This is a genomic window from Rhizobium sp. AQ_MP (assembly GCF_014237835.1).
In the GTDB taxonomy this organism is placed as follows: Bacteria; Pseudomonadota; Alphaproteobacteria; order Rhizobiales; family Rhizobiaceae; genus Allorhizobium.
The window spans coordinates 1-115343 of the sequence record NZ_JACJVI010000014.1; the positions used below are offsets into that span (position 1 = coordinate 1).

A 115343-nucleotide genomic window follows, 5' to 3' on the forward strand; every position below is an offset into this window, starting at 1 on the left:
CGCACCCTCTCCAACGCCTCCTGATCTTCAGGGTGCGTGCCGGCCCCGGGATCTCGGTCCCGGGGCCTTTTTCATGTTTTACCGACCCGTCCAATAATGGCCGTTCTCGACCGCGCCGGCTCTCCCTAGATTGGTTTCGCAATCGAGGAGTCATTCATGCGCCATCTTTCCTTCATTCTGCCGCTCACGCTCGCCCTGTCGGCCGCAACACCGCTGCTCGCCAAGGAAAACCGTTGCGGCTGGGTCCAGAACCCGACACCCGGCAACTACTGGCTTGATGATGGCGAGGGTTCCTGGATCATGACGGCGCAAGGCTCGGATCTCGAGCCGCTCGGAATGGAGAACCTGCCCGACTTTACCACCGGCGACTTCATTCAGACCAATGGCTATTATGGCTATGCCTGCGCCTGCATCGAAGTCGAGACAGAACGAAGCGGTGACTTTGGCGAGACCTTCCTCGGGCGCATCTCGGCAATCTACGCCGTGAAACAGCTGCCGATCAGCCAGTGCAGGGCCGACAAGGCGCTGCCTTCCCCCGAGTAAACTAACGGGCGTAGTCCACCGGAACGGCATGGCCGTGCTTCAAGGTTTCCATGGAGATCGACGCCGAAACGTCGAAGAGTTCAACGCGTTTGACCAGGCGGCGATAGACGACGTCGTAATGCTCGACGCGCGGCAGGACGAGCTTCAGGATATAGTCGTAATGACCCGTCAGCCGGTGCGCCTCGACAATCTCCCCGATATCGCCGATCGCCCGCCGGAACTCCTCGATCCAGTCATCGGCATGATGTGCGGTCTTGACCAGCGCATAGACGGTTGTCGGCACACCGCATTTTTCCCGGTCGAGAACGACGATCCGACGGGCGATGTAACCCTGTTCCTCCAGCTTCTGAATCCGCCGCGAGCAGGCGGACGTTGACAAGGCGACCCGCTCGGCGAGATCCGCGACAGCAATGCTGGCGTCGCGCTGCAGAAGGTCGAGAATCTTCCTGTCTCTTTCGTCAATCACGCCGCCTTCTCCTTGAATCCATTTCCTCTTGCGCAAAAATCAGGCGCCAATCTGTCATAACGCGCCGAGCCGGCGGCGCCAAGCTTCGCGTCCGATCCCATCATTGCAATTCCATCGCGTGTGGCGCAGGTCATGATGTCTGCATCAAACGACGGAGACGAGAGATGAAGACGATTGGCCTGATCGGCGGGATGAGTTTCGAGAGTTCGGCGGTCTATTACCGCCAGGTCAATGAGGCCGTACGCGCCCGTCTCGGTGGTCTGGCCTCGGCCGAAGTCCTGATGCACTCGGTCAATTTCGAAGAGATCGTCGCTTTACAAAAGATGGGCCGCTGGGATCTGGCCGCCAAGCGCCTTGCCGATGTTGCACGCGGGCTTGAACAGGCTGGCGCCGCCTGTGTCCTGATCTGCACCAACACCATGCACATGGTGGCAGACGAGGTTGAAGCAGCCCTGAGCGTCCCGCTGATCGACATCATAGACGAGACCGCCCGCGCCCTGAAGGCCGGCGGTGCAAAGCGCCCGCTCCTGCTTGCGACCCGCTACACCATGGAGCAGCCCTTCTATGCCGAGCGCATGAAACGTCACGGAATCGAGATCATGGTCCCGGATGAAGCCGGCCGCGCTGCCACGCATGGCATCATCTTCGACGAACTCTGCGCAGGCCGCATCCTCGATCCGTCGCGTGACCGCCTCATTGAGATCATCAAGACCGCGAAGGCAGACGGCGCCGACAGCGTGATCCTCGGCTGCACCGAAATCTGCCTGATCCTCGATCCGGTCAAGCTCCCGCTGTCAGGTTATGACTCGACGACCATCCATGCCGAAGCGGCGGTGGAATTTGCACTGACCGAGAGAAACGCGGTCCGCGCAGCCTGACGTCCTGCGGTCAGATCGCCTGGCCACAGGCCCGGCAGAAACGCCTTACCGTTTCTGCCATACCGTATTCCAGGGCATCGGCAGTCAGCCCGTGACCGATCGAGACTTCGGCAAGATAGGGGATCCGCTTTACCAGCAGCGGCAGGTTTTCGACCGTCAGGTCATGGCCGGCATTGACCTCCAGTCCCTCGGCTTTCGCCGCATCGGCCGTACGCCCCAGCAGCTCGACCTGGCGGACGGCTTGTCCGGGATCGTCGTGGCAGCCGCCATAGGGGCCGGTGTAAAGCTCGACCCTCTGAGCACCGGTAGCGCGCGCGAGTGCCATCGGCTCGGGCCGGCCGTCGCCATCCACGAACAGCGAGACCCGCATGCCCTTGCCGGAGAGCCTTGCGACGATCCCCTTCAGGAAATCCTGATGGCGGCCGAGGTCCCAGCCGTGATCCGAAGTCGCCTGCGACGGGTCGTCGGGCACAAGAGTCACCTGCTCCGGCTCGGTTGCCTCGCAGAGCGCCAGGAAATCCTCGCTCGGATACCCCTCGATATTGAATTCGGCCTGCGGAAATTCGTCATCGATCAGAGCACGCAACACCGGCAGGTCGCTGAAACGTATATGGCGCTGATCCGGTCGCGGATGCACAGTAAGGCCACTGGCACCGGCAGCCAGGGCAATACGGCCAAGGTTGGCAACATTTGGCCAGGGAAGGTCCCGGCGGTTGCGCAGCATGGCGATGGCGTTGAGATTGACGGAAAGCTTGGCAGGCATGGGCGGCGTGATCCGGCTTATGAATTCTGGCGGCATCCTTAAGGCATGCAGGGGTCGAAGGCCAACGAGAATCGCAAATGGTACGATGCGCTAAATTGATGAGTGGCAGTTGACCCGACCCCCCAGACTTTAAGGTATTGACGCTACGGCCCCAAGCTTTAGTCAGGTTCACGATTGTGACGGATCGCACACATGCGCGCGCTGGAGTGATGCGCAGGCGCCCTGGAACGGTTGGAGCAAGCATGTCGACGGAAGCCACGCTCGATGGCGGACAGATTTCGGAAGCACTGCAGCGGGTCTTGCGGAGCCAGACCTTTGCGCGCTCGGAACGCTTGCGATCCTTCCTGAAATTCATCGTCGAGATGGAACAACTCGGCCTGTCGCATCAACTAAAGGGCTACACCATCGGCATTGATGTCTTCAGCCGCGGGCACGGGTTTGATCCCGGCACCGACCCCCTGGTGCGTGTTCAGGCCGGCAAGCTGCGCAAGCTCCTGAACCAATTCTATGCCTGCGAGGGGCGGGATGATCCGCTCCGGATCCGGATCCCTCTTGGCAGCTATGTTCCGGTATATGAACGCGTCGCGCGCGATCATCGCCCTCTCCACCGCAGCGACACCGGCTTGATCGACACGCAGATGATCGAGCCAATGGAAGAAGGCGACAAGGCCCCATGCCTGCCGCGCCTCTTCATCCGTCGCCCGGCCGTCGGAGATCAGCTTGCCTCGATCTTCGCAAATGCCATGCGCCTGTGGAATTCGCGGTTGTGGGCAGTGTCCATCGCCGGCCCCGAGGAGAAGCCGGCCTTTCAGAGCGGAGCTCCCCATCCGCTCCATTTCGAGCTCAGGGCAGAAGGCCGCGACGGCGTGCTGAAACTCGCATTGCGCCATATGCGCTCCGAAAGCGAAGTGCCCCTCAGCGCCAGCCTCTACGAAACCACCGGAGACAGCCTGGAAATCGGGGCCATCGCAAACGCTTTTGCTGGCGCGAACCTCACCATCCCGGGCACCATTTATCGCTTCTGCCACAAGAACGCGCTTTCGACGGGCCGGATGCAGTGTCTCGACGCAACCTATCGCTACACCCTCGAGCGCACCGATGAATCCTATGTCAGCGCCCGCCGGTTCCAGCAGCAATGGGCCGGTCTGAGCCAGAGCAGCGAGATCATCACCGAGATGTCGACGCTCGTTGCCCTCTGCCGCTGAAGCGCCCTCACCCTCACCATGCATGTCAGCAGGCATTGAAAATTTATTTTACGGATTCCGAATATACTATACCTTCCAAACTGGCGGAGATTCGGAAGACAGCGGGGTGATCGGAAAAGAAGAGGCGGACCATCGGATCCAGCAGACGCGTCGACACTGAACATGGAGGGGAACATGTCGAACGGAACTCACCATCTGCAACCGATCACAAGTGTATCCATTCAGACCGGCAAGCAGATGTTTCTGCCGGATATTGCGCTGAGCAGGACCCCACCCAAGGAACCCGTTGCAATCGCGGAAATGGCGGAGTTTTTCAACGTCACGCACAGGACCCTGCATTTCTACGAGGAAAAGGGGCTCCTGACTGCGCGGCGGATGGGCTTGATGCGTGTCTACGGGCGCGACGAGATTGCCAGAATGGCGCTCATCAATGTCTGCCGGGAGGTCGGCATGCCGATCTCGGTGATCCAGGACCTGTTCGAGACCCTGGAGACGGCGACATCCACCAGCGAGGCCAATCTGATCCTTGAGGAAACGCTGCTGGCCCGGCGCCGGGAACTCGCCGCCAACCTGTCGACCGTTCACCGGCAATTGCAGCAACTCAACGCCTTGCTGGAGCATGAGGATGCCGAGCCGGGACGGCTGAGCACCGAGCAAAGGGGACCGAACCTCTCCGAAATGGAGGCACGCTGCCTGCAATTGATGGTCGAGGGCTACACATCGATCCGCATCGGGCGCACGCTGGAACTGAGGACCGATGAGGTTGCTGCACTGGAAACCAGCATCATCAACAAACTTGAAGCACAAAACAGGTTTCAGGCCGTCGCGAAAGCAGTCCTTCTCGGCATGGTCGCGAATTGAACGTAGCGCGTGATTGTATTGCCGATCATCAAAAGTGGAGGAAGTTTAACGGGACATCATGATAGGCTGGCACTAGGAGCTGGTCGTACTCATCGACCAAGGTCTTCGCCATGCCAAGCCTGCTCTCCCGTTATGCGACCCCTTTCACCACAGGTCTCTTCCTGATCTCCCTGATTTCCGGAATTGCGCTGTTTTTCCACTTTGGCACATCAGCCTTCCGCGAGATGCATGAATGGCTGAGCCTGGTACTGATCCTGCCTTTCGTGCTGCATGTCTGGAAAAACTGGCGGCCGTTCCTCGCCTATTTCAAGCGCCTGCCCATGGCGCTGTCGCTCGGCCTCTGTCTGGTCGCCGGCCTTGTCTTCGCCTGGCCCGCCATGACGGGTTCGGCAAGCAGCGCAGGCGGCAATCCCGCCTTTGCCATGGTCAACGTGGTCGCCGCGGGCACGGCGGGTCAGGTTGCCCCACTGCTCGGGAAAACAGAAGCGGAAGTCGTCGACGCGTTGAAGCAGGGCGGCTTTACAGCAGCGGATCACACCAAGCCGCTGACCGAAATCGCGACGGCCTCCGGCAAGGACACGATGGAACTGATGGCGACGCTGACAGCCTTGAAGGCGCGATAACTCCAAACAAGAGAGCTCACCGGACGATGGTGAGCGTCTCTGCGGCGCGAGTGACGGCGGTATAGAGCCAGCGCTCGCGCGTATCCCGGAACGCCCAGCTCTCGTCGAACAGAACGACGTCGTTCCACTGCGAACCCTGCGCCTTGTGGACCGTCAGCGCATAGCCGTAATCGAACTCGTCGTAACGCTTGCGCGTTGACCAGGGTACTTCGGTCTCGATGTCCTCGAAGGCCGCTTTCAAAAGCTTGATCTTCGCCGCCCCGCGATCCATGTCGTCGTCTTCGGGCTTGATCAGGAGATTGATCCCCGGCTTCACCGTCTCGCGCGACGAGGTCATGACCTGCCAGAGCGAGCCGTTGAGCAGGCCCTTCACCTGGTCGTTCCTCAGACACACCAGCTTGTCGCCGGCCTGCGGATAATCGACGGTAAAGCCTTTCAGCTCCCGCAGGCGCATGTTGTAGCGCCGCCGTGTCTTGTTGGTTCCGACCAGCACCTGATCGGCTCCAAGCACGAGATCCTGCGTCACCTCGTTCTTCGAAATCACCCGGGCCGTCGTGCCGTAATCGCCATACATGATCTCCTTGCCCTCGCGGATATGCATCGCGAGCTGGATGATCGGATTGTCACGCGCCTGGCGATGGATCTCGGTGAGCAAATAGTCCGGCTCCTGATCGGTGAAGAATCCACCGCCGGAGACAGGCGGAAGCTGTCCGGGATCGCCGAGCACCAGGATCGGCGTGCCGAAGCTCATCAGATCGCGCCCGAGCGCCTCGTCGACCATCGAGCATTCGTCTATGACGATCAGTGCCGCCTTGGCGACCGGGCTCTGGCGGTTGATCGAGAACATCGGCGCAATTGATGTCTTGCCGGTCTCCTCGTCCTCCACCGCCTCTTCACCGCGCGGGCGGTAGATCAGCGAATGAATGGTCTTGGCGTTGGAGGCCCCGCGCGAGCGCAAGACCTGCGCCGCCTTGCCGGTAAAGGCCGCAAACAGCACGTCACCATCGACATGTTCGGCAAAGTGCTTGGCCAGCGTCGTCTTGCCGGTACCCGCATAGCCGAACAGCCGGAAGACGGGGGATTTCCCCTCCTTCAGCCATTTCGAAACGGCCTTGAGGGCCTCGTCTTGCTGGGGCGCGAATTGCATGGCCTAGGTCATGCGCGGATTCGGAGGCCCGATGCAAGGCCAAAGCCGGCAAAATCAGAACAAATCGTGGACATCAACCCCTGAGCGGGTCGTTTGAAAGCTCGATCGGCGCACCATGCGGCGTCGCCTCCGCCGCCCGCTGCCAGCTTTCGCGCAAGGCCTCGACGGTGTCGCGATCGGCCAGCCCCTTGCGCTCCAGAAGTCCCGCCAAAGCTACGACCCAGGCATCGAAATAGTCGGATCCGTCCGCGGCCCGCTCAGGGCGATGCACTTCGGCGGACAGGCTCTCCGCCCATTCCGCCCAGCTGAAAATGGCTCGCGCGTGAAGATGCACCGTCATGGCGAAGGCCTGCGCCTGCCAGGGTTCGGCAAAAACGGGCGCCCCTTCGGGAGAACGCGGCAAGCCCGGCGAAGCCGCGAGATCAGTCACCGTGTCACACACGCTCAAGATAGCTCTCCCAGGCATCGATTGAGACGGTCAGCGTCGGATCGACGCCCTCGCCCCAGATCTCGTCTCCTGTAAACACGACCGTATAGACCCATTGCGGGTTTTCACCCCGTCCATGGGCATTATCATCAGGGAAAACGAAACCGCCCTGCACCGCCTCGACGATACCCGTCTTCGCCCGTGCATAGCGGGGCAGCCGTGTATGGCCGGCCGGATGGAAGTTCCTCGTGCGCACACGGTCACCGACGGCAAACTTCGGCTCGGTCTCGACGGGACGGTCGCAAGGCCCGCCACGGGCCAGCACGCCCTCGACCATGTCCGCCTTCAACACGCGCTTCGGTACGCGGCCCTGCTCCAGGTGCCGGCCCTGTTCCAGCTCCTCGGCGGTGGCAAAGCCATGCCGCTCAAGCAGCATGTCGACACCACGGATCCAGACCTCGTAATAGCTTGCCGCCAGATAGCTGGCAGGCGGAATATTCTCGCGCGCATGGCGGCTCTCGTCGATCGACCAGGCGCCGAAAGCCCCGCAGGAGAGCGTGATCCCGAGCGCGCGCTTTTCCCATTCGGCATGAAAGTAAGGCTCGTCCTTTTCCGGCCCGACAGGACCGAAGCCCATCTGTCCGCCGAGATCATGCGGCCCGTTCATCGCGAACCCTCCGGGGTAAGCGCCAGGCCCGTGCCGATCATTGAATCGCGCGTCACGAGATCGGCGAGCGCCTCTTCGTCGAGCGCCTCGGATCCGGCCGGACGTAAGGGCACGACGAGATAGCGCAGTTCCGCCGTCGAATCCCAGACGCGGATCCGCATCTCCTCCGGCAGGCTCACCCCGAATTCGGCGAGCACACCGCGCGGATCGATCACCGCCCGCGAGCGATAGGCCGGCGCCTTGTACCAGACCGGCGGCAAACCGAGCACCGACCACGGGTAACAAGAGCACAGCGTGCAGACGACGAGATTGTGGGTGTCGGGCGTATTGAAGACGGCGCGCATATGCTCGCCCTGCCGCCCGGTATATCCGAGGCTCGCGATCGCCGCCGTTGCATCGCGCTTCAGCCAGTCGGCGAACTCGGGATCGGCCCAGGCCTTGGCCACGACCCGCGCGCCATTTCTTGGACCCACCTTGGTCTCGTAGGTCTCGACGATCGCATCGATTGCGTCAGGATCGATCAAGCCCTTTTCGGTCAGAAGTGTTTCGAGCGCCTTCACCCGCGCCTGCATGTCCGAATACTGGTTGTCGTGGTGGTGATCATGACCATGGTGATGGTGATGATCGTCGTGGTCGTGGTAATGACCGGACATCGGATATTCCTGTTTCAGCGCTACTTCAGCATGGGCCAGAGGCTGAGCACGAGCAGCACAGCCATGGTGATATTAAACCATTTGAGCCGGACCGGCACCGACAGCCACTCCCTGAGCGCCGAGCCGAAGCCCGCCCAGGTCGAGACACTCGGCACGTTCACGGCAGCAAACACCAGCGCGACGATCGCGACCGTCAGAGCATACTGCTCCGGATTAGGATAGACCGCCATGGCCGTCACGGCCATGACCCAGGCCTTGGGATTGACCCATTGAAAGGCGGCAGCGCCGAGAAACGTCATCGGTCGCGCCTTGGCCTCGCCCTCGCCCATCGACCGAGACGAGCCGATCTTCCAGGCGATCCACAGGAGATAAAGACCGCCTGCGACCTTGAGCGCGATGAAGGCCGGCGGATAGGCATGCAGCACGGCGCCAAGCCCCATGCCGACACCGATCAGGAGGGAGAGGAACCCGGCACCGATGCCCAGCATATGCGGCACCGTCCGCCGGAAACCGAAATTCACGCCCGACGCAAACAGCATCATGTTGTTCGGCCCCGGCGTGATCGAGGTCGCGAAGGCAAACAGGACGAGCGCAAGAAGTGTATCGGCCGACATGAATGTTTCTCCCGAATTTTTATGTCAGCCTAACTGCCATATCGCCAGGCGCCAGCCGCATTCTTGTTATGGTGACACGATGGCAACAGCGCTTTGTCCTTGCCTCGTGGGACCGCCTCGCTATCCTTCGCGCGTCCCGCCTCAAGGAGGATCACCATGCATGACGCCATCCCCACTGTCACCCTGCCGGGCGGCGCGGAGATCCCGACGCTCGGCTTCGGCACCTGGATGATGGGCGAAACGAAATCCGAGGCCAAGGCGGAAGTCGATGCCATCAGGCTGGCGCTCGATCTTGGCATGACGGTGATCGACACGGCCGAAATGTATGGCGATGGCGGTGCTGAACGCATTGTCGGCGAAGCGCTGAAGGATCGGCGCGAAGACGCCTTTCTCGTCTCGAAGGTCCTGCCCTGGAATGCCAGCTACGACGGTACGATCAAGGCCTGCCATGCCAGCCTCGACCGGCTGGGGACCGACCATCTCGATCTCTATCTCCTGCACTGGCGTGGTGAACACCCGCTCGAAGACACAGTCGCGGCAATGGAAGAGCTGAAGACTGCCGGTCGCATCCGCGCCTGGGGCGTCTCGAACTTTGATGTCGACGACATGGAAGAGCTGTTCTCCGTGGCCGATGGCGAAAACTGCGCCGTCAATCAGGTCCTCTACAATCTCTCCCGCCGCGGCATCGAATTCGATCTCCTGCCCTGGTGCCAGGAGCACGGCATCCCGATTATGGCCTATTCACCGATCGAGCAGGGCCGCATCCTGCACCATCCCGAACTCATTCACATCGCCAAGGCCTATCAGGCGACCCCGGCGCAGGTTGCCCTTGCCTTCTTGCTGGAGCGTGACGGCGTCATACCGATCCCCAAAACCTCGAACATTCGCCGCCTGCACGAGAATCGCGACGCGGTGGATCTCGAAATCTCAGACGAGGACTGGGCCCGCCTTGACGCAGCCTTCCCGCCACCGGCGCGCAAAATGCCGCTGGACATGATCTGATCTCGACCGGCACGGCGGAAAGTGAACGCATGACCATCCTTGTCCTCGGCGCGACCGGCTTCATCGGCCAGCAGGTTCTGCTCACGCTCAGCCAAGCCGGCCATACGGTCACCGGTCTTGGCCGCGACACCAGGCAGGCCAGCGCCCGTGTTCCCGCTGCAACCTGGATCGCCCGCGATCTCCGCACGCTCCGGCAAGCAGCAGACTGGCATTCTCTGCTTGGCGACGTCACCGCCGTGATCAACTGTGCCGGCGCCCTGCAGGACGGGTTGCGCGACGATCTCGTAGCCGTGCAGCGGGACGCCATGCTTGCCCTGCAACAGGCGGCCGCCACGCGCGCAACACCTCCGCTCATCATCCAGATCTCGGCACCCGACAACCTGGCGAGCGCCGGCACCGCCTTTATGACGACCAAGCTGGAGGCCGACCGCGCGCTCGCGGCTTCTGGGCTCCCCTATGTCATCCTCCGCCCGACAGTCGTGGTCGGACGCAATGCCTATGGCGGCACCGCCCTGCTCCGAGCCATCGCCTCCTTCCCCGGCGTGCTGCCGCTGGTGGACGCCGAAAGCCCCATGAATGCCGTCCACGTGCACGACGTTGCACAAGCGGTGCTCGACGCCGTCGAGGGCCGCATCGCGCCCGGGTCCGATCTGGTGCTTGCAGGCGAACCGACCCGCAGCGTCGAGGAGATGGCACGCTTTTACCGCCGCTGGCTTGGCCTTGCCGATGCACCCGTCATCCGCTTGCCCTCAGGCCTTGCTCGACCTCTCTCACTTGTCGCCGATCTCGCCGGGCGCCTCGGCTGGCGCTCACCCTTGCGCTCCACCGCGATCCGCATCAGCGGCATCGGCGTGGCACCGGACAAAGCCCGCCCGACCCTGACCGCGCCCGACCCGACGCTCAGGCTGGCATCGGAGCCCGCCGCCGTGCAGGACCTCTGGTTCGCCCGTCTCTACCTGCTGAAGCCATTGATGATCCTGACGCTCTCGCTGTTCTGGATCGTCTCCGGTCTGGTGCCGCTCCTTGATCCGGTGACCACGTCGCTGCGCTTCGGCGCCAGCATGTCGGCAGGCACGGCGCTGACGGTCACCATCGTCACGTCCCTGCTCGACATCGCGCTCGGCCTGGCAATCCTCGTCCAGCCCTGGGCAAAACGGGCCATGCTCGGCATGATCGCCGTGTCGCTCGCCTATCTCGCCGGCGGAACGCTGATCGAACCGACCCTCTGGCTCGATCCACTGGGACCGCTGGTCAAGGTTCTGCCCTCGATCCTGCTGACGCTCGCAACCCTTGCTGTCCTGGAGGAGCGCTGAGATGCTGGAAGAGGTCCTGCGTTTTGTCCACGTGATCGGGGCAACCGTACTCTTCGGCACGGGCGCGGGCATCGCCTTCTTCATGCTGCTGGCGCACAAGACCGGCAATCCGACGCAAATTGCCCATGTCGCCGGGTCGGTAGTCATCGCCGATACGATCTTCACCGCGACCGCCGCCATCCTGCAGCCGATCACCGGCGCCTGGCTGGCTTACGAAATCGGCTGGCCGCTGACATCAGGCTGGGTGCTTCTGTCTCTGATCCTCTATGTCGTCGTCGGCCTCTTCTGGCTGCCCGTCGTCTGGATCCAGATCCGCCTGCGCGATCTCGCCCGGGAGGCAGCCGCCGCCGGCACTCCGCTGCCGCCCCGCTATCAAAGGCTTTTCCGCGTCTGGTTTGCCTGCGGCTTTCCCGCCTTCTTCTCGGTCATGGCCATCCTCTGGCTGATGCTGAACAAGCCCGACATCCCGATCGGCTTCTGAGCATCGCAAAATCGCGATCTATCCACAGCCCCTGCATTTCCGGCACTTTACCGCAGCCCCTCAGGAAATTAGGAGATTGCCTAATTTGAAAATTGCGGTGTGAAAACCGCAGACTGAGAGGCGTGACATGGCAAAACGCGGCAAGACCGACCCGCATCCGGCAATGGACAAGATCTCGTCCCGCGTCTTTCACGCGCTCGCCTCCGATCCGCGGCGGATGATGCTGGTGCATCTGTCACAGTCGACGCTCACCGCCGGCGAAATCGCTGCCCGCTTCGACATGGCCAAGCCCTCGATCTCCCAGCATCTCTCTATCCTCGAAAACGCCGAGCTGATCGAGGGCGAGAAGAAGGGCCAGTACATCCACTACAGCCTGAGACCCGCAGCCCTGCGTCACGCGCTGACAGCCATGTTGACAACGACCCAGGTCGACGGCGAGCTGGTCGAGGCGGCGACACCCGAGGAACCGGTCGCTAAGACGAAGAAGCCCACAAGGAAGAAGGCCGATCCGGCAGACGTCGAGGCAGCCTCGGACAAACCGGAAAAGTCTTCAAAGGCCAAGGCCGGTGAGAAGACGGCCAAGGAAAAGCCGAAAAAAGCGGAGGCTGACCTGCCTCCGGCACCGAAGCAGATGGGCCTCCTTGATCTCCTCGGCATGAACTGAAGAGACAAGACAACAAAAAAGGGCGACCGCGAGGCCGCCCTTATTCAGTTCGGGAATTCCCGAATTCCTTACATGCCCTGCGGGCCGCGGTTCATCGCGGCGATCCCGGTGCGGCAGATCTCGTTGAGACCGAGCGGCTTCATGATCGAGACAAACTGGTCGATCTTGGAGGATTTGCCGGTGATCTCGAAGATGAAGTGGTTGACGGTCGCGTCCACCACCTTGGCATGGAAAGCATCGGCAAGGCGCAGGGTCTCTGCACGCATTTCCGCATCCGCCACCACCTTCACCAGAGCCACCTCGCGCTCGATCGGGCGCTCCTGACCCAGTTCCCGCGCACGAACGGTCAGATCCACAACGCGATGCACCGGAACGATGCGCTCGAGCTGCGCCTTGATCTGCTCGAGCACGCCGGGGGTGCCGCGCGTCACGATGGTGATGCGCGACAGATGCGCCTCGTGCTCGGTCTCGGAGACCGTTAGGCTCTCGATGTTGTAGCCGCGACCGGAGAACAGGCCGATGACGCGGGCAAGCACACCCGGCTCGTTGTCAACCAGCACCGAAAGCGTATGGCTCTCGATGGCCGAGGTTTCCTTGGCGATGAAGTAGGCCGAACCGGTCGGCTGAAGATGTGCGTTCATGGTCTTGTTCCTCCCGGTCAGACGAGCTGACGGCCTTTGGCATCGATGGCATTGGCAACGACTTCATCCGTCGCCTCGTCCGGCAGCAGCATCTCGTTATGCGCCTTGCCCGATGGGATCATCGGGAAGCAGTTGGCGAGATTGGCCACGCGGCAGTCGAAGATCACCGGCTTCTTCACGTCGATCATCTCCTGGATCGCGCCATCGAGATCATCGGGCTTTTCGCAGCGAATGCCGACGGCACCATAGGCTTCGGCCAGCTTGACGAAGTCAGGCATGGCTTCCGTGTAGGAGTTCGACAGACGGTTGCCGTGCAGAAGTTGCTGCCACTGGCGGACCATGCCCATGTACTGGTTGTTCAGGATGAAGATCTTGATCGGCGCCTCATACTGGATGGCGGCCGACATTTCCTGAATGCACATCTGGATCGAAGCGTCGCCCGCGATATCGATGACGAGCGCGTCCGGATGGGCGATCTGCACGCCGAGTGCTGCCGGCAGGCCGTAACCCATGGTGCCGAGGCCACCCGAGGTCATCCAGCGGTTCGGCTGCTCGAAGCCGTAGTACTGGGCGGCCCACATCTGGTGCTGGCCGACCTCGGTCGTGATGTAGGTGTCGCGATCCTTGGTCAGCTGATAGAGCCGCTGCAGCGCGTATTGCGGCATGATGACGTCCTTCGACGGCGTATAGGCGAAGGAGTTGCGGGCACGCCACTTGGCGATGGTCGCATTCCACTCGGCCGTCTGCGACGCCTCGGGCTTCTTCGGCAGGGCGCGCCAGGCGCGGACCATGTCTTCCAGAACCCGGCCGACATCGCCGGTGATCGGCACGTCGACGCGGACATTCTTGTTGATCGACGACGGGTCGATGTCGATGTGGATCTTCTTCGAGTTCGGCGAGAACGCGTTCAGGCGGCCGGTGATACGGTCGTCGAAGCGCGCGCCGATGCAGACCATGACGTCGCAATCATGCATCGCCATGTTGGCTTCATAGGAACCGTGCATGCCGAGCATGCCGAGCCAGTTCTTGCCCGAGGCCGGATAGCAGCCGAGGCCCATCAGGGTCGAGGTGATCGGGAAGTCGGTGAGGCCGACCAGTTCACGCAGCAGCTTGGTTGCCTCCGGACCGGAGTTCACGACGCCACCGCCGGAGTAGATGATCGGACGGCGGGCCGACGCCATCAGCTCCACGGCTGCCTGGATCGCTCGGGCATCGCCCGAAACCTTGGGCTGGTAGCTCTTCAGCGCCTTGTGTGCATCCGGCGGCGTATAGGTGCCGGTGGCAAACTGGATGTCCTTCGGAATATCGACGAGAACCGGACCCGGACGGCCCGTCTGGGCGATGCGGAAGGCTTCATGGATGATCGAGGCCAGCTGGTTGACGTCCTTGACCAGCCAGTTGTGCTTGGTGCAGGGGCGCGTGATGCCGACGGTGTCACATTCCTGGAAGGCGTCGGAGCCGATCAGCGAGGTCGGCACCTGGCCGGAGATGCAGACGAGCGGAACGCTGTCCATCAGCGCGTCCTGCAAAGGCGTCACCGCATTGGTCGCACCGGGGCCGGAGGTGACCAGCATGACGCCGACCTTGCCGGTTGACCTTGCGTAACCTTCCGCAGCGTGACCGGCGCCCTGCTCGTGACGCACGAGGATGTGCTGGATCTCTTCCTGCTGGAAGATCTCGTCATAGATCGGAAGCACGGCCCCACCGGGATAGCCGAAGATATGCTCGACACCGTTATCCTTGAGCGCGCGCAGGACGATCTCGGCGCCAGTCATCTGATTGTCTTTACCCGTCATGCTCTGTTTCCATCTGCCTTCTTGGTTTTGGGGCTGATAACCCGGTTCAGGGCATAAAAAAAGGCCCCTTTGAGGAGCCTGTCATCTAGCGCATGGGTGGCTGTCGCCGGATGGTTACACCATCCTGCCCATGCGCCTTCCCACCACGATAAGTGCAACCGAGTTTTTCATGGGCCGAAGTGTTAGCCAGAAAGCCCGCAAGCGTCAACGCATCTTTTGCAAAATTTCGCGACTGCTCGCGAAAGTTTGTTGCGCGGCACCGCCTCAATTCTCACCGGGGACCTAACGAACTACACGAAGTTTTAAGCGCTCTCTCCTAAGCTTGCGCCAGCAGGGAGAATGCGCTTGTTGAACGATGATCTTCACAAGTCCGGCGACGCCGGAGAACAAGACCGCCGCGATGGAATGCGGCCTGGCAACCGAATGCTGGGGCGCGTGGTCGCCTGTAACGGCTCGCGCGCGACCATATCCGCCGTCGCAGCAGATGGCGGCACTGACCTTACGGAGCTCTGGTCCGTCGGCCGACTGATCTCGATCAGCGTCGGCAAGAACCGCGTCGTCGCGCTTGCCTATTCGATGCAGACCGAAGGCAAGGACTGGGGCGACGGCGCCGACAACCAGTTCCTGATCGAGGTCGAGCTCCTCGGCGAGGTGTTTGTCCAGCAGGATGGCAAGGAAGTCTTCTCGACCGGCATTTCGCGCTATCCCTATCTCGGCGCCATCGCGCACCGCATCCGCGCCGCCGACCTTTTGCGCATCTACGACACCCGCCTTGGGGACACCGCCGTCATCGGCAAGCTCACCCAGGATGAATCGATCGACGCAACGATTCACATTCCATCGATGCTGTCGAAGCACTTTGCCGTCGTCGGATCGACCGGTGTCGGAAAGTCGACCGCTGTTTCGCTTCTCCTGCGCAAGGCGATCGAAAGCGATCGGAAGCTGCGAATCCTGATTCTCGACCCGCACAACGAATTCGCCGCAGCCTTCCCAGAGCTCGCCGTCGTCATCGACACCGACACGCTCGACCTGCCCTTCTGGCTGATGCGGCTTGAGGAATTTGCTGAAGTGCTGTTCCGCGGCCGTCCCCCGGTCGCAGAGGAACTGGATATCCTGCGCGATCTGATGCCCGAGGCGAAGCGTGCCTTCCGAGGCAATGAGAGCGCACTTATGCGCCGTATGGCCGACAAGAGCTCGATGACAGCAGACACGCCGGTACCTTACCGCATCGCTGACCTGCTCGCCTTGATCGACGAGCGGATCGGCCGGCTGGAGGGACGGTCGGAAAAGCCGTTCCTGCGGTCGCTGAAGATGCGGATCATGTCAGCGGTGAATGATCCGCGCTATCACTTCATGTTCTCCAACAATACGATCAGCGACACGATCATGGAGACGATCGCGCACATCTTCCGTATCCCGGGAGATGACCGACCGATCTCGACCTTCCAGCTCGCCGGCATCCCCTCGGAAGTTGTCAATTCCGTAGCGTCGGTCCTTTGCCGCATGGCCTTCGAGCTGGCGCTCTGGTCGAATGGCGCTATCCACATGCTGGTCGTCTGCGAGGAGGCCCACCGTTACGTGCCAGCCGATCCCACACTCGGTTTCTTCCCGACGCGCCAAGCGATTGCGCGCATCGCAAAGGAAGGCCGAAAATACGGCGTTTCTCTGGGCGTCATTACCCAGCGTCCTGGCGAACTCGACCAGACCATCCTGTCGCAGTGCTCGACGCTGTTTGCCATGCGACTTGCCAACGACCGGGACCAGGAAATCATACGGTCGGCGATCCCCGATAGCTCGATCTCGACCACCAGCTTCATTTCATCGATCGGCAACGGCGAAGCCATCGCCTTTGGTGAGGCCATCGCAGTGCCAATGCGCATGCGTTTCACCCGGGTCGATGAATCGGCACTGCCGAAAGCCAATGGGGTCAACGCCAAACACACCGAGGAGACGCCGGATACCGTTGATCTTCGCACCATTGTCGGTCGTATGCGTGCCATCTCCGGGCCAGACATCTCGGCCTTCCAGCAGAGCTTCGAAAGCAGCCTCGGTCGGAACGATCTGCCACAAGCCCCAGACGGCGTCTATGATGACGAAGAGTTCGACGACGACGATCAGCATTCCGCGCCCCCGCCGCGCAGCCCGGCGGTGACGCCTCAACAGCATTCAACCTACCAGACCAGCCAAAGGCCTTCATTCGAGCCCCCCATTCAGCGACAGAGCCTGGCTGCATCCGAGACGCCACCAATCGAGCCATATCGGCCGGACATGCTTCCACGATCGGGCGTGGACGACAATCTAAGGCCGCGACCGGCCACACCGTCACCCGGCTATGCGGCAGACCCTGCGCCCCCTAGCTTCGGCTCGCAGCAACTGCGCCGCGAAGGCGGCTCCTCCCTGCGCGAAAGCATCCTGAAGAAGCCGCTATCAAGCCTCTACAAGCGGGATTGACCACTTAGAGCCGGAAGCTCGCCGGATCGACACGCGCCCAGCTCTCATCCATCTGGTTGCGGAACCAAGTCATCTGCCGCTTGGCATATTGCCGTGTTGCTGCAGACGCGCGCTCGACCGCATCTTCGCGGCCAATGCGACCTGCGAGCATGTCGGTGATCTGCGCAACGCCGATTGCCTTCATCGCGGGCATTTCGGGCGGCAGACCGAGCGCAAGTAACGTCTCGACCTCATCGACCGCCCCCTCCTCCATCATCTTCCCAAAGCGCGTGTTGATGCGCTCGTGCAGCACCGCTCGATCAGGCAGGACAATCAGCTTTCGCGCCCGATCGGGATCAACCAACATGGGCCCCGAATGCCCCTGAAACTCGGCAATAGATCGCCCACTGACCCGGAGGACTTCCAGCGCCCGGACAATTCTCTGGCCGTCTGCTGGATTGAGGCGCTCTGCGACCGGCGGGTCGATGTTCGAGAGTTCAAGATGCAGCGCTTCAGCCCCTTCCACCTCCAATCGACGGCGGATATCGGCGCGCACCACATCCGGGATCACTGGCATCGCCGATAGTCCACCCGTCAATGCCTTGAAGTAGAGACCCGTTCCGCCAACAATGACCGGCAGCCGTTCCGCTCGCTTAAGCTCATCCAGCAGAGCACCCACGTCACGTAACCAGTCGCCGGTCGAATAGCTCCTCTGAGCCGGAACATGGCCATAGAGCGCATGCGGCACGCCATCCATTTCCGCTTCGCTGGGACGGGCGGTGACGACGCGCAGCGTGTCATAGACCTGCATGCTGTCGGCATTGATGACAACGCCCTGGTGACGGCGGGCAAAGGCCAGTGCCAGCGCGGACTTGCCGCTGGCGGTCGGCCCGGTTATCAGGATCGCGTCTCTGTTCTTGCTAGGATCTTCCATCATGGCCTTGGTTGCCACGCTTGTCGCCAATCCGTCAAACCCTGTTCTGAGCCCATCGCTTGCCGAAAAGGCTGCGGATGCCGTCGCGTCCTCTCGCGTGTACTGGCTCGCGGATGGGATCGCCTGCGATATTGCGCTTGCCGATGGCACCGATCCGCTTGAGGCAGAACGCCTGCTGCGCAAGGCTCTTGAGGGCCATCCGGTGGACGTCGCCGTCCAGGACGCCGACACGCGCCGCAAGTCCTTCCTGATCGCCGATATGGACTCCACCATGATTGGCCAGGAATGCATCGACGAACTGGCCGCCGAGGTCGGCTTGAAGGAGAAGGTGTCTGAGATCACGGCACGGGCCATGAATGGCGAGATTGCCTTCGAACCCGCACTCCGGGAGCGCGTCGCCCTTCTGAAGGGCCTGCCGATCTCCGTGGTCGGGGAAGTCATTGCCAAGCGCATTACCCTGACACCAGGCGGCACGGAGCTGATCGCGACGATGAAATCGAGGGGCGGCTACACCGCACTCGTGTCTGGTGGGTTTACCGTCTTCACCGGGCCGATCGCGGCCATGCTGGGATTCGACGAAAATCGTGCCAACACACTGATCGAACGGGATGGCATCCTCACCGGTGAGGTCGCCGAACCCATTCTCGGCAAGCAGGCCAAGGTCGATTCCCTACTCGAAATCACGAACCGGCTGGGCATCAGCCCGGCCGAGGTCATTGCGGTTGGTGACGGGGCGAATGATCTCGGCATGCTCGGCATCGCAGGTTCAGGCGTCGCCTTGCATGCCAAGCCTGCAGTGGCCGCCGAGGCGAGGATTCGCATCGATCACGGCGACCTGACCGCTCTCCTCTATCTCCAAGGTTATCGCAAGTCCGACTTTGTGACCCACTGAGGAGCGGGCATGCGGATTGTAGAAACCGAGCGGCTGATCCTGCGCAACTGGCGGGAAGAGGATCGCGATCTGTTTTACGAGATCAATCGAGACGTGAAGGTCATGGAGTTCTTCCCATTCCGCCGCTCGCATGCGGAATGCAATCTCTTGTTTGACCGCAATCGGGACATGATCGCCGAAACCGGCCTCGGCTTCTACGCGCTGGCCGATCGTGGCACGGATGAGGCCATGGGATTCTGCGGTCTGGCCCATGCAGGGCTTCCCGGCATCCTACCGGCCGAGGCCATCGAAATAGGTTGGCGTTTGGCGACACGGTATTGGGGCCAAGGTTTCGCAACGGAAGCAGCTGCACGGCTTCTGGAACACGGGCATGAGACCTGCGGCATGAGTGAGATCTATGCTTTTGCTGTGCATGACAACCTCCGCTCCATCGCCGTCATGCGTCGCCTGGGCATGCAACATCTCCAGGATCGTGACTTTGATCATCCGCATGTTCCCGATACACATCCACAACTGAAGCGGCACGTCTTGTTTCGAAGCGAGCAAAGCTGGGGATGCAGATGAATTGAAGTGACTAATTTACGGGCACTTAAAATATAGATGGTATGAATGGCGCCATGGAGCAAACATTCCTGGCGCGGGCAGCCTCTCAGATATCGACCATGGTGGACCGCTTCTTGCGTCTCGGTGAAGAGGACCAGACGGCAGAGGAGGCAGATCGTATCCGTGCGATACGACTTTCGGTCCTTTCCAGCAGCACGCCCTGGATGATGGCGGCCAACCTCTGCAATGCCACGCTGACAATCTTCGTTTTTCAAGGCAGCCCTTCGGCACCGGCCGTCTACGCCATTTGTGGCCTGCTGCTCGCGATCATTTTCTATACCAGCCTGTCCTGGTGGCGAAACCGCAAGCGCGGTCAGCGGGAGCGTGCAAGTCTGCGCGGCACGAACCGTACGGTCGTCTATGCCGCCATCTTGAGCGCTCTATGGGCTGCCATCGACATCGTTGCCTATCCGTCGGCCAACGAGACCCAGCGAATGGTATTGATCGCCCTCACGGTCGGAATGGCTGGCGGCGGCGGGTTTGCTCTGGCGACCATACCACCTGCGTCCATTGTCTTCTGCGGCATGATCGCATTTGGTGCGGCAATCGCGCTCTTACGGGATGGCTCGATCGTTGGCGCCTATCTTTTCGCACTCTACATCGTTTTCGCCGCCATCATCATCCGCTCGTCGCTGGCCCTTTGCAAAAGCCTGACCGAGCGCGTCCGGGCCAAGCTTGCGGCCGACGAGCAACGCGATGTCATCGGGCTGCTGCTGAACGACTTCGAGGAAAACGCCTCGGATTGGCTCTGGGGCGTCGACAGCGATCTCAATCTGGAACGCGCCTCGGCCCGCTTCTACGACAAGCTGCAGATTCCGGAGAACATGGTTCTCGGTCGACCCTTGATGACTATCATGCCGTTTTCCTCCGTCAGTCTGGAGGGACACGACTGCCGCGAAAACTTCGCCAATTGCCTGATGTCCCGGCAGTCCTTCCGTGATCAGGACCTTTGCGTCGAAGTCGGTGGCGAACTCGGCATCTGGTCCGTGACCGCAAAGGCCATCTATGACGAGCAGGAGCGCTTCAAAGGCTATCGCGGCGTTGGTCGCGACGTCACCGCAAACCGCGAAAGCCGCCTGCGCATAGAACATATGGCGCGCCACGATCCTCTCACGGAAGTGGGCAACCGCGTTCTTCTGTCCGAGGACTTCGAACGGGCCGTCTCGCGCTACGAGCGCTTCGGCGACGCCTTTTCGGTTCTTCTCCTTGATCTCGACCGCTTCAAGCAGGTGAATGACAATTTCGGCCATACCGCCGGTGACGAGTTGCTGCGGACCGTAGCCAGCATTCTCAGCCAGCTGCGAGGCGAAAACGACACGCTGGCACGCGTCGGTGGCGACGAGTTCGCCATCCTGCATGCCTGTGTCGACGACCCGCGAAGCGCAGCGACACTCGCATCGCGCATCATCGAGAGGTTCGCCCATCCGATCACTCTGGGCTGCGGCTCCGCCCAGATCGGCGTCAGCATCGGCATCGCCTGTGCGCCGATTGACGGAACCGAACCAGATCAGTTGATGCGCAACGCAGACTTGGCCCTTTATCGGGCCAAGACCGACGGTCGCAACCGTTACCGCTTCTTCGACAGCTCTCTCGACGCCGCGGCCAGACGGCGCAGTCTCCTGGAGCAGGAACTGGCATTGGCGATTGCCGAGGAGAGCCTGACCGTCCACTTCCAGCCGCTTGTCAGCGCCGAGACCCGGCAGGTGGTCTGTGCCGAAGCATTGCTACGCTGGAACCATCCGAAGCTGGGCGCGATCAGTCCCAGCGAATTCATACCGATCGCCGAGGAAGCAGGCCAGATCACCGCGATTGGCAGCTGGGTGCTGCGCCAGGCCTGTCGACATGCGGCCACCTGGCCTGACAACGTCCGTGTGGCGGTCAATCTCTCTTCGCGGCAGTTCCTCAGTCCCGGACTTCTGCCGCTGATCGAAACCGCCATCACCGAGAACGGACTACGCTCCCAACGTCTGGAAGTGGAGGTGACGGAGAGCCTGTTGATGGAGACGGCGATAGGAGTCGAACAGACACTGGAATCGATTTCCCGTCTTGGCGTCAGGATCGCGCTCGACGATTTCGGCACTGGTTTCTCGTCGCTCAGCTATCTTCGCCGCTATCATTTCGACAAGTTGAAGATCGACCAGTCCTTCATCTCCGACCTGGAAACGAATCCGGACGGCCGAGCCATCGTCGATGCCGTCATCAGGCTCGCCGGCGAACTGCGCATGAGCGTTGCAGCCGAGGGTGTCGAAACCAGGGAGCAGTTGGAGCGTCTGCGCCAGATGGGTTGCGGCGAAATCCAGGGTTTCCTCACCGGCCGACCAATGCCTGTGGACGCGTTCGAGGAATATCTGAAGCAGACGAACGGATCCGTGCAGCGGCTATCCGCCTAGACTATTCGAGCGGCACGGCTACGAGGCGCAGATTGCCATCCTTGTCCGCGATCATCAGATACCCGCTGCGCCGCCCCTCACCCTTGATGCTCGTGAGTTTCTCGGCGACCTGCTGTGGCGTCTTCATGAATTCCTGCGCCACCTCCACGATGACCTCGCCAACCTTGAGCCCCTTGCCCTCGGCTTTCGACCCCGGAAGCACGCGTGTGATCAGCACGCCCTCGACGCCTTCGGCAATCGAGAAGCTCTGACGATTGGCGTCGGTCAATGCTGTCAGCTCAACCCCGATCAGCCCCTCGGTCACAGGCGCACTCTGCTCGGCCTGGCCATCAGCCGCCGGCGGCTCTGCCTGCTGACCGCCATCAGGAGTTTCGTCTGTGGCCGGCGGGTTGGCGGGTGCCTGCTGGTCACCATCCGGCGCGGTCCCCTCCTCCCCGGGTTCGACCGTGGTCTCGGGGTCGGTCTCGTTGCTGGCGACCTCGTCGTCTTCCAGGCGACCGAGCGTCACCTTCACAGTCTGTTCCTTGCCATCGCGCAGGATCACGACATCGAGCGGCTCGCCGATCGGGCTTTCCGCCACGATGCGCGTCAGATCACGCGTTTCGGCAATCGGCCGACCATTGAAGCTGGTGACAATGTCACCGACCTGAATCGGACCATTGGCGACAGGCCCTCCCTCGACAATCCCGCTGATGAGTGCGCCGCGTGCCCGGCCGATCTTCAGGCTCTCCGCCACCTCGTCCGAGACCGGCTGGATACGTACGCCGAGCCAGCCGCGTCGGGTTTCGCCGAATTCGATCAACTGCTTGACGATGTTCTGAGCCAGTTCCGTCGGCACGGCAAAGCCGATACCGATCGATCCGCCGCTCGGCGATATGATGGCCGTGTTGATCCCGATGACCTCGCCATTCATGTTGAACAGGGGACCGCCGGAATTGCCCTTGTTGATCGCCGCATCCGTCTGGATGAAGTTGTCGTAAGGCCCGGCATTGATGTTGCGTCCGCTGGCCGAAATGATGCCGACGGTCACCGATCCGCCGAGGCCGAACGGGTTGCCGATCGCCATCACCCAGTCACCGATGCGCATTTTGGTGGAATCGCCGAATTTGACCGAGGTGAGCGGCTGCGGCGGCTCGACCTTGAGCACGGACAGATCAGTCTTCGTATCGGTGCCGATCAGCTTTGCCTTCAGCTTCGAGCCGTCGGAGAAGATGACTTCGATATCATCGGCATTCTCGATCACATGATTGTTGGTCACGATGAATCCGGTGGGATCGATGACGAAGCCGGAGCCCAGCGAATTGACCCTGTTGTTGGCACCGCCACCCTCGCGGTTCTTGTAGAAATCCTCGAAAAGCTCCTGGAATGGCGAGCCCTCCGGTACCTGCGGCAACGGTCCCTCACCCTCTTCGGCTACGCTTTGCGATGTTGAGATGTTGACGACCGCGCCCAGAAGCCCGCTGGCGAGATCGGCAACCGAATCGGGTCCCTGCGCCATGACGGGGCTTGCCGTACCCACAGCACCGACGGCCAGTGCCGTCCCCAGGAGAAGAGCCGGCAGGATTACTCGCGGGGTGCGGGCAGGTTTCATCATCGGCTTCCTCACTGATTGTCTGGCGTCTGAGAGAACATAAGGCGGAATGGGCGAAGGCAAAATCACAATTCCCGGAATAGCTATAACCGGAGCTTGCGACCAGATCTTGTCAACCGCGGATCCACCAGACGATTGCAGCGCCGGTTGTCACGGCCGTGAGCCCCAGCAGCCGCAATTGGTCCTCTGGGAACTGCGGCAAGAGCCGCGCCATGCGCACAAGAAAACGAGGGGCCAGCGCATAGGCCAGCCCCTCGATGATCAGAAAGATGGCGATCCCTGCGAGCAGGTCATCCATCGGTTCAGTTGCCGACAGCCGCCGGCGGTGTTGCCGGAGCCGCTGCCGGCGGCACCGACTGCCCGGTTCCCGCCCCGCTGTTGAAGAAGCGGAAGAAGTCGCTGTCGGGCGAAAGCACCATGGTCGTGCCCTGATTGCTCATCGAGCCGACATAGGCACGCATCGAGCGGTAGAACTCGAAGAAGGCCGGGTCGCGCTGGAAGGCATCGGCGAAGATGCGGTTGCGCTCGGCATCGCCTTGACCGCGCAGGATTTCCGAATCACGCTGCGCTTCGGCCTGGAGCTCGACGACCTGACGGTCTGCGATCGCCCGGCGACGCTGGCTTTCTTCGTTACCACGGGCACGGATCAGTTCCGCTTCGGCGAGACGCTCGGCCTTCATGCGCTGGAAGGTCTGCTGCGAGACTTCCTGCGTCAGGTCGGTGCGCCGGATCCGGACATCGGTCACCTGCAGGCCGAGGCTTTCAGCCGCTGCCTGGAGATCGTTGCGGACGTCCGACATCATCGAACCACGCTCTTCGGAAAGAGCCGCATCGAAGTTGCGAAGACCGTAGACGCGGCGAAGGGCAGCATCGAGACGGGTGCGCAGACGCGATTCGGCAGCTTCCCGGTCAGCCGAGACCGTTTCGCGGAAGCGACGGGCATCGGTGATGCGATAGACGGCGAAGGCGTCGACTTCATAGAAGGCACCGCCGCGAACCTGGACACGAATGTTCGGCAGGTCGAAACGCAGCGCGCGGTCTTCCACATACTGAACGCGGTCGGCATCCATGAAGGCAAACGGCAGCTTGAAGTACAGGCCGGGCTCGCTCTTGACGTCCTGGATCTGACCGAAACGCAGGACGATCGCCTGCTCGCGTTCGTTGACCACGAAGATCGACGAATAGACGAAGAAGAGTGCAACGCCGATGGCGACCAGGATATAGGCAAGACGATTTTGCATATCAGTTGCCTCCCGTCGCCGACTGGCCTGCGGGCTGGTTGCCCGGCTGGCGCGTGATTTCGTTGAGCGGCAGATAGGGGACGACCCCCTGCTTTTCGTCGATGATCACCTTGTTGGAATTACGCAGGACATTCTCCATGGTTTCCAGATAGATGCGCTGGCGCGTCACGTCGGGTGCCTTGGCATATTCGTCATAAATGGAGATGAAGCGCTGCGCTTCACCTTCCGCTTCCTTAACGACCTGATCCTTGTAGGCTGCGGCCTCTTCGCGGATCTGTGCGGCCTGGCCTCGAGCCTGACCGAGACGCTGGTTGGCATACTGGTTTGCTTCTTCGACGAAGCGGTCTTCGTCCTGCTGGGCACGCTGGACTTCTTCGAAGGCTTCGGCCACTTCACGCGGCGGCGCTGCATCCTCGATCGGAACGGCATTGATCGCGATCCCGGCGCCATAGGTGTCCATGGTGCCCTGGATGATGTCGCGCACCTGGGTCGAGATCTGTTCGCGGTTGTCGCGGAAGACGTCCTGTGCCGGACGACGTCCGACGACTTCACGCATCGCGCTTTCGGAGACCTGCTGCAGGGTCTGCGTCGGATCCTCGAGGTTGAACAGATAGGACTGCGGGTCCGACACGGTGTAGAGCACCGAGAACTGGACGCTGACGATGTTCTGATCGCCGCTGAGCATCAGACCGGCGCCTGGATTGTTCGAGGTCGGACGGCTGCCGATATTTTGCTGCTGCTCCGTAACCTTGACGATCTCGACCGACTCGATCGGCCAGAGGTGGAAATGCAGGCCCGGCATCGCCACTTCTTCCTTCGGCTTGCCGAAGCGCAGCTCGACGCCGCGTTCATCCGGCTGGACCGTGTAGATGGCCTGCATCGCCCAGAAGGCGACCAGCACGATGCCCACAATGACAAAGGCGCCGCCGTTGAAACCGCCGGGCACGACGTTTTTCAGACGGTCCTGACCACGGCGGATCAGATCTTCAAGATCCGGGGGCTGATTGCCGCCGCCGCCACCACCGCCGTTACCGCGTGGCCGGTTTGGCCCCTGCCCCCAGGGACCCTGATTGTTACCACCGCCGCCGCCGCCGCCCCATGGACCGCCGCCGCCGCCGTTTTGATTGCTCCAGGGCATCAATACCTCTTTGCTGTAAAAGCTCCCAAGTCCCCCGCCCGTCGCCCGATCGACCGACATGCATGAGGTTCCAGAGGGTTATAGGTATCGCGGTCCCCGCTTTCAACGCGAGGGCGCCAACTTCTTCTTCGGAAAGGGCAAATTTTGCGTTATCAGCCGTCCCTGCGACGGTATATCGCGTAGCGCGTGAGATAATTGTCTTTCTCGCCGGCTGGAACGGCCGTTTCCTCGACGAGTTCAAACATAGCGGGATCGATCTCTGGAAAGGATGTATCGCCGTCGACAACCGTCTCCACATGGGTGACGTGCAGCAGATCAGCGAGTGGCAAAGCCTGACGGTAGATTTCTCCGCCACCAACCACACAAACCTCATCGACACCATCTCGTGCGGCAAGCTCACGCCCCCGCTGCAGGGCCTCATCGAGGTTCGCCACCGTCTCTACGCCGGGCATGTCGTAACGGTGGCTGCGGCTGACGATGACATGCGGGCGGCCGGGTAAGGGCTTGGAACCGACAGACTCAAAGGTCTTGCGGCCCATCACCAGCGGTTTTCCCATGCTGAGTGCCTTGAAGCGTTTGAGATCGGTAGACAGCTTCCACGGCATATCGCCATCGCGACCGATAATCCCGTTCTCCGAAACGGCAACAATGATGACGGTTTTGATCGGAGCCATGGCCCTCATGCCCTCGCCTTGCCTTAGACGGCAATCGGCGCCTTGATGCTGGCATCGGCTTCGTAGCCGATCAGCGTGAAGTCCTCGTACTGAAACGAAAAGAGATCCTTGACCTCGGGATTGAGCTTCATCACCGGCAGCGCCTTCGGCGTCCGCGTCAGCTGCAGCTTGGCCTGATCGAAGTGGTTGACATAGAGATGCGCATCCCCCAGCGTGTGCACGAAGTCGCCCGGCTCCAGCCCCGTCACCTGGGCGACCATCATCGTCAGAAGCGCATAGGAGGCGATGTTGAAGGGGACGCCCAGGAAGATATCGGCAGACCGCTGATAAAGCTGGCAGGAAAGCCGCCCATCCGCCACGTAGAACTGGAACAGGCAGTGGCATGGTGGCAGTGCCATTTCGTCGACCAGCGCCGGGTTCCAGGCCGTCACGATATGGCGGCGAGAATTCGGGTTGGTCTTGATGCTCTCGACGAGCTTGGCCATCTGGTCGATATGCCCACCATCATAATCCGGCCAGGAGCGCCACTGGGCGCCGTAGACGGGGCCGAGATTGCCGTCTTCATCGGCCCATTCGTCCCAGATGCTGACGCCGTTTTCCTTGAGATAACGGATGTTCGTATCGCCCTTCAGGAACCACAAGAGTTCATGGATGATCGACTTCAGATGCAGCCGCTTGGTCGTGATGACCGGAAAGCCGTCGGCCAGGTCAAAGCGCATCTGGTGCCCGAAGATCGAGCGCGTGCCGGTCCCGGTGCGATCGCCGCGATCGCTGCCATTCTCGAGAACATGGCGCAGAAGGTCGTGATACTGGTGCATGGGTCCATCATCGAGTCGTTTTGGAGCGCCATCTTATCGCCGGCACGCCCAAGAACCAACGCCGTTGTCAGGGTTTTCCCCGTCCACGCGGCTCAAGCAGGTCCCCGATTATACACTCGCCCTCTTTTCATCGGGATCGGAAACACCTATATCAGCCCTGCCGGGCTTGCTCCGGCTATGGCAATAAACGGTCGGTGTAATAAACCTATTGGACCCGGGGGCGGTACCCGGCGCCTCCACCAAAAACCGGTCGGTGACGAAATCTCTTCGGACCGGCTTTTGATGGGGGCGAAATAGGATCGACAAGGGCGTAAAGATCGAACTTTTGCTCGGCATGATACCGCCGTTATCGGGTCACAAGTGTAGTTGCAAACGACAACAACGCTAAGGGTTACGCTCTCGCTGCCTAATGGCGGTGCGGGAAACCCGCTCTAAGTCCTTAGGGTTAGCACCTTAAGGCGGGGTCCGAAGGCACCTGGCAACAGAAGCCTTCACCTAATCTCAACCCTCACTGCTTCTCTATGACTTTGCTTCGGATTTCGCTGCTACCAGCAGCCTGAGATTTGATGTACATTACCGGAACCAGTTTGATGCTTCGGGGCTTTTCCGCTTCGCTGTGTCGTGGCATAAGCCGCTGAAATTCGGCATGATAAGGAAAGCAGGGATCTGATGGGGCACGACCATATTCGCTACGACATTCTGGCCCAGGACGCACTTCGCGGCGTCATCCGCAAGGTCTTGGCCGAGGTTGCCGCGACGGGGCGCCTGCCGGGCGACCATCACTTCTTCATCACCTTCCTGACCGGCGCGCCGGGCGTGCGCATTTCCCAGCATCTGAAGGCAAAGTATGCCGAGCAGATGACCATCGTCATCCAGCACCAGTTCTGGGACCTGAAGGTGACCGACAGCCTGTTCGAGATCGGTCTCTCCTTCTCCGACACGCCGGAAAAGCTCGTCATCCCCTTCAATGCCATCCGCGGCTTCTATGATCCGTCCGTGAATTTCGAGCTCGAATTCGATGTGCCGCTTGCGGACGAGGACGAAGGTGAGGCCGAGATCACCGCCTACCCGCTGGAAGCAGTCGCCAAGACGGAGGAGACTGAGGCTCCGAAGTCGGACGAGAAGAAGGAAGGCTCGGTCGTTTCCCTCGACGCCTTCCGCAAGAAGCAGTGATCGCATGACGTTCGGCCGGGCTAAGCCCGGCCTTATTCGTGGAGCATCAAGCATGGCCGCAGACATCGTCAATCTCCGGCAGTTCCGCAAGGCGAAAGCCCGCAGCGAACGCGAGTCTGTCGCAGAGCAGAACCGTATCAGCCATGGTCGCACCAAGGCGGAAAAATCGCTGACGAAGACGCTGAACGACAAGGCGGCCCGGCTGCATGAACTTGGGCGGATCGAAAAGCCGGACCAGGATTGAGCACCTGCTTCTCGGTCGGCGCCGCCTCATTGCGCATATGGCCGCCATATCTCTGGACCCCCTCATGATCCGCAAGCGCTCGATCACCCTCCACGGACATCGCACGAGCTTTTCCGTGGAGGACGCCTTTCTTGACGAACTCAAGACGCTTGCAGCAAGGCGCGGACTGAGCTTTGCCGGCCTGATCGCTGAAATCGACGAGGCGAGGCCCCTCGATTCGAACCTGTCCTCAGCCCTTCGTCTTTTCGTCCTGAAAGAGCTGAAACAGTCGCAGGCTGAAACGAGCGCGGAAACGTAAGCCACGGCTCGGACCACGCGTCAGTTCACGCCGGGAAGGTCCTCGAACCGCACCTCAGGCAGCGGCTGACGCAAAACACGCTCTTGCGGAGCAACCGGCAGAACCCGAGGAGTGGGGACAGTGTCCGTGGTCAGGGGTTCCACCGGCTCGGTGGCTGGTGCCTCTGACGGAATTGGCGCCGTTTCGGCCTGCTCGGCCGCCGCGCGCGCCTCTGCTTCCGCCGTCGCCCGCGCCTCCTCTTCCTGCCGCACACGTTCGGCCTCGGCCTTCGCTCTTTCCTCGGCGCGAGATCGGGCGAGGGCGGCCTCGCGGCGCAGTCTCTGCTTCTCGAGCACGCTCGCCTGTAGAGCCTCGACCCTCCGTCGCTCGATCTCGAACGCCCGCAAGGAGACGAAATTGGTGAGTTCCGTCACCTCCAGCGACCGCTCGGGCGACAGCGCATCGCCCTTGAACAGGAGACGCAGGTTTGGTTCCGCGCCATCCATGGCCAACTCGCCCGGCTTTAAGGCAACCGCAAGATCAGCATCAAGAAGACCGGCGCGAAGGTCGAGCCGCAGCCCGCCGTCAAGTTTCGCGTCTGGGGTCTGATGGCTCGCCGCCTGTACGCGAAGTGCGCCGTCCGAGAGGGCAAACGGCACCACGAGACCGGTCACCTCGGTTCTTCCATCTTGGATCAGTCGCTCCGCGATCTCCCGCACTTTGTCTTCGCTGATCTCGGTGCCGAGCGCATCCACCTCCAGGATGAGCGCCGGCAGAATATCGAGCCGGACAGAATTGACCGCAAGCGCGGCAAATCGCACCTCCCCGGATCCGCTGGCTGTCCCGATCAATTCCGCCGGCGTCTTTCCAGCGCCTTCGGCAACGAAAGTGACATCCATCCGTCCTGTCGGCGTCTCTGCCTCACCAAGGCCCCGCTCAAGCCGCAAGGCGTTGAGCGTGCGCCGCACATCGGCGCCTGCGACATCCAGACGGGTCTGCAAAAATCCGCTTCCGTCCGTGTTTGCCACAGAGAAGCGCCCGCTCACTTTTCCACCCAACCATGCGCCTGTTAGCTCTTCCAGGCTCAACTCACCGGCCTTGCTGCGCAGCCTCGCCCTAACCTCCGTGATGGCCTCGGCAAATCCTGGCCAGAATTTCGAGACAGTCACGCCAAGGTCGAGATCGAAAGGCAAACTGACGGTGCCGAATGTCGTCTCAGCCAATCTCCCGTCGGAAGGGTCGGTCAGCGGTCCGACCATCGTCTCCATCAGCCAGTCCAGATCGAGTTGCTCCAGTCGCACGTCGCCGACGGCCGCCGGAACGGCACCGGTCAGGTCCATTCGACCCTGAGCCTCGATCGGCTGTCCGGACAGGGTTCCGGCCAGACGATCGATCGCGAGCTGGCCATCGGCCAGTGTGAAGGCCGATTGTGCCTTGACCGGGAGGCCGGTTGCCGCTTCGGGCAGGCTCAGACCAAGCGCCATGAGATATGGCCCGAAATCACGACTGTCGAGCGACATCTGCCAAGCCCCATCCAGCAGGCGCGGCGTGTTGAAAGCTGTCAGTTTTCCCGTTGCATCGAATGTGGTTGCAGCCCCCGCGAAACGAGCCGTGACATCAGCGCCGCTGTCAGCCGTATCATTGACCGTGAGCGTCAGCACACCACCTTCGCCCGTGAGCCATGGCAGAGGCTCGAAACCGGCTTGACCAATCAGGACCTGTGCCTCGTCGTTTTCGAGCCTGATGTCGAAGTTTCGTTCACCCCCGTCCAGCAATGACGATATCTCGTTCGACTCGATGGTCATGGCCAGCGCGCTTTGGTTGACGCGGCCCGTCAGATCGACCGTAACGGCACCGGCCTCGGCCACCTGCAGGTTGGCCTTGATGTCGCTGTCGGCATACCAGTTTGCACTGTTCGCAAGCCTTTCGACCAGGGGGCTCGACGGCAGACGTTGCCCCAAGAGGTCGAGAAACGGCCCAGGGTCAGTGGAGCGGTAGGTGATCGCGGCCTCGCCGACGGGTGCCTCCTCTGTGTCGCGCAATACGCCGCTGAGTCGGATCGAGCTGCCCGCGACGCTGCCGAAGTTGAGCTTTTCGATCGAGAGCTGTCCGCTCTCGTAGGATGCGATCGCTTCGACGTCTTCAGCGGTCACGCCAAAAGCCCGCAGCGCCGCCACTTTCAGCCGCGCTGCAACCCGTTCGGCAAGCAGCCGCTGCTCGGCATCTTCGCCGACGACAAGCGCCGCAATCGCCCGCGCCGCATCGAGATCGAGTCCCTCGCCCGACAGATCGATGGAGAGGCTTGGAGCCTGGCCGCTTGGCGATTCACGCTCGATCCGTCCCTTCAAGTGCTCCGCGCCAATGGCCAGTTCGAGGTTTTCGAAACGCTGAAGTTCCGCCGTCAGGTTCACCGAGGCGGAGAACCCCGCGGAACCGAGGCTGCGGATCGAGGGATCGACGCGACCGGCAATCCAGGTCGCAAGGCCCGACGGCTGTGTCGACGCCACCAGAAGACTACCCTCGAAGGACGGCGTGCCAACAAGCACCAGCCGCCCGCTCGCCTCTACCTGCGTTCGTCCCGGCAACACGCCGACGGCCTTGTCCACCGTCCAGCCATTCCCGGCAGGGCGAATGTCGAGTTGCAGATCACGGAAGACGGTATCGCCGGCCACGATCGCCGGCAACCGCAGCGTGGCCCGACCGGGTACCTTGGGGACGGGTATTTCTGCGGCAGCAGACATCAACAGTGCCAGACGCTGCTGCACCGAAACCGCACCGTTGCGGGCCGTCTTTGCACGGCTGCCGTCAGCCGCCATACGGTTCACGTCCACCTGATGGCCCTCGGCGGTCAGCAGGAACTCCGGGTTCGCGCCGGTGTCGAGTTTCGCTTCGCCGGTGATCACATAGGGATCCACGGCATCCCCGAGTTCGAGCCGATAGCTGGGAACGCTGATACTGTCGTTGGCAAGCTTGAACTCCCCTCGCATGCGCGGGGCTGGGACTGCCGGCTGTTCGGATGGCACGGCCTCTGCCGACGGATCGCTTTTCCATGTCGAGGAGAAACTGCCCGAATAATGCGGCTTGCCTTCCTCCAGAGCCAATTCACCTTCGAGCACCATGTCGAAGGGCCGCAGTTCGGGGTCGATCCTGAAACGCAGCGGCAAGGCTGTGCTTTCGAATTCGGACGTCGTCAGAGAGAAACGTGCCGCCTCGCCGTCCAGGACCGCCCTGCCCTCGACCGACCACGGCCCGGCGAGCGTCCGTGCAGAAAGGTCGGCATCCAGCTCACGCAGAACCCGGTTGCGTCCCGATTGCTCATCGATGAATTCAATCGTACCGCCGGTGATGGACGCCTTTTCGAGCACGACGGTCCGGGCGGGGATGCTTGGTTTGCTGCCGCGCAACCAGTCGAGCGTACCGTCGGGGCGCAGCCGGATCCGTGCCTTCGGCTCTTCGATGCGCATGTCGAAGATGCGAGCCTCACCGGACAGGAAAGGCGCCAACTCCGCATCGAGCGAGAAGCGGGCAACCCTGATAAGCGGTGTTCCATCCACATCGCTTCCGACCGTCACGTCCTCCATGGTCACCGAAGGGAACGGCAGGAGCCGCGCCGAAACCTCGCCATTGACGACGACCTTCTTACCGAGCAACTGGCTCGCCTGGTCTTCGAAGTTCTGGCGGAAATTCGTCCAGTCGACAAACAGCGGTGCCAACAGCGCGGAGAAGAGCGCAACCACGAGAAGCCCGCCGAGTGTTACCAGTATGCGTCCGAGCACCGAATGCCACTCCCTTGATCACGGCCCGAAGGTAACGCAATTCGCCGCAGGGGCAACCCGCAAGGTCTTGCACTCACAGACGAAAGATCTTGCCGGGGTTGAAGATGTTCTGCGGATCGAGGCCCGCCTTGATGGCACGCATCGCCGGCAACGCCGACCCCAGCTCCTGCTCGAGATAGCTGATCTTGCCCTGCCCGATCCCGTGCTCGCCCGTGCAGGTACCCTCCATGGCGAGCGCCCGGCCGTTCAGCCGCTCCAGGAAAGCCTCAGCCTTCGCAACATCGACCTCATCCTTGTCGTTGAAGAGCAACAGCACATGGAAATTGCCGTCACCGGCATGGCCGACGATCGGTGCCAGGAACCCGTTCTCCCTGATGTCGGCCTGGGTTGCGGCCACGCATTCCGCGAGCCTGGAGATCGGCACACAAACGTCCGTCGAAAGGGCCGCGAGCTCCGGCGCCAGGGCCCGGCTGGCCCAATAGGCATTGTGCCGCGCTTTCCACAGCAGGGTTCGCTCTTCGGCATTGGCGGTATAGGCGAAGTCGCCGCCACCGAACTCTGCGGCGATCTCGCCGAATTGGGCGGCTTGCAGAGCAACCGTTTCCTCGGTCCCATGAAACTCTACGAACAAAGTCGGGCGTTCGGCATAGGAAAGCTTCGAATAGGCGTTGCAGGCGCGAATCTGCATCTCGTCAAGAAGCTCGATCCGCGCCACGGGGATCCCCATCTGGATCGTCATGATGACAGCGTTGCAGGCATCCTCAATCGTCGGGAAAGCCACCACACCGCCGCTGATCTTGGCCGGGATGCCCTGGAGCCGAAGCGTGATCGAGGTGATGATCCCAAGCGTACCCTCCGAGCCGACAAACAGTCGCGTCAGATCATAACCTGCGGAGGATTTGCGTGCCCGCTGCGCCGTGCGAATTTCCTCGCCATCGGCGGTGACGACGGTCAGTGCCAGCACATTGTCCTTCATCGTGCCATAGCGCACCGCATTGGTGCCCGAGGCACGCGTCGCCGTCATGCCGCCGAGCGAGGCATTGGCCCCCGGATCGATCGGGAAGAACAATCCTGTATCGCGCAGATAGGTGTTCAGATCCTCGCGCGTCACACCCGGCTCGACCGTGCAGTCGAGATCCTCCGCATTGACCGAAAGCACTCGGTTCATCCGTGTAAAATCAACCGAAATTCCGCCAAACGGCGCATTGACCTGTCCCTCAAGCGAAGAGCCCGTACCGAACGGAACGATGGGCACGCGATTGGCGGCGCAAATGCGCACGACTTCCCGCACATCATCCGACCTCTCGACGAAGACCACGCCATCGGGCCGCTGCGACCGCAAATAGGTCGTCGTGTGACTGTGCTGGTCACGAAAGGCTTGTCCCGTCTGAAAACGATCCCCGAAGCGCTGCTTGAGGATCGGCACCACCAAGGCAATACCCTCCTCGTTGCGCTTGCCGTCAATCACGTCCTTGCGGGCCATCCGCCACCTCCCGAAATCCAGCACAGGGTCACGCCGACATGGCGCCGGTCAGCCTTGCTATGGGATAGGGTTTCGGAATTGTCCAGACGCCCGACCTAAGGGAGAGGCCGGGCGTCTTTTGCGTGTCATTCCGCAGCAATCCTGGGCGGCACGCCCGGATCGTTGGCGATCTTCATGGTGGCATCTTCCAGCTCTGTCTTCAGTCTTGCCTCTTCCTGGGCATGCGGCTTGGAGAAACGAGCAAGCAGGAGATAAGCGACCGGGGTGATATAGAGGGTCACGACCGTCGCAAAGCCAAGGCCACCGACGATCACCCAGCCGAGCGCAATCCGGGCCTCCGCACCGGCCCCCTGTGCGAGCACCAGCGGCACGCCCCCAAGCACGGTCGCGATCATCGTCATCATGACTGGCCGCAGACGGATGCTGCAGGCGGTTTCGATCGCTTCGCGCACCGACAATCCGCGATCGCGCAGCTGGTTGGCGAATTCGACGATCAGGATGCCGTTCTTCGCCATGACCCCGACGAGGAGCACGAGACCGATCTGACTATAGACGTTGAGCGTCGAGCCGGTGACGACGAGCGCGAAGACCGCACAGGCAAGACCGAGGGGAACGGTCGCCATGATGATCAGAGACGAGACGACGCTTTCGAACTGCGCTGCAAGCACCAGGAAGATGATGGCGATCGCGAAGCCGAAGGTGAGCGCCATGCCGTAGCTGTTTTCTTCCAGCGTCGCAGCCTCGGAAAGCGGGATCAGACGGGCGCCGGGCGGAAGGAGTGGCTGCGCCAGTTCCGTCACGGCCTGCACCGCATCACCGAGCGCCACCCCGTCCGCAAGACCTGCGGAAAAGGAGACCGATGCCAGTTGCTGTTCGCGGTTGAGCTGCGGGGAGACGGCTTTCTCTTCCAGCGAGGCGATCGCCGACATCGGCACCACCCGACCGTCGGAGGTCGTCAGGAAGATGTTCTCCAGGTCGGTGGGATCGTTGATCGGCTGGGTGCTGGAAACAAGCCGCACCGGGATCGAGTTGCCGTCGACGAAGACATCGGTGACAGAGCGACCTTCCAGCAATGCCTGCAGGGAGGCGCCGATGGCGCTGATGTCGACGCCCAGATCAGAGGCCCTTTCCCGATCGATAGTGACGGAAATCTGTGCCTGGGTCGGTTCGTTGTCGAGACGCGGCGTCTGGAACTCCGGACGGTCGCGCATCTGCTCAACGACTTGAAGAACAGCCTCGGTCAGCTTCTCGTGGCTCGTCCCGACCATCGCCATCTGCAGACCGTTGCCGGCACCCCGGATCCGCAGGCTGTTGGTCTGGAAAACATTGCCACGCAGCGCTGGGACTTTCGCCGTCGCCGCATTGATGTCCTGGGCGATCTGATCCTGGCTGCGAGTTCGTTCCGACCAAGGCGCAAGCGTCATGACCATGAACGCGCTGTTTGATGAACCCTGCCCCGATATCGAGAAAATGTTCTCGATCTCACCGCTGTCTCGAAGCGGCTTCAGGTTCTCCTCGACACGCTGGACCTGGTCACGCGTGTAGGACAGGCTCGATCCCTGTGGTGTCGTCAGGCGCATCATCACCATGGAGCGGTCCTCCCGAGGTGTGATCTCGCTGCGGATCGAGGTAAAGGCGAAATAGGCAGCGCCGGAAAACAGCGAGGCAACCACGATCACGATCAGCGGGTTGCCGAGGCAGGCCTTCAGCGTACGCCCATAGAAGCGGGAGAATCTCCGACCGAAAGCGCCGAGAACGCCGTGATCGTGATCGGCGTCCCGCGACAGCATGCGCGATGCCATCATCGGACAGAGCGTCAGGGCCGTGATCGACGACAACAGAACTGCAAATGCCAGAACGAAGCCGAACTCGCGAAACAGACCACCCAGTTGCCCAGGGAGGAAGGAAAGGGGGACGAACACGGCCGCAAGGGTCGCAGTCGTCGCAAGAACGGCGAAGAAGACCTCCTGCGTACCAAGCACGGCTGCGGCACGCGGCCCCATGCCCTCCGACCGCCGCCGGACAATGTTTTCCAGCACCACGATCGCATCATCAACGACGAGACCCGTTGCCAGAACAATCGCCAGAAGCGTCAGAATATTGATCGAGAAACCGACCAGATAGATCGCAACCAGTGTTCCGATCAGCGCGACCGGCATGGTGAGAGCTGGGATGAGTGTCGCTCGCCAGTCGCGCAGGAAGAGAAAGAGGACCACGAGCACGATGACCGCAGAGAGCCCGAGCGCCAGCTCGACCTCATGCAGCGCGCCCTCGATGAACACGGCGTCGTCACTCGTCACGATCACCCGCGTGCCCTCGGGCAAGGCAGACTGCATGGCGTCGACGGCACCACGAACCCCTTCCGAGATGTTGAGCGTATTGGATTGCGCCTGACGGATGATGCCGAGGCCGACGCCAGGAACGCCATTCGATCGCAGCGAAGTCGAGCCGTCATCGGGGCCAAGCGTGATTGTCGCGACGTCGCGCAGACGGACCCGCTCCCCGATCAGGACGTTCTCGAAATCCTCGACGGTCGTCAGGTTGGCGGTTGCCCGCACCACGATGTCCTGCGTCTGTGATTCGAGCGAACCGGCAGGCACGTCGAGCGAGGCGTTCTGCAGCCCTGTCGCCAGATCGGCGACACTGAGGCCACGGCTGGCAAGGGCGGCCTGATTGACGTCGATCCGGAAAACCTTCTCCTGGTCGCCATAGATCTGAACATCGGCCACCCCCTCGACGGCGGCGAGGCGGTCTGAGATCTCGTTTTCGACCAGCAGGGTCAGGTCTTCCATGGACAGAGTGCTGGAGGTTACCCCAAGGCGCATGATCGGCTGGGAGTCGGAATCGGCCTTGACGATACGGGGCTCCTCGACGTCGTCAGGCAACTGGTTGCGAATACGGCCCAGCGCGTCCCGCACATCGTTGGCCGCCACCGCGAGATCGACACTATCGCTGAATTCCAGCGTCGTCCGGCTTTGCCCGAACGAAGAACGCGACGACATCGACTTGAGCCCGCTGACACGGGCAACCGCCCCCTCGATGACGCGTGTCACCTCCTGGTCCATTGTCTCGGCCGATGCACCGTCGTAATCGGTGCTCACGGTGATGACCGGCTGGTCGACATCCGGCAATTCGCGGATCTCGACGCCGGCAAGCGCTGCAAGGCCGGCGACCACGAGCAGCGTATTGAGCACTGCCGCAAGGACCGGTCGGCGGACGAAAAGCGCGGTGAAGCTGCGCCCGGACTGTTCGGAACCGTTCTCTGTCGCGCTCATCGTGTCGCCACCTCTTGAGACTGAGCAGCACCCGCCACTTCAACTGCCCCCCCTTCGCGAACCCGCTGCAAGCCCTCAACGGCCACGACATCGCCTTCCTTAAGCGCCGCCTCGACCAGAATCTGATCGGAGTTGCGCTGAACGATGGTGACGCGTGTCTTCACGGACTTGTTATCAACGATCTGCCAGACGAAGGAGCCTTCGCCATCCCACTGGACCGCGAGAGGGTTGACCGCAGCATAGCGGTCGCCGGGAAAACGCATCACGACGTTGAAAGACATGCCGGCTCTCAAGACATCATCGGGATTGTCGATCTTGGCACGGATGCGAATTGTCCGGCTGGCCTGGTCGACACGGCTGTCAACTGCCTCGACACTGCCCTTGAAAATCTGCCCCGGTCGGGAAACCAGGCTCGCCTCGATCGGCATCCCTGGCTTGACCGCAGCGGCAAAGCGTTCCGGGGCCCAGAAGTCGACGAGCAGCTGGCTGCGATTGTCCAGCGAGACGATGGCCGTCGAGTTTGTGACATTGTCGCCGATGCTGACACCGACAATACCGATGACCCCATCGATCGGCGCGATGATATCGCGGCGCTTGAGGTTTAGCTCGGCCGTCGTCAGCTGAAGCTGCGCCTGCTCCTCTGCAATCTGCGCATCGAGCACATCGAGACGCGAGAAGCTCTGGAGGTTGCGATAGGACTCGGCCTTCTCTGTTGCGCTGCGCAGCGCAACCACCGCCTGGTCCCGAAGGATGACCTGCTCCTCGCGGTCGAGCCGCGCAATGACATCACCCTTCTTCACCTTCTGGCCCGAGGTAACGAGGATTTCCGCGACAGTCCCCGAGGTCTGGGGCATGACCGTCACGGCCTCGATCGCCTCACCGTCGCCAATCGCGCTCAGTCGGCCATTCACGACACCCATGGTCACGGGCTGCGTGGCGACAAGGATCGCCTGGTTGCCCCCGCGGCGATTGCCTTGCCCCTGTCCCGCGCCTTGCCCACCAGTCTGCGCTTGCTGCGCACCCTGACCCTGCCCACCCTGTCTCTGCCCTTCGACCTCCGGCGCCCTGCTGACCAGCGAGACGACCGATTGGGGCACACCCATCGACACCAGCGTCTGCCCTGTCCCGGGCGAAAAATAGACCCAGGCGCAAAGACCGATAAAAATGAGAGCAATACTGATGGCGAGTTGCTTCCAAAGTGGCATGCAGGGCTCCGAATAATCGAACTGGATGATGTCGGTTAAGTATCGGGCGCAAACCGAAAGTGGCAATGCCGGAACGCCAAGCTTACTGATTTGTAATCTCGCGTCTTTTCACGCCGGCGTGATGGCACGCATCTGGACCGGTTCTGCAGAGGCGCTGTGGTCAGGATACCATGCCTGGCAATTGTTTGCCTATGAAATCCGTGCGCAAGAGGACTGAAGGAATAAAACCAGAACGCCGTCACTGGCCTTTCAGACCCGAATCACTACATTGGGCCGCATGAGTAACGGTTTCGACGACATTCCCTTCTTTGACGAAGAGCCTGCGCCCCGCAAGCCGGCCGCGTCCCTTGCCCCTGCATCGGGTGTTGCGTCCGGTGGCGGTCTCGGCATCGCCGCGCGCGCGATGGCAGCGCGTGACCAGGCCCGTGCGCCGGACTACCTGTCAGGGCTGAACCCTGAACAGCGCGAAGCGGTCGAAACGGTCGATGGTCCGGTCCTCGTGCTGGCAGGTGCCGGCACCGGCAAGACGCGCGTTCTGACGACCCGCATTGCCCACATCCTGGCAACCGGCAAGGCCTTCCCGAGCCAGATCCTCGCGGTGACCTTCACCAACAAGGCCGCGCGCGAGATGAAGGAGCGTATCGGCCACCTCGTCGGTGGGGCCGTCGAAGGCATGCCCTGGCTCGGCACCTTCCACTCGATCGGCGTGAAGCTCTTGCGCCGCCACGCCGAACTCGTCGGCCTCTCCTCCGACTTCACCATTCTCGATACCGACGACGTCGTGCGGCTGATCAAGCAGATCATCCAGGCCGAAGGTCTCGACGACAAGCGCTGGCCGGCCAAGCAGTTCGCCCAGATGATCGACGGCTGGAAGAACAAGGGGCTCGACCCCAGCCAGATCCCGGAAGGCGACGCCCGCGCCTTTGCCAACGGCAAGGGCCGCGAACTTTATGTCGCCTATCAGAACCGCCTGAAGACGCTGAATGCCTGCGACTTCGGCGATCTGCTGCTGCATCCGATCCGCATGTTCAAGGCCAATCCCGATGTCCTGAAGGAATACCACCAGCGCTTCAAATACGTGCTGGTCGACGAGTATCAGGACACCAACACGGCCCAGTACATGTGGCTGAGATTGCTTGCCCAGCGCCCGCCGGGCGTGCCGCAGAATGTCTGCTGCGTCGGCGATGACGACCAGTCGATCTATGGCTGGCGCGGTGCCGAGGTCGACAACATCCTGCGCTTCGAGAAGGATTTCCCGGGCGCCAAGGTCATCAAGCTTGAGCGCAACTATCGCTCGACCGAACACATCCTGGGTGCTGCGGGCTTTCTGATCGCCCACAACGAGGGCCGCCTCGGCAAGACGCTGTTTACTGATCGCGTCGATCCGAACGATGGCAAGGTCGTGGTCCATGCCGCCTGGGATTCGGAGGAGGAAGCCCGCGCCGTCGGCGAGGAAATCGAACAGCTGCAGCGCCAGCAGCATCCCTTGAACAACATGGCGATCCTGGTGCGCGCCTCCTTCCAGATGCGTGAATTCGAAGATCGCTTCGTCACGCTTGGCCTCAACTACCGCGTCATCGGTGGCCCGCGCTTCTACGAGCGTCTCGAAATCCGCGATGCGATGGCTTACTTCCGCCTTGTCTGCCAGCCGGCAGACGACCTCGCCTTCGAGCGCATCGTCAACACGCCGAAGCGCGGCCTCGGCGACACCACGATCCGCAATCTGCACGACTATGCCCGTGCCCGCGACATCCCGATGCTTGCGGCAGCGGCGGACATCATCGAGACCGACGAGCTTAAGCCGAAGGCCCGCAAGGCGCTCTTCGATGTCGTCACCGACTTCCGCCGCTGGCAGACCCTGCTCGAAAACACGCCCCACACCGAACTTGCCGAGCAGATCCTCGACGAGAGCGGCTACACGGCCATGTGGCAGAACGACAAGTCTGCGGAAGCGCCGGGCCGGCTGGAAAACTTGAAGGAACTCATTCGCTCGATGGAAGCCTTCGAGAGCATGCGCGGCTTCCTCGAACACGTCTCGCTCGTCATGGACGCCGAGACCAACGAGAACCTCGATGCCGTCTCGATCATGACGCTGCATTCGGCCAAGGGTCTCGAATTCGAAACCGTCTTCCTGCCGGGCTGGGAGGAAGGCCTCTTCCCGCACCAGCGCGCGCTCGATGAAGGCGGTCGCGCGGGCCTCGAAGAAGAACGCCGCCTCGCCTATGTCGGCATCACCCGCGCCAAGCGCCGCTGCCACATCTGGTTTGTCTCCAACCGGCGCATCCACGGCCTCTGGCAGTCGACCATGCCCTCGCGCTTCCTCGATGAACTGCCGCCGGCGCATGTCGAGGTCGCCGAAGCCGAGACCTCCTATGGCGGTTACGGTCGCAACCCCTACGGCCAGTCCCGCTTCGACAAGCAGGAGCCCTTCCAGAACAGCTATTCGACGCCCGGCTGGAAGCGCGCCCAGGCCAACAAGACCGACGCCACCCGTGACAACTGGGGCACGCGCTCGGGCCATGCGGTCGAGCGGATTGGTTATGGCGAGAGTGGCCCGAGGGCAAAGACCATCGAAGGCGAACTCGTCGCGAAGTCGACGACATCAGAACCCTCCCGTTTCTCGGTGGGCGACCGCGTCTTCCATATCAAGTTCGGCAACGGCAATGTGTCATCGATAGAAGGCAACAAGCTGACCATCGACTTCGACCGTGCCGGCCAGAAACGCGTGCTCGACGGCTTCGTCGAAAAAGCGTGAGCAGTCGCGGGCCTATTGACGCCTCGACCCCGATTGCGCAGAAGGCAGGCCGTTCGCCCGTCTGATTGGAGACAGTTTTGCAAGTCCTTCCGCAAAGCCGCCTGACCCTCGCCATCTATCTGATCAACATGGATGGGGCCGAGGATCGCATGGAGGTGATGAACCGCGAAACCGCAGCCGCCGGCATAACTGCGGAGCGGGTACCGGCTGTCATCGGTCGCAACCTCAGCTTCCCGATCCCCGAGTTTTCCGAACTCTCCTACAAGCTTCTGCACGGCCGCCGCATGAAGTATGGCGAGGTCGGCTGCTATCTCAGCCACGTCGAATGTGCGCGCCGTTTCCTCGCCTCGGATGCGGACCTCTGCCTCATCCTGGAAGACGATGTGAGCTTCGAGCCGGACTTTCTGCAAGCCATCGACGCCGCCGCCAGGAACAGCGATGCCTGGGATATCCTGCGCCTGACGACGGTGAGCAGCGGGCGGAAATTTCCCTACCGCAGGCTGACGGACCGCCGATCGCTGGCGATTGCCCTCACCCGCGAGAAGGGCTCGGGCGCGTACATGATCAACCGCAAGGCCGCCCGCTGGATCGCAGAAGACCTGGTGCCCATGCGGCTGGCCTACGACATCGCCTTCGATCTCGAATATCTCTCGGGTTTGAAGGGCGCATTCATCAGCCCGCTCGTCGCAAGCCAGGACACCGGCTTCGAATCACAGATCCAGGGCGACATGAATTCACACAAGCTGCCCCGCTGGCGCTATCTGACCGTCCTGCCCTATCGAACCTATCTCGAAGTCAGCCGGGTTATCGCTCGAGGAAGCCTGCTCCTCTGGCAGAGGCTCCGCTCACGCGGGCGATGATCCCGCCGTCCGTCTGTCACGCTTCGGCAGTGACGTCCTCTGCCGCGAAGGCACGTTGCCAGTGCCGCCGGCAAAGGGACGTATAGGTCTCGTTGCCGCCGATCAGCACCTGCGCACCGTCGCGCTGCGCCTTGCCGTCTTCGCCGATGCGCACGACCATGGTTGCCTTGCGACCGCAATGGCAGATCGAGCGGGCTTCGGTGAGTTCGTCGGCGATGGCGAGAAGCGCCTTGGAGCCGGGGAAAAGCTCGCCACGAAAATCGGTCCGCAAGCCATAGGTCATCACGGGGATATCGAGTGAATCGACAACCCGGGCAAGTTGCCAGACTTGTTCGGTGGTCAGGAACTGAGCCTCGTCGACAAAAACGCATGAGAGCGGCGACGCCGCATGGTCAGCCCTGATCGCTTCGAACAGATCCGCCTCTGAGCCAAAGGCATTTGCCTCGGCGCGGAGCCCGATCCGCGACCCGATGAAGCCCTTGCCGGCCCGATTGTCGAGCGCGCTGATCAGCATGGCCACCCGCATGCCGCGCTCCTGGTAGTTATAGGCGGCCTGCAAGAGCAGCGTCGACTTGCCGGCATTCATGGTGGCGTAAATGTAGTGAAGTTTGGCCAAGGCTTGCTGCTCATAACGGGACGCGTGATGGCGCTGTCTTAGCGGAGAGAAAAGACGGGGCACAAGCTCAGGCCGGCATTGCCAACAGGAACTATGGCGCTAAAGCCGAGCCGTTCACCCCTGCGCCGCTTCCTCGCGGTGCAGCCACATCAGCTCGATCTGCACCGCCGCCTGGAAGTCCATGATCTCTGCCCGCATCTCGTCTTCCGGGCAGCCAAGTTCCAGAAGTTCATTGCCGAGCGAACGACAGGTGGTCTTCCAGAATTCCGTAGCCGCATAGCCATTCAATCGATCGAGTTCGATTGCAGAACGGCGCACCAGATCCCTACGGTTCGCGAGCGGAAAGAAGGCGATGGTCGGGTTGGACTGGCCGTTCATGGCTTGGCTACTCATGCGAAACATCCTCACGTTACGGCATGTGTTTAGAATCACATGGTTAACGTTCCGTTTCGCATCAAGCCGGGACACGCCGAAGTGTCCCGAAAGTGAACCCGCCCGGTGTGGGCGGGTTCCAGCCGGAGAGGCTACTTCAGTCAGGCAGCGTATAGGCGATGACATAGTCGCCAGGATCCGTTCCCACGGAACCGTGACCGCCGGCAACCATCACGACGTACTGCTTGCCGTTGTCGAGGGCGTAGGTCATCGGGGTCGCCTGCCCCCCTGCCGGCAGGCGGCTCTCCCAGAGTTGCTCGCCGGTTGTCAGGTCATAGGCACGCAGGTAGTTGTCCACGGCGGCACCGAGGAAAACGACACCACCCTTGGTGATCATTGGACCACCGATACCGGGTACACCGACCTTGAACGGCAGCGGCAGCGGCGTCATGTCGTAGACCGTGCCATTGCGCTTCTGATAGGCGATCTCGCCGGACCGCAAATCAACGCCGGCAATCGTTCCCCATGGCGGCGCCTGGCAGGGAATGCCGAGCGGCGAGAGAAACGGCCCCATGATGACGCCGTAAGGCGCGCCTTCATTACGGTTCAGACCCTGCTCGGAGCCGGTCTCGCCCTCCTCCTTTGGCGGGATTTCCGACCGCGGAACAAGCTGCGACGTGAATGCGAGGTAGGTCGGCATGCCGAACATGACCTGGCGCTCTGGATCGACGGCGACGGAACCCCAGTTGAACGTACCGAAATTGCCGGGATACACAAGCGTGCCCTCCAGCGAAGGCGGCGTATACTGACCCTCGTATTTCAGCTGGTGGAACTGGATGCGGCACATCATCTGATCGATGATGGTAAGGCCCCACATATTGCTCTCGGTCATGGTCGGCGGACGGAAGGTCAGATCCGAGATCGGCTGCGTGGGCGCGGTGAAATCCTCAGGGATCGCGCCGCCGGGTGCCGGGATCTCGCGCACCGGAATGATCGGCTCGCCCGTCCGGCGGTCCAGGACATAGAGGTCGCCCTGCTTCGTCGGCCCGACCAGCGCGGGCGTGACGGCGCCCTCGGAATTCGTCAGATCGATCAGAACGGGTTGTGCGGGCACATCCATATCCCACAGATCGTGATGCACGGTCTGGCGAACCCAGCGGTCCTCGCCCGTATTGACGTCGAGCGCGACGATCGAGGAAGAGTATTTCTCCACACTCTCACTGCGCCCCATGCCGAGCTGGTCGGGAACCTGGTTGCCGAGCGGAATGTAGACGAGACCCAGCGCTTCATCGACGGAGAAGATCGACCAGCTGTTCGGCGAGTTCGCCGTATAGGTCCCGTCAGGGCCGATCGGTGCCGTGTCGGTCGGGTTGCCGCTGTCCCAGTTCCAGACGAGTTCGCCGGTATCGACATCGAAGGCGCGAATGACGCCCGACGGCGACTGCGTCGAGTAGTTGTCGTTGACGGCACCGCCGATGATGATCTTGCCGGCCGCAATCACGGGCGGCGACGTGGAGTAGTAATAGCCGGCCGGATTGTAGGGCATGTTTTGCTCCAGCCTGAGCGTACCGCCCTCGGCGAAATTCTCGCAGATGGCGCCGGTCCCGGCATCAAGCGCGATCAGACGCGCATCCGAGGTCGGCAGGTAGACGCGCTCGGCACATACCGTACCTTCGACAGCGGCCGGATCGCGGTAATAGGTGACCCCGCGGCAGGTTTGGTGCTGGCGGTCGGGTTCGAGGCCGGCATTCGGATCGAACTTCCATTTTTCCTGGCCGGTCTCGGCATCGACAGCGATCGCCCAGTTGTGCGGCGTGCAGAGGTAGAGCGTGTCATCGACCTTCAGCGGCGTCACCTGATAGGTCGTTTCGCCCACATCTTCCGGCAGCTTCACATCGCCTGTCTGGTAGGTCCAGGCAATCTTCAGGTCCTCGACATTATCGGTATTGATCTGCGTCAGGGGAGAGTACCGCTGCCCGTAGGGCGTGCGGCCATACTGGTGCCAGTCAGCGTCGGGCACGTCACCGCCGAGCGCGGGCGCTGCTGCCACCTGTTCGGTTGGAAGCCTGCCATCGCGGTCATAGGAGTCGGTAAAGAGCGAAATGAGAGCGACGATCGTCGCGATCGCGACCGGAACGGCAAGCGGCAGGAACCCTACCGCCACACGGAGGCGACGATCAGCGGGGCCAAGCCGGCGGCGGATGGCAGGCAGCATCAGCCACAGGCCGAGGACGACGATCAGCCCGCCTCTCGGACCAAGTTGCCACCAGTCGAGCCCGACTTCGGAGACGGACCAAATGAGGCTGCCGAGAATGAAGAGACCATAAAGCCAAAGCGCCTCGACGCGGCGCAGGAAAAGCAGCAGAGCCGTGCCGAGAAAGGCAAGCCCGGCGATTAGGAAGTATGGGCTGCCGCCGAGCAGCACGAGCTGTGCGCCGCCGACGCCGAGCACAAGGCCCAACACGCCGAAGATGACAGCGGTGATAGTGAGAAACATACCGATTCCAATCGTATTGCGAGATGGAAAGTTCGTCCCGCGCCATGACGATCGCGGGAACAACCACCAAGGCCGAACGTGGCAAAACCGTGATTGTTCCATTTTCCAAAACCGACTTGGAAACCGTGGATTGCTCTTGATCCCGAGGCTACCGATTGCCATCTTGCGCCGCACAAGAATGGGAGTGCGATCATGACCAAGGCTCTGTTGCTCATCGACATCCAGAACGGCTTTTGCCCCCGAGGCAACCTGCCAGTCGCCGAGGGGGACGCGGTGGTCCCCGTCGCCAACCGGCTGATCGAAAGCGGCGCCTATGATCTGATCGTCGCCTCGCAGGACTGGCACCCGGCCAACCACGGCAGCTTTGCGTCCCAGCACCCGGGCAAGAAGCCTTTCGACATGGGCGAGCTTTCCGGGCAGCCGCAGGTCATGTGGCCCGATCACTGCGTCCAGGGCACGGCAGATGCCGAATTTCACCCGGACCTCAAGACCGCCCGCATCGACTATATCCAGCGCAAGGGCGAAAACCCCGCCGTCGACAGCTACTCGGCGTTCCGGGACAACGACAAGGCAGCCCTCACCGGCCTCTCCAATTGGCTGAAGCAGAAGGGCGTGACCGTGCTCGACGTCATGGGTCTTGCGACCGACTATTGCGTCAAGTTCTCGGCACTGGATGCCGTCGACATGCTGCCCGGCGTCAAGGTCCGGCTGATCGCAGATGGCTGCCGTGGGATCGACTCGAAGGGTGTCGAAGAGGCGATCGACGCGATGCGCCTGGCAGGCATCGAGATCACCGACAGCAGCTCGATCACGGCTTGACGACATTTCTGCAAAACATCCGTGCGATTGCCTTTTTTAGCGGCAAGCGCTAGAGCCGAGCCAACGAGAAGACAGGGAGGACGCCGGTCATGGAAATCGTCACCACGATCGCCGCTTTGCGACAGAAGCTCGCGCCCCGCCGCCGTGCCGGCCAGACCATTGGCTTCGTGCCGACCATGGGTTATCTGCATCAGGGGCACCTGAGCCTTGTCGGCCGTGCCCGATCTGAAAACGACGTCACAGTGGTGTCGATTTTCGTCAACCCGCTGCAGTTCGGCAAGAACGAAGACCTCGAGAAATATCCCCGCGACCTAGCCCGCGACAGCGCCATGCTGGAAGAGGCCGGTGTCGACTTTCTCTTCGCCCCCGGTGTCGAGGATATGTATCCCGAACCGATGCAGACGGTCGTCGACCTGCCGAAACTCGGCTCAGAGCTCGAAGGCGAGGCCCGTCCGGGTCATTTCGCCGGCGTGGCGACCGTCGTCACCAAGCTCTTCAACATCGTCCAGCCGGATGCCGCCTATTTTGGCGAGAAGGACTATCAGCAGGTGACGATCATCCAGAAGATGGTCGAGGACTTGGCCCAACCCGTCCGCGTCGTGCCCGTTCCGACGGTGCGTGAAGCCGATGGCCTCGCCTGCTCGTCTCGCAACGTTTATCTCTCTCCGGCAGAACGTGCTGCGGCCGTGATCGTACCGAAAACGCTGGCCGAGGCCGAGCGCCTTATGCTGACCGGCATTCGCGACGTTGCGACCCTGGAGGCCAGGCTGATCGACTTCCTGCGCACCGAACCGCTGGCCGAACCCGAAGTCGTCGCCATCCGCGATCCGCGCACGCTGGAGCGTATCGAGGCGGTCCAGGGGAACGCCCTCGTGCTGCTCTATGTCCGCTTCGGCAAGACCAAGCTTCTCGACAATCGCATCATCGGCCAAGCGGCCGCCACCGGCATGGAGGCCGCCTGACATGAGCACACCACCCCGCCAGAAGCGCTTCACCCCGGCCGATATCACGGCCCTGAAGGGCAATCGTCCGATCGTATCGCTGACGGCCTATACGACACCGATAGCCCGTATCCTAGACCGGCATTGCGACCTGCTTCTTGTCGGTGACAGCCTCGGCATGGTGCTCTACGGCATGGACACGACCGTCGGTGTGACGATGGACATGATGGTGGCCCATGGACAGGCCGTCATGCGGGGGGCCACCCGCGCATGCGTCATCGTCGACCTGCCCTTCGGCTCTTACCAGGAGAGCAAGGAACAGGCTTTCCGCAACGCTGTGCGCCTGATGAAGGAAACCGGCTGCGACGGCGTGAAGCTCGAGGGTGGCGCCGAAATGGCCGAAACCGTGGAGTTCCTTGTCACCCGCGGCGTGCCCGTCTTCGGCCATATCGGGCTGATGCCGCAACAGGTGAATACGTCGGGCGGTTACCGCTCCAAGGGCCACAGCGACGCTGAGCAGGACAAGATCCGCCGCGACGCCAAGGCGATCGACGAGGCCGGCGCCTTTGCCATGGTCATCGAGGGCACCGTCGAGCCCTTGGCACGGGAAATCTCGGCCAATGTCAGAGCCGCCACCATCGGCATCGGCGCCTCGCCGGCCTGCGACGGCCAGATCCTCGTCTCCGACGACATGCTCGGCCTGTTCAACGAATTCAAGCCGCGCTTCGTCAAGCATTACAGCGAACTGGCCGAAGTCATCGACAAGGCCGCCAGCGATTATGCATCCGAGGTCAAGGACCGCGTCTTCCCGGGTCAGGAACACACGTTCCAGATCCGCCCCAAGAAGTAATCAGGCCTCCGGCAGGCGTTCCATTTCGTAGAACGAGTCGTTGATCTGGTCGACCTGCCGGGCAATCAGCGCCTGGGCGTCCCGCAGGCCCTTGTTGTAGTAGTGCGGCCCGATCAGCCGCGCCACGAGGTCGACAAGCGTCTCCACCTCGAAGCGCCCGAGCTCCGCTTCGACCTCATCGGACAGGTGGCGCTGAACCTTGAGCAGCAGCCGCTCCTTGTCCTCGCGACTGATCAGGTCCTTCTCCATCTGCCATTCCTCCACATCCGATGCGACTTTTCGACAAGACGGAAATCCCGCCCTGATGGCAATGCCATTCATCAATGGCGGTCGTCGTTCCATCAGCGGAATTGGTTTGTCGATCTGAGCGACAGGCTTTAGCCAGCAGAAGAACGCGAGAAGTCCAAGATGTCCCGATCCCCTTTTGTAGAAGGCGCGCTGAAGGCGTTGCCTGTGATCATTTCAGCCGGCCCCTTTGCCGTTCTCTTTGGCGCGGTTGCCGTGGCGAACGGCCAGACGGTCGCCGAAGCCGCCTTGATGAGCGCCACCGTCTATGCCGGCGCAAGCCAGTTGGTCGGCATCGAACTTTTCGGCCAGGCGGTGCCGATGTGGGTCGTCGTCCTCTCGATCCTTGCCGTCAACTTCCGCCACATCCTCTATTCGGCAGCCCTCACCCCCTTCATCGATCATTTCACCCTGCCACAGAAACTGCTCAGCTTCTTCCTGCTGACCGACCCGCAATTTGCAGAAGCCGTCGCCCGCGGCGAAAGTGGCAAAGAAGTGAGTTTTCCCTGGTATTTCGGCTTCGGCGCCATGATCTATGTTCCCTGGGTCGCCATGAGCGCGCTTGGCGGCGCCCTCGGCAGCGTCATCGGCAATCCCGCCGACTACGGGATCGACGTGCTGCTGCCGATCTACTTCCTCGGCCTCGTGCTCGGCTTTCGCAAGCGCGGCAATTTCCTGCCGATCGTGGCCGTGAGTGCCGTGGTCTCCGTCGCCGCCCAGCATGTGGTGGGCGCGCCCTGGCATATCAGCATCGGCGCTGTGGCCGGCATCGTGCTTGCAGCTCTCCTGCCTCTTTCCCCGTCAGAGAAATCTGCCGAGGAGGCCTCCAGATGAGCACCTGGCTGACGCCCAACATGACGCTGCTGATCGCAGCTGCGGCGGTTGCAACCTTCCTCACCCGGATCGCCGGCTATGTGCTGGTCAAGCGGCTGAAGAGCATGCCGCCACGGCTGGAGGCTGCGCTGAATGCCGTGCCGGCTGCGGTGCTGACGACGCTTGTCGCGCCCGCCTTCTTCTACGGCCAAATCGACGTGAAGGCCGCCATGGCGGCATCGCTCCTGATCGGCCTTCGGTTTTCGGCCATCCCGATGCTGATCGGCGGCTGGGCCGTCGTCATGCTGATGCGGCATTTCCTCGGCTGAGTTTAGCGGGCAAACGGCGCCGTCGCCTGCTCCAACCACTGCTTGGTCGCAGCGTCAGAGATCAACGGCAACAGCTCGTCGCGGGTCTTGGCATGATAGGCGTCGAGCCACTGCAGCTCATCGCGTGTCAACAGATCCTCGACAATGAGCTTGCGGTCAATAGGCACAAAGGTCAGCGTCTCGAAACCGAGCATCGGCTGGTCGCCGCCCTCGATTGCCTCGGCCTCGCGAACATAGATGAGGTTCTCGATCCGGATGCCGAAACTGCCGGGGCGGTAGTAGCCCGGCTCATTCGACAGGATCATGCCGGGAAGCAGCTCCTGCGTCGAAAGCCGCGCAATGCGCTGCGGCCCCTCGTGCACCGAGAGATAGGACCCGACGCCATGGCCCGTGCCATGGGCGAAATCGGCACCGGCCTTCCAGAGCGCGATGCGGGCCAGCGGGTCGAGATCACAGCCGCGCGTGCCCTTCGGAAAGCGTGCCGTGCTGATCGCGATCATGCCCTTCAATGCCAGTGTGAAGAAGCGCCTCTGCTCCTCCGGCACCTCACCGACGGCCAGCGTCCGGGTAATGTCGGTCGTGCCGTTCACATATTGCGCGCCCGAATCGATCAGGAACATCTCGCCCGAGCGGATTTGCCGGTTGCTCTCCGTCGTCACCCGGTAATGCATGATCGCCGCGTTCTCGCCGGCACCGGAGATCGTATCGAAGGAGATGTCCTTGAGCGGGTTCTGCATCCGCTCGCCAACGGCCGCGCGCACCGCTTCCAGCTTTCTGGCGGCCGCGATTTCGGTCAGGCTGCCATGCGGCTGTTCGTCGAACCACTGCAGAAACTCGACCATTGCGACGCCATCCTGCAGATGCGCCGCAGCCGAGCCATTGAGCTCGACCATGTTCTTCACCGCACGACCGAGCTTGGCCGGATCATTGCCTTCGACGACCTCGCCACCGCTATCGCGGATCATGCGAGAAAGCGCGTAAGGGGCGAGATCGGGATCGACGAGAATGCGTTGGCCGCCCTTGGCGACCCGTTCGAGCCGTTCGGCCAACAGCGCCGGATCGACCTGTTCGCAAAGGTCGCGAAGATAGGTCTCGACCTCGAGATTGGTCTTGGCGCTGTCGAGGAAGAGTTCGGCAGATCCATTCGCCTTGATGATTGCACGTGACAGCGCATGCGGCGTATGCGGCACATCACTTCCGCGGAGATTGAAGATCCAGGCCACGGACGACGGATCAGAGATCAGCACGGCGGCGAGGCCCCTCTCGGTCAGATCGGCCGCGATCGTCTTCAGCTTGTCGGCAGCGGCAACACCAGCCTGATTCAGCGCCTGGATCATGACGGCGCCCTTGGGCTCGGCCGGACGGTCCGTCCAGAGCCGATCGACCGGGTTATGCGGCAGGAAGACGAGGCTGCCACCCTTGTCGGCCAGCGCCTTTTCCAGCCGGCGCACCTCCGCACCGGTATGCACCCAGGGATCAATCCCGAGCCGGAAACCCTTCGACGCACGGTTATCGATCCATTTATGCGGCGGCTCTCCGACCAGATCTCCTGGCGTGAACACAGCTGGATCAACCTGCTGGGCAAGCTGCGTGACGTAACGGCCGTCCACGAAGACGACGGCCTGCACCTCGGTCACCAGCAGCATGCCGGCAGAACCGGTGAAGCCGGTCGCCCAGGCGAGACGCTCGGCGGACTCGGGCACATACTCACCTAGATATTCATCCGAGCGCGGGACCAGCAGTCCGTCAATGCCGAACTCTGCAAACAGTCCTCTGAGCGCGGCGATCCGGGCTTTGCCGTGATGCGGCGTGGACTTGACCTCGAAGGACTGAAACATGGATTGGCTCACGATGGATTCGGGATTCTGTCAGCGCTTATAGCAAGGGCACACCGCTATCACCACCACCACCGGAGCCCAGTTGCGGGCAAATGCGCCGTTGAATCTCGGCATGCAGCAATCCGGGCAATGCGAATGCTGCTATGCAGCAATTGCAGGCCTCCCGTGCTTGAAGCCCGCTGACGGAACTCATCCAAGAGGTCTATATCAGACACATCAAGGACGCAGTGTAACGCGCGTCCGAAACCCAGAAGGAACCGAGAGATGGCCAAGTCTTTCCTGCGTAACGCCCTGAACAATCTTGTCGAGGCACGTCAACGCCGTGCCGATCTCTATGCCACCGGCGCACTCCTGTCGCTCGACGATGCATCGCTGGCCGCCATGGGCCTAACACGCGACGAACTGCGTCGCCGTCCGCACCAGCGTGCGATCATCTGATCGGCGGCGGTCGAATTCGACCACCAGTCTAGCATCCGCTTGAGCGCTCCTCCCACGCTCGCGGACCTCGGCGCGGCATGATGCCGATGCCAAAAAGGCGGCTCCTTGCGGGCCGCCTTTTCTGTTTCCGGCAGGACTGACGTAACGTCTCAGCCCTTCCCTTGCGTAAAGTGGATTGTGACCCATCCGTTGCGCCAGATGGTCTTCACATGCGAGAGCCCCTCACCGCTATAGGCTGCAATCACCTTCCAGCGCTGCTCGGCAAGAATGCCGGAAAGGATCACCGAGCCGTTCGGCGCCAGATGATCGACCAGTTGCGGCGCCATCTTGATCAGCGGCCGCGCCAGGATGTTCGCGATGATCAGGTCGAACGGACCATGCTCGCGAAAAGCGGTCGAGTGAAAGCCAGGCGCCGTGCGAAAGTCTATCCCGTCCACGACCTGGTTGCGGCGGGCATTTTCCTTGGCCACACGAACCGCAATCGGATCGATATCGGTCGCCAGCACCGGCACGGGCAGAAGCTTGCGCACGGCAATCGCCAGCACACCGCTGCCCGTTCCAAGGTCCAGAGCGTTGCGCACCTTCCGCGCCCTGACGACCTTCTCGATGACTTCGAGGCAACCCGCCGTCGTCCCGTGATGGCCGGTCCCGAAGGCCTGACCGGCGTCGATCTCGATCGCAACGTCATGTGGCTGAACCTTGTCGCGGTCATGTGAGCCGTGCACGAGGAAGCGTCCGGCCCGGACCGGCTTCAAGCCCTCGAGCGACTTGGCGATCCAGTCGATGTCCGGGATCACCTCGCGCTCGATTGCAGCCTCCGGGAATTCTTCAGAAAGCAGTTCCTGAACCCGGGGGACGACCTCCTCCTCCTGGTCGGCCATCAGATAGATCGATGCTTCCCAGATATCCGCTTTCTCGTCCACTTCTGTGGTGGCGATCGCATAATCCTCCTCACCGAAGGCGAAGCTCATCAGATCAAGGATCCGGTTGGCGTTCATTTCGGTGGTGGTCACATAAAGGCGAATTTCGGCCACGATCGATCATCCTTGGCAAGGTCAGGCAGTCAGACGCGTTGCGGTACAACGCAAACGCCCGGATGGCAACCTCAGCCGAAGCCTTGGGGCATCAACCCTTCATCAGGTTTTCGAGCTTCTTGATCGCCGTTTCCGGATTTTCGCCATAGGCGATCGTTCCCTTGAACCGCCCCTCTGCATCCAGAAGGAAAACGGAAGCGGTATGGTCCATCGTGTAATCGCCGTTCGGCTGCGCCTCGTCGAGCGGGATCTTCTTGGCGTAAACGCGGAAGCCCTTGACGACCTCGGCGATTTTGGCCGGTTCACCAGCAATTCCTTTCACACGGTCGGTCACATTGGAAATGTAGCGGCCGAGGATCTCCGGCGTGTCACGCTCCGGGTCGACTGTCACGAAATACGCCTGCAGCCCTGTCGCAGCCGGATCCACCTGCTTTAGCCACCCGTCCAGTTCGAAGAGCGTGGTCGGGCATACCTCGGGGCAATGGGTGAAGCCGAAGAAGAGGGCGGTCGGCTTGCCGCGAAACGCCTGTTCGGTGATCGGCTGGCCATTCTGGTCCACGAGCTGGAAGGGCACACCGAACGGGGCCTCCGCGATCTTCTGATCCGACTGCGTGACCGAATAGGTCAACCAGCCGAGAACACCCGCCATGACGACAACCGCCGTCCACAAAATGACCCTGACCGTTTTCATGATGGCACTTCCTTGGAATCGAACTCACAGCAGAGCCGATAAGCCTCTCGCCCGGACAAGGCAATTCAACTCGATGTAAATTGGGTCGGGAGCGCGGTTTTGTCACGCGGGGGCCCGTCAGAAGCAATAGGCCAGTCCGGTTTCGACAAGGGTGAGAAAGATATCCGCCCCGTGCTGCATCCATCCGAGAAAGACGACCACGAAGAACAGCGTCCCGGCAAGCAGCAGGGCCGTCAGGGGCAACCATTTCTGAGCGCGATCTTGACCGGTCATAACCTGATCATAATGCATTTTGAGCAGGATCAAACGCGAGATTTTGATCGGCCCGCCTGTGATTTGACGGATATCAAGGAACAAATCTGGTAGTTTCTGACAGATTGTCGCAGGATCCAATGTCTTGGGAGGGACGCATGGAACAGCAGGCACTCGGTCGCGGCTCTTTGCCGAAGCTTCGGATCAACCCGTTGCGCATGGACGATGTACGAGCGTCCCTGGCAGACGGTTGGAGGGACTTCCGGACCTATCCCGCCTTTGGCCTGTTCTTTGGCGCGATCTACGCGCTCGGGGGCATCTTCATCACCGTCATGCTGACCTATTATCATTTGCCCTGGATGATCATTCCGGTAGCCATCGGCTTTCCGCTCATAGGTCCCTTCATCGCCGTCGGCCTCTATGAGATCAGCCGGCGACACCGTCTCGGTGAGCCCGTCGCCTGGAAGGCCATCCTCGCAGAAGTCTTCCGCCAAAGGGAGCGGCAGCTGTCGTGGATGGCCTTCGTCGTGCTCTTCATCTTCTGGATCTGGATCTATCAGGTCCGGCTGCTGATGGCTCTCTTCCTCGGCTTTCGCATCCCCGCCACCCTCGACGCCTTCTTCAATGTGGTTCTGACTACGCCCCAGGGGCTGCTTTTCCTGGCAGTCGGCACGATCGTCGGTGCCGTCCTGGCAACGATCCTGTTCACGGCGACGGTCGTCTCGATGCCGCTGCTGCTCGATCATGATGTGGACTTTGTCACCGCAATGCTGACCAGCATGCGCACCGTCCTGGAAAATCCCGCACCGATGCTGGCATTCGGCCTGATCGTCGCGGGCCTGACTGTCATCGCACTGATTCCCTTGTTTATGGGGCTTCTGGTTGTATTGCCGGTCCTTGGGCACGCCACATGGCATCTTTATCGCCGCGCGATTACAGCATCTTGAGCGTGACTCGCGCGGCAATTGTGCCAAATGCGGCACCACTTAGTTCTTGATTAACTAATATTCTGGATTCTGCGTGAAGCGTTCTGGCCGTCCTGGTCAGGCGGGGATGACAGCCCGCACGGAATTCCCCGTCTACGCATGGTGTCGCCGGCGCGAGCAAGTCGCCGGATCGAGGCTGGGGAACCCAATGGTCAACTACATCACGGGTAAGGATCTATCGGTCAAACAGCGCCTGATGACGCTTGGGGCCGCTGCAGTCTTCGGCATCGGTTCGATGCTCGCGGTCGGCTGGTACCAGAACACGCAGATATCCACTGCGATCCAGGAGTCGATCGACATCAAGAAAAAGGTCGAGCGCATCAATGAAATGCGCCTTGCCAATGCCAACATGGTACTGGCGGCGATGGATACGATCATCGATCGTGAGGAAGGCAGCATCCAGCCAGAGCGCGTGGAGATCATCAATGCTGCGATCGACCTGCTGAGCGAGGGCGAATCGGTCCTGAACGCCGTCGCGACGGAAGCGGGCGCACCTGGCGAAGTTGGCAGCTACGCGTCAGATCTCAACGCTGTCGCCCAGGCTATCCAGGTGGATCTGAAACGGATGGTCGAGGCTGGTGCGCCGGAAGCCGATTACGCGGCCATCGATGACACCATTGATGGCGCAGGCGAGCGCCTGGCTGGCTCCCTGAACAACCTTTCTGCCCTCGGCGGCAACCTGGTCGAGGAATATGTGAGCGAGGCGACCCGCCGCAGCGACCAGGCTCTGTTCTTCCAGCTGGGTCTTGGCAGTCTGGCATTCTTGACGGTGATCGCCCTGCAGCTGATTCACGGCAACTCCATCGCGAATGGAATCCGGCTGGTCCGAACGAGCATGCAGCGCATCATCGACGGCGACTATCAGACAGAGGTTGCCGGAACGGACCGGCAAGACGAGATAGGCGGCATGGCCCGTTCCGCCGACATCTTCCGCAAGGCGGCGATCGAAAAGCTGGAACTCGAAGAGACGAGTCGCGTTCAGCGCCGGCAGAACGAAGCGGAGCGTGAAAGCCGCACCGCCGCGATGGAAGCAGACACCCGCGCTCTCAAGCTCGCGGTCGATGCGCTCGGTGAAGGCCTGACGCGCCTGTCGAAAGGCGATCTATGCGCTGCCATCACTGGCCCCTTCCCTCCGGATCTTGAGCGACTGAGAAACGACTTCAACGAAGTGGCCACCAATCTGAAGCGGGTCATGACCGAAATTTCCGGCAACAGCAGCTCAATCCATGCCAACAGCCAGCAGATGCGCAGTGCCGCAGACGATCTGGCTCGGCGCACCGAACAACAGGCGGCCTCCCTGGAAGAGACCTCGGCTGCGCTGAGTGAAATCACCGAGACGGTCAAGGCAGCCACGGAGCGCGCCGAAGAGGCGAGCCACATGGTCGACAATGCCAAGATTTACGCCGAGCAGTCGAGCGCAGTCGTCAATGACGCCATGGCGGCCATGGAGCGCATCGAAGGCGCCACCGGCGAAATCGGCAAGATCATCAACGTGATCGACGAAATCGCCTTTCAGACCAATCTTCTGGCGCTCAATGCCGGTGTCGAGGCAGCCCGCGCGGGTGATGCCGGCAAGGGCTTCGCCGTCGTGGCGCAGGAGGTTCGCGCACTTGCCGGAAGGGCCGCAGAAGCCGCTCGCGACATCAAGACGCTCGTCGGCCGCTCGAGCGAAGAAGTTCGCTCGGGCGTCGAAATCGTCACCGCAACAAGCGAGGCACTTCACCGCATTGGCGAAGATGTTTTACGAATTAACGAGCACGTTAAGGCAATCGTTACCAGCGCCAGAGAACAATCAGTGGGTCTGAGCGAGATCAACTCCGCCGTGGGGCAAATGGACCAGGTCACGCAGCAGAACGCCGCAATGGTAGAGCAGACCAACGCGGCGAGCCACACGCTGGCGAGCGATGCGGAAAGCCTTTCGCGTCTTGTCAGCCAGTTCAGGGTCGACCTGAACGAACCTGTTCATGGACAACAGCAGGAGCCGGCCAGGGCCGCCTCCCCTCAGAAACCGTCTCCCGCACGGGCGCTGATGGACAAGGTAGCGGGATCGTTTAACCGAAAGGCTTCGGCAACTGCCTCTGCTGCCGCGGCGAAAGAACACTGGGAAGAGTTCTAAACATGAGCAATGCCATCAAACAGTCGGGTGCCTATCTGGAAATCGTATCCTTCCATCTCGGCGACCAGGAATTCTGCATCGACATCATGGCCATTCGCGAAATTCGCGGCTGGGCTCCGGTCACACCGATGCCGCACACCCCGCCCTACGTTCTCGGCCTCATCAACCTGCGTGGCGCGGTCATCCCGGTCATCGACATGGCATGCCGTCTTGGCATGAAGATGACCGAACCCTCCGAGCGCGCGGCCATCATCGTCACGGACATCGCCGGCAAGCTGGTCGGCCTTCTGGTCGAGCAGGTTTCGGACATGATGACCATCCGCTCTGAAGATCTGCAACCGGCACCGGAGATCATTCCGGAAGCCCAGCGCGCCTTCTGCCGCGGCATCGTCGCCCTTGAAAAGTCGATGGTCTGCTTCCTCAACCTCGACACGGTCATTGCCGACGAGCTCGCCCAGGCAGCCTGATTGACCATCCTCTTCCCAGGAAGGAGCCTCGACCTCGTCGGGGCTCGTTCCCGTTTGTGCCGCTGCACGGGCGAAAAAAACTTATAGTTTATACATGTAATAAAAAATACGGAACTGACGGCGCGTTTCGACGTTTCTCCATGGCTTCCGACGACGCGGAAGTTTCTGCAAGGAAACAGAGGAGAAATATGATGAATTCTGCTGTAAAGCTCGCGCTCGCCGGTGCAATGTCTCTTGCGTCCGTTTCGGGCGTAGCACTGGCTCAGACCGCTGACCCGATGGTCGACAACACGACCACGACCAATTCGACAACCATGGCAACCGAGGGCGTGAACATCGTCCGCCTCGACAGCCTGGACAACGATCAGGACCGTCAGCAGCACACCCGCCTGGAAGCCATGGCCAATGATCAGGCCGCCATGGCCGAAGCTCAGTCGGAAGTGAGCGCAGACCCTGCGATCATGGCCGCTCTTCAGGAGCAGAGCATCGAGCCGATGAACGTCATTGACGTGGAAACGGCAGCCAATGGCGGCAAGGTCGTCTACGTGAAGTAAGCGTTTGATCGCCATTCAATCAAAACGCCCTGGATCCGGACGGTTCCAGGGCGTCTTTGCGTGGAGAGATGAACAGGCTCCTCTCCGCCCGGCTGCGAAATTGGGGGTGTCGCGGTGCCGGAGGACAATGAATGGCGGAGCGCTCCTGCGGGCGAAAGTGACTGCCATCACAACCATGCCTGGGAAAGCCGATCCACCCAAAACTGGTCGTAGATCACCCCAGCCATAGTCCCCGTAGCCTCGTCGATCCATCCGTCATGAGCAAGGATGACACCGACGAAGCCCTGTGGCCAGCGTGCCTGAGTCGCCTCACTTTGGTCTGCCGTTGGTCCAAACGACGCTCTGATTGAAGAGCGGCACCGTCGAAATCGCCATCTTGGCCGAACCTTCGACCACCTGACGGGAATGGACGAGGTAGATCAGCGTGTCGTTCTGCTTGTCGTAGATCCGATTGACGACCAGCGATTTCCAGATGATCGACAGCCCTTCGCGGAACACTTCCTCGCCTTCACGAGACAGATCGATGTCACCGATCTCGATCGGGCCGGTCTGGCGGCAGGCGATGGAGTTATTCGAGGGATCCTCGAACCAATTTCCCTTTGAGAGGCGATCGATAATCGAACGATCGAAATAGGTGACGTGACAGGTGATCCCCTTCACGTCAGGATCGGTCATCGCCTCGACGATGATGTCATTGCCGACCCAGTCAACGCCCACCTTGCCGACAACCTCGGCGGAGACAGGCAGGGCGGAGGCCATCGCAAGACCGACAGCAGCGAGGATCGGCTTCAGGAACATTCTTTTCACTCCATTGTGAACTCTGTCCCAAAGATAAGGAGCCGCGTCAGGCTTGCAAGGCGGCGGCCCGTCGCGGCTTGCGCGCAAATGAGCAGGGCTCGTAACCGCGGCGGTTCAGCCGGCCGATATTGAGGCCGAGTTTCGCAGCGAGTTCGAAAAGATCGTTCACCTCGGCTTCGGCAGCCATTGCGAGGCATGCTTCGGCGCAAATGCGGGCGTCTTCCGCCGCATTGTGGTGCAGGAAGTTGAGCCCGAGATGGGCGGCCAGCACATTCAGCCGGTGCGAACCAAGACCCGGCCAGTGCCTCTGCGCGAGTTTCACGCTGCAGAGATAGGAGAGTTCCGGATAGTCAAGGCCCGAGTGATCGAGGCACGCCCGAAGAACGGAGAAATCGAACGACGCATTGTGGGCGATCATTCGCGCACCTTCGAAATCGGCGGCAAATTCGGCCATCACATCCACGAATTCAGGCGCATGCACGGTATGTTCTGGTCTGATCCCATGGATCGCAATGTTGAATGGCGAGTAACGGTTCTCCGGCGGTCGGATCAGCCGCTCCTCTACCCTGACAACCCGCCCATCCTCGATGAACGCCAGCCCGATCGAGCAGGCACTCGCCCGGGCCTCGGTGGCGGTTTCGAAGTCAATGGCAATTGTCTTGCCGGAAAACGGGTCGATGGACATGAGAAAAGCCATAGGCCCAGCATCGGATTCGGACAAGCCTCAGCCCTTTCACAACTTGACCTCGGCCGCTGGCGGAGCCATGCTCTCCACATGTTAACATGCGCGCCAACCATCGTGATGACCCACCTCGTCGTCACCCTCCTTGAGGGTGTCCGGGTCAGGTCGCGTCTGTAGCTAACGTGTCCATCCCGAACGCCCTGCGGTAGAGCAGGCGCTTCGGTTCGTGCTCTCCCGCCAAGACAAGGAGAGCCTTCATGGCACAACCGATATCCGCAATTCAGAAGCAAGATTTGTCTTGGCCTACCGGACTGGTGATCCGGGCACGATCAGTAACCGATGCTGCGGCCATCACCGAACTGCACAATCTACCCGGTTACCGCTGGGGCACCATGCGACTACCCTACCATTCGGAAGAGGAAGTGCGGCGCGGCATCGAGCAGCAATCCGGTGACGCAAGGAGCCTGGTGGCTATCCTGGAAGATCGCATCGTCGGCGATATCGGTCTGCACCCGGCCAAAGGCAGACGCGCCCACGCCGCCACGGTTGGCATGGGCGTGCACGACGAATTCACGCGTCGCGGCATCGGTCGCGCCTTGCTCGGTGAAGCGATCGCCATCGCTGACGAATGGCTGAACCTTAGCCGCCTCGAACTCACCGTCTACGCGGACAATGAGCCAGCCATCGGTCTCTACAAGAGCTTCGGCTTCCAGGTCGAAGGGATGATGGCCCGATACGCCTTTCGTGGCGGTGCCTACGTCGACGCCCTCTCCATGGCGCGCCTTCGCGAATAGCTGCGGCGACGGGGGCCAGGCCCCCGCCCCTTCACCATGTAAAGCCCTTTTCGATCCCTGCCCCTCGACTTTCTGGGTGGAGGCGAGTAGGAACAGCGCCAACATACCCGCAATCGGCGGGCGCGGCGCTTTGGCCCGCATCAACAATCACGTTCGAAAGACCAATTCATGACTGATTTTGACGCCATCGTCCCGGCGATCGCCGAGGCCTTGCGCAAGCGCGGCTACGAAGCTCTCACCCCCGTGCAGCAGGCGATGATCGACCCAGACCTTGAAGGTCGCGATGCGCTTGTCTCCGCCCAGACCGGCTCCGGCAAGACGGTTGCCTTTGGCCTTGCCATGGCACCGACCATTCTTCCCCAAGCCGGCCGCTTCGACCGCGCCGGTCAGCCGCTCGCCCTTGCCATCGCCCCCACCCGCGAACTTGCCATGCAGGTGAAGCGCGAGTTGGAATGGCTTTACGCCGAAACCGGCGCTGTCATCGGCTCCTGCGTCGGCGGCATGGACATTCGCAACGAACGCCGGGCGCTGGAACGCGGTGCCCATATCGTCGTCGGCACGCCGGGCCGTCTGCGCGACCATATCACCCGTGGCGCCCTCGACCTTTCGCAGATGCGGGTCGTGGTGCTCGACGAAGCCGACGAGATGCTCGATCTCGGCTTCCGCGAAGATCTCGAATTCATCCTTGAAGAATCGCCCGACGATCGCCGCACCCTGATGTTCTCGGCAACAGTTCCGCGCTCGATTGCCGATCTCGCCAAGAGCTACCAGCGCGACGCGCGCCGCATCGAGACGGTGTCGGAAAAGAAGCAGCATGTCGACATCGAATACCGCGCGCTGGCTGTTGCCAATCCCGACCGCGAAAATGCGATCATCAACGTGTTGCGCTTCTACGAAGCCCGCAACGCCATCGTTTTCTGCTCGACACGCGCAGCCGTGAACCACCTGACCGCCCGCCTGCACAACCGCGGCTTCTCCGTCGTGGCGCTGTCGGGCGAACTCTCGCAAAACGAGCGCACCCATGCCCTGCAGGCCATGCGGGACGGCCGCGCGCGCGTCTGCATCGCGACCGACGTTGCTGCCCGCGGCATCGACCTGCCCGGCCTCGAACTCGTCATCCATGCGGATTTGCCGACCAATTCCGAAACCCTGCTGCACCGCTCGGGCCGTACCGGTCGTGCCGGCAACAAGGGTGTCTCGGCGCTGATCGTGCCCAACAGCGCCCGCCGCAAGGCGGAGCGCCTGCTCGCCGGGGCCAATGTACGCCCGACCTGGGCCCTGCCGCCCTCGGCCGATGAAGTGCAGGCCCGTGATGACGAACGCCTGATGGCCGATCCGACACTCACCGAAGCGATCACCGAAGACGAAGCACCGATGATCGAGGCGCTGATTGCCACCCATGGCGCCCAGCAGGTCGCTGCAGCCTTCCTGCGCCTGCAGCGTGGCAATCGCTCGGCACCGGAAGACCTGATCCCCGTCAGCCTCGAAGCCGGCAAGGCCCGCAAGGAGCCCGACTACGCAAATCCCGCTAGCGCCGTCACCAAGCCGCGCGGCGATTTTGGCCCGAGCGTCTGGTTCTCCGTCTCCGTCGGCCGTCGTCAGAATGCCGAACCGCGCTGGCTGATCCCCATGCTCTGCCGCAACGGCAATATCACCAAGAACGAGATTGGCGCGATCAAGATGCAGCCGGAGGAAACCTTCGTGGAGATCGCCGCAAACGCGCTCGACACCTTCCTTGGCGCACTCGGCCCGAACAAGGCCCTGGAGCGCGGCATCACGCTCGCTCAGCTCCCCGGTACGCCGGACTTTTCGGCTCCGCCCAAGGAGCGTGCCCCGCGCCCGCCGCGCGAGGAGGGTGACCGCAGGCCCTACAGCGAGAAGAAGGCCTATGGCGACCGCAAGTCGGAGGACCGCAAACCCTTTGGCGATCGCAAGCCCTATGGTGACAAGGCTCCATATGGCGAGAAGAAGTCCTACGGTGACAAGAAGCCCTACGCCCGCAAGGCCGAAGGCGCCGAACGTCCGCGCGACAGCATGGCCGTGACCGATGCCGAGGTCTGGGGCGACGCGCCGGCAAAGCCGAAGCGCAACGACTGGAGCGACGACAAGCCCGCCTTCAAGAAGAAGCCGAAGGGCGCTTCGAACGCCTGGGACAAGCCGGCAAAGCCGGAATGGACGGGCAAGCCAAAAGGCGACAAGCCGGCCTTTGCCGGCAAGCCCAAGGGCAAGTTCGATGATCGTGGTGCCACCGCCGGTCCGAAGAAGAAGAGCTTCAAGCCCAAGGGCTGATCCCTTTCGACATCAGGTCGCTGGCTTCGGCAATAGGCACTCAATGTGAGAGATAGCGCCTTCTGTTCCCCAGGAACGGAACAACCACCGTCCCTTTCGCATTTCCTGCGGGGCAAGGGACGGTGGAACAATGGCAGTCGCTGAGAAGAATGATGCCGATCAGGCTCACGCAAGGCGCTTTCTCGTCGGTCTCGCGCGTGGCGGTGCAGGCGCTCTGCTCTTTTCCATACCGATGCTGATGACCATGGAGATGTGGTTCCTAGGCTTCTACATGGAGCGCGAACGGCTTCTCCTCTTGCTCGTCCTGAACGTGCCGCTTCTCGTCTGCCTGTCGCATCGTATTGGCTTTGAACGCACGACCACCTGGCGCCAGTCGGCCAGGGACGCGATCGTCGCCTATGGCATGGGCGTGGCGGCGAGCGCTCTGATCCTCCTGTTGCTCGGCGTCATCAAGCTCGCCATGGCGCCGCGTGAATGGGTTGGCATGATCGCGCTGCAGGCCGTGCCCGCGAGCATCGGCGCCTTGCTCGGCCGCAGCCAGCTCAGCATGCGCGAGGAAGATGACGACGACGGGTCGGACGAGAGCAGCGAAACGTCCTATGCCACCGAACTCTTCATGATGGCCGTCGGAGCACTTTACCTGTCACTCAATCTGGCGCCCACGGAGGAGATGATCCTCCTCGCCTACAAGATGACCGTCTGGCACGCCCTGTCCTTGCTGCTGCTCTCCCTGCTTCTGATGCATGGCTTCGTCTATGCGCTTTCCTTCAAGGGCAGCCACAGCCTTGAGGCAGGCACGCCGGTCTGGCATGCCTTCATTCGCTTCACCCTGCCCGGTTACGTTCTCGCTCTGGCGGTCAGCCTCTACACCCTCTGGACCTTCGGCCGGCTCGATGACCTCGGCACAACCGAAGCGCTCCTGACGGTCATCGTTCTCGGCTTCCCGGCAGCCATCGGCGCGGCCGCCGCCCGTCTCATCCTGTGAGGAATGATGCCATGACCCGGACAGGTTCAAGCAAACAGTTAGAAGCCATCCGACCCAACTGGATTGAATGGCTGACGGGCCTCGTTGCCACCCTGCTTGTCCTTGCGATGATGGGCTGGATCCTCTTCGAGGCGGCAACCTCTTCCGATCGCCCTCCCGAACTCGCGGCCAGGATCGTCGCCATTGATCAGGTGGCACCCGGCTGGCGGGTGATGGTCGAGGTCGACAACAGGGGTGACCAAGCCGCTGCGGCAGTGGAGGTCAAGGCCACGCTCGAAAACAGCGCCGACGTGTTGGAGGAAGCGACGCTGACATTCGACTATGTCGCGGCTGGATCGAGTGCGCGCGGAGGACTGATGCTGATGAACAATCCGTCCGACGGCCTACTGAAAATTGTGCCATCCAGCTTCACGGAGCCATGAGCGTCCCGATCCAGGACGAAGATGGTGTCAATCACAGGTTACACATTCATTGAAACTTAATTTTTCGATGAGTAAAACTAGTAGGGGTTCAAATTGGCCCTTTACTGCATAGGTTGTAGTCGCCACTTTGGCGCGAGACAGATGCGGGGTACCGGCTTTCGGGAAATCTAGACGCCAGCCGCCACGAGATTTTCACTCGCGGCGTAGAAATGTTTGTCCTTTCAAGTCTTATTGCGTGGTCGAGCGGATGTTGAAAAAACAGATTGAAGCATGGGTGATCCGCGATATTGGCGCGACGGAGTTCGACCACTGGGATCCCGTATTGCGGTTCGCGACCCGCCTCTCCGTGCGCACATCCATCATTGCGAGCATCATGGTCGCGGGCATACTCACTCTGCTGCACGCCCTTGATGTTCTTCTCAACCCGTTGGCACGCGATTTGCTCATCGGCTGCGGGATCGCCCTGGTTGTATCCTTTACGCTCACCATGCTGTGCTCGATGTACATGGGCTACGCGGTCATCCACCTGGCCCGGACGCGTCTCGAATTCCAGCAGATGAGCCGGACCGACATGCTCTCGGGCCTTCTGAACCGCCGGGCCTTCATTGAGGACGTTTCGACAGTCGAACGCGGTCAGCTCCTGATCCTCGACATTGACCGCTTCAAACACATCAATGATCGTTACGGCCACATGGCCGGAGACGACGTGATCGTATCGGTTGCCGGTACCATCGCCCAGGTCGTCGGCCAGCCGCATATGGTCGCCCGCATCGGGGGCGAGGAGTTCGCCGTGCTTTTCCGAGATGCCGATTTTGCAGAAGCACAGTTGATCGCGGAAAAGCTCCGGCGCAGCATTGCCAATCGCCCCGTGGAGGCCTTCCACCAGACGATCGCAGTGACCGTATCAGGCGGGATCGCAGACATCACGCCCTTGCGGGATTTTTCGGCGGTCTACGCCGCCGCAGATCGCGCCTTGTACCTTGCCAAATCCTCGGGCCGCAATCGCATTGTCCATGAACGGGACCTGATGCGCGGCGCCTACATCGAACCCATGTCGCCCGACAGACCGGATGCCGCCATCAGCGTGGCGTGACTTATCCACCGATCAGGGCTAGCCACTCGTCTTCGGTCATGACCTGCACGCCGAGTTCGCGAGCCTTGTCGAGCTTGGAGCCGGCGCCCGGACCTGCCACGACGTAGTCCGTCTTCTTGGATACCGACCCCGCGACCTTGGCGCCCAGGCCTTCCGCCCGGGCCTTGGCTTCGTCACGGGTGAAGCGCTCGAGCGAGCCCGTGAAGACGACGGTCTTGCCGGCAACGGGACTGTCCCTGGCAACAGGTGCTTCCGCATCGAGCGGGGTCACCTCTGCGAGTAGCCGCTGCACGACTTCGAGGTTGCGGGACTCCTTGAAGAATTCCACGATCGAAGCCGCGACAACCTCGCCAATGCCTTCGATACTGTTCAGTTCGTTCCAGGCCTCGCCAAACTTCGGCGCAGCACCCTGCATCGCCTCGGCGAAAGCCGCGTAGCTGCCATAGGAGCGCGCGAGCAACTTTGCTGTCGTCTCGCCCACATGGCGAATGCCGAGAGCGAAGATGAAACGGTTGAGCGCGATCTCCCGCCTGGCATCGATCGCCTCGAAGAGCTTGCGCACACTGACCCGACCGAACCCTTCGATGTTTTCAAGCTTGGTCAGCGACCGTTCCTGCCGCGCTTTCAGCGTGAAGATGTCGGGCGCGGTGCGGATCGTCAGCGCCGGATCGTCGCTCTCGAAGAAGAAGTCCACCTGCTTGGTCCCAAGCCCCTCGATATCGAAGGCATTGCGCGAAACAAAATGCTTGATGTGCTCGACCGCCTGTGCCCGGCACACGAAGCCGCCGGTGCAGCGTGTGACGGAATCGAGCTTGCCGGTCTTCTCGTTCTTTTCCCGCACCGCATGGCTTCCGCAAACCGGACAGGTCTTCGGGAAGACGTAAGATACGGAGCCGGCAGGCCGCTTTTCGAGCACGACGTCTAGCACCTGCGGGATGACGTCGCCGGCGCGCTGGACGATGACCGTGTCGCCGATGCGGATGTCATGCTCATCCGGCCGAATGCGATCGCCGGAATTGCCGATGCCCTTGATATAGTCCTCGTTATGCAGCGTCGCATTGGTCACGACGACGCCGCCGACAGTGATCGGCGTCAGCCGCGCGACCGGCGTCAGCGCACCGGTACGGCCCACCTGGATGTCGATGGCCTCGACCGTGGTGAACGCCTGTTCGGCCGGGAACTTGTGGGCGGTCGCCCAGCGTGGCGAACGCGACCGGAAACCGAGCCGCGCCTGCAGATCTAGCCGATCAACCTTGTAGACGACACCGTCGATATCGTAGTCGAGCTCCGGCCGCTGCAACCCGATCTGGCGATAATGATCGAGGATCGCCTCGACCGAGGTCAGGCGCTCCGTGAGCGGGTTGATGGGGAAGCCCCAGCGGCCGAAGGTCTGCACCATCTCCCACTGCGTCTCCGCCGGCATCTGGCTCATCTCGCCCCAGGCATAGGCGAAGAAGCGCAGCTTTCGGCTCGCGGTTACCTTCGGATCGAGCTGGCGCAGCGATCCGGACGCCGTGTTGCGCGGATTGACATAGGTCTGCTTGCCCTCGGCCTCCATCTGCGCATTGAGTGCCAGGAAGTCGGATTTCGCCATATAGACTTCGCCACGCACCTCGACGACATCGGGCGCATCCGCGGGAAGCTCGGTGGGGATTTCCTTGATCGTGAGAATATTGGCCGTGACGTTTTCGCCGGTCGTGCCATCACCGCGGGTTGCCGCCGTCACCAGCTTTCGGTTCTCGTAGCGCAGCGACATGGAGAGCCCGTCGATCTTCGGCTCGGCGGTAAAGGCAATCGAACTGTCGGGAAGCTGTCCGAGGAAGCGATAGACGGAGGCGACGAAGTCCTGCACGTCCTCGTCGGAGAAGGTGTTGTCGAGCGACAGCATCGGCCGCGCATGCACGACCTGCGCGAAGATGCCGGCGGGTGCGGCACCGACGCGCTGCGATGGGCTGTCTGTGCGCACAAGCTGCGGAAACTCGGCCTCGATCGCATCGTTGCGCCGCTTCAGCGCGTCGTAGTCCGCGTCCGAAATCTCCGGCAGATCCTTGCCATGGTAGAGCGCGTCGTGGTGAGCGATCTCCGCCGCCAGCCGTTGCAGTTCGGCCCTTGCCTGCTCCTCGGTCAGGGTCTCGACGGGAATGATGTCTGAAGCCATGGCAACCTCCGGAAATGCTCCAGTCGGGTTTAGCGGAAATTGGGCGAATGAAAAGGGTTCGGCCTCAGTCCTCCACCTTGCTCAGATCAAGTCTGGCGATGAGCGGCAAGTGATCCGAGGCGCGTCGTGCCAGCAGCGTGTCGTGGACCGTGAGGTGAGCGATGAGCCCCGCCCTGTTTGCCATGATGCGATCGAGCGAAAGCACCGGCATGCGCGCCGGAAAGCTTGGGATCGCCGGTGGCAGCGGACCAAAGACAGGCTCCAGCCGCGTCAGCGCGGAGCCCGGCCCGAGCCGCCATTCATTGAAATCACCCATCAGGATCGTCGGCTGCTCCGCCCTGCCCTGCAGAAGGCCGAGAATGACATCCGCCTGCTGTCGCCGCGCCCAGCGCAGCAGGCCCAGATGCGCGGCGATCACCCGGAGTGACGACCGCCCCTCGAAATCGATTTCAGCCACCAGTGCCCCGCGTGGCTCGAGCCCCGGCAGCGCCACCTGATGGACATCCCGCACGATGCCCTCCCGGAAGAGCAGCACATTGCCGCGCCAGCCATGCGATTTGGGCCCCGAAACCACAGGCACCGGCAAAAGTCCGGTTTCGAGCCGCAATCGATTGAGATCGAGCAGCCCTGACCGTTCACCGAACCGCTGGTCGGCCTCCTGCAGTGCGATCACGTCCGGGCTGATTTCCCGGATGACATCGATGATCCGCTCGGGGTCGAAGCGCCCATCGGTCCCGACACATTTGTGCACGTTGTAGGACGCAACGGTGATCGTGCCATCGACCGCCTGCGTGATCGCAGGTCCGCTCGGGCGCCACTTCTTGTTGCGTATGGACGAGACCATGGCGTTGGCGAGGCTGGGTTTACTCTTCTTCATCACACCATTTGCATCCGTCGTCGGTTGGGTCAGGGGCGCATTCGGCTGAGGACGGCCAACGAGGTCGCCCCAATTCAAAGATAGGGCGATCCGAGCCAGAACAAGCGGTCGATAAGCCGGTTCGGCAACGAGCGCGCCTTCAGGGCCTCGAGCGTGAGTTGTTGAGCCGTCGCAATCCTTTTGTCGATCCCGTCAGAGATCTGCTCGGCGAAGAGGCGGTCATAGACCTCCAGGTCGATCTCGAAGTTCAGTCGAAGAGAGCGGGCATCGAGGTTCGACGAACCGACGAAACACCATTGCCGGTCGATCACCATGAGCTTCGAATGGTCAAACGGCCCGGTGGAAAAATGCACCCGGCAGCCTTCCCTGAGGATCTGGTCGAACTGGCCCATCATGGCCCGCGCCACGATCGCGAGATTGTTCTGCGAGGGAACGATCACATCGACCTGCACACCCCGCCTTGCGGCAGTATTCAGCGCTGCAATGAAGGTCGTGTCGGGCAGAAAGTAAGGCGATACGATCCGGATCGAATGCTCCGCCACCGAGAAGGCGCCAAGCAGCAGACGATGGTTGGTCTCGATATGCGTATCCGGCCCCGACACCACGGCACGGATAGCCACCCCTGCCCCCGGCACCGCGTCCCTCAGCTGTACGCGCCATTCAGGTCCCAGCAGGACCTCGCCCGTCTCGAAATGCCAGTCTTCGGCGGCAACCGCCAGGATGTCGGCGACGACGGGGCCGGTAACGCAAAAATGCGTGTCACGAGACGCGTCCGGCCCGGCAAAGGCGGCGCGTATGTTCATACCTCCGACGAAGCCAATCGCCCCGTCGACCACAAGGATCTTCCGGTGCGTCCGCAAATTCGCATAGGGCAACCGGAGACCCATGATGACCTGACCGTTGAAGGTCGCAACCGGGACGCCACCCTGTTCGAGATGACCGATAATGCTTGGCACGCTATAGCGAGCCCCGACGGCGTCGACGACCACCCGCACAGCGACGCCACGCCGATGTGCCGCGATCAGGCAGTCGGCGACGCGCAGGCCGATCGGATCTCGATCGAAGATATAGGTTTCGAGAATGATGCTGTGTTCTGCCGCCTCGATCGCTTGGCACATGGCGTCGAAGGCTTCGTCTCCTGCCGACAGCAGGGTGATGCGGTTGCCGGACGAAAGCGGGTGGCGGGTGACCCTGTCGCCAAGCAGTTTCATCTGGCCGAACCGAGTGCCGTACCGATCTGCAACCGTGTCACCGCTCACCGCATAGAGCGACAGGTTGCGCCAGATTTCGTCCAGTTCCAGAGCCCGTCTTGAGATCAACGTCGCGCGCCGGATCCGATTGATACCCGCGACCGCGTAGATCATCGCCCCGACCAGCGGAGAGAGGATGATGATGCCCACCCAACCGAGAGCGGACCGGACTTCGCGTTTGGTCATCGCCGCATGGGTTGCCGCCACCGTCCCGAACACGACGGAGAGCACGGCCAGCGTTTCAGCCCAGTAGATCTGGATCAGTTCCAACATGAAGCGGCAACGAAACAGGTTTCAGTTTGGAAGGCAACGGGTGCCGCGGGCAAAAGCGTCACTCGCCTGCGGCCAGGAGCTTGGCGGCGGCGGCCCGCGCCTCATCGGTCACCGAGGCTCCGGCCAGCATGCGGGCAATCTCTTCCTTGCGATGCTCCGGCTCCATGATGGCGACGCGGGTCGCGATCTTGTCGCCGGCGTCACCCGTCGGCCCCTTGGAGATGAGGAAATGCGTGGAGGCGCGCGCCGCCACTTGCGGCGCATGCGTGACCGAAAGCACCTGGACCTTCGCGGCGAGCCGCTTCAGCCGCTGACCAATCGCATCCGCCACGGCGCCGCCGACGCCTGTGTCGATTTCATCGAAAACGAGTGTCGGCGCAGACCCACGATCGGCCAGCGCCACCTTGAGTGCCAGCAGAAAGCGCGAGAGCTCGCCTCCCGAAGCGACCTTCATGATGGGTCCCGGACGTGTGCCGGGATTGGTCTGGACATGGAATTCGACGGTATCGATTCCGTCGGCAGTCGCATTTTCGGGATCTGCTGCCACTTCGACCATGAACCGCGCACGCTCGAGCTTCAGCGCCGGCAACTCCTGCATGACCGCATCGGCGAGCGCCTGAGCCGCGTTCTGTCGTTTGGCCGAAAGCTGCTGGGCAAGATGATCGTAATGCGCTTTCGTCTCGCGCACGGTGACTTCCAGTTGGCCAAGCCGCTCTTCGCCGGCGTCGAGGTCGGCAAGATCGGCGACCATCTTTTCTGCCAGCGCCGGCAGGTCGGCCACTGCGACGGAGTACTTGCGGCCGGCAGCCCTCAAGGCAAACAGCCGCTCCTCCACCCGCTCCAGCTCGCGCGGATCAAATTCGGTCCGACGCAGAGCCGCCTCGACTTCCATCTGCGCAGCTGACAGTGTGTCGAGTGCCGAACCGAGCAGTTGCACGGTCTCCTCGAGCAGTCCCGGCGCCTCATGGCTCTTGCGCTCGAGACGCCGCATCAGCGACGCGATATGCGGCACGGGTGACGCGGTGCCGTTCAGGAATTCGGAAGCCTCGGCGATATCGCCAGCGATACGCTCGGACTTCTGCATGGCAGAACGTCGCTCGGCGAGTTCGTCCTCCTCGCCGTCGAGCGGGGACAGACCTTCGAGCTCCTCGACGGAGGCACGCAGATAGTCGGCCTCGCGTGCGGCAGCCTCGACCTTCGCCTTATGCGTCTTGAAGGCCCGCTCGGCATCGCGCCAGCGGCGATAGCTTTCTCCGAGATCCAGCGCCTCGTCGGTCAACCCGGCAAAGGCGTCGAGCAGCATTCGATGCGCGTCCGTATCGATCAGAGCACGGTCGTCATGCTGGCCATGGATCTCGACCAGGAGCTGCCCGACCTGACGCATCAGCTGCACGCTGACCGGCTGGTCGTTGATATAGGCGCGCGTGCGGCCGTCGGCCGACTGGACCCTTCGAAAGATCAGATCCCCATCATCGTCGACACCATTGCCTTTGAGCAAGGTTCGGGCCGGATGGCCGCCACCGACGTCGAAGACAGCCGTAACCTGACCCTTGTCCTCGCCATGGCGCACCAGCGAGCCGTCGCCGCGGCCGCCGAGTGCCAGCGACAGACTGTCGAGCAGGATGGATTTGCCTGCGCCGGTTTCACCGGTGAGCACGGAAAGGCCCGTTTCGAAGGCAAGATCGAGCCGCTCGATCAGGACGATATCGCGGATCGACAGCTGGACCAGCATGGGCTCAGGATCTCACTTGGTGACGAAGGACCGTCAGGTCCCGATCAGCAGTCTGCGGCCGGCGCGGGTAATCCACGAACCGGCATTCTCACGCGGCTCCAGACCACCCTTCTGCAGAAGCGCATAGCTGTCTGCATACCACTGGCTGTCCGGGTAGTTGTGGCCCAGAACAGCGGCAGCCGCCTGTGCCTCGGAGACGACACCCATGGCAAAATAGGCTTCGACAAGACGTGCAAGCGCCTCTTCGATCTGGTTGGTGTTCGGATATTCCTCGACCACCACGCGGAAACGCGAGACGGCTGCAAGATATTCCTTACGCTCCAGATAGTAACGACCGACCTGCATCTCCTTGCCGGCAAGCTGGTCACGGGCAAAGCGGATCTTCGCCTGCGCGTCGTCGACATATTCGGAATCAGGGAATTCGTTGACCACGCGCTGCATCGCCTCGATGGTCTTCACCGAATTGCGCTGGTCCTGCGTGACGCTCGAAATTTGCTTCCAGTAGGCAAGACCGACAAGATACTGAGCATATGCCGCGTCCTCGGACTTCGGATACAGGCTCAGATAGCGGTTACCGGTCGCAATCGCATCGGGGTAACGGCCAAGACGATACTTCGTGAAGGTGCTCATGACGAGCGCCTTGCGCGACCATTCGGAGAACGGGTTCTGCGCATCCACGGCATCGAACTTGCGCGACGCCTCGGCCATATTGCCCGCCTTGATGTTGGCGAGACCCTGGTTGTAGAGAACTTCCGGCGGCTCAGTCTCGGCAGCCAGCTTGCTGATGTCGATGTCCGGGTCGCTCTGGCATCCAGCGAGCACGGCACCCAGTGACAACATCACACTTACGCCTGCAACTCGCACGGCTTTCTTCACAACGACCGATCCCACATGATTCATTCGAAATGATCCCGATTGCAGCGCCGCTTGAAAAACCGTCGCCTTCAACTGGCGTTTCTAGCCACAAAAGCGGCACGAGGGCAACGCAGTGATATGACTTTAACGCATTTTTGTGGCAGGACGCTCACAAAGTCACCTGTTGCACCATCCTGTCATCACCCAGCAAAAACGCCGGCCTCACGAGGAGCCGGCGTCGTAGTCTTGGCACGTCCAGGCTTTGCTCAAGCCGACCAGGGCGCAAATTCCGGAACCTGGACCGGAACAAACTCGCGGGCACGAACCTGATGGCTGCGGCTCGGAGCTTCGACGACCTCGTAGGCGGTCGGATCACTGAGCAGAGCCTTCAGCGCATTGGCATTCATTTTGTGACCGCCGCGATAGGAGCGATAGCAGCCGATGAACTGGGCCCCGGCAAGCGCCAGATCGCCGACGGCGTCGAGCGTCTTGTGGCGGACGAATTCGTCCCCCTCGTAACGCAGGCCTTCGACATTGATCACCGTATCATCGTCGGAAATTACGACGGAATTCTCCAGGGACGAACCAAGCGCAAAGCCCGCAGCCCAGAGACGCTCGACATCGCGCATGAAGCCGAAGGTGCGGGCGCGCGACAGTTCCCTCTTGAAGGTTTCTGCAGTCAGGTCGCCTTCCCACTTCTGTCTGCCGATCAGCTTGCTGTCGAAATCGATCTCGACCTCGAATCGCGTGCCGTCATAGGGACGGAACTCGGACCAGGACGATCCTGATTCGATGCGGACAGGCTTGGTGACGCGGATATAGCGGCGCTTCACGCCCAGATTGGTAATCCCCACCTGCTCGATGGCATCGATAAAGACCTCCGAGCTGCCGTCCATGATCGGCATTTCGGCGCCGTCCACCTCGACGATCACGTTGTCTAGGCCCAGTGCATAAAGCGCGGCCATAACATGCTCGATGGTTGCCACAGAACGGGCAGGATTGGTGCCTAGAACGGTGCAAAGGTCGGTATTGCCGACATGCGCCGATACGGCGCGATATTCACTGGTGGAACAGTCATCGTGCTGACGCACGAAGATGATCCCTGTCCCGGCTTCAGCCGGCTGGAAGGTGATCGACACCTCTCGGCCGGAATGAACCCCGATTCCCGTCAGCGTGAGAGGCGCTGCGATCGTGGTTTGAAATCCGAGCAAAGCAATTGCCATTCTGGTAGCCTTACAACTAAAGCGACGAGGCGGTGGATCTGGAGCTTCCCGTCGCAGTCTCTTGTCGAAGGGGCAGCGCCCCTTGTTTTCGACTTCATACATACGTGTGAGCGAGACGTGAGCCAAATCACTGATTCTTTCGCTTTGTAACGAAGGCAGCCCCCTGTTTTTCTTGAGGAATTTCGGACCAGAATACCGTGTGTGAAATGCAAGAAACCCGGGCCTCACGACCCGGGTTCCTTCAGGTGAGTCGCTGATAAGCTCAGCTCGTCTGACGGCGCAGGAAAGCCGGGATCTCGAGCTGATCGTCTTCGCTGACGGCACGGGCCGGCGTTGCGCGGCCATGGTCATCGAGCTGGCCGCGACGCGGTGCATAGAGGCTGGCCTCTGCCGACAGCGGACGGCGCTGCTGCGACGCGGCAGCCGGAGCCGAACCGGTCATGTCGCCCATGACGGGTTCTTCTTCGGACTGGCGCCCCAGCGAATTCGTGATCCGCTTCAGGAGGCCCATCGGTCCACGCTCGTCCTGGGCGGCAGGGGCTGCCGGCTGGGCACGGTGGTCGATTTCTGCGCGCAGAACCGGCGGGAAGTCCTCCACCTTCGGCATGCGCACTGGCTCAGCGGCCATGATCGGAGCCGGTGCCACCGGCGCCTGCATGACCGGAGCGGGCTGCTGCATGATCGGAGCAGGCTGGCTCATGACCGGGGCCGGAGCAACCGGCTGTGCCATCTGCGGCGCCGGAGCCGCTTCCGGAGCCGGCGAAGCGAACAGACGGCTTGCCGGACGGAATTCCTGCTGCGGTGCAGGCTGCGGCTGGCTCAGCGACTGACGGGCAACGGCGATTTCGAGTTCACGTTCCATGGCTGCTTCAGCCGAACGAATGGTGTCTGCGACCGGATCCATGGTCGGCTTGGGGGCCTGCGTCATTGCAGGCTGGTATGCGGCCGGTGCCGGAGCAACGGCCGCGGAAGGACGCATAGCGGGCTTTGCCAGCGGAGCGGCCTCGAAGCCCTTTGAAGCGAGCGCTGCACGGTCGATGCCGGTTGCAACGACCGACACGCGGATGATGCCTTCCAGCGCTTCGTCGAAGGTCGCACCGAGGATGATGTTGGCGTCCGGATCGACTTCTTCGCGGATGCGGGTGGCGGCTTCGTCGACTTCGAACAGGGTCAGGTCACGGCCACCGGTGATCGAGATCAGCAGGCCTTGAGCACCCTTCATCGAGGTTTCGTCGAGCAGCGGGTTGGCAATGGCAGCTTCAGCAGCCTGCATGGCGCGGCCTTCGCCGGATGCTTCGCCTGTGCCCATCATGGCGCGGCCCATTTCGCGCATCACGGAGCGAACGTCCGCGAAGTCGAGGTTGATCAGGCCTTCCTTGACCATCAGGTCGGTGATGCAGGCAACGCCCGAATACAAGACCTGGTCGGCCATCGCGAAGGCGTCGGCAAAAGTCGTACGATCATTGGCGATGCGGAAGAGGTTCTGGTTCGGGATCACGATCAGCGTGTCAACCGACTTCTGCAGTTCCTCGATGCCCTGCTCGGCAAGACGCATGCGGCGCTGGCCTTCGAAGTGGAACGGCTTGGTGACGACGCCGACGGTCAGAATCCCCTTGTTGCGGGCCGCCTGAGCGACAACCGGAGCAGCACCAGTACCGGTACCACCGCCCATGCCGGCGGTGACGAAGCACATGTGGGTACCGTTGAGATGGTCGATGATCTCGTCGATGCATTCTTCAGCAGCGGCACGGCCGACTTCCGGCTGCGAACCTGCACCGAGACCTTCGGTGACGTTGACACCGAGCTGGATGATGCGCTCGGCCTTGGTCATCGTCAGCGCCTGGGCATCCGTATTGGCGACGACGAAATCGACGCCCTGCAGACCAGCGGTGATCATGTTGTTGACGGCATTGCCGCCACCGCCACCGACACCGAAGACGGTGATGCGGGGCTTCAGCTCAGTGATATCTGGCTTCTGCAGCTTGATGGTCATGGTACCCGTTCCTTCTTTTTCCGGCCGCATCGCCAAGCCGGCCATGTCATTTCAACAGATTTCCCTTGGCCGAACCTTGTGGGCGGCCGGGTGAACTCAAAAACTCTCTTTCAGCCATTGACCCATGCGGGCGAAGCGGCTGTTTCCGTTGCCGAAGGGCGAGAACAACCCGCCCTGCCCGGCATGTGTTTCCTGATCCGCCATCTGCGGATAGATCGTCAGGCCGACCGCCGTCGAGAAGGCCGGTCCCTTCGCTGCAGCCGGAAGACCCGACACACCCATCGGACGACCGATACGCACGTTGCGGGCCAGAATGCGGCGCGCCGCTTCCGGCATGCCCGTCAGCTGGCAGGCACCACCCGTCAAGACGACGCGCTTTCCGACCACCGGCGAAAATCCGGACTTCTGGATCCGGTCGCGCAGCATTTCGAGCGTTTCCTCGATCCGCGCGCTGATGATCCGGGTCAGGAGCGCCTTCGGCACCTGGGTCGGCTGATCGCGGTCATCCTCGCCGATCGGCGGAACCGACACGACTTCACGCTCGTCGGCGCCGTTGGCGACAGCCGAACCATGAACGACCTTCAGACGTTCTGCATCCTCGATACGGGTCGACAACCCGCGCGCCAGATCGGTCGTCACATGGTGACCGCCGATCCCGATGGCGTCCGTATGAATCAACTTGCCTTCTGCGAAGACAGAGATGGTGGTCATGCCACCGCCCATGTCGATCGCCGCGCAACCGAGCTCCACTTCGTCATCGACCAGGGCAGCAAGGCCGCTGGCGTAAGGGGTGGCAACCACGCCCTCGACGGTCAGGTGAGCCCTGTTGATGCAGAGCTCCAGATTACGAAGCGCTGCACGTTCGGCCGTGACCACATGCATGTCGACGCCGAGAACGTCGCCATACATGCCGAGGGGATCACGGATTCCCCGTTCTCCGTCAAGTGAAAAGCCGGTCGGCAACGAATGAAGCACCGCGCGGTCATTGCCCTGCGACTGCTGGCCGGCAGCGATCAGAACCTTGCGCAGATCGCCGGATTCGACTTCCTGTCCGCCGAGATCGATCGAAGCCGTGTAGACATCCGAACCGATGCGACCGGCAGAGACGTTGACGATCAGGCTCTCGACGGTGAGGCCGGCCATACGCTCGGCAGCATCGACAGCAAGCCGCACGACGCTCTCGACGGCGTCGAGATCGGCAATCACGCCGGACTTGATGCCATGCGACCGCTGATGGCCAAGACCGATCACTTCGACATTGTGGGTTCGGCCCGGGAGAACTGCCGATTCGCGGCGCGGCGTCAGCCGCGCGATGATGCAGACCACCTTTGTCGAGCCGATATCGAGAACCGAGACCACATGCGCCCGCTTCGACGAAAGCGGCTTGGTGCGCGGAAACCCAAAGGAAGAGCCACCGAAGATACTCATATCTTCCGCTCCAGCTTCTTCAGGGCCTTACGGCGCTCATCAAGCGCTGCCGTGCGGCGCTCCAGTGCACCCGGCGTCAGGCGGACGGCAACACGATCAGGCAGCCGTAGATCCACAAGCGCGATATCACGCGACAGGACCTGCTGCTCTTGATCAAAACGGTTGAGAAGCGCAAGCGCGCCAGCGACATTGCCTTCGGGCAGACGGACGATCACGCCATTGTCGAGATGGACATCCCAGCGGCGTCCACCCACGCGAACGAAAGCCTTTACACGCGAGGCAATCGCCGGCCAGTTGGAGAATTCCTCGTCGATGACGGCAGCAGCAGTCTCGGCGTCACGACCAACGAACAGCGGCAACGAGGCGAACTTGTTGTCACGCAGCGGAGCAATGACCGAGCCCGAACGCTCGATCAGCGACAGGTCGCTGCCATGCTGCCAGATGCCGAAAGCCTGACGCTCGCGCAGCACCACCTCGACCGTCGAGGGATAGACCTTGCGGACCTCGGCCGATTCGACCCAAGGAAGCTGCGACAGCGCCTGACGCGCAGCGGCAATGTCGAGACCGAGCAGGCTCGTCGATCCATCGAGACCGAGCAACTGAAGAATATCGATCTCGGACGTATGCTGATTGCCGGAGACACGGACATCTTCAACGGCAAAACCGGCACCGGACGTCACGCTCTGCATGACGGCAGGACCATGGCCGCCGACGACAACGCCGTGCAGGCAGACGATCCCATAGAAGCCGGCCAGACTCACCTTGCCGAGATGGCGAGGCAGAACTATGCGACCGGAGCAGAGACTGAGCACGAAGCGCACGAGACGACGCAAAGGCCGCGGAAGCACCTTCGCCTCCCCGGAGGCAAGCGGCCCAGCGGTATAAACACCCGGACCCTCAACCAGTTTGTTGCCGCTCAACGAGAACAAGAAGCGTCCTCCACCATCCAACGTACAAATTCACCAAAGCCATAACCCGCATGGGCGGCCATTTCCGGCAGCAAAGAAGTTGGGGTCATGCCAGGCTGGTTGTTGAGTTCCAGCCAGATCAGATCACCCTCCTCAGAGAAGCGATCGTCGTAACGGAAGTCGGACCGACTCACCCCGCGACACCCGATCGCCTGGTGTGCCTTCAGCGCCAATGATTGTATTTTTTGGTAAATTTTCGGTGAAATTTGCGCAGGAAGCACGTGCTGCGAACCACCCGCCGCGTACTTGGAGTCGTAATCGTAGAAGCTGTGGCCGAGCGGTACGATCTCGGTCACACCAAGCACCGTGCCATCCATCACGCCACAGGTCAGCTCGCGCCCCGCGACATAGCGCTCGACCATGACGACATCGCCGTAGCGCCATTCGCTGGAGGTCAGGATCTGCGGAGGATGCGCCATATCCTCGCGGACTATGACGACACCGAAACTGGAGCCCTCACGAACCGGCTTCACCACATAAGGCGGCGCCATCGGATGCGTATTGCCGATATCGAAGCGATTGACGACCATCGCCTCGGCAACCGGGATGCCCGCTTGGGCGGCCACGATCTTGGCCTGCTTCTTGTCCATCGCAAGCGCCGAAGCGAGCACGCCGGAATGCGTGTAGGGAATCTCGAGATACTCGAGCACACCCTGAATGGTGCCATCCTCACCAAAGGGACCATGCAGCGCGTTGAAGGCAACATCGGGCCGGAGATCCTCGAGAACCCGGCCGATATCGCGACCGACATCGACACGGGTCACCTGGAAGCCCTCTCCTTCGAGAGCGCTGGCGCAGGCATTCCCCGAGGACAAGCTGACAGGCCGCTCGGAGGACAATCCACCCATCAAAACCGCGACATGCTTGCCACTCATCAACGCCTCGCAAATTTCAAACCCGACCGGCAGTCAAACCGACTGATCCGGCTCTGTGAGGTCAGTTGAACAACATTAAGGTTAATGAACCGTTTACTTTCGTTAACCAGCCTGGAAAACAGCGCACGTCAGAAGCTGATTGTTCACATTAACTGAATTGACTAATGGTATGATAGATATCCATAATCTTCTGAATTCAGACATCAGGCAGTGAACCGGGCACGGCTACCCGCGGCTTGACCATTGTCAGGGCCGGACAGATCCATCGACGCCTCGACCAGCTCTCGCGCATGCACGATTCGATTCCGTCCGCTTGCTTTTGCCAAATAGAGAGCGCGGTCTGCGCCAGAGAAAAGTTCGCTGAAACCAAGCTCGGCAAGACCTTCGGAGACCCCTGCAGAGACAGTGACGGAGACCTGTCGCCCGCCAATTGTCAGCCCCCGACCCTCGACCGACGCACGGATGGTCTCTGCCACCTGCATCGCTCGCTCCGTTCCTTGCCCTGTGAGCAACACGGCAAACTCCTCGCCGCCGATGCGTGCAATCGCTTCGCCTGAGCCCAGAGCACTCGCCAGGCATTGCGCGGTGCGGACGATGACATCATCCCCCGCCTTGTGTCCGAGCGAATCGTTGATCGACTTGAAGCGATCGATATCAAACAGGATCAGGGCGACAGGGCCGCGCGCCAACTCGAACGTGTCCAGGAATGCTCGACGGTTCATCAGCCCGGACAGCATGTCGGTCCGGCTCAAGGTCTCGAAGCGCTGGCGCGACACCCCGAGGTCATAGATCGCAAGGCCGACGACCGAATAGGCAATCACCGCAACGATAAAGGATACCGGCGGCGTCAGCATCGTCGCGACCACGAGTGCCGGAAGAAGTGGATAGGGGAGCAGTCCGAAAGCCACCAGGATGAGGTGGCCAACGATATTCAAGAGGTAGGCAAAAACGGCGATCTTCGCGGCCATCAAGGCAGCTTTCGACAACACTGACTGCCGCGACGCAAACTCCCCAAGCGTCAGCTGTCGAATAACCCAGACATGCACCAGATCGAACATGAAACTCCCCGTATCTTCGGGGAGCCTAATTGAGTGAAGTTAAAACTTAGTACGAGAACCTCGGGCCTCAGGCCGGCACGACGCCCATGAACGGCTTCACCTCGCGACCGGGCATGAAGATGCCGAGACGTTTGATTTCCCATTCGAGCTTGATGCCGGAGGTTTCGAACACGCGCTGGCGAACGGTTTCGCCGAGATATTCGAGGTCGTAACCGGTTGCGTGGCCGACATTGATCATGAAGTTGCAGTGGAGCGACGACATCTGCGCACCACCGATCATCAGACCGCGGCAACCGGCCTCATCGATCAGTTCCCAGGCGGAATGGCCTTCCGGGTTCTTGAACGTCGATCCACCGGTCTTCTCCTTGACCGGCTGGACGGTTTCGCGGTGATGGCGAACCGCATCCATGTCGGCGCGGATCTTCGCCTTTTCTTCCGGATAGCCTTCGAACAAGGCGCTGGTGAAGATCAGCCCTTCGGGTGCCGCCGAATGACGATAGGTGTATCCCATGTCGGCATTCGACAGGACGTGGACATTGCCCTTGCGATCAACCGCCTCGACCTCGATAAGCCGTCCGGCGGTATCACCGCCATTGGCGCCGGCATTCATGCGGATTGCGCCGCCGATGGAACCGGGAATGCCGTAATAGAAGTGGAAGCCACCGATATTGTTGTCCATCGCCATGGCCGCAATGTGCTTGTCCGGGCAAATCGCACCGGCACGAATGCGGTTTTCGCCGGCAAGCTCCACCTGGCCGAAACCCTTGGCCGACAGACGGATGACAACACCGGGGATGCCACCATCACGCACCAAAAGGTTCGAGCCGACACCGACCACGGTGAGAGGCACGCCTTCCGGGAGGAGCTTGAGAAAATTCGTGAGGTCCTCGACGTCATGCGGCTGGAACATCAGTTCGGCGAGCCCGCCGGCCTGGAACCAGGTGACCCGGTCCATCGGCGCATCAGGCGTCAGCCGCCCCTTGAGATCGTTGACCCCCGGGCCGAGCGACGCCAGAAGCTTTTCCCCATCCACCTGTTTCATTCAAGACTTTCCCGAAATTGCATCTAGTTCCGCCGGCAGCGCCGCTGCCCACTGGGTGATGTTGCCAGCCCCCAACAGGACCACGAAATCACCCGGTTGTGCAATGCCCGCGACAAGTGACGCAAGCTGATCAGGCGCGGCCAAGTAGCGCGCATCGCGATGCCCGCCAGACTTGATGCGCGAGACGAGCGTCTCCGAGTCGACGCCCTCGATCGGGTCTTCACCTGCGGCATAGACCGGCGACAGGAAGATCGTGTCGGCGTCGTTGAAGCAGTTGGCGAAGTCGTCGAAGAGGCTCGCAAGGCGCGTGAAGCGATGCGGCTGGTGGACAGCGATGATGCGCCCCTGGCAGGCCTCGCGCGCGGCCTTGAGAACCGCCTTTATCTCTACCGGATGATGCCCGTAGTCGTCGAACACCTGCACCCCGTTCCAGGTGCCCGTCAGCGTGAACCGCCGCTTGACGCCACCGAAACCGGCCAGCCCTTTGCGGATCGCGTCTTCGGGGATGTCGAGGCGGTTGGCGACAGCGATCGCCGCACAGGCATTCGAGATGTTATGCCGGCCCGGCATCGGCAACACGAGATCCTTGAAGTTGAAGACGCGCCCCGTCCGGCGACGGCGGATCTCGACGTCGAAGATCGAGCGCGTGCCATCAAGACGCACATTCGAGAAGCGCACGTCGGCCTGCGGGTTCTCGCCATAGGTGATGACCTTGCGGTCCTCGATCTTGCTGACCAGCGCCTGCACTTCCGGATGGTCGAGACACATCACGCCGAAACCGTAGAACGGCACGTTCTCGACGAACTGGCGGAAAGCCGCCCGCGCATTGTCGAAGGTGCCGTAGTGGTCGAGATGCTCCGGGTCGATATTGGTGACGACAGCGACATCGGCGGGCAGTTTCAAGAAGGTGCCGTCGGACTCGTCCGCCTCGACCACCATCCACTCGCCCTCGCCCATGCGGGCATTGGTGCCGTAGGCATTGATGATGCCGCCATTGATGACGGTCGGGTCGAGATTGCCGGCTTCGAGAAGAGCAGCGACCATGGATGTGGTCGTCGTCTTGCCATGCGTGCCGCCGATCGCAATGGCATTGCGAAAGCGCATCAGCTCGGCCAGCATTTCGGCGCGCCGGACGATCGGCAGCAGCTTCTCGCGCGCGGCAATCAGTTCCGGATTGTTCTTCTTGATCGCAGTCGAGACGACGACGACTTCAGCATCACCGAGGTTCTCGGCCTTGTGGCCGACAAAGACCTCGATGCCCTTGGCGCGCAGACGCTGGACATTGGCGCTCTCGGCCTGGTCAGACCCTTGCACCTTGTGTCCGAGATTGTGCAGCACCTCGGCGATCCCGCTCATCCCGATGCCACCGATCCCGATGAAATGGACGAGGCCAATGGATTTCGGCATTTTCATTGTGTGGCTCCCTTCGACTGGGCAATGCCCTTGCCGGCGGCAATAGCCTCTACGAGGTCGGCGAGCAAGCCGGCAGCATCGGGCTTGCCCGTGCTTTTCGCGGCAGCAGCCATGGAGACAAGCCCCTCCGGCCTCTCCATCGCCCTGGTCAGGAGGTCGGCGATCCGCTCTGGGGAGAGCTCAGCCTGGGCAATCACCTGCGCACCGCCCTTTGCCGCAAGAGCGGCGGCATTGGCGGCCTGGTCGTGATCAAGCGCATGCGGGTAAGGCACAAGCACGCTCGGACGCCCGATCACGGCGAGCTCCGACACCGTCGACGCGCCGGAGCGGCAGATCACGAGATGAGCCGCAGCAAGACGCTCCGCCATGTCCGTGAAGAAGGGCGCGACCTCAGCGTGAATGCCAAGCGTCGTGTAGCTGTCGATCACCTTCTGCCGATCCTCCGGACGCGCCTGCTGCGTCACCGCAAGACGTTGACGCAGGGCATCGGGCAACAGGCGGATCGCACCGGGAATGGCGTCGGAGAAGAATTGTGCCCCCTGGCTTCCGCCGAAGACCACGAGATTGAACGCCTCGTTCGCGCCCGAGGGAGTATAGGTCTGGGCCGCTGCCGCAATCACAGCCGGGCGAACGGGATTGCCGGTCACCACCATCTTTGCCGCATGCTCGCCGCTCGGAGACAGAAATCCGCCAGCGATCGCGCGAACACGCGAGGCGAGCAGTTTGTTGGCACGTCCCATCACCGCATTCTGCTCGTGCACGGCCGTCGGCACACCGAGACCGGCCGCCGCAAAGACAGGAGGAACGGTCGGATAGCCACCGAAGCCGATGACGGCCTTCGGCTTCAGCCGTGAAATAAGCGCCCGCGCTTCCCGATAGCCGCGCAACAGGGACAAAAAGGCTTTTGCGATGGCAACGGGGCTCTTCGAACCGATGGTCGCGGAGGAGACTGTATGGATTTCATCTGCCGGGAAGCTGCCGGCGTAACGTTCCGCACGACGGTCGGTGACGAGATGCACGGCAAAGCCGCGCGCCTTCAATTCATGCGCCAGCGCTTCGGCCGGAAAAAGATGACCGCCGGTTCCACCGGCGGCAAGCAACACGATACCCTTGTTCATTCAACTACTCCGCGGGTACGCCGGCCACTGAACGAAACAGGCTGCGCTCCTGAGCACGCTTTTCGGGACGGCGGCGGGTCAGCGCCAGGATGAAGCCGGCCGTGACGCAGATCGCCGTCATCGACGATCCACCATAGGAAATCAGCGGCAGCGTCATGCCCTTGGCCGGCAGAAGTTCGAGATTGACGCCGATATTGATCATCGACTGCACGCCGAGCAGCAGCACGAGGCCGGATACGGCGAGGCGGTTGAAATCGTTCCGCTCCTTGTAGGCGTGGCTCAAGCCGCGCAGCACCAGGAAGGCGAAGATCGCCACCAGCACCATGCAGAAGACGATACCGAATTCCTCCGCGGCAACCGAAAAGATGAAGTCGGTATGGCTGTCCGGGATGATGCGCTTGACGATCCCCTCGCCCGGCCCCTGACCGAACCAGTCACCACGAATGATGGCTTCACGGGCAGTATCGACCTGGAATGTATCGCCTTCCCCGGTCAGGAATCGATCTATTCGTCCCGCAACGTGCGGCAGCGTCAGATAGGCGCCGAAGAAACCTGCTCCGCCCAGCGCTCCGAGGATAACGATCCATAACCAGGGCATGCCGGCCATGAAGAACATCGCACCCCAGACACTGCCGATCAGGATGGTCTGACCCAGGTCAGGCTGGGCGATCAGCAACGCGGCGGCGATGGCAAACAGCAGGATGGCAAAAAGGTTGCCGGGGATCTCAGGCTGGCGCGCATGTTCGGCAAACAGCCAGGCGCAGATGACGACGAAAGCGGGTTTCATGAATTCCGAGGGCTGGATCGACATGGATCCGATCGACAACCAGCGCCGCCCACCCTTGACCTCGAAACCGATGAAGAGAACGAGCACCATCATGATCAGCGAGGTCGCCAGCAAGAGCATGGCCACACGGCGAACCTGACGAGGCGAGAGGAACGACAGGCCGATCATCACCGTCAATGCCGGGATCATGAAGACCGCATGGCGCTTCACGAAGTGGAAGCTGTCGAGACCGAGACGTTCCGCAACCGCCGGAGACGCCGCGAAGGAAAGCATCAGCCCGATCCCCATAAGGAGAACGAAGGTGATCAGGAACAGGCGATCGATCGTCCAGAACCAGTCTGCGACCGGTCCCCTCTCCACGCGGCTTACCATCTCATTTGCCTCCTGTCGGCAGATCGATCAGCATCGTAACCCCTTCGAGATCTGCGACATGCGAAACAAACGCGTCGCCGCGGACCTCGAAATTCTTGTACTGGTCGAAGCTTGCGCAGGCCGGTGAGAGCATCACCGCCGAAGCTTCGCCATCCCGATCAGCATCATCAGCGGCATGGGCCACAGCACGTTCGAGCCGATCCGAGATCTCGTAGGGCACACGGTCCCCCAACTGTGCTGCGAAGGCCGAAGCAGCCTCGCCGATCAGATAGGCCTTCACGATGCGCGGAAAGAGTGGTGCGAGGCTTGCGATGCCGCCTTCCTTCGGCAGACCGCCGGCGATCCAGTAGATCCGCTCGTAGCTTGAAAGCGCAGGCGCTGCCGCATCCGCATTGGTCGCCTTGCTGTCGTTAACGAAGACCACCTGACGACGGCGCCCGACCGGCTGCATGCGATGCTTGAGGCCCGGGAAGCTCTGAAGGCCCTGGCGGATCTCCTCTTCCGACACCCCGGCGGCCAGGCAGGCCGCGATCGCCGCACAGGCATTCTGGGCGTTGTGGCTGCCCCGCAGCGTCTGGATGCCATCGAGATCGGCCAGCAGCGAAGTCGCACCCTGCTCCGCCCGCATGATGCGAGATCCCTCGGCATAGAGACCATCTGCCAGCGGCTGGCGCTTGGAGATCCGGATCACCTTCGTACCGGCCCGCTCGATGCGGTCACCGATCAGTTCGCAGTAGCTGTCGTCGAGGCCGACGATTGCCGTTTTCGCCCCGGCGACCAGTCGCTCTTTCACGTCGGCATAATGCTGCATCGTGCCGTGACGATCGAGATGGTCTGGCGTCAGGTTGAGCAGGATGCCGGCGGTCGGATTGAGGGTCGGTGCAAGGTCGATCTGGTAGGACGAGCACTCGACGACGAAGAAGCGCCCATCCTTCGGCGGATCGAGCGTCAGCACCGCGCGGCCGATATTGCCGCCAAGCTGCGTGTCGCGACCGCTTGCCTGGAGAATGTGGGCAATCAGTGCCGTGGTGGTCGACTTGCCGTTGGTACCGGTGATCGCGATGAACGGGCAGTCCGGCGCATGTGCGCGGCGTTCGCGCACGAAGATCTCGACATCGCCGATGATCTCGACACCGGCAGCACGGGCAAAGCCCACCGTCCAGTGAGGTTTCGGATGGGTGAGCGGCACACCGGGTGACAGCACGAAGGAGGCGACGGAGGACCAGTCGAGTTCGCGAAGATCCTGCGTCGGGACACCTTCGGCTGCCGCCCGTGCGACGCTGTCGGGATTGTCGTCCCAGGCGATCACAGAAGCTCCGCCGGCCTGCAAGGCCTTGGCGGTCGCAAGCCCCGAGCCACCAAGCCCGAACAGCGCGACGGTCTTGCCCTTGAACGTGGTGGCCGGGATCATCGCCGCCTCACCGCAGCTTCAGGGTGGAAAGGCCGAGCATGGCAAGGCCGACCGCGATGATCCAGAAACGGATGACCACCTGGCTCTCGGTCCAGCCGAGCTTTTCGAAGTGGTGGTGGATGGGCGCCATCAGGAAGACGCGCTTGCCGGTCAGCTTGAAATAGCCGACCTGGATGATCACTGACAGCGTCTCCATGACGAAGAGACCGCCGATGATCGCCATGACGATCTCGTGCTTGGTGGCAACGGCGACCGAGCCGATCAGGCCACCAAGGGCCAACGAGCCGGTGTCACCCATAAAGATGGCCGCCGGCGGGGCATTGAACCACAGGAAGCCGAGGCCCGCGCCGATGACCGCGCCAAGCACAACCGCAAGCTCACCGGTACCAGGCACGAAGTTGATCTGCAGATAGTTGGCAAAGACGGCGTTGCCGGCGAGATAGGCGATGACCCCGAAGGAGGCGGCCGCAATCATCACCGGCACGATCGCCAGACCATCGAGGCCGTCGGTCAGGTTGACCGCATTGCCGGCACCGACGATGACAAAGCCGCCGAACAGCACAAAGAAGATGCCGAGATCGATCAGGAAGTCCTTGAAGAACGGGAACGCGACCGAAGACCCGAAGGTAGAACCCTGCGGCCCGGAGCTCAGCGCCGTTGACATCATGAAATAGACAGCAGTGCCCGCGATCAGAAACTCGATCCCCAGACGTGCCTTGCCGGAGAAGCCCTTGTCCGTCTGCTTCGTCACCTTGAGATAGTCGTCATAAAAGCCGATCGCTCCGAAGCCGAGCGTGACCAGCAGGGTCGCGACGACATAGACGTTCGAGAGATCCGCCCACAACAGCGAGGAAACGACGATCCCTGCCAGGATCATCAGACCGCCCATGGTCGGCGTTCCCGCCTTCTTGAAATGGGTCTGGGGTCCGTCGGCGCGGATCGGCTGACCCTTGCCCTGGCGCACACGCAACGACGAGATCATCGCAGGGCCAAACAGGAAAACCACCAGCGCCGAGGTGAAGAGAGCAGCCCCCGTCCGGAAGGTGATGTAACGGAAGAGATTGAAAAACTGAAGGTTGTCCGCCAGTTCCACAAGCCAGATCAGCATTGGAGCCCTTTCAAAAAAGCCCGGAATTAAAGGTGGCGCTCCGTGTCGGTGAATGCCGGATACTTGTCAAGCAGAGCCGAAACGATCTTGCCGAAACCGATGCCGAGAGATGACTTGACCATCACGACATCGCCCGGCCGGACCTCGGCCGTCACGAAATTCGAAAGTTCCTCGGTGGTCTCGAGATAGACGACGTGCACCGTTTCCGGCAGCGCGTCGCGAAGCGCGACCATCTCGGGACCGGCAAGCCAGACATGCTCGATTCCGGCTGCAAGGAGTGGCCCGGCGAGATCGGCATGCACGCTCGGCGCAAATTCGCCCATTTCCAGCATGTCGCCGAGAACGGCGATCCGCCGCCCCTCGCCTGTCGGCTGGGCGGATGCGAGGACAGCGATCGCTGCCCGCATCGAGGCCGGATTGGCATTGTAGCTTTCGTCGATCAGCGTCAGCCCGCCCTCGGGCATGTTGAGCAGGTGGCGCTGGCCGCGCCCCTTGACGGGGGCCAGGTTCGCAAGAGCCGCAATCGCCGCGTCCACATCTGCACCGACAAGAGAGACGGCGGCGAGAACGGCCATCGCATTCTCGGCCAGATGCCGTCCCGGTGCGCCGATCGTCACTTCCCGCGTTTCGCCGCCGAAGGACACCCAGACTGTCGAAATCTCGGCTGCACCATCAAATTCCGCGAGGCGAAACTCCGCCTTGGCATGCTGTCCGAAGCTGTGGATGTTTTCGACACCGAGCGCCAGCGCCGCCTGCTCGAGGCGTTCGTAGTAGGGATTGTCACGGTTGAGGATCGCATCGCCGCCGTTGACGACGCCCTCGAAGATCTCCGCCTTGGCGTCGGCGATCTCTGCCACATCGGAGAAGTTGCCAAGATGGGCCGGAGCGACCGTCGTGATGATCGCCACATCCGGCCGCACCATGCGCGACAGCGGGCCGAGCTCGCCGGAATGGTTCATCCCGAGTTCGAAGACGCCGTAGCGCGTGTCGATCGGCATGCGCGCCAGCGTCAGCGGCACGCCCCAGTGATTGTTGAAGGAGGCAACGGAGGCATGCACCTTGCCGGAAGGCGCAAGCGTCAGGCGCAGCATTTCCTTGGTTGTCGTCTTGCCCACCGAGCCGGTGACAGCAATCACGGTCGCAGGAGTCCGGTCGCGCGCGGCCATGCCGAGCTTCTGCAGGCCGACGAGAACATCCTCGACCACGATCATCGGCACGGTCAGGCGGCCGAGCGCCGGCAGCTTGGCTTCGCTGACGACAAGCAGCGAGGCACCGTTGGCAATCGCGATGCTGGCATAGTCGTGGCCATCGACACGGTCACCCTTGATGGCGAAGAAGGCTTCGCCGGGCGTGATCGTGCGGCTGTCGATCGAAATGCCGGTAACGCCTTCAGGCAGGTTGCCGAAGGGACGGCCACCCATGGCGGAGACCATTTCGCGCGAGGTCCAGAGCAGGGTCAACGGTCGAACTCCTCCAAGGCTTTACGGACTTCCTGGTGGTCCGAGAACGGCAAGGTCTCGGTTCCGACCGTCTGTCCTTCCTCATGCCCCTTGCCCGCCACGATCAGCGTGTCCCCGGTGGAAAGCATCGCGACACCGGTCCGGATAGCCTGGGCGCGATCACCGATCTCGATACCCTTGGGCGTCGCCGCCATGATCTCGGACCGGATGATCGCCGGCACTTCCGAACGAGGATTGTCGTCGGTCACGATGACCACGTCGGCGAGCCTTGAGGCGATCTCGCCCATGATCGGCCGCTTGCCCTTGTCGCGATCCCCGCCGCAGCCGAAGACAACAATCACCCGGCCCGTCGTGAACGGACGAACCGACGTCAGCACGTTCTCAAGCGCTTCCGGTTTGTGGGCATAGTCGACATAGGCGAGCGCGCCGCCCTTGGTCTGGCCCACCAGTTCAAGCCGGCCCGAAGCCCCCTTGAGATGCTCCAGCGCCTTGAGCGCGACGCCGGGTGCTACACCCGTCGAGATGGCGAGACCGGCGGAGACCAGCGCATTGGCGATCTGGAAATCGCCGGCAAGAGGGATATGTACTTCAAAGATCTCGCCGCCGTGATGCACCTCTGCGACCTGCTTGTGGCGGAAATGCTCGACCCGCTTCAGGCTCAGGAAATCACCTTTCCGGCCGACCGTCCGCACCTCGTGCCCGGACGCCTTCGCGACCCGGATGGCTTCGTCTGACCAGGCATCGTCGGCAAAGATGACGGCTGGCGCGCCCTTGGGCAGCAGCGTATCGAACAGCCGCATCTTGGCGGCCATGTAGTCTTCCATCGTCGGATGATAGTCCATGTGGTCGCGGCCGAGATTGGTGAAACCGGCCGCCGCCAGCACCACGCCATCGAGACGGCTCTGATCGAGGCCATGGCTTGACGCTTCCATGGCAGCATGCGTCACGCCCTCATCGGCGAGTTCGCCGAGAAGCGTATGGAGCGCGAGCGGATCCGGCGTGGTCAGCGAACCATAATCATTCCGCTTCGGCGAGATGACGCCGGTCGTGCCGATCTGGGCTGCGGCATGGCCTGCTTCCGCCCAGATCTGGCGTGTGAAGGAGGCGACCGAAGTCTTGCCGGCCGTCCCGGTCACGGCGACCATGGTCTTCGGCTGCCTTCCGACGAAACGGGCAGCCGCGAGTGCCAGAAACCGGCGCGGATTGTCGACGATGACGACAGGAACGGAGGCGTCGATGGCATGGGAGGCCACGATCGCGACAGCGCCTTTTTCGACGGCCTGCGCGGCATAGGTCGAGCCATCGGCCTTTGATCCGGAGAAGGCGAAAAAGACGGTGCCCGGTTCGATCTTCCGGCTGTCGGCCGACAGTCCCCGAACCTCGATGCCAGCGGCGCCGCCAGCGGTCACCTGATCCCCAAACTCCTCGCCAGCCAGTGCGCCCAAAAGCATATGCAGTCCATCCTCTCGGGGCAATTTTCGCGAATCGCCCCGTCTGTAGTCGATCTGATCAATAAGAGACGAGCAACGCTGAGCCGTCTTCCCCGTATTTGGGTTCTACACCAAGAATTGCGGCGCTTCTGCGGATGATCTCGCCGACGATGGGTGCAGCAGTGAGACCGGCGGTGCGGCCACCGCCCTCGCCGGTCTTCGGCGCATCGATGAAGCTCAACACGAGATACTGCGGATTTTCGATCGGGAAGGCCGCGACATAGGAGTTGAAGTTCTGGTCGTCGGAGTAGCGCCCGTTGACGACCTTTTCCGCCGTTCCAGTCTTGCCGCCGACGTTGAAGCCCTCGACGAGTGCGTGTTTGCCAGAGCCGCTGTTGCCGTTCAGCCAGAACAAATAACGGATGTCGTCGCTTGTCTGCTTCTTCACGACGACCTGCGCGATCTGGTCGGCCTGCTCGCGGTTCCGCGTAAGGAAGGTCGGCGCGATCAGCTTGCCACCATTGACGAGCGCTGCGGCACTGACCGCCGTCTGCAACGGCGTCGTCGAAACACCGTGGCCGAACGAGATGGTGATCGAGTTGATCTGCTTCCATTCGCGCGGCTGCGAAGGTGCCTTCACTTCCGGCAACTCGGTCTCAAGCCGCGTCAGAAGCCCCATGCGCGTCAGGAATTCCTTGTGCCCGGCGGTACCGACCGCTTCGGCCATGCGCGCCGTGCCGATATTCGACGAGTACTGGAAGATTTCAGGAACGGTAAGGATCCGGTTCTTGCCGTGGAAATCCTTGATCGTGAACCGCCCGATACGGATCGGATAGCGGGCATCGAAACTGTCCTTCATCGAAACCTTGCCCGAATCGAGCGCCATCGCCGTGGTGAAGGTCTTGAAGGTGGATCCCATTTCGAACGTGCCGTTGGTCATCCGGTTCATCCAGCCCTCCTGCGCCCCTTCCTGCGGGCGATTCGGGTCGAAGTCAGGGATCGAGGACATGGCGATGACCTCGCCTGTGTGCACGTCCAGCACCACGGCACCCGCCGCGATTGCCTCATACTTGGAGACCGCAGTCACCAATGCATCGCGCAGGATGTTCTGGACGCGAATGTCGACGGAGAGATGAACAGGCTCCAGCGGCGTGTCGCTCGTCATGCCGAGCGCGCGCAGATCCGCCATCCCCTGGTTGTCGATATACTTCTCCATGCCCGCCATGCCGCGGTTGTCGATGTTGACGTAACCGACGATATGCGATGCGGTCGCACCGCCCGGATAGAAGCGCCGCTTTTCCGGCCGAAAGCCGATTCCTGGAATGCCCAGCGCGAGGATCTGGCTCTGCTGCTTGGGAGTGAGTTGGCGGCGAAGCCACTGGAAGCGCGAGTTGGACGACAGCTTGCGATAGGTATCCCTGACGTCGAGGTCCTTCAGCACCGTCGACAGCCGCTCGACGGCCTCGTCAGGATCGACGATCTTGTGCGGCTCGGCAAACAGCGACACCGTGCGGATGTCGGTCGCCAGCACTTCGCCATTTCGGTCGAGAATGTCCGGACGGGAAGCCATCAGCCGATCGGCGGGAAGAATGCTGGAAACCGTCTCCGGCTGTGCATACCCATAATGCACCAGACGGCCGCCGATCACCGCATAGGCGACACAGAAGGTAGCGATCATCAGACCGACGCGGGTCTTGGCCATCTCGGACTTGCGCTTGCCTGTCCCCTTGAAGGTGGCGGTATTCACGACGGCACCGCCACGCTGTACGTCGGTCGAGAAATGCGCCTGGCTTTTCAGCAGCATGATTCGCGAAAGAAATGTCATCAGCGGTCCACCGATCCTGTCGTGATGAGATCCTTGATGGGGTCGGACGGAGCCGTCGCGCTCAAGCCTTCGGCAGCCCCCTCCTCGGCTTCCGGTACGGGAAGCTGGTCCTTCGGCATAGGCAGTTCCATCGGGCGGGCAAGCTGGCTTGGGTCGGTCGGCACGAGCTGCAGCTCGGCCGCATAGGTCTGAACCAGCCGCTCCAGCCGGTTGGGCTGCGTCAGCAGGGCCTCATCCGCCTTCAGGAGATCGATCGTATCCTTCTCGAGCTTGATTTCCGCCTCGAGCCGGCGGACTTCAGCCGCCTTGTTGTCCGTCTGGTGCTTGATCTTGTAGGTGACGGTTGCCGCCGCCAGCATCGCGCAGACCATCAGGAAATCGAAGGGTCTCAACATGGTCAGCCTCCGATCTTTTCGAGAGTTGCAAGGTCTGGCAGGTCGAAGATCGACATGTCGGGACGCTCGGTGGGCGCCGAGGTGCGGATGCCGGCACGCAGCTTGGCGGACCGAGCGCGGGGGTTCAGTTCCGCCTCTTCCTCGCTGGCCGCGACCATGCCCTTGCCGACCGGTTCGAAGGTTGCCGGGCGCGCTTCCACCATGGGAAGATGGCGCGAACCTGACGCCTTGCCGGATCGTTCGGAGAAGAACTTCTTGACGATGCGATCTTCCAGCGAATGGAAGGTGACGACGACCAGACGACCACCGGGCTTCAAGGCGCGCTCGGCGGCAAACAGTGCTTGGGCAAGCTCGCCGAGCTCGTCATTCACGTAGATGCGCAAGGCCTGGAAAACGCGCGTGGCCGGATGGATCTTGTCCTTGGCCTTGCGCGGATTGACGGTTTCGATGAGGTTGGCGAGTTCACGCGTCGTCTGGAACGGCTCGCTGGCACGACGCTTTTCGATGGCGCGCGCGATCCGGCCTGCATGCTTTTCTTCACCGAGAAAGCCGAAGATGCGGATGAGGTCCGACACCTTGGCGCGATTGACGACATCGGCTGCCGACACACCCGAAACCGCCATGCGCATGTCGAGCGGCCCGTTGCGCTGGAACGAAAAACCGCGCTCGGCCTCATCGATCTGCATCGAGGAGACGCCGATATCGAGCACCACGCCATCGAGACCCTCTTCGGGAGCGAACTCGGCAAGACTGGAGAATTCCGTATGATGAAGGGTCAGCCGCCCAGCGCTGGCCTCGACCAGCGCCTTGCCGCCGGCAATGGCGTTCGGATCGCGGTCGAGCGCGATGACGTCGGCGCCCTTGGCAAGGATCGCGGAAGTATAGCCACCCGCACCGAAGGTACCGTCGAGAATGAGTTTACCCGGCTTGGGCTCGAGCGCCTCGAGGACTTCCGCAAGAAGAACCGGAATGTGGCGAACCGGTCCGCCATCGGCATCGGAAAAACCTTCGCCAAAGTTCGCCGCCATTCCGTTTCCCCGTCTTTCTAGGTGCGCAGGCCCCGCTGCCTGACCACCTCTCTGGCCCTCGCCTGCGCCTCGTGAAACGCCTGCGGTTGCCACACCTGAAAATGATCCGAACGGCCGACGAAACAGACCTCCGAGGAAATCCCCGTGAAATCCCGGATGAAATCCGTCACCGCCAATCGCCCTTCGGCATCGAGTCGCATGAAGACGCCGCCACCATGAAGCAGCAGCGACATCTCGTTTGCCTCCAACGCAAAGGGATCCTCGTCCGCCACTTTCCGCTCGTACCGCTCGAGCAGATCCGGACCACCGATGTTGATCGCCGGATAGACGAAATCCTGGAGACAATAAAGCTCCTGAATTCCGCGCTGCACCAGCACGGCGCGAAATGCCGCAGGGACGGAAACCCGCCCCTTCGAATCGATCCTGTTTGTCGCGTTGGACAGGAAGCGGCTCATCACTGACAACCGACCTCCCCTTGGATGAGGGCACCAAGACCGCGCCCTGATTACGCATGGATACGCCAGCCGCCGAACCCGCGACACACCCGCCCAGGGAGCGAGAGGAAGCACCGGATTCACGAGACCTGGGGGACAAACAGACCCCCGAAACGGCATGCAAATGGGATACCATGGGACAATATGGGCGTCAATGGGAACGGCCGGGATGAGCCTTCTCCGCGATTCAAATATTGATAGGGGGTTAAGCTTAACGAATGGTTAGAACCCGCTGTTTTCGAGAAGCTTTTCGCCTGCCGCTTCCGCAGCGGCTCCCCACGGAAGACAGGGGCGTTCCACCTTTGATTTCAGAAGGTTCGTTGAAAATGCGAAAAAGGGGAAATTTGCCAGTTGGCCTGTAAGCCGGGTTCTGTATGGCCCCGGTTTCCCGGAGCGTGGCAGCCATTCATCTGGGACAGCGTTTGCACGCTGCCTCGCGCAACCCACCCGGATGACTGGCCCGGAAACAGGCTGTAGCAACGCTTGCGCGCCACCCGCGTCATCCCTATTCGGTTTTGCTCCCGGTGGGGTTTGCCGTGCCGTCCCTGTTGCCAGCGACGCGGTGGGCTCTTACCCCACCCTTTCACCCTGACCTCGCATGCGAGGCGGTTTGCTTTCTGTGGCACTTTCCCTGAGGTCGCCCTCGCCGGACGTTATCCGGCACCGTGTTTCCGTGGAGCCCGGACTTTCCTCACCTTACCGCCTTTCGGCATTGGTAAAGCGCGGCTGCCCGGCCAACTGGCAAGGGGTCCTTAGCCGACCCCATCTGCGAATGCCATCAAAAAGCGAGGCGTCAGGCCCGCTTGGAAGCTTTTGGTGAATCAGTCTCTGAACACGGGGCCGAACACATCACCATAGGCATCGTCGAGGATCCGCCCGTGCTGGATGAGTTCGGCACCGATTCGTCCAATCTCGTCGGAACTCTTCGCCGCCGCACCGCAGCCGCCGGTCAACACGGCGATTCGCTCGCTGGCAAAGCCGATGGCCGGATAGTTTTCCGGCGTGAAGGAAGTGACGCAGGCCGCCATGGACAACGGCGCATCCGCAAGCGTCGGCACCAGTCCGGTGATGATTCGATGCAGATGATCGCGCGTCGTCAGCCGCCCGCCGCGCCGGAACCAGGCGCGGATCTCCGGCTCCGTTTCGAGCTGCAGATCGTCAGGATCGCCGCCGATCTTGAGATAGGTCTTTCCATCGGGATAGCGCACCGGCGGCAGGAGATAGATGTGATCGCTGGGATCATCCGGCTGGTGAATCAGCGACGGCATGCCCGCATAGGCATCCAGTTCCTCGTCCGGAATCTCGAAGAAGGCGACCGTGCGTCCGTTGACCTTGAGATCGAGACGACGCGGCAGAAGGTTTTCGTTGATGGAGAAGCCACCGGCGGCGATCAGCACCCGCTCCGCCGAATAGACGGATCCGTCGTCGGTCGTGACGATGGCGACACCGCCCTCCTCCCGAACCGACACCGCCGTCCGGCGGATCACGGTCGCTCCGGCCTTCTCGGCCAGAATGCTTTGGGCTTCAACGAGCCGGCGCGGATTGACGTAACCGGCATTCTTCTCCTCGTAGACCCCTTCGCAATCGGTGCCGAAATCGAAATAGCGGAAGCGAGCCTTTAGGGCGGCATCCGAGAGCAACTCGATGGAGACCCCGAGCTGGCGGGCCGCCGCCTCGACCTGGCCGACATAGGGATCGTGCCCACCGCGCTTCGGCCCGACGATCAGGCAGCCGACCTCGGAGTAGAAATCAACGCCGCTCTCGGTGGCAATCTCGCCATACCGAGCGATGGACCGATTGGCGAGCCGCGCCCAAACGGGGTTCGAATCGATCGTGCGGGTTATGCGTGCTTCGTCGTAGTGGCTCGCAAACACACCCTGATGGTTTGTCCAGTCCTTCGGTTCGTCGGGCCCGATGACGGCAACACCGTCGCCCTGCAACGCCAGATAACGAGCCGCGGCAGCACCCATCATCCCGCGACCAACAACAACAAACTTGAACCGCTCAACCATACGACACCATCCTTACGTTGCGTCCGGTGATAGCATGACGACACCTCAAGTCCAGTCGTGGAAGAGCTGTGGCACAGCTCTTCCTCAGTCGCCGATCAGCGCGATGACCTTGCCGCAATACCGCTTGGAGATCGGGTTCATGCGCTTGGCGCCATGCCCTGCATTGTATCGCAGGATGGTCCCGCAGGTTTCGCCCCCACCCAGTTCATGCGCCATCGACAGGTATTTCATCCCATAGCGTATATTGGTCTCCGGATCGTAGAGCCCCTTGGTCTTGCCGCGATAACCCATGGCCCGGGCCGTTGCCGGCTTGATCTGCATCAGGCCAACTTCGCCGGCACTGCCGCGCGCCTTGGGATTGAAATTGCTCTCGACGCGCACGACCGCATGGGCGAGATCGACCGGGACGCCATAGGTCTTCGCGTATTTCGTGATGATGGCACTGTAGGGGCTCTTGGAGAAGGAGGGAGCGGCCGGATAGCCGGCGTCCCTGTCAATCGTCTTCAGCGGCTTCTTGAAGCGGCGTTCCTCGCTGCCTGCGAGCGCCGACTGGGCATGAGTCAACAGAAGGGCGATGCATGCCGCAGCAGCAACAAGTCGTCGTGTCATGGAAGGTTCAGTCTCCAATCGAGCAACCGGATTTGGCGCGCGTCAAAGCGGGCGCGAAATCGCGCCGCGAGCCCGGCTCGGGCCGCCCGTCTCGGTTCTCAAGTTGATCTTCGCACCGGGTTCGTCATTGAACCACTGGCGCCGTTCAGCCCGTCCTTTAGAGCCGCCCAATGAGGAAATCCTGTGGCACCGCAACAAATCCGTCCGACGGACGTTGACTTCCTTGGCCCGGAAACACGGCTGGAATGCTGTCGTTCAGCGATATCGCGGCAGGCTTGTCAGCAGTCGATGCAGCGTCTCGATGGTCGAGCTATCGGCCACGCCGTCAACCTTGGCTTGCCGGAAATGACGCTGGAACGCGGCCACGACGCCCTCGGTCTGGGCACAGAATTCGCCGGTGATTTCAATTCCGTAGCCATAAAGCGACAGCATGGACTGCAGCGCCTCGACCGGCTGCCCACGGTCACCACGCTGGAAGAAGCGTCCGCCACCCATCGCAGCCGGCTCGACCCAATGACCGACCCCCGCCCTGTGTAGCCGGTACCAGGGGAAATTTTCACCCGGATCGACCTTGCGAATGGGGGCTACATCCGAGTGCGCCAGCACCCGCTCAGCGACAATCTGATGCCGTTTGACGCATTCGAGACACAATTCGATGACGGATTCGATCTGCCGGTCAGGGTAATCGGGAAGCCCCGCCGGATGCCCCGCATTGGCGATTTCGATACCGATGGAGCGTGAATTGATGTCCGTCTCGCCGGCCCAGACACTTTTGCCCGCATGCCATGCGCGACGGGCTTCAGGGACCATCTGCACAACGCGTCCGTCTTCATGCACGATGTAATGGCTCGACACCTGGCTCTCCGGCGCGCAGAGCCATTGCTGCGCGCCTTCTGCGGACGGCATCCCGGTATAGTGCAGGAGGAGGATGTCGGGGCGCTCGACGCCGAGCCGTTCGCCATGGTTCGGCGACGGACAGACCTCCGCACGCCCGTAATCGGCTGGGAAGGAAGTCATGCCGCGCGGCGCGCCTTTTCAATCGCCGAATAGGCGGCGTTGAACTTGGCCATGCGGTGATGCGCAACGGCATGAAACTCGGTGGGCACGCCACGGGCATGCAGCCGGTCCGGATGATTTTCAGCAGCGAGAGCGCGGTAGCGCTTGCGGATCGTCGCGAAGTCGTCCGAAGGCTTCACGCCCAGCACGCCATAGGGATCGCCATCCTGATGGATGTGTCGCTCGGTGATCGCCGCGAACCGCTCTTCCGAGATGCCGAAAATCTCTGCGATCCGGGCAAGGAAGTCGAGTTCCTTCTCATGCACGAGGCCATCCGCCTTGGCGATGTGAAACAGGGCATCGATAATGTCTTCAAGGACCGGGCAAAACTGGTCGCAGGTGCGACACATCCCGGCTAGATTCTTGGCATAGGTCTCGAAGCCCGCCACATCCTGACGCGCCAGATTGTAGAGGCGCGCCACGTTGCGAGCCTCTTCCGGCGGAAACTCGAAGATCTTGCGGAATGCCTCGACTTCGGCGTTCGAAACGATCCCATCCGCCTTGGCCATCTTTGCAGAAAGAGCGATGATGGCGACGGAAAAGGACACGCGCCGGCGCGTTTCCGGGTCACCTTCGAAGACTGTCCGCACGGCCTCGACGATGCTACCGATCACGTTGCCCGCAGCATCGCCGATCGCACCCAGCAAACGGTCCCAGAATGACGATATTTGTTCGCAGGCGAAATCGAAGATCATGCGAAAAGCTTGACCAAATATGCCCAGAAAAAGCAAGGAGTGCGGGCTATTCGCGAGGATTAAAGTTTCTTCATCTTGAATCCGTTTCGCTGAAGACGATCGCTTGCCGCGTCCCCCGGATGGTCATCCCGTTATCCACAGCGGCCTGTCCGGCGCGACGCCGCAATTGAATCGATTATATTCCCAAATGCTTCGGCCAATCGGGCGAAACGCCCGTTTTCGTTGATTTTTTGGCTTTACAGCTGCCCCTTGCTGTCGCATCCATTTGCCACCTGAACCAGACGGAAGACGGGCGATAGAGCGTCCAAGGAGGAATGATGGCCAAGCAGAAAGTCGCGATGTTGACCGCCGGGGGCCTCGCGCCCTGTCTCTCGTCTGCCGTCGGCGGATTGATCGAGCGCTATACCGACATTGCACCCGAGGTCGACATCGTCGCCTACAAGTCCGGTTTCCGCGGCCTGCTGATGGACTACAAAATCGAGATCACCAGGGAGATGCGCGAAAAGGCGCATGTTCTGCACCGCTATGGCGGCTCGCCGATCGGCAACAGCCGTGTGAAGCTCACCAATGTCGCCGACTGCGTCAAGCGCGGCCTCGTCAAGGAAGGCGAAAATCCGCTGCGCGTCGCAGCCGAACGCCTGGCCGCCGATGGCGTTACGATCCTGCATACCATCGGCGGTGACGACACCAACACGACGGCCGCAGACTTGGCGGCCTATCTCGGCGCAAACGGCTATGACCTGACCGTCGTCGGCCTGCCGAAGACGGTCGACAACGATGTCTACCCGATCAAGCAGACGCTCGGCGCCTGGACGGCCGCCGAAGTTGGTGCCCGCTTCTTCGACCATGTTTCCAACGAACAAAGCGCCTCGCCGCGCACCCTTGTCATCCATGAAGTCATGGGCCGCCACTGCGGCTGGCTGACGGCCGCGACCGCGCGCGCCTACATGCAACGCACGCAGCACAACGAGTACATCGAAGGCTTCATGATGAATCAGGAGCTCAAGAACATCGACGGTCTCTATCTGCCCGAGACTCATTTCGACATGGAAGGCGAAGCGACCCGCCTCAAGGACATCATGGACCGCACCGGTTTCGTCACGCTTTTCGTTTCGGAAGGCGCCTGCATGGACGAGATCGTCGCCGATCGCGAGGCGGCCGGCGAAGAAATTAAGCGCGACGCCTTTGGCCATGTGAAGCTCGACACGATCAATGTCGGCAACTGGTTCCAGAAGCATTTCGCAAAGCTGCTCGACGCGGACCGCTCGATGGTCCAGAAGTCAGGCTACTACGCCCGCTCCGCCCCGGCCAACTATGACGACCTGCGCCTGATCCAGAGCATGGTTGATCTCGCTGTCGAAAGCGGCCTCAACAGGGTATCGGGTGTCACGGGCCATGACGAGGATCAGGGCGGGCGTCTGCGCACCATCGAATTTCCGCGCATCAAGGGCGGCAAGCCGTTCGATCTCTCGACACCCTGGTTCGAAGAAGTGATGGATTATCTCGGGCAGAAGTACCGCCCCATCCATTGACCTCACCGCCGAAAGCTGGCTTCCTCTACTTTGAGGAGTGAGTGCCATGCCCCTGTCTATCTCGATCCTGTTTGCAGTCGTTGCAACCGCCATCCTGTTCGTGCCCGGCCGCTCGAAACGCTTGGTTCTGGCTTACGCCTTGGCGCATGGCCGCAAGAGTGTGTTTGCGACCGTCACGGGTGTAGCGCTCGGAACGATGATCGCGGTCGCGGCGACACTGGCCCTGTCATGGAGCCTGATCGCGCTGACGCCGCTGGCTTTCTCGGTCTTCCAGTGGATCGGCCTGACCTGGCTCGTTCTCTTTGCGCTCGGCGTATCGCGTGCGCCCGTCGGTACGGAACCGGTGGCCGACAATGACAACCTGCCGGAAGAAAGGCCACTGCGCATTGTCGCCCATTGTTTCGAGCGCGAATCCCGTGATCCCCGCAGCAGCCTGCTGATCGCCGCACTTCTGCCGCAATTCCTGACGCCGGCCGGTGCATTTTTGCCGCAGGCCATTGCGCTGGGCGGGATCTTCGTCGGCCTTGCGGCAATTACCTGCCTTCCCTACGCGCTCTTTGCCGAAAGCATGCGGAAAATCCTGAAGAAACGTGTGGTTCGCCGGACAATCAACCGTTCCGGCGGCACTGTGCTGATCGCCGCGAAGGCCGTGACAGCCGGCTATCGTAAGATCGCGGCTTAAGCGTTCGAACCTTGCCCGAACCATCCGCCCGGCCGCAAGCTTGCCGCAATGCTGGGCATAGATTAAGAAATGGAAACGAACCGTCGGTGATTTGCCGATGCCTTCGCGCGCATCTCTTAACGGATAGTGGCATGAACGTCAGAACTGATCGCGGTATTGCTCTTTGCATGGCCGCCTCTCTGTTGGCTGGATTGAGCGGATGCACCGCGATCGATGAAAGCGTAAAGGCCGATCTCGCCTCAGCACCCAAGGCCAATCCCCGGTCGCCGGAAATGCAGGCTGCGATGGCGGCGGAAGCCGCTACGAACGGTGCCGCCGTCAAACAGATGACACAGGCCGAACTCGCTGCGGCCAATCCCGGCCCGGCTCCGATCATTCCAGGAACCGCCACAGCCGCCCCGATCCCGGCGCTCAAGGCCTCCGCCCTTTCGCCCACTGCACCTCAGACCGCCGCAACCGACGCTCTGGCGATGGTCACAACACCCACGGCAACCTCTGGCAGTCAGCAGATGGCAGCGGCGGCAGCCCCGACACAGGAGACGCTCGTCGCGCCTGCCGCAGTGGCGGCCGCCACGTCGCCCGCGACCGAGAGCGAGAGCCCACAGGTCGTACTGGCCTATGCCGCCCCTTTGCGCGCAACGGCCCTCACCAGTTTCGGAGACCCCTTCGACATTTCTCCTCCTGGCGAACCAGATGCCCTGAACGCCGATCGCAAGCCGGCCACGGTAGGCCCGACCCGGCTCAATGCGCTGATCGAGAAATACTCGAAACTCTATGAGATCCCCGCCGACCTCGTGCATCGAGTGGTACATCGCGAGAGCCGCTACAATCCCGCCGCCTACAGCAAGGGCAATTACGGCCTGATGCAGATCCGGTACAACACGGCCAAGGCCATGGGATACGACGGCCCGGCCAATGGTCTGTTTGATGCCGAAACCAACATCAAATATGCGGTCAAGTACCTAAAGGGTGCATGGGTCGTTGCAGACAATGACCACGACCAGGCGGTCCGCCTCTATGCGCGCGGCTATTATTACGATGCCAAGCGCAAGGGATTGCTGCACCTCACGCGGTGAGCGCTAGCGCAGCGCCTCGCGAATGGCCTGCACAAGCTTTTGTGGCCTGTAGTCCAGCCTGCGGGGCGTCAGCCCCAGACGCACCACGACGAGGCGTTCCGAACGAATGACCGTGATGGACTGCCCGTCGTGCCCCAACATCCAGAGCGCTTCCTCGGGGACCCCAAAACTGGTGTCCTTGCCCCCCGGTCCATTCTGCCATGCATGTCCCTCGGTGTAACTTCCGCCGGACGCGGAAGTCGGCAGGTAGATTTTGCCGATCATGGACGGATCGACGATTTGCTGCCCGTCCCAGCGCCCGTTCTCCGCAATGAGCAGGCCAAATCGCGCCCAGTCCCGCGCCGTAGCATAGAGGTAAGAACTGCCGACAAACGTGCCCGTCGGATCCGCTTCCAGCACCGCGCTGCGCATGCCGATCGCGTCGAACAGGGAACGGCGCGGGAAGGCGAGCGCCTCGTTCAGATCGGCAAGACGGGACATCCAGTAGCGTGAGATGAGTACTGTCTCGCCAGACGAGTAGTTGAAGCGCGTGCCGCGCTCGGCCGCGGAGGGCAACGATGCCACATAGCCGGCCATATCCCCCTCGAGATAAAGCATGCGCGTCACGTCGGTCACATCACCGTAATTCTCGTTGAAACGCAGGCCACTTTCCATGGCGAGCAGGTTTGAAAGCGTGATATCGGCGCGGCGGTCGCCGCTCCACCGGGGGGACAGCCTTGCCGCGTTTTCGTCGATCCGCCCCTGCCTTTGCAGGATGCCGACCAAAGCTGCGGTCACCGTCTTGGTCATGGACCAGCCGAGCAACGGCGTCTGCGCGTTGAAGCCCGCGCCATAGGTCTCGCCGATGATCTTGCCGTCTTTCACCACGACGACGGCACGTGCGCTCTGACCGATCAGATCAGGATCAGCAAGAATGCCGGCGATCCTTGGATCATTCGCTACATCCGCCTCACCTTCTGGCCAGGGCAAGTCCTGATCAGCCGGAGATGCTTCTGCGGGCGGCGCGCTCAGAGCTCGCGCCGCCTCGATTTCCGTTTCGCGCACGGTGGCGCAGCCAAGGCCGGTACGGTGCAATGCTGCCGATGGCGCGACGACCCCCAGCATGGAGGTTCTGACGATGCCTTGTTCAAGGTCCACCTCGGCATTGATGAGTTTCAGCAAGGGGTGTCCCGGTGCCTGCACGTCATCGCGGAGCACTTCGTCGGCGTCACGTCCGGCAATGAAAACGTTCGAGCAGATGATCTTGGCTGCATAGCCCGTCCCCACCCGAAGCAACTCCGGCGGGACTGCGACGATCCAAACCGCAGCGAAGCCCAGGATCAAAACGAGGGCAATCGCGCTCCGCAAACCCCATTTCCCCAGTCTGCGCATCAGCATGCCCTCCTCCCTTATCGCTATCGAAGCAGGAATGCGTGACAGGCGAAAGATGACAATGGGGCAGCTTGGCGTTTATCCCGCCACTTTCAGCTCACGGGAGCAACTGTCGTCTGGGCCACTCTCGTCTGCAAATAGGTCAGGACGTCTGCCGGAGCGAACGGTTTCGAAAACAGGAAGCCCTGCGCCTCGCCGATGCCCAGCAACTTGATGAAGTCCAGCTGATTATCGGTTTCGATGCCCTCGATCGTGGTGCGGATCTGAAAGGTCTCCGAAAGCTTGTGCATCAGGTCGACCAGTTTGGCACCCTGGGTCGTCTCCAGCATTTGTTGGGCAAAGGAGCGATCGATCTTCAATTCATCCAGCGGGAAAAGCCTGAGATTGTTGATCGATGAGAAACCGGTTCCGAAGTCGTCCAGCGCAATACGGACACCCGCCGACCGCAGCTCGGCCAGACTGCGGCAGACGAGGTCGATATCGACGGAGAAAACGGCTTCCGTGACCTCGACGGTGAACCGTTCCGGTGACAGGCCGGTCTCGACAAGGCAATCGAGAATATGTGCGACGAACTGCGGATCCTTGAACTGGTCGCCGGACACGTTGACACTGACGCCGGTAGGCGCAGGCCATGTCACGGCGGCCGCACAGGCCTGCTGAACAACCCATTTGCCGATGACCTGAATGACCCCGGTCTTTTCCGCCAGAGGAATGAAGACATCCGGTGTGATCAGCCCCTTCTCGGGATGGCGCCAGCGCAGCAGCGCCTCGAGCGACCTGACTTCCCCGTTCTGCACACCGACGATAGGCTGATACTCGAGATAGAATTCGCCATCGACGAAGCCGCGGGCAAGGTCTCTCTCCAGTTCGAGCCCTTGCCTGACCTCGCGGGCGACGGACTCGTCATAGAACGCATGGGCCGGCCCGAAGACCTCCTTGGCCCGATAAAGCGCGAGATCAGCACTTTGCAGCAGTGTGGCCACATCTCGGTCCTGTGCAGAAATCATGACCGCACCGATGCTCACGCCGGTCATGATCCGACCCTGGGCGAGTTCGAAAGGCTCCGACATGGCATGCTCGATCGCCAGGCAGAAGAACTCCGCGACCGGTCGCCGCCTCGCCTGGGGCAGGACAACAGCGAATTCATCAGCCCCGACTCGATAAAGTTCGGCCTCTTCGCCCGCGGCCTGGCGGAGGCGATCGGCAACGGCCGTCAGCAGACTATCGCCGGCAGCGTGCCCGAGCGTGTCATTGACGTATTTGAAGCGGTCGAGATCGATGAGCAGCAGCGTGCCGCTGTCATGGCTTCCGGCCTCAAGCCGTTTGGCCAGGGCTTCGGTCAGGGTCTGACGATTCCCAAGCCCCGTCAAAGTATCGGTGCGGGAAGCGGCTTCGAGTGCAGTCGCTCCACCTTCCAGACGTCGGATCCGCTCATGCAGCGACGTCTCCCAGGCAGCGATTCGCCAGCCGACAGCACCGCCGACGAGCGGCAGGCCAAGACCAGCCACCAGGGACCATCCATCGACGAAGGCGCCGGAAAGCGCAGTAAAGCCGGACTGAGCAATGAATGGAACCGCGATCGCAAGAGGCGCGGCCGCCCCGCCGACAAAGCCGGCCAGGCCGTAGCGCAGACGCCTGCTGATCGGGATTTCACTTAACATCATGTTAAACACCCCTGAAATAACTGACGAGAATTTGCATAAAATGCATTGAAATTCGGTTACCGTCACCCCGGTGCAGCGTCATCAAACTGTAGCAACGCGGAGCTACACGCCGTGAAACCCAACAGGACGGCGGATCGACATGACTGAGCTTGCACCCGATGCCGGATTTCGTGGAAACGAGAAGCTGAAGGATGCTCTGCTGCAGCACGCGGCACTGTCGCCCGCAGGGCTCTCCGAACGCCTGTTCGGCCTGCTCTTCTCCGGCCTCGTTTACGCGCAGATCTGGGAGGATCCCGAGGTCGACATGGAGGCGATGGACCTGGCAGAGGGTCACAGGATTGTCACCATCGGCTCCGGCGGCTGCAACATGCTGGCCTATCTGAGCCGACGTCCGGGCTCGATCGACGTGGTGGACCTGAACCCCAATCATGTCGCGCTGAACCGCCTGAAGCTGGCAGCCTTCCGGACTTTGCCGGACCATGCCGCGGTCCGACGCTTCCTCGGCGAGCACTCGGTCTCCTCGAACACCCGCCTTTACGATCGCCACATAGCCCCTGTCCTTGACGCCGCCACCCGCAGCTACTGGGACTCGCGTGGTCCGGCGGGCCGTCGGCGTATCTCCGTCTTCAACCGCAACATCTACAGGACCGGGCTGCTCGGACGCTTCATCACCATCGGCCACCTGATTGCCCGCAGCCATGGCGTTCGCCTGGAAGAACTTGCAGCAACCCGCTCGTTGCGCGAGCAGCGCATGTTCTTCGATAGCCGGATCGCGCCGCTCTTCGACAAGCCGTTGATCCGCTGGCTGACCCGCCGCAAGAGCTCGCTCTTTGGTCTTGGCATTCCGCCACAGCAATATGACGAACTCGCCTCGTTGGCGGATGACGGCACGATCGCGCCCGTGCTGCGCCATCGTCTCGAAAAGCTCTGCTGCCATTTCCTGCTGCGGGACAACTATTTCGCCTGGCAGGCCTTCATGCGCCGCTATCCAAGGCCGGAAGAAGGGGGCATGCCGACCTACCTGCAGGAGCGGCACTATCCGGCAATTCGGGATACTGTAGACCGCGTGACGGTCCACCACGCGAATTTCACGGAACTCCTGGCGACGAAGCCCGCAGCCAGCGTTGATCGTTACGTCCTCCTCGATGCGCAGGATTGGATGAATCCGCGTCAGCTGACCGAACTGTGGACTGAAATCACGCGCACCGCAGCCGATGGCGCCTGCGTCATCTTCCGCACGGCCGCGGAAGAAAGCATCCTGAACGGCAAGCTGACCCCGGATCTGCTGGGTCAATGGGACTATCAGGCAACCCGCTCCCAGACACTCAACCGGCAGGACCGTTCCGCCATTTATGGTGGCTTCCACATCTACGTAAAGCGGCAGGCATGACCGAGAGCCCGACGATCGTCACCGCCGCAGATCAAGCGAGTCACGCAGAGAGCATGGACAGGATGTACCGCTACCAGCGGCACATCTACGACCTGACGCGCAAGTACTATCTGCTCGGCCGCGATCACATGATTGCAAACCTCAATCTGCCGTCGACCGGATCGCTGCTGGAGATCGGCTGCGGCACTGGCCGCAACCTGGTGCTGGCCCGCAAGCACTTTCCAACGGCACGGCTTTACGGGCTCGACATCTCGGCAGAGATGCTGGCGACGGCGCGGTCAAAGTTTCGCGGCACGACCTCTCCGCCGAAACTGGCGGTGGCGGATGCGACGGCCTTCCGACCGGTCGATTTCGCCGAACCCCATTTCGACCGCGTGATGATCTCCTATGCGCTGTCAATGATACCGGACTGGCAGGCGGCAATCGATCGCGGGATCGAAGCGCTCGGCCCTTCGGGATCCCTGCATATGGTCGACTTCGGCCAGCAGGAAGGCTTGCCGCGCTGGTGTCGTAGCGCGCTGCAGGCGTGGCTTGCACGCTTCCATGTTACCCCTCGCCCCGACTTGAGAGCCGTCCTCGATCACCGCGCGTCAGCGAACGGCCTGCAGCTGAGTTTCGAGCCCCTCGGGCACGGCTATGCCTGGCACGCCGTCCTGCGGCGCTGACTGCTTCGCGCAAGCAACATTGCATCTAATGCGGATTTGACGATGATGGGCGACGATTTGCGCGTCTGTCCTACTTGGCGCGTTGCGTCCAACTGGCGCATCCTGCTGGAAATTCGAGATCACGGACCCCTAATGCGGTGGCTTTCTGCACTTCTTCTTCCACTTTGCCTCACGGCCACCGCCTGCACCTCCGGATCCTATGACCTTTTGGAAACCGCGGCCATGTCGCCGCGATTCCAGGACACGGATCCCCAGCATTTCGATGGCAAGACTCCGCATCGCCACGAGGTGCATGGCATCGATGTCTCCAAGTGGAACGGCGACGTCGACTGGCGACAGGTGAAGAAGTCCGGCGTTGCGTTCGTCTTCATCAAGGCGACGGAAGGCAAGGACATGCTGGATCCGCGGTTTAAAGACTATTGGCAGGGTGCCAGCGACGCCGACATCCCGCATGCGGCCTACCACTTCTATTACTTCTGTTCCTCGGCCGACGAACAGGCCGACTGGTTCATTCGCAATGTGCCACGCGATGCAAATCTTCTGCCGCCGGTGCTCGACGTGGAATGGAACCCGACATCACCGACTTGCCGCCTGAGGCCGGATCCTGCGACGGTACGTGCGGAAATGCAGCGGTTCATGCGGCGCATTGAGGCCCACTACGGCAAGCGCCCGATCATCTATACCTCGGTCGACTTTCATCGCGATAACCTCGAAGGCGCCTTCAAGGATCATCATTTCTGGGTTCGGGCCGTCGCCCAGCATCCGAGCATCGTCTATCCGGAACGCCGCTGGTCCTTCTGGCAGTACACCTCGACGGGTGTGATCCCCGGCATCAGCGGAGAGACCGACATCAACGTCTTTGCCGGCACGCAGAAGAACTGGCAGAATTGGCTCGCCGCCGTCTCGAAATGATCGCAAACACAGCCTAGAGGCTCTGCCAAACCACCTGAAGTGACCGGACGTATGGCAGAACTGGCGATGCGACGGAACCTCAACATGAAGGAACGATCGATGAAGAAAGTCCGGCGTCTTGCGCTCCCCCTCGCCCTGCTCCTGGCCTCGACGGGTCTGGCCCAGGCCCAGCAGCAGTGCGGTGGCGATCTCGCGACCTTCCTGGACGGCGTCAAGGCGGAAGCCGTTGCCGCGGGCACCCCGGCCGATGTCGCCGACAAGGCGCTGGCCGGAGCGGCGATCGACCAGAAGGTTCTTTCCCGCGACCGCTCCCAGGGTGTGTTCCGCCAGACCTTCCTCGAATTCTCCGGCAGAACCGTGAGCCAGGCTCGCCTTGATATCGGCCGGCAGAAGATCAAGGAATATGCCGAAGTCTTCGCCCGCGCCGAGCAGGAGTTCGGCGTGCCGGCAGGTGTCATCACCGCCTTCTGGGCCATGGAAACCGACTTTGGCGCGGTCCAGGGCGATTTCAACACGCGTAACGCCCTGGTGACCCTAGCTCATGACTGCCGCCGACCGGAGCTTTTCCGCCCGCAACTTCTCGCCCTCATCAAGATGGTCGAGCATGGCGACCTGGAGCCCGCGAGCAATACCGGCGCCTGGGCCGGCGAAATCGGTCAGGTCCAGATGCTTCCGGAGGACATCATCGCTTTCGGCATCGACGGGGACGGCGATGGTCACGTCAATGTCAAGCAGAGCAGCCCCGATGCGATCCTGACGGCGGCAAAATTCATCCAGCATCTCGGCTTCAAACGCGGCGAACCCTGGATCCAGGAAGTCACGATCCCGGACAATCTGCCCTTCGAAAAATCCGGTCTCGGCGGCACGCTGACCGCTGGCGAATGGTTCTCGCTCGGTGTCCAGCCACGCGATGGCAACACGGCCTTCTCGTCTCTGCCGGCAGCGCTCGTGCTGCCGCAGGGCCGCAAGGGGCCGGCCTTTATCACCTATCCGAACTTCAACATCTATCTCGAATGGAACCAGTCCTTCATCTACACGACCTCGGCAGCCTATTTCGCCACCCGCTTCGGCGGCGCACCGGTCTACCAGAAGGGCAATCCCGAACAGGGCCTCGACGTCGATCAGATGAAGGCGCTTCAAACCAAGTTGCAGGGGCTTGGCCACGACGTTGGCAAGATCGACGGGATCCTGGGCGGCGGCACGCGCGTGGCTGTGCAGAAGGAACAGCAGCGGATCGGTCTGCCGGCCGACGGTTGGCCGACACCTGCCCTTCTCAGCGCGCTCTGAAACATCAGTCGATAATCAAACTCAAAGCCGGGTCGATAAAGTCGCCCCGGCTTTTTTCGTTGTCCTCAAGCACCGCGGGCCGAGCTGGACAAATGCGAAGAAAGCCGTCCCGAAGCCTGGCGGCCCCTCACGGAAATTAAACTTCATTAACAGGACGAGAGTGCAGATAACCCACTGACACTTCTAGGTTATTGAAGGATTCAGATAAGTTTTCCACCGCATATTACCGCAGCGCAGCACAGAATTGGCCTTGCACTGACACAAATCGGACATAATATCTAACGGTCAACGCAAGGAGGCACACATGGGACTGACCAATTCTATCAATGTCCTGATCGTCGGTGCAGCGTTTGTTTTTATCGCCACGATGCTGTTCATCTGACACAGGTCGAATGAACCCACCCATGGGTTGGCCGGGCTCGGCCTCTCCAGCATTCAATGACTTCCAGAGTGAAGAAGAGGCGCATGACACGAACCGTCATGCGCCTCTTTTCACGACATAGATTGCCTCAGGCGGCAGCGCCGGAAAGCCGATCGTTTCTTCCGGTCACGCCGAGACGTTCCAGTGTCGCAATCGTCAGCGGCGCCCTGTTCATCGTATAGATATGAAATTCATGCACCCCGCGGTTCGCGAGATCGGCGATCTGCTCGGCCGCGATATCGGCGGCGACCGCAGCACACGCCAGCGCATCGCCCTCTGTTCCCTCGAACCGCTCGTCGAGGAAGGCGGGAATGCTTGCACCGCACATCGAGGCGAACCGCTTCAACTGCGTCAGGTTCTGGATCGGCATGATGCCCGGTACGATCGGGATGGTAATGCCGGCCTTGCGGACTCTCTCCAGATAACGCTCGAAGATGTCGTTGTCGAAGAAGAACTGGGTCAGCGCGCGCGTCGCGCCCGCATCGACCTTCTGCTTCAGCATGTCCAGGTCAACGTCATCGGTGCCGCTTTCCGGATGACGCTCCGGATAGGCAGAGACGGAAATCTCGAAGTCGCCGATCTGGCGCAGGCCGGCCACAAGATCCGCAGCGTTGACGAAGCCGCCTGGATGGGGCTCGTAACGCGTCCCAACACCGCCCTGCGGGTCGCCACGCAGCGCGACGAAATGGCGAACACCAGCAGCGCGGAATTCTTCGACCACGGCATGCACCTCTTCGCGCGTGGCCCCGACACAGGTCAGGTGCGAGGCTGTGGCCAGCGGAGTGTCATTGATCAGCCGCTTCACTGTTGCAAGGGTCGGTTCCCGCGTGGTACCGCCCGCACCATAGGTGACGGAAACGAAGTCGGGCTGGTAAGGCTGCAGCGCCTTGACCGTCTGCCACAGCTGATCTTCCATGTCGGGAGACTTCGGGGGAAAAAACTCAAACGAGATCCGCGCAGCGGGGATCTTGGCGATGGGCCGTTCGGGCTTCGTCATTTATCTGCTCCCGGTCTTTGCCAGAGGTTGTTCTAAAACGCTCGGTTGAGCCTCACTCCCACGTCGAGCGAGCCAGATGGTCACGGTCAGTCCGCGCCCGGCCGCGCTCTCAGGCGGAAGGTCAAGCACGTTTTCGACAGTCAGCCCCTGACGCCCGAGCCATTCGGCCATCACGCCATGGGAAAAGCCGAGGCGCACATGGGCATGCTCGTCACGAAGATATTCGTGACCATGCGGAGCCAGATCGATGATTGCCAGTCGCCCGCCCGGCTTCAGCATGCGTGCCGCCTCGGCGAGCGCCAGCTCCGGCTCCTCAAGAAAATGAAGGACCTGGTGGATGGTGACGAGATCGTAGTCGGCAGCATCCAGCGGCAGGTTCAAAATGTCGCCATGACGCACGCTCGCCGACAGGATGCCCTCCTTGTCTAGATTGGACCGTGCGACCGCCAGCATGTCGCGGCTGGCATCGATGCCGATGGCGCGCCGATAGCGCGGCGCGAGCAATTGCAGGATACGGCCCGTTCCCGTGCCGAGGTCGAGCATGCTTTCGACCGCCTCTGTTCCGACGAGCCGCAGGAGCGCAGCTTCCACGTCGGCATCGTTGACATGCAGACGGCGCAGTTCGTCCCATTCGGAGGCATTGCGGCTGAAATAGGCCTGTGCCTTCTCCGCCCTCGCCCGCTTGACGCCGGCCAGACGATCACGATCGCGCTGGAGAACCGGGTCCGAGCCGTCTGCCGCATCCAGGAGAAGCCGGATCAGAGACGCACCATCCCCCTCCTGCTTCAGACGAAAGTAAGCCCAGGCCCCTTCCTGATAGCGGTCGATGAGATCGGCTTCGGCCAGCAGCTTGAGATGCCGAGAAATTCGCGGCTGCGACTGCCCGAGAATTTCTGTAAGATCGGTGACGGTCAGGTCGCCGGACGCAAGAAGGGTCAACAGACGCAGGCGAGTGGGCTCACCGGCCGCCTTCAGCAAATCCACCAGAGTATCGACACCGAGTTTCATTCGCACCACCGCAATAACGACATAAAGATATCTTTATGTCTTTCTGGTGCGAGATGCAAGTCTGAATCTGCTCTATCGAGCCTATGCGACGACAAACAAAAACGGCCGCCTCACTCGGGCGGCCGCCGCAGGTTTTCTGCTTGGGAAGGGATAAAGAACCCGTTCAGAATTCCTCCCAGTTGTCTCGGGCGAGCGCGTTGTTCCCGGAGACGGCAGGCGCGGTTCTTCGACCAGCCGGTTGCTCGCGTGCCGCTGGTGCAGTTGGGCGCACCGAGGGCGCGGGTGCGGCAGTGCGCAGGGAAGGCGTTTGGCGGGTGGAAACCAGGCCGGTCTCCTGCCCCGTTCTGAATTGGCGCAGGAGCTCGGCAAGACTTGCCGCTTCGTGCGCAAGGCCGGCTGAAGCGGCATTCATCTCCTCGACCATGGCTGCATTCTTCTGCGTCGCCTGATCCATGTGATTGACTGCCTGGTTTACCTCGCCCAGGCCGACAGACTGCTCCTGTGCGGCAGCCGCAATGGCATCCATGTGCTCGTTGATGGCTTGGACCAGACCGGCGATCGCATTGAGGCCCTGACCGGTTTCATTGACCAGCTTGACGCCTTCGCTGACAGCGATTTCCGAATTGCTGATCAGCGCCTTGATCTCCTTGGCCGCGTTCGCCGAACGTTGGGCAAGCTCCCTGACTTCCTGAGCAACAACCGCAAAGCCCTTGCCGGCTGCTCCTGCCCGGGCAGCCTCGACGCCTGCATTGAGCGCCAGAAGATTCGTCTGGAAGGCGATCTCGTCTATCACGCCGATGATTTGACTGATCTGTTTGGAGGCCTGTTCGATCCGCTCCATGGCAGTGACTGCATTGCCGACCACCACGCCCGACTGCTCGGCACGATTGCGCGTGTTGCGCACGATATCGCGAGCCTCACCGGTTCGCCGCGACGTCGCAGTGACGTTCGACGTGATTTCCTCGAGCGCTGCGGCCGTCTCTTCGAGCGAAGCCGCCTGCTGTTCGGTCCGTTTGGCCAGATCGTCCGAGGCATGCGAGATCTCGCCCGAGCCACTGGAGACCGCATGACCGGAACGCCCGACGGAGACGAGCACGCTGCGCAGTTGCTGAACAGACGTGTTGAAATCATGACGCAGTGCTTCGAACTGCGGGGCGAACTGCTCGTCGATCTCGCAAAGCAGATCGCCAGCAGCGAGGCGCTTAAGGCCGGCCGCCAGCGTACCCGTTGCCTTGTTCAGACGCTCCTCGGCATCAGCTTCCGCCCGAGCCTGCATTTCGACACGTTCGCGCTCCGCCCGATGCCGGTTTTCTTCGGCCTGCGCCTCGAGTTCGGCATTGCGGATGGCCGCCTCCCGGAAGACTTCGACGGAGCGTGCCATCACACCGATTTCATCCGCACGGCTGGTATACGGGATCTCGGTTTGACGGTCGCCGTCAGCAAGCGTCTTCATGCGGTCAGCAGTAGCCCGGATCATCCGTGAGACGGTGCGGACCACGAAGAAGAACAGGCCGAGCACCAGCATCGTGACACCGATCGCGACGGCAACGCCCTGGACGAAGCTGCCATACAGACCGTCGAGCTTCTGCTGCGCCCCGTTTGTGAGAAAGGCGTCGGTCTCGGCAATGAGCTTTGCCATCAGGCCCGCATGGGCACCGGTGAACTCCAACCATTGTTTTGCCGCATCTGCATCGGCCGCTGCCGGTTCGTTGGCGACAATCTTCTGGCGGCTTTCTCCCAGGAACCGGCCTTCAGGGCCGGCCTGAAACGCATCAAACGGCTGGACAATCTGGGCAGGCAGAAACTCGCGCAAAAGCGGCGTAAAGCGCTCACGCAGCGCTGCCGCATGCAGAAAGAAGGCATATTGCTTCAGATCAAGAACAGCCCCGGCGAAATGCGTCTCACCCAGATGGATCTCGATCAGGCCGGCATCATTGACCTGCATCAGCGCGTAATAGCCTTCGATCAGGCGCGCCAATTCCAGATCCTGAATGGTGGCACCAGAGCGACGCACCAGTTCCAGGCCGGCCGCGGACGCGGGCTGCAGGACGAAGAGTGACTCGTCTGCGGATGCAGTACCCCCGTCGACATTCCTTCGATAGGTGCCGAGTTCCTGCTCCTTTTGGGTGATGACAGAATAGGCCTGCTCGATGGTCACGTCGGCCCCGCCCTGTGCCTTCCAGTCGGCATAGGCGGCCTTGAGCGTAGCCAGTCCCTCATCGACAGCCTTACGCCGCTCAGCGAGGTTATCGGGCGTGGCGAAGGCTTCGGCCGGCAGAACTTGGGCAATCCGCCCGCCTGCCATGGCAAGTGTCTGCACCGCCATCTGCCGTTCAAGGACCGCATATTGCTGATAGCTGTTCCAGACCGAAGTCACGCTCAACCAAAGGAAGGCAACCAAAGGTGCGGTTGCGATGAGATAGAGCTGTCTGCGTAGCGACAAGGCGGCCATGTATCCTCCCCATTGAATGTGGCCGGCACGGCAAGCGACCGCGCACAACTTGCGCAATTGTATGTAACACAAATTACGATTTCGCTAAATTACGATCTAGCGCTGGAGAGATGCAGTCTTTGTGTCCACGACAAGACGAGAGGCCGGCCTCTTTCGAAGCCGGCCCCCTATGTAATTTGAGATCAGTCTCGCTTCAGCGCGTCAGGCGCTTGTAGGTCACGCGCTTCGGATTGACCGAATCAGGCCCCAGACGACGGATCTTGTCCTGCTCGTAGTCTTCGAAGTTGCCTTCGAACCATTCGACATGGCTATCGCCTTCAAAAGCCAGGATATGGGTCGCAAGACGGTCGAGGAACATGCGGTCGTGGCTGATGATGACGGCGCAGCCAGCGAAGTTTTCCAGCGCGTCTTCGAGGGCGCCAAGGGTTTCGGTGTCGAGGTCGTTGGTCGGTTCGTCAAGCAGCAGCACGTTGCCGCCCGCCTTCAGCATCTTGGCGAGATGCACGCGGTTGCGCTGACCGCCTGAGAGATTGCCGACCTTCTGCTGCTGGTCGCCGCCCTTGAAGTTGAAGGCGCCGCAATAGGCACGGCTGTTCATGTCGTACTTGCCGAGCTTGATGATGTCGTTGCCGCCCGAGATTTCCTCCCAGACGTTCTTCGAACCATCGAGCGAATCGCGGCTTTGGTCGACGTAACCGAGATGCACCGTGTCGCCGATACGGATCGAGCCGCTATCCGGCGTTTCCTGACCGGTGATCAGACGGAACAGCGTCGACTTACCGGCACCGTTCGGGCCAATGACGCCGACAATGCCGCCCGGCGGCAGCTTGAAGGAGAGGTTCTCGAACAGCACGCGGCCGTCATAGGCCTTGGTGAGGTTTTCGGCCTCAATAACCACCTGGCCGAGACGTTCTCCGACCGGGATGATGATCTGGGCTTCACCCGGACGACGGTTTTCGGCAGCGGCCACCAGTTCGTCATAGGCGCGGATACGCGCCTTGGACTTTGCCTGACGGGCCTTCGGGCTTGCGGCGATCCATTCCTGTTCGCGCGACAGCGCCTTCTGGCGGCTGCCTTCCTCGCGCTCTTCCTGCGCCAGGCGCTTGGCCTTTGCAGTCAGATAGGCCGAGTAATTGCCTTCATAGGGAATGCCGCGACCACGGTCGAGCTCGAGGATCCAGCCCGTGACGTTGTCGAGGAAGTAGCGGTCGTGGGTGACCATCAGGATGGCGCCCGGATATTCGCGCAGGTGCTTTTCGAGCCAGGCGATCGTCTCGGCGTCCAGGTGGTTGGTCGGTTCGTCGAGCAGCAGCAGGTCCGGCTTGCGCAAGAGGAGCTGGCAGAGTGCCACGCGGCGGCGCTCACCACCCGACAGGTTGGACACATCGGCATCGCCCGGCGGGCAGCGCAGCGCATCCATGGCCATTTCGACCTGGCTCTCCAGATCCCAGAGGTTCTGGCTGTCGATAATGTCCTG

102 protein-coding genes, 2 other RNA genes and 1 pseudogene (1 of these 105 running past the window's edge) are annotated in these 115343 nt (G+C 61.7%); 41 read left to right on the plus strand and 64 right to left on the minus strand.

What is annotated here, in order from left to right:
• The first annotated feature begins 156 nt into the window (after nucleotides 1-156).
• Entirely contained in the window at nucleotides 157-543 is a 387-nt protein-coding gene (locus H6M51_RS18185; RefSeq protein ID WP_185811242.1) for a DUF4087 domain-containing protein, read from the plus strand.
• A gap of 1 nt (nucleotide 544) precedes the next feature.
• Here H6M51_RS18185 and H6M51_RS18190 read toward each other — a convergent pair whose 3' ends face one another.
• Nucleotides 545-1009: an Lrp/AsnC family transcriptional regulator gene (locus tag H6M51_RS18190; RefSeq protein ID WP_185811243.1), complete on the minus strand. Its 465-nt coding sequence runs from the start codon at nucleotides 1007-1009 to the stop codon at nucleotides 545-547.
• A 164-nt stretch (nucleotides 1010-1173) separates the two neighbouring features.
• On the opposite strand from H6M51_RS18190, the gene H6M51_RS18195 reads away from it, so the two are divergent.
• A complete protein-coding gene (locus tag H6M51_RS18195) occupies nucleotides 1174-1887 on the plus strand; it encodes an aspartate/glutamate racemase family protein (protein ID WP_185811244.1) in 714 nt (237 codons plus the stop codon).
• A gap of 10 nt (nucleotides 1888-1897) precedes the next feature.
• Here H6M51_RS18195 and H6M51_RS18200 read toward each other — a convergent pair whose 3' ends face one another.
• Nucleotides 1898-2650, minus strand: a complete 753-nt coding sequence (locus H6M51_RS18200; protein WP_185811245.1) for a pyridoxine 5'-phosphate synthase — start codon at nucleotides 2648-2650, stop codon at nucleotides 1898-1900.
• 242 nt (nucleotides 2651-2892) lie between these two features.
• Between H6M51_RS18200 and H6M51_RS18205 the strand changes: the two genes are divergently transcribed.
• The 3 genes from H6M51_RS18205 to H6M51_RS18215 all read left to right on the plus strand — a co-directional run bounded on the left by H6M51_RS18205 (nucleotide 2893) and on the right by H6M51_RS18215 (nucleotide 5339).
• The gene (locus H6M51_RS18205) at nucleotides 2893-3855 is read left to right on the plus strand and encodes a hypothetical protein (RefSeq protein WP_185811246.1); all 963 of its coding nucleotides are present in this window, start codon (nucleotides 2893-2895) and stop codon (nucleotides 3853-3855) included.
• Between the two features lie 174 nt (nucleotides 3856-4029).
• Complete coding sequence (locus H6M51_RS18210; protein WP_185811247.1) at nucleotides 4030-4716, plus strand: MerR family transcriptional regulator; 687 nt, start codon at nucleotides 4030-4032, stop codon at nucleotides 4714-4716.
• Nucleotides 4717-4826: 110 nt separating this feature from the next.
• The gene (locus H6M51_RS18215; protein WP_185811248.1) at nucleotides 4827-5339 is read left to right on the plus strand and encodes a DUF4405 domain-containing protein; all 513 of its coding nucleotides are present in this window, start codon (nucleotides 4827-4829) and stop codon (nucleotides 5337-5339) included.
• 16 nt (nucleotides 5340-5355) lie between these two features.
• Here H6M51_RS18215 and H6M51_RS18220 read toward each other — a convergent pair whose 3' ends face one another.
• From H6M51_RS18220 to H6M51_RS18240, 5 genes are all read right to left on the minus strand, one after another.
• Entirely contained in the window at nucleotides 5356-6486 is a 1131-nt protein-coding gene (locus H6M51_RS18220; RefSeq protein WP_185811249.1) for an ATP-dependent RecD-like DNA helicase, read from the minus strand.
• Between the two features lie 73 nt (nucleotides 6487-6559).
• A complete protein-coding gene (locus H6M51_RS18225) occupies nucleotides 6560-6934 on the minus strand; it encodes a nitrile hydratase accessory protein (protein ID WP_246780571.1) in 375 nt (124 codons plus the stop codon).
• Entirely contained in the window at nucleotides 6921-7580 is a 660-nt protein-coding gene (nthB, locus tag H6M51_RS18230; RefSeq protein WP_185811251.1) for a nitrile hydratase subunit beta, read from the minus strand. The genes H6M51_RS18225 and nthB overlap by 14 nt, the downstream gene beginning before the upstream one ends.
• Complete coding sequence (gene nthA, locus H6M51_RS18235; RefSeq protein WP_185811252.1) at nucleotides 7577-8233, minus strand: nitrile hydratase subunit alpha; 657 nt, start codon at nucleotides 8231-8233, stop codon at nucleotides 7577-7579. The genes nthB and nthA overlap by 4 nt, the downstream gene beginning before the upstream one ends.
• A 20-nt stretch (nucleotides 8234-8253) precedes the next feature.
• Nucleotides 8254-8847, minus strand: coding sequence for a LysE family translocator (locus H6M51_RS18240; protein ID WP_185811253.1), 594 nt, complete (start codon nucleotides 8845-8847; stop codon nucleotides 8254-8256).
• A gap of 156 nt (nucleotides 8848-9003) precedes the next feature.
• On the opposite strand from H6M51_RS18240, the gene H6M51_RS18245 reads away from it, so the two are divergent.
• From H6M51_RS18245 to H6M51_RS25065, 4 genes and pseudogenes are all read left to right on the plus strand, one after another.
• Complete coding sequence (locus H6M51_RS18245) at nucleotides 9004-9849, plus strand: aldo/keto reductase (RefSeq protein ID WP_185811254.1); 846 nt, start codon at nucleotides 9004-9006, stop codon at nucleotides 9847-9849.
• 29 nt (nucleotides 9850-9878) lie between these two features.
• The gene (locus H6M51_RS18250; RefSeq protein WP_185811255.1) at nucleotides 9879-11162 is read left to right on the plus strand and encodes an SDR family oxidoreductase; all 1284 of its coding nucleotides are present in this window, start codon (nucleotides 9879-9881) and stop codon (nucleotides 11160-11162) included.
• 1 nt (nucleotide 11163) lies between these two features.
• The gene (locus tag H6M51_RS18255) at nucleotides 11164-11643 is read left to right on the plus strand and encodes a DUF2269 domain-containing protein (RefSeq protein ID WP_185811256.1); all 480 of its coding nucleotides are present in this window, start codon (nucleotides 11164-11166) and stop codon (nucleotides 11641-11643) included.
• Between the two features lie 127 nt (nucleotides 11644-11770).
• Nucleotides 11771-12046: pseudogene (locus tag H6M51_RS25065) on the plus strand (metalloregulator ArsR/SmtB family transcription factor); the annotation flags it as partial.
• Nucleotides 12047-12375: 329 nt separating this feature from the next.
• On the opposite strand, the gene ilvN reads toward H6M51_RS25065, so the two are convergent.
• Entirely contained in the window at nucleotides 12376-12948 is a 573-nt protein-coding gene (gene ilvN / locus H6M51_RS18265; RefSeq protein ID WP_166602354.1) for an acetolactate synthase small subunit, read from the minus strand.
• A gap of 17 nt (nucleotides 12949-12965) precedes the next feature.
• Complete coding sequence (locus tag H6M51_RS18270) at nucleotides 12966-14723, minus strand: acetolactate synthase 3 large subunit (RefSeq protein WP_407073600.1); 1758 nt, start codon at nucleotides 14721-14723, stop codon at nucleotides 12966-12968.
• Nucleotides 14724-15089: 366 nt separating this feature from the next.
• On the opposite strand from H6M51_RS18270, the gene H6M51_RS18275 reads away from it, so the two are divergent.
• On the plus strand, nucleotides 15090-17195 hold the full coding sequence (locus tag H6M51_RS18275) for an ATP-binding protein (RefSeq protein WP_185811258.1): 2106 nt from the start codon (nucleotides 15090-15092) through the stop codon (nucleotides 17193-17195).
• Between the two features lie 4 nt (nucleotides 17196-17199).
• Here H6M51_RS18275 and miaA read toward each other — a convergent pair whose 3' ends face one another.
• Entirely contained in the window at nucleotides 17200-18111 is a 912-nt protein-coding gene (gene miaA, locus H6M51_RS18280) for a tRNA (adenosine(37)-N6)-dimethylallyltransferase MiaA (protein WP_185811355.1), read from the minus strand.
• On the opposite strand from miaA, the gene serB reads away from it, so the two are divergent.
• From serB to H6M51_RS18295, 3 genes are read left to right on the plus strand one after another with little or no spacing between them, the layout of a single operon-like run.
• Nucleotides 18110-19000, plus strand: coding sequence for a phosphoserine phosphatase SerB (gene serB, locus H6M51_RS18285; protein WP_185811259.1), 891 nt, complete (start codon nucleotides 18110-18112; stop codon nucleotides 18998-19000). The two genes, miaA and serB, sit on opposite strands and share 2 nt — an antisense overlap.
• A gap of 9 nt (nucleotides 19001-19009) precedes the next feature.
• Complete coding sequence (locus tag H6M51_RS18290; protein ID WP_185811260.1) at nucleotides 19010-19564, plus strand: GNAT family N-acetyltransferase; 555 nt, start codon at nucleotides 19010-19012, stop codon at nucleotides 19562-19564.
• 53 nt (nucleotides 19565-19617) lie between these two features.
• Entirely contained in the window at nucleotides 19618-21993 is a 2376-nt protein-coding gene (locus tag H6M51_RS18295; RefSeq protein WP_185811261.1) for a bifunctional diguanylate cyclase/phosphodiesterase, read from the plus strand.
• Between the two features lies 1 nt (nucleotide 21994).
• Here H6M51_RS18295 and H6M51_RS18300 read toward each other — a convergent pair whose 3' ends face one another.
• The 6 genes from H6M51_RS18300 to H6M51_RS18325 form a co-directional block, all read right to left on the minus strand.
• Nucleotides 21995-23584, minus strand: coding sequence for a Do family serine endopeptidase (locus H6M51_RS18300; protein ID WP_407073597.1), 1590 nt, complete (start codon nucleotides 23582-23584; stop codon nucleotides 21995-21997).
• Between the two features lie 112 nt (nucleotides 23585-23696).
• Nucleotides 23697-23882, minus strand: a complete 186-nt coding sequence (locus tag H6M51_RS18305; protein ID WP_185811263.1) for a DUF2065 domain-containing protein — start codon at nucleotides 23880-23882, stop codon at nucleotides 23697-23699.
• A gap of 4 nt (nucleotides 23883-23886) precedes the next feature.
• The gene (hflC, locus tag H6M51_RS18310) at nucleotides 23887-24825 is read right to left on the minus strand and encodes a protease modulator HflC (RefSeq protein WP_185811264.1); all 939 of its coding nucleotides are present in this window, start codon (nucleotides 24823-24825) and stop codon (nucleotides 23887-23889) included.
• Between the two features lies 1 nt (nucleotide 24826).
• A complete protein-coding gene (gene hflK, locus H6M51_RS18315; protein WP_185811265.1) occupies nucleotides 24827-25963 on the minus strand; it encodes an FtsH protease activity modulator HflK in 1137 nt (378 codons plus the stop codon).
• A gap of 152 nt (nucleotides 25964-26115) precedes the next feature.
• On the minus strand, nucleotides 26116-26637 hold the full coding sequence (locus H6M51_RS18320; protein ID WP_185811266.1) for a dihydrofolate reductase: 522 nt from the start codon (nucleotides 26635-26637) through the stop codon (nucleotides 26116-26118).
• Between the two features lie 23 nt (nucleotides 26638-26660).
• A complete protein-coding gene (locus H6M51_RS18325) occupies nucleotides 26661-27455 on the minus strand; it encodes a thymidylate synthase (protein WP_185811267.1) in 795 nt (264 codons plus the stop codon).
• 120 nt (nucleotides 27456-27575) lie between these two features.
• Between H6M51_RS18325 and ssrA the strand changes: the two genes are divergently transcribed.
• From ssrA to H6M51_RS18345, 4 genes are all read left to right on the plus strand, one after another.
• Nucleotides 27576-27951, plus strand: a transfer-messenger RNA (tmRNA) gene (gene ssrA / locus H6M51_RS18330).
• A 173-nt stretch (nucleotides 27952-28124) separates the two neighbouring features.
• Complete coding sequence (locus tag H6M51_RS18335; RefSeq protein ID WP_185811268.1) at nucleotides 28125-28628, plus strand: SspB family protein; 504 nt, start codon at nucleotides 28125-28127, stop codon at nucleotides 28626-28628.
• 52 nt (nucleotides 28629-28680) lie between these two features.
• Nucleotides 28681-28872 carry a DUF4169 family protein gene (locus H6M51_RS18340; RefSeq protein ID WP_185811269.1) on the plus strand — a complete coding sequence of 64 codons (192 nt, stop codon included), beginning with the start codon at nucleotides 28681-28683 and terminating at the stop codon, nucleotides 28870-28872.
• A gap of 64 nt (nucleotides 28873-28936) precedes the next feature.
• A complete protein-coding gene (locus tag H6M51_RS18345) occupies nucleotides 28937-29170 on the plus strand; it encodes a ribbon-helix-helix domain-containing protein (RefSeq protein ID WP_185811270.1) in 234 nt (77 codons plus the stop codon).
• 20 nt (nucleotides 29171-29190) lie between these two features.
• Here H6M51_RS18345 and H6M51_RS18350 read toward each other — a convergent pair whose 3' ends face one another.
• The 4 genes from H6M51_RS18350 to H6M51_RS18365 all read right to left on the minus strand — a co-directional run bounded on the left by H6M51_RS18350 (nucleotide 29191) and on the right by H6M51_RS18365 (nucleotide 38888).
• Nucleotides 29191-32925 (minus strand): AsmA-like C-terminal region-containing protein, encoded by a 3735-nt coding sequence (locus tag H6M51_RS18350; RefSeq protein ID WP_185811271.1) that lies wholly within the window; start codon nucleotides 32923-32925, stop codon nucleotides 29191-29193.
• Nucleotides 32926-32998: 73 nt separating this feature from the next.
• Entirely contained in the window at nucleotides 32999-34408 is a 1410-nt protein-coding gene (locus tag H6M51_RS18355; protein ID WP_185811272.1) for an FAD-binding oxidoreductase, read from the minus strand.
• A gap of 125 nt (nucleotides 34409-34533) precedes the next feature.
• Nucleotides 34534-37683, minus strand: coding sequence for an efflux RND transporter permease subunit (locus H6M51_RS18360; RefSeq protein WP_185811273.1), 3150 nt, complete (start codon nucleotides 37681-37683; stop codon nucleotides 34534-34536).
• The gene (locus H6M51_RS18365; protein WP_185811274.1) at nucleotides 37680-38888 is read right to left on the minus strand and encodes an efflux RND transporter periplasmic adaptor subunit; all 1209 of its coding nucleotides are present in this window, start codon (nucleotides 38886-38888) and stop codon (nucleotides 37680-37682) included. Before H6M51_RS18365 ends, H6M51_RS18360 begins: the two co-directional genes overlap by 4 nt.
• Nucleotides 38889-39165: 277 nt before the next feature.
• Here H6M51_RS18365 and H6M51_RS18370 point away from each other — a divergent pair, with 277 nt between their 5' ends.
• Entirely contained in the window at nucleotides 39166-41643 is a 2478-nt protein-coding gene (locus H6M51_RS18370) for an ATP-dependent helicase (protein ID WP_185811275.1), read from the plus strand.
• 77 nt (nucleotides 41644-41720) lie between these two features.
• Nucleotides 41721-42503: a glycosyltransferase family 25 protein gene (locus H6M51_RS18375; protein WP_185811276.1), complete on the plus strand. Its 783-nt coding sequence runs from the start codon at nucleotides 41721-41723 to the stop codon at nucleotides 42501-42503.
• Between the two features lie 16 nt (nucleotides 42504-42519).
• On the opposite strand, the gene H6M51_RS18380 is transcribed toward H6M51_RS18375, so the two are convergent.
• The 3 genes from H6M51_RS18380 to H6M51_RS18390 form a co-directional block, all read right to left on the minus strand.
• Nucleotides 42520-43119 carry a thymidine kinase gene (locus H6M51_RS18380; protein WP_185811277.1) on the minus strand — a complete coding sequence of 200 codons (600 nt, stop codon included), beginning with the start codon at nucleotides 43117-43119 and terminating at the stop codon, nucleotides 42520-42522.
• A gap of 114 nt (nucleotides 43120-43233) precedes the next feature.
• Nucleotides 43234-43512, minus strand: a complete 279-nt coding sequence (locus tag H6M51_RS18385; RefSeq protein ID WP_185811278.1) for a DUF6074 family protein — start codon at nucleotides 43510-43512, stop codon at nucleotides 43234-43236.
• Nucleotides 43513-43648: 136 nt separating this feature from the next.
• Nucleotides 43649-45988 carry a glucose/quinate/shikimate family membrane-bound PQQ-dependent dehydrogenase gene (locus H6M51_RS18390; protein ID WP_185811279.1) on the minus strand — a complete coding sequence of 780 codons (2340 nt, stop codon included), beginning with the start codon at nucleotides 45986-45988 and terminating at the stop codon, nucleotides 43649-43651.
• A 192-nt stretch (nucleotides 45989-46180) separates the two neighbouring features.
• Here H6M51_RS18390 and pncA point away from each other — a divergent pair, with 192 nt between their 5' ends.
• From pncA to panB, 3 genes are all read left to right on the plus strand, one after another.
• On the plus strand, nucleotides 46181-46807 hold the full coding sequence (pncA, locus tag H6M51_RS18395) for a bifunctional nicotinamidase/pyrazinamidase (protein ID WP_185811280.1): 627 nt from the start codon (nucleotides 46181-46183) through the stop codon (nucleotides 46805-46807).
• Nucleotides 46808-46896: 89 nt separating this feature from the next.
• Nucleotides 46897-47769 carry a pantoate--beta-alanine ligase gene (gene panC / locus H6M51_RS18400; protein WP_185811281.1) on the plus strand — a complete coding sequence of 291 codons (873 nt, stop codon included), beginning with the start codon at nucleotides 46897-46899 and terminating at the stop codon, nucleotides 47767-47769.
• A 1-nt stretch (nucleotide 47770) separates the two neighbouring features.
• Nucleotides 47771-48598, plus strand: coding sequence for a 3-methyl-2-oxobutanoate hydroxymethyltransferase (gene panB, locus H6M51_RS18405; RefSeq protein ID WP_185811282.1), 828 nt, complete (start codon nucleotides 47771-47773; stop codon nucleotides 48596-48598).
• On the opposite strand, the gene H6M51_RS18410 is transcribed toward panB, so the two are convergent.
• A complete protein-coding gene (locus H6M51_RS18410; RefSeq protein ID WP_185811283.1) occupies nucleotides 48599-48847 on the minus strand; it encodes a DUF2164 domain-containing protein in 249 nt (82 codons plus the stop codon).
• A gap of 159 nt (nucleotides 48848-49006) precedes the next feature.
• Between H6M51_RS18410 and H6M51_RS18415 the strand changes: the two genes are divergently transcribed.
• Together H6M51_RS18415 and H6M51_RS18420 are read left to right on the plus strand one after the other, a co-directional pair.
• Nucleotides 49007-49717, plus strand: a complete 711-nt coding sequence (locus H6M51_RS18415) for an AzlC family ABC transporter permease (protein WP_185811284.1) — start codon at nucleotides 49007-49009, stop codon at nucleotides 49715-49717.
• Nucleotides 49714-50025: an AzlD family protein gene (locus tag H6M51_RS18420; protein ID WP_185811285.1), complete on the plus strand. Its 312-nt coding sequence runs from the start codon at nucleotides 49714-49716 to the stop codon at nucleotides 50023-50025. The genes H6M51_RS18415 and H6M51_RS18420 overlap by 4 nt, the downstream gene beginning before the upstream one ends.
• Before the next feature lie 2 nt (nucleotides 50026-50027).
• Here the strand turns inward: H6M51_RS18420 and H6M51_RS18425 are convergent, their stop codons facing one another.
• A complete protein-coding gene (locus H6M51_RS18425) occupies nucleotides 50028-51863 on the minus strand; it encodes an aminopeptidase P family protein (protein ID WP_185811286.1) in 1836 nt (611 codons plus the stop codon).
• 264 nt (nucleotides 51864-52127) lie between these two features.
• Between H6M51_RS18425 and H6M51_RS18430 the strand changes: the two genes are divergently transcribed.
• Nucleotides 52128-52301, plus strand: a complete 174-nt coding sequence (locus H6M51_RS18430) for a hypothetical protein (protein ID WP_185811287.1) — start codon at nucleotides 52128-52130, stop codon at nucleotides 52299-52301.
• Between the two features lie 149 nt (nucleotides 52302-52450).
• Here the strand turns inward: H6M51_RS18430 and H6M51_RS18435 are convergent, their stop codons facing one another.
• The 3 genes from H6M51_RS18435 to H6M51_RS18445 all read right to left on the minus strand — a co-directional run bounded on the left by H6M51_RS18435 (nucleotide 52451) and on the right by H6M51_RS18445 (nucleotide 54383).
• Nucleotides 52451-53335: a 50S ribosomal protein L11 methyltransferase gene (locus H6M51_RS18435; protein WP_185811288.1), complete on the minus strand. Its 885-nt coding sequence runs from the start codon at nucleotides 53333-53335 to the stop codon at nucleotides 52451-52453.
• Nucleotides 53336-53426: 91 nt separating this feature from the next.
• Nucleotides 53427-54026: an SCO family protein gene (locus H6M51_RS18440; RefSeq protein ID WP_185811289.1), complete on the minus strand. Its 600-nt coding sequence runs from the start codon at nucleotides 54024-54026 to the stop codon at nucleotides 53427-53429.
• Between the two features lie 117 nt (nucleotides 54027-54143).
• Nucleotides 54144-54383, minus strand: a complete 240-nt coding sequence (locus tag H6M51_RS18445) for a hypothetical protein (protein WP_185811290.1) — start codon at nucleotides 54381-54383, stop codon at nucleotides 54144-54146.
• 53 nt (nucleotides 54384-54436) lie between these two features.
• Here H6M51_RS18445 and H6M51_RS18450 point away from each other — a divergent pair, with 53 nt between their 5' ends.
• From H6M51_RS18450 to H6M51_RS18465, 4 genes are all read left to right on the plus strand, one after another.
• A complete protein-coding gene (locus H6M51_RS18450) occupies nucleotides 54437-55225 on the plus strand; it encodes a DUF2189 domain-containing protein (RefSeq protein ID WP_185811291.1) in 789 nt (262 codons plus the stop codon).
• A 187-nt stretch (nucleotides 55226-55412) separates the two neighbouring features.
• A complete protein-coding gene (locus H6M51_RS18455; protein WP_185811292.1) occupies nucleotides 55413-57380 on the plus strand; it encodes a methyl-accepting chemotaxis protein in 1968 nt (655 codons plus the stop codon).
• 2 nt (nucleotides 57381-57382) lie between these two features.
• The gene (locus tag H6M51_RS18460) at nucleotides 57383-57847 is read left to right on the plus strand and encodes a chemotaxis protein CheW (RefSeq protein WP_062278961.1); all 465 of its coding nucleotides are present in this window, start codon (nucleotides 57383-57385) and stop codon (nucleotides 57845-57847) included.
• A gap of 191 nt (nucleotides 57848-58038) precedes the next feature.
• Nucleotides 58039-58401 (plus strand): hypothetical protein, encoded by a 363-nt coding sequence (locus H6M51_RS18465; RefSeq protein ID WP_185811293.1) that lies wholly within the window; start codon nucleotides 58039-58041, stop codon nucleotides 58399-58401.
• Between the two features lie 309 nt (nucleotides 58402-58710).
• Here the strand turns inward: H6M51_RS18465 and H6M51_RS18470 are convergent, their stop codons facing one another.
• Both H6M51_RS18470 and H6M51_RS18475 read right to left on the minus strand, forming a co-directional pair.
• Nucleotides 58711-59199: a CreA family protein gene (locus H6M51_RS18470; RefSeq protein ID WP_185811294.1), complete on the minus strand. Its 489-nt coding sequence runs from the start codon at nucleotides 59197-59199 to the stop codon at nucleotides 58711-58713.
• 46 nt (nucleotides 59200-59245) lie between these two features.
• Entirely contained in the window at nucleotides 59246-59884 is a 639-nt protein-coding gene (locus H6M51_RS18475; protein WP_185811295.1) for a 3'-5' exonuclease, read from the minus strand.
• A gap of 254 nt (nucleotides 59885-60138) precedes the next feature.
• Here H6M51_RS18475 and H6M51_RS18480 point away from each other — a divergent pair, with 254 nt between their 5' ends.
• From H6M51_RS18480 to H6M51_RS18500, 5 genes are all read left to right on the plus strand, one after another.
• Entirely contained in the window at nucleotides 60139-60675 is a 537-nt protein-coding gene (locus H6M51_RS18480; RefSeq protein ID WP_185811296.1) for a GNAT family N-acetyltransferase, read from the plus strand.
• A 168-nt stretch (nucleotides 60676-60843) separates the two neighbouring features.
• Nucleotides 60844-62964 (plus strand): DEAD/DEAH box helicase, encoded by a 2121-nt coding sequence (locus H6M51_RS18485; RefSeq protein WP_185811297.1) that lies wholly within the window; start codon nucleotides 60844-60846, stop codon nucleotides 62962-62964.
• A gap of 130 nt (nucleotides 62965-63094) precedes the next feature.
• Nucleotides 63095-63949, plus strand: a complete 855-nt coding sequence (locus tag H6M51_RS18490) for a TIGR02587 family membrane protein (protein WP_185811298.1) — start codon at nucleotides 63095-63097, stop codon at nucleotides 63947-63949.
• An 11-nt stretch (nucleotides 63950-63960) separates the two neighbouring features.
• The gene (locus H6M51_RS18495) at nucleotides 63961-64371 is read left to right on the plus strand and encodes a hypothetical protein (RefSeq protein ID WP_185811299.1); all 411 of its coding nucleotides are present in this window, start codon (nucleotides 63961-63963) and stop codon (nucleotides 64369-64371) included.
• Nucleotides 64372-64618: 247 nt separating this feature from the next.
• Entirely contained in the window at nucleotides 64619-65464 is an 846-nt protein-coding gene (locus H6M51_RS18500; protein WP_185811300.1) for a GGDEF domain-containing protein, read from the plus strand.
• Nucleotide 65465: 1 nt separating this feature from the next.
• On the opposite strand, the gene ligA is transcribed toward H6M51_RS18500, so the two are convergent.
• The 28 genes from ligA to H6M51_RS18640 all read right to left on the minus strand — a co-directional run bounded on the left by ligA (nucleotide 65466) and on the right by H6M51_RS18640 (nucleotide 98409).
• Entirely contained in the window at nucleotides 65466-67622 is a 2157-nt protein-coding gene (gene ligA, locus H6M51_RS18505; RefSeq protein ID WP_185811301.1) for an NAD-dependent DNA ligase LigA, read from the minus strand.
• Nucleotides 67623-67686: 64 nt separating this feature from the next.
• Nucleotides 67687-68499 carry an endonuclease/exonuclease/phosphatase family protein gene (locus tag H6M51_RS18510; RefSeq protein ID WP_185811302.1) on the minus strand — a complete coding sequence of 271 codons (813 nt, stop codon included), beginning with the start codon at nucleotides 68497-68499 and terminating at the stop codon, nucleotides 67687-67689.
• 74 nt (nucleotides 68500-68573) lie between these two features.
• Nucleotides 68574-70022 carry a cardiolipin synthase gene (gene cls / locus H6M51_RS18515; protein WP_185811303.1) on the minus strand — a complete coding sequence of 483 codons (1449 nt, stop codon included), beginning with the start codon at nucleotides 70020-70022 and terminating at the stop codon, nucleotides 68574-68576.
• 58 nt (nucleotides 70023-70080) lie between these two features.
• On the minus strand, nucleotides 70081-71754 hold the full coding sequence (gene recN / locus H6M51_RS18520) for a DNA repair protein RecN (RefSeq protein WP_185811304.1): 1674 nt from the start codon (nucleotides 71752-71754) through the stop codon (nucleotides 70081-70083).
• A gap of 33 nt (nucleotides 71755-71787) precedes the next feature.
• Complete coding sequence (locus H6M51_RS18525; protein WP_407073598.1) at nucleotides 71788-72594, minus strand: outer membrane protein assembly factor BamD; 807 nt, start codon at nucleotides 72592-72594, stop codon at nucleotides 71788-71790.
• A gap of 281 nt (nucleotides 72595-72875) precedes the next feature.
• Entirely contained in the window at nucleotides 72876-73832 is a 957-nt protein-coding gene (lpxC, locus tag H6M51_RS18530; protein ID WP_185811306.1) for a UDP-3-O-acyl-N-acetylglucosamine deacetylase, read from the minus strand.
• Between the two features lie 262 nt (nucleotides 73833-74094).
• Nucleotides 74095-75825: a cell division protein FtsZ gene (gene ftsZ, locus H6M51_RS18535; RefSeq protein WP_185811307.1), complete on the minus strand. Its 1731-nt coding sequence runs from the start codon at nucleotides 75823-75825 to the stop codon at nucleotides 74095-74097.
• Nucleotides 75826-75921: 96 nt separating this feature from the next.
• Entirely contained in the window at nucleotides 75922-77253 is a 1332-nt protein-coding gene (gene ftsA, locus H6M51_RS18540) for a cell division protein FtsA (protein ID WP_185811308.1), read from the minus strand.
• Nucleotides 77250-78182, minus strand: coding sequence for a cell division protein FtsQ/DivIB (locus tag H6M51_RS18545; protein ID WP_407073599.1), 933 nt, complete (start codon nucleotides 78180-78182; stop codon nucleotides 77250-77252). Before H6M51_RS18545 ends, ftsA begins: the two co-directional genes overlap by 4 nt.
• Complete coding sequence (locus H6M51_RS18550; RefSeq protein WP_185811309.1) at nucleotides 78170-79096, minus strand: D-alanine--D-alanine ligase; 927 nt, start codon at nucleotides 79094-79096, stop codon at nucleotides 78170-78172. Before H6M51_RS18550 ends, H6M51_RS18545 begins: the two co-directional genes overlap by 13 nt.
• 203 nt (nucleotides 79097-79299) lie before the next feature.
• Complete coding sequence (locus H6M51_RS18555) at nucleotides 79300-80154, minus strand: GGDEF domain-containing protein (RefSeq protein ID WP_185811310.1); 855 nt, start codon at nucleotides 80152-80154, stop codon at nucleotides 79300-79302.
• A gap of 67 nt (nucleotides 80155-80221) precedes the next feature.
• Nucleotides 80222-81196 carry a UDP-N-acetylmuramate dehydrogenase gene (gene murB / locus H6M51_RS18560; RefSeq protein WP_185811311.1) on the minus strand — a complete coding sequence of 325 codons (975 nt, stop codon included), beginning with the start codon at nucleotides 81194-81196 and terminating at the stop codon, nucleotides 80222-80224.
• Nucleotides 81197-82609, minus strand: a complete 1413-nt coding sequence (murC, locus tag H6M51_RS18565) for a UDP-N-acetylmuramate--L-alanine ligase (RefSeq protein WP_185811312.1) — start codon at nucleotides 82607-82609, stop codon at nucleotides 81197-81199.
• Entirely contained in the window at nucleotides 82606-83727 is a 1122-nt protein-coding gene (gene murG, locus H6M51_RS18570) for an undecaprenyldiphospho-muramoylpentapeptide beta-N-acetylglucosaminyltransferase (RefSeq protein ID WP_185811313.1), read from the minus strand. Before murG ends, murC begins: the two co-directional genes overlap by 4 nt.
• A gap of 4 nt (nucleotides 83728-83731) precedes the next feature.
• A complete protein-coding gene (gene ftsW / locus H6M51_RS18575) occupies nucleotides 83732-84886 on the minus strand; it encodes a putative lipid II flippase FtsW (protein ID WP_185811314.1) in 1155 nt (384 codons plus the stop codon).
• A gap of 1 nt (nucleotide 84887) precedes the next feature.
• The gene (gene murD / locus H6M51_RS18580; protein WP_185811315.1) at nucleotides 84888-86297 is read right to left on the minus strand and encodes a UDP-N-acetylmuramoyl-L-alanine--D-glutamate ligase; all 1410 of its coding nucleotides are present in this window, start codon (nucleotides 86295-86297) and stop codon (nucleotides 84888-84890) included.
• Between the two features lie 7 nt (nucleotides 86298-86304).
• Nucleotides 86305-87405 (minus strand): phospho-N-acetylmuramoyl-pentapeptide-transferase, encoded by a 1101-nt coding sequence (gene mraY / locus H6M51_RS18585; RefSeq protein ID WP_185811316.1) that lies wholly within the window; start codon nucleotides 87403-87405, stop codon nucleotides 86305-86307.
• Between the two features lie 26 nt (nucleotides 87406-87431).
• On the minus strand, nucleotides 87432-88865 hold the full coding sequence (locus tag H6M51_RS18590) for a UDP-N-acetylmuramoylalanyl-D-glutamyl-2,6-diaminopimelate--D-alanyl-D-alanine ligase (protein WP_185811317.1): 1434 nt from the start codon (nucleotides 88863-88865) through the stop codon (nucleotides 87432-87434).
• Nucleotides 88862-90316: a UDP-N-acetylmuramoyl-L-alanyl-D-glutamate--2,6-diaminopimelate ligase gene (locus H6M51_RS18595; RefSeq protein WP_185811318.1), complete on the minus strand. Its 1455-nt coding sequence runs from the start codon at nucleotides 90314-90316 to the stop codon at nucleotides 88862-88864. Before H6M51_RS18595 ends, H6M51_RS18590 begins: the two co-directional genes overlap by 4 nt.
• A gap of 58 nt (nucleotides 90317-90374) precedes the next feature.
• Entirely contained in the window at nucleotides 90375-92120 is a 1746-nt protein-coding gene (locus tag H6M51_RS18600) for a penicillin-binding protein 2 (protein WP_185811319.1), read from the minus strand.
• Complete coding sequence (locus H6M51_RS18605; protein WP_185811320.1) at nucleotides 92120-92515, minus strand: hypothetical protein; 396 nt, start codon at nucleotides 92513-92515, stop codon at nucleotides 92120-92122. Before H6M51_RS18605 ends, H6M51_RS18600 begins: the two co-directional genes overlap by 1 nt.
• Before the next feature lie 2 nt (nucleotides 92516-92517).
• Entirely contained in the window at nucleotides 92518-93543 is a 1026-nt protein-coding gene (rsmH, locus tag H6M51_RS18610; protein WP_185811321.1) for a 16S rRNA (cytosine(1402)-N(4))-methyltransferase RsmH, read from the minus strand.
• Between the two features lie 17 nt (nucleotides 93544-93560).
• Nucleotides 93561-93998, minus strand: a complete 438-nt coding sequence (gene mraZ, locus H6M51_RS18615; protein WP_185811322.1) for a division/cell wall cluster transcriptional repressor MraZ — start codon at nucleotides 93996-93998, stop codon at nucleotides 93561-93563.
• Between the two features lie 382 nt (nucleotides 93999-94380).
• Nucleotides 94381-94779: RNase P RNA component class A (gene rnpB, locus H6M51_RS18620), an RNA gene on the minus strand.
• 79 nt (nucleotides 94780-94858) lie between these two features.
• Nucleotides 94859-96049, minus strand: a complete 1191-nt coding sequence (locus H6M51_RS18625; RefSeq protein WP_185811323.1) for an FAD-binding oxidoreductase — start codon at nucleotides 96047-96049, stop codon at nucleotides 94859-94861.
• A gap of 84 nt (nucleotides 96050-96133) precedes the next feature.
• Nucleotides 96134-96658 carry a lytic transglycosylase domain-containing protein gene (locus H6M51_RS18630; protein ID WP_185811324.1) on the minus strand — a complete coding sequence of 175 codons (525 nt, stop codon included), beginning with the start codon at nucleotides 96656-96658 and terminating at the stop codon, nucleotides 96134-96136.
• 255 nt (nucleotides 96659-96913) lie between these two features.
• Nucleotides 96914-97675 carry an N-acetylmuramoyl-L-alanine amidase gene (locus H6M51_RS18635; protein ID WP_185811325.1) on the minus strand — a complete coding sequence of 254 codons (762 nt, stop codon included), beginning with the start codon at nucleotides 97673-97675 and terminating at the stop codon, nucleotides 96914-96916.
• Nucleotides 97672-98409, minus strand: coding sequence for a DnaJ family molecular chaperone (locus H6M51_RS18640; RefSeq protein ID WP_185811326.1), 738 nt, complete (start codon nucleotides 98407-98409; stop codon nucleotides 97672-97674). Before H6M51_RS18640 ends, H6M51_RS18635 begins: the two co-directional genes overlap by 4 nt.
• A 317-nt stretch (nucleotides 98410-98726) precedes the next feature.
• Here H6M51_RS18640 and H6M51_RS18645 point away from each other — a divergent pair, with 317 nt between their 5' ends.
• The 3 genes from H6M51_RS18645 (at nucleotide 98727) to H6M51_RS18655 (ending at nucleotide 101699) form a co-directional block, all read left to right on the plus strand.
• A complete protein-coding gene (locus H6M51_RS18645) occupies nucleotides 98727-99941 on the plus strand; it encodes a pyrophosphate--fructose-6-phosphate 1-phosphotransferase (RefSeq protein WP_185811327.1) in 1215 nt (404 codons plus the stop codon).
• A 46-nt stretch (nucleotides 99942-99987) separates the two neighbouring features.
• Nucleotides 99988-100623: a LysE family translocator gene (locus H6M51_RS18650; protein ID WP_185811328.1), complete on the plus strand. Its 636-nt coding sequence runs from the start codon at nucleotides 99988-99990 to the stop codon at nucleotides 100621-100623.
• A 131-nt stretch (nucleotides 100624-100754) separates the two neighbouring features.
• Entirely contained in the window at nucleotides 100755-101699 is a 945-nt protein-coding gene (locus H6M51_RS18655; RefSeq protein WP_185811329.1) for a lytic transglycosylase domain-containing protein, read from the plus strand.
• A 3-nt stretch (nucleotides 101700-101702) separates the two neighbouring features.
• On the opposite strand, the gene H6M51_RS18660 is transcribed toward H6M51_RS18655, so the two are convergent.
• Nucleotides 101703-103076 (minus strand): serine hydrolase, encoded by a 1374-nt coding sequence (locus H6M51_RS18660; RefSeq protein WP_348644529.1) that lies wholly within the window; start codon nucleotides 103074-103076, stop codon nucleotides 101703-101705.
• A gap of 86 nt (nucleotides 103077-103162) precedes the next feature.
• Nucleotides 103163-104734 carry a bifunctional diguanylate cyclase/phosphodiesterase gene (locus tag H6M51_RS18665; RefSeq protein ID WP_185811330.1) on the minus strand — a complete coding sequence of 524 codons (1572 nt, stop codon included), beginning with the start codon at nucleotides 104732-104734 and terminating at the stop codon, nucleotides 103163-103165.
• A gap of 139 nt (nucleotides 104735-104873) precedes the next feature.
• Between H6M51_RS18665 and H6M51_RS18670 the strand changes: the two genes are divergently transcribed.
• The 4 genes from H6M51_RS18670 (at nucleotide 104874) to H6M51_RS18685 (ending at nucleotide 108988) form a co-directional block, all read left to right on the plus strand.
• Nucleotides 104874-106124, plus strand: coding sequence for a DUF3419 family protein (locus H6M51_RS18670; RefSeq protein ID WP_185811331.1), 1251 nt, complete (start codon nucleotides 104874-104876; stop codon nucleotides 106122-106124).
• Nucleotides 106121-106789, plus strand: a complete 669-nt coding sequence (locus H6M51_RS18675) for a class I SAM-dependent methyltransferase (RefSeq protein ID WP_185811332.1) — start codon at nucleotides 106121-106123, stop codon at nucleotides 106787-106789. The genes H6M51_RS18670 and H6M51_RS18675 overlap by 4 nt, the downstream gene beginning before the upstream one ends.
• 132 nt (nucleotides 106790-106921) lie before the next feature.
• Nucleotides 106922-107701 (plus strand): GH25 family lysozyme, encoded by a 780-nt coding sequence (locus H6M51_RS18680; RefSeq protein WP_185811333.1) that lies wholly within the window; start codon nucleotides 106922-106924, stop codon nucleotides 107699-107701.
• A gap of 99 nt (nucleotides 107702-107800) precedes the next feature.
• On the plus strand, nucleotides 107801-108988 hold the full coding sequence (locus tag H6M51_RS18685) for a lytic murein transglycosylase (protein WP_246780573.1): 1188 nt from the start codon (nucleotides 107801-107803) through the stop codon (nucleotides 108986-108988).
• A gap of 509 nt (nucleotides 108989-109497) precedes the next feature.
• Here the strand turns inward: H6M51_RS18685 and metF are convergent.
• The 4 genes from metF to ettA form a co-directional block, all read right to left on the minus strand.
• Nucleotides 109498-110406 carry a methylenetetrahydrofolate reductase [NAD(P)H] gene (gene metF, locus H6M51_RS18690; protein ID WP_185811334.1) on the minus strand — a complete coding sequence of 303 codons (909 nt, stop codon included), beginning with the start codon at nucleotides 110404-110406 and terminating at the stop codon, nucleotides 109498-109500.
• Nucleotides 110407-111414: a metalloregulator ArsR/SmtB family transcription factor gene (locus tag H6M51_RS18695; RefSeq protein ID WP_185811335.1), complete on the minus strand. Its 1008-nt coding sequence runs from the start codon at nucleotides 111412-111414 to the stop codon at nucleotides 110407-110409.
• 163 nt (nucleotides 111415-111577) lie between these two features.
• A complete protein-coding gene (locus tag H6M51_RS18700; protein WP_185811336.1) occupies nucleotides 111578-113866 on the minus strand; it encodes a methyl-accepting chemotaxis protein in 2289 nt (762 codons plus the stop codon).
• Nucleotides 113867-114059: 193 nt separating this feature from the next.
• On the minus strand, nucleotides 114060-115343 hold the 3' portion of the coding sequence (gene ettA / locus H6M51_RS18705) for an energy-dependent translational throttle protein EttA (protein WP_185811337.1). 366 nt of this gene lie beyond the right edge of the window; only the last 1284 of its 1650 coding nucleotides appear in the window; its start codon lies beyond the right edge, outside the window; it ends in the stop codon at nucleotides 114060-114062.

Coding starts and splice junctions, on each gene's coding strand:
- H6M51_RS18695 (WP_185811335.1), bottom strand. CDS start 111,414: ATGAAACTCGGTGTCGATACTCTGGTGGATTTGCTGAAGGCGGCCGGT.
- H6M51_RS18680 (WP_185811333.1), top strand. CDS start 106,922: ATGCGGTGGCTTTCTGCACTTCTTCTTCCACTTTGCCTCACGGCCACC.
- H6M51_RS18210 (WP_185811247.1), top strand. CDS start 4,030: ATGTCGAACGGAACTCACCATCTGCAACCGATCACAAGTGTATCCATT.
- H6M51_RS18240 (WP_185811253.1), bottom strand. CDS start 8,847: ATGTCGGCCGATACACTTCTTGCGCTCGTCCTGTTTGCCTTCGCGACC.
- H6M51_RS18685 (WP_246780573.1), top strand. CDS start 107,801: ATGAAGAAAGTCCGGCGTCTTGCGCTCCCCCTCGCCCTGCTCCTGGCC.
- rsmH (WP_185811321.1), bottom strand. CDS start 93,543: ATGGCGGCGAACTTTGGCGAAGGTTTTTCCGATGCCGATGGCGGACCG.
- H6M51_RS18305 (WP_185811263.1), bottom strand. CDS start 23,882: ATGGATGACCTGCTCGCAGGGATCGCCATCTTTCTGATCATCGAGGGG.
- H6M51_RS18665 (WP_185811330.1), bottom strand. CDS start 104,734: ATGATGTTAAGTGAAATCCCGATCAGCAGGCGTCTGCGCTACGGCCTG.
- H6M51_RS18440 (WP_185811289.1), bottom strand. CDS start 54,026: ATGAAAACGGTCAGGGTCATTTTGTGGACGGCGGTTGTCGTCATGGCG.
- H6M51_RS18205 (WP_185811246.1), top strand. CDS start 2,893: ATGTCGACGGAAGCCACGCTCGATGGCGGACAGATTTCGGAAGCACTG.
- H6M51_RS18485 (WP_185811297.1), top strand. CDS start 60,844: ATGACTGATTTTGACGCCATCGTCCCGGCGATCGCCGAGGCCTTGCGC.
- lpxC (WP_185811306.1), bottom strand. CDS start 73,832: ATGGCAATTGCTTTGCTCGGATTTCAAACCACGATCGCAGCGCCTCTC.
- miaA (WP_185811355.1), bottom strand. CDS start 18,111: ATGATGGAAGATCCTAGCAAGAACAGAGACGCGATCCTGATAACCGGG.
- H6M51_RS18420 (WP_185811285.1), top strand. CDS start 49,714: ATGAGCACCTGGCTGACGCCCAACATGACGCTGCTGATCGCAGCTGCG.
- H6M51_RS18640 (WP_185811326.1), bottom strand. CDS start 98,409: ATGATCTTCGATTTCGCCTGCGAACAAATATCGTCATTCTGGGACCGT.
- H6M51_RS18645 (WP_185811327.1), top strand. CDS start 98,727: ATGGCCAAGCAGAAAGTCGCGATGTTGACCGCCGGGGGCCTCGCGCCC.
- H6M51_RS18660 (WP_348644529.1), bottom strand. CDS start 103,076: ATGCTGATGCGCAGACTGGGGAAATGGGGTTTGCGGAGCGCGATTGCC.
- H6M51_RS18345 (WP_185811270.1), top strand. CDS start 28,937: ATGATCCGCAAGCGCTCGATCACCCTCCACGGACATCGCACGAGCTTT.
- H6M51_RS18325 (WP_185811267.1), bottom strand. CDS start 27,455: ATGCACCAGTATCACGACCTTCTGCGCCATGTTCTCGAGAATGGCAGC.
- mraY (WP_185811316.1), bottom strand. CDS start 87,405: ATGCTGATCTGGCTTGTGGAACTGGCGGACAACCTTCAGTTTTTCAAT.
- H6M51_RS18650 (WP_185811328.1), top strand. CDS start 99,988: ATGCCCCTGTCTATCTCGATCCTGTTTGCAGTCGTTGCAACCGCCATC.
- H6M51_RS18600 (WP_185811319.1), bottom strand. CDS start 92,120: ATGACATTTCTTTCGCGAATCATGCTGCTGAAAAGCCAGGCGCATTTC.
- H6M51_RS18635 (WP_185811325.1), bottom strand. CDS start 97,675: ATGACTTCCTTCCCAGCCGATTACGGGCGTGCGGAGGTCTGTCCGTCG.
- H6M51_RS18320 (WP_185811266.1), bottom strand. CDS start 26,637: ATGGCTCCGATCAAAACCGTCATCATTGTTGCCGTTTCGGAGAACGGG.
- H6M51_RS18415 (WP_185811284.1), top strand. CDS start 49,007: ATGTCCCGATCCCCTTTTGTAGAAGGCGCGCTGAAGGCGTTGCCTGTG.
- cls (WP_185811303.1), bottom strand. CDS start 70,022: ATGTTGGAACTGATCCAGATCTACTGGGCTGAAACGCTGGCCGTGCTC.
- H6M51_RS18290 (WP_185811260.1), top strand. CDS start 19,010: ATGCGGATTGTAGAAACCGAGCGGCTGATCCTGCGCAACTGGCGGGAA.
- H6M51_RS18390 (WP_185811279.1), bottom strand. CDS start 45,988: ATGTTTCTCACTATCACCGCTGTCATCTTCGGCGTGTTGGGCCTTGTG.
- ligA (WP_185811301.1), bottom strand. CDS start 67,622: ATGGCTTCAGACATCATTCCCGTCGAGACCCTGACCGAGGAGCAGGCA.
- recN (WP_185811304.1), bottom strand. CDS start 71,754: ATGCTGGTCCAGCTGTCGATCCGCGATATCGTCCTGATCGAGCGGCTC.
- H6M51_RS18595 (WP_185811318.1), bottom strand. CDS start 90,316: ATGCTTTTGGGCGCACTGGCTGGCGAGGAGTTTGGGGATCAGGTGACC.
- H6M51_RS18490 (WP_185811298.1), top strand. CDS start 63,095: ATGGCAGTCGCTGAGAAGAATGATGCCGATCAGGCTCACGCAAGGCGC.
- H6M51_RS18425 (WP_185811286.1), bottom strand. CDS start 51,863: ATGTTTCAGTCCTTCGAGGTCAAGTCCACGCCGCATCACGGCAAAGCC.
- pncA (WP_185811280.1), top strand. CDS start 46,181: ATGACCAAGGCTCTGTTGCTCATCGACATCCAGAACGGCTTTTGCCCC.
- ftsA (WP_185811308.1), bottom strand. CDS start 77,253: ATGAGTATCTTCGGTGGCTCTTCCTTTGGGTTTCCGCGCACCAAGCCG.
- nthB (WP_185811251.1), bottom strand. CDS start 7,580: ATGAACGGGCCGCATGATCTCGGCGGACAGATGGGCTTCGGTCCTGTC.
- H6M51_RS18215 (WP_185811248.1), top strand. CDS start 4,827: ATGCCAAGCCTGCTCTCCCGTTATGCGACCCCTTTCACCACAGGTCTC.
- H6M51_RS18295 (WP_185811261.1), top strand. CDS start 19,618: ATGGAGCAAACATTCCTGGCGCGGGCAGCCTCTCAGATATCGACCATG.
- H6M51_RS18200 (WP_185811245.1), bottom strand. CDS start 2,650: ATGCCTGCCAAGCTTTCCGTCAATCTCAACGCCATCGCCATGCTGCGC.
- H6M51_RS18475 (WP_185811295.1), bottom strand. CDS start 59,884: ATGTCCATCGACCCGTTTTCCGGCAAGACAATTGCCATTGACTTCGAA.
- H6M51_RS18300 (WP_407073597.1), bottom strand. CDS start 23,584: ATGAAACCTGCCCGCACCCCGCGAGTAATCCTGCCGGCTCTTCTCCTG.
- H6M51_RS18430 (WP_185811287.1), top strand. CDS start 52,128: ATGGCCAAGTCTTTCCTGCGTAACGCCCTGAACAATCTTGTCGAGGCA.
- H6M51_RS18335 (WP_185811268.1), top strand. CDS start 28,125: ATGGGGCACGACCATATTCGCTACGACATTCTGGCCCAGGACGCACTT.
- H6M51_RS18195 (WP_185811244.1), top strand. CDS start 1,174: ATGAAGACGATTGGCCTGATCGGCGGGATGAGTTTCGAGAGTTCGGCG.
- H6M51_RS18255 (WP_185811256.1), top strand. CDS start 11,164: ATGCTGGAAGAGGTCCTGCGTTTTGTCCACGTGATCGGGGCAACCGTA.
- H6M51_RS18460 (WP_062278961.1), top strand. CDS start 57,383: ATGAGCAATGCCATCAAACAGTCGGGTGCCTATCTGGAAATCGTATCC.
- H6M51_RS18500 (WP_185811300.1), top strand. CDS start 64,619: ATGTTGAAAAAACAGATTGAAGCATGGGTGATCCGCGATATTGGCGCG.
- ilvN (WP_166602354.1), bottom strand. CDS start 12,948: ATGAACGCACATCTTCAGCCGACCGGTTCGGCCTACTTCATCGCCAAG.
- murC (WP_185811312.1), bottom strand. CDS start 82,609: ATGAAAATGCCGAAATCCATTGGCCTCGTCCATTTCATCGGGATCGGT.
- H6M51_RS18470 (WP_185811294.1), bottom strand. CDS start 59,199: ATGTTCCTGAAGCCGATCCTCGCTGCTGTCGGTCTTGCGATGGCCTCC.
- H6M51_RS18455 (WP_185811292.1), top strand. CDS start 55,413: ATGGTCAACTACATCACGGGTAAGGATCTATCGGTCAAACAGCGCCTG.
- H6M51_RS18355 (WP_185811272.1), bottom strand. CDS start 34,408: ATGGCCCGCAAGGACGTGATTGACGGCAAGCGCAACGAGGAGGGTATT.
- H6M51_RS18220 (WP_185811249.1), bottom strand. CDS start 6,486: ATGCAATTCGCGCCCCAGCAAGACGAGGCCCTCAAGGCCGTTTCGAAA.
- H6M51_RS18525 (WP_407073598.1), bottom strand. CDS start 72,594: ATGTTGTCACTGGGTGCCGTGCTCGCTGGATGCCAGAGCGACCCGGAC.
- H6M51_RS18270 (WP_407073600.1), bottom strand. CDS start 14,723: ATGACTGGCGCCGAGATCGTCCTGCGCGCGCTCAAGGATAACGGTGTC.
- H6M51_RS18480 (WP_185811296.1), top strand. CDS start 60,139: ATGGCACAACCGATATCCGCAATTCAGAAGCAAGATTTGTCTTGGCCT.
- H6M51_RS18495 (WP_185811299.1), top strand. CDS start 63,961: ATGACCCGGACAGGTTCAAGCAAACAGTTAGAAGCCATCCGACCCAAC.
- H6M51_RS18450 (WP_185811291.1), top strand. CDS start 54,437: ATGGAACAGCAGGCACTCGGTCGCGGCTCTTTGCCGAAGCTTCGGATC.
- panB (WP_185811282.1), top strand. CDS start 47,771: ATGAGCACACCACCCCGCCAGAAGCGCTTCACCCCGGCCGATATCACG.
- H6M51_RS18250 (WP_185811255.1), top strand. CDS start 9,879: ATGACCATCCTTGTCCTCGGCGCGACCGGCTTCATCGGCCAGCAGGTT.
- ftsW (WP_185811314.1), bottom strand. CDS start 84,886: ATGGTAAGCCGCGTGGAGAGGGGACCGGTCGCAGACTGGTTCTGGACG.
- murD (WP_185811315.1), bottom strand. CDS start 86,297: ATGATCCCGGCCACCACGTTCAAGGGCAAGACCGTCGCGCTGTTCGGG.
- H6M51_RS18670 (WP_185811331.1), top strand. CDS start 104,874: ATGACTGAGCTTGCACCCGATGCCGGATTTCGTGGAAACGAGAAGCTG.
- H6M51_RS18245 (WP_185811254.1), top strand. CDS start 9,004: ATGCATGACGCCATCCCCACTGTCACCCTGCCGGGCGGCGCGGAGATC.
- nthA (WP_185811252.1), bottom strand. CDS start 8,233: ATGTCCGGTCATTACCACGACCACGACGATCATCACCATCACCATGGT.
- H6M51_RS18465 (WP_185811293.1), top strand. CDS start 58,039: ATGAATTCTGCTGTAAAGCTCGCGCTCGCCGGTGCAATGTCTCTTGCG.
- mraZ (WP_185811322.1), bottom strand. CDS start 93,998: ATGAGCCGCTTCCTGTCCAACGCGACAAACAGGATCGATTCGAAGGGG.
- metF (WP_185811334.1), bottom strand. CDS start 110,406: ATGACGAAGCCCGAACGGCCCATCGCCAAGATCCCCGCTGCGCGGATC.
- H6M51_RS18655 (WP_185811329.1), top strand. CDS start 100,755: ATGAACGTCAGAACTGATCGCGGTATTGCTCTTTGCATGGCCGCCTCT.
- serB (WP_185811259.1), top strand. CDS start 18,110: ATGGCCTTGGTTGCCACGCTTGTCGCCAATCCGTCAAACCCTGTTCTG.
- H6M51_RS18410 (WP_185811283.1), bottom strand. CDS start 48,847: ATGGAGAAGGACCTGATCAGTCGCGAGGACAAGGAGCGGCTGCTGCTC.
- H6M51_RS18625 (WP_185811323.1), bottom strand. CDS start 96,049: ATGGTTGAGCGGTTCAAGTTTGTTGTTGTTGGTCGCGGGATGATGGGT.
- ftsZ (WP_185811307.1), bottom strand. CDS start 75,825: ATGACCATCAAGCTGCAGAAGCCAGATATCACTGAGCTGAAGCCCCGC.
- hflC (WP_185811264.1), bottom strand. CDS start 24,825: ATGCAAAATCGTCTTGCCTATATCCTGGTCGCCATCGGCGTTGCACTC.
- H6M51_RS18675 (WP_185811332.1), top strand. CDS start 106,121: ATGACCGAGAGCCCGACGATCGTCACCGCCGCAGATCAAGCGAGTCAC.
- H6M51_RS18510 (WP_185811302.1), bottom strand. CDS start 68,499: ATGAAGAAGAGTAAACCCAGCCTCGCCAACGCCATGGTCTCGTCCATA.
- H6M51_RS18700 (WP_185811336.1), bottom strand. CDS start 113,866: ATGGCCGCCTTGTCGCTACGCAGACAGCTCTATCTCATCGCAACCGCA.
- H6M51_RS18370 (WP_185811275.1), top strand. CDS start 39,166: ATGAGTAACGGTTTCGACGACATTCCCTTCTTTGACGAAGAGCCTGCG.
- H6M51_RS18385 (WP_185811278.1), bottom strand. CDS start 43,512: ATGAGTAGCCAAGCCATGAACGGCCAGTCCAACCCGACCATCGCCTTC.
- hflK (WP_185811265.1), bottom strand. CDS start 25,963: ATGCCCTGGAGCAATCAAAACGGCGGCGGCGGCGGTCCATGGGGCGGC.
- murG (WP_185811313.1), bottom strand. CDS start 83,727: ATGAACAAGGGTATCGTGTTGCTTGCCGCCGGTGGAACCGGCGGTCAT.
- H6M51_RS18605 (WP_185811320.1), bottom strand. CDS start 92,515: ATGTTGAGACCCTTCGATTTCCTGATGGTCTGCGCGATGCTGGCGGCG.
- H6M51_RS18365 (WP_185811274.1), bottom strand. CDS start 38,888: ATGCCACTTTGGAAGCAACTCGCCATCAGTATTGCTCTCATTTTTATC.
- H6M51_RS18550 (WP_185811309.1), bottom strand. CDS start 79,096: ATGAGTGGCAAGCATGTCGCGGTTTTGATGGGTGGATTGTCCTCCGAG.
- H6M51_RS18555 (WP_185811310.1), bottom strand. CDS start 80,154: ATGTTCGATCTGGTGCATGTCTGGGTTATTCGACAGCTGACGCTTGGG.
- panC (WP_185811281.1), top strand. CDS start 46,897: ATGGAAATCGTCACCACGATCGCCGCTTTGCGACAGAAGCTCGCGCCC.
- H6M51_RS18340 (WP_185811269.1), top strand. CDS start 28,681: ATGGCCGCAGACATCGTCAATCTCCGGCAGTTCCGCAAGGCGAAAGCC.
- H6M51_RS18360 (WP_185811273.1), bottom strand. CDS start 37,683: ATGAGCGCGACAGAGAACGGTTCCGAACAGTCCGGGCGCAGCTTCACC.
- H6M51_RS18630 (WP_185811324.1), bottom strand. CDS start 96,658: ATGACACGACGACTTGTTGCTGCTGCGGCATGCATCGCCCTTCTGTTG.
- murB (WP_185811311.1), bottom strand. CDS start 81,196: ATGAAACAGGTGGATGGGGAAAAGCTTCTGGCGTCGCTCGGCCCGGGG.
- H6M51_RS18185 (WP_185811242.1), top strand. CDS start 157: ATGCGCCATCTTTCCTTCATTCTGCCGCTCACGCTCGCCCTGTCGGCC.